At 66.9% G+C, this 115,343-nt stretch carries 100 protein-coding genes and 1 riboswitch (1 of these 101 running past the window's edge); of the genes, 64 read left to right on the top strand and 36 right to left on the bottom strand.

The genetic code is table 11. The annotated features are described in order from the left end of the window. From HY058_17820 to msrA, 3 genes are all read left to right on the top strand, one after another. A protein-coding gene (locus HY058_17820; protein ID MBI3499156.1) for a D-alanine--D-alanine ligase crosses the window boundary here: on the top strand, positions 1-650 show its 3' portion. Its footprint begins 364 nt before the window's first position; only the last 650 of its 1,014 coding nucleotides appear in the window; the start codon falls outside the window, past its left edge; the stop codon is at positions 648-650. A gap of 69 nt (positions 651-719) precedes the next feature. After that, positions 720-1,199 (top strand): GNAT family N-acetyltransferase, encoded by a 480-nt coding sequence (locus HY058_17815; protein MBI3499155.1) that lies wholly within the window; start codon positions 720-722, stop codon positions 1,197-1,199. Positions 1,200-1,419: 220 nt separating this feature from the next. Next, complete coding sequence (msrA, locus tag HY058_17810) at positions 1,420-2,076, top strand: peptide-methionine (S)-S-oxide reductase MsrA (protein ID MBI3499154.1); 657 nt, start codon at positions 1,420-1,422, stop codon at positions 2,074-2,076. A gap of 112 nt (positions 2,077-2,188) precedes the next feature. Here the strand turns inward: msrA and HY058_17805 are convergent, their stop codons facing one another. The 5 genes from HY058_17805 to HY058_17785 all read right to left on the bottom strand — a co-directional run bounded on the left by HY058_17805 (position 2,189) and on the right by HY058_17785 (position 6,526). Next, positions 2,189-3,403 carry an aminotransferase class V-fold PLP-dependent enzyme gene (locus HY058_17805; GenBank protein ID MBI3499153.1) on the bottom strand — a complete coding sequence of 405 codons (1,215 nt, stop codon included), beginning with the start codon at positions 3,401-3,403 and terminating at the stop codon, positions 2,189-2,191. Between the two features lie 29 nt (positions 3,404-3,432). Continuing rightward, positions 3,433-4,212: an amino acid ABC transporter ATP-binding protein gene (locus HY058_17800; protein ID MBI3499152.1), complete on the bottom strand. Its 780-nt coding sequence runs from the start codon at positions 4,210-4,212 to the stop codon at positions 3,433-3,435. A 21-nt stretch (positions 4,213-4,233) separates the two neighbouring features. Then, positions 4,234-4,881, bottom strand: a complete 648-nt coding sequence (locus HY058_17795; protein ID MBI3499151.1) for an amino acid ABC transporter permease — start codon at positions 4,879-4,881, stop codon at positions 4,234-4,236. Further along, positions 4,881-5,549: an amino acid ABC transporter permease gene (locus tag HY058_17790; protein ID MBI3499150.1), complete on the bottom strand. Its 669-nt coding sequence runs from the start codon at positions 5,547-5,549 to the stop codon at positions 4,881-4,883. The genes HY058_17795 and HY058_17790 overlap by 1 nt, the downstream gene beginning before the upstream one ends. Positions 5,550-5,644: 95 nt before the next feature. After that, positions 5,645-6,526, bottom strand: coding sequence for a transporter substrate-binding domain-containing protein (locus tag HY058_17785; protein MBI3499149.1), 882 nt, complete (start codon positions 6,524-6,526; stop codon positions 5,645-5,647). A 349-nt stretch (positions 6,527-6,875) separates the two neighbouring features. Between HY058_17785 and HY058_17780 the strand changes: the two genes are divergently transcribed. Together HY058_17780 and HY058_17775 are read left to right on the top strand one after the other, a co-directional pair. Further along, on the top strand, positions 6,876-8,480 hold the full coding sequence (locus HY058_17780; protein MBI3499148.1) for a thiosulfate sulfurtransferase: 1,605 nt from the start codon (positions 6,876-6,878) through the stop codon (positions 8,478-8,480). Positions 8,481-8,523: 43 nt separating this feature from the next. Further along, entirely contained in the window at positions 8,524-9,231 is a 708-nt protein-coding gene (locus HY058_17775) for an SIMPL domain-containing protein (protein ID MBI3499147.1), read from the top strand. Positions 9,232-9,394: 163 nt separating this feature from the next. On the opposite strand, the gene HY058_17770 is transcribed toward HY058_17775, so the two are convergent. After that, positions 9,395-10,141, bottom strand: a complete 747-nt coding sequence (locus HY058_17770; GenBank protein MBI3499146.1) for a creatininase family protein — start codon at positions 10,139-10,141, stop codon at positions 9,395-9,397. 129 nt (positions 10,142-10,270) lie between these two features. On the opposite strand from HY058_17770, the gene HY058_17765 reads away from it, so the two are divergent. The 3 genes from HY058_17765 (at position 10,271) to modA (ending at position 13,602) form a co-directional block, all read left to right on the top strand. Continuing rightward, the gene (locus HY058_17765; GenBank protein MBI3499145.1) at positions 10,271-11,293 is read left to right on the top strand and encodes an NADP-dependent oxidoreductase; all 1,023 of its coding nucleotides are present in this window, start codon (positions 10,271-10,273) and stop codon (positions 11,291-11,293) included. A gap of 59 nt (positions 11,294-11,352) precedes the next feature. Continuing rightward, complete coding sequence (locus HY058_17760; protein ID MBI3499144.1) at positions 11,353-12,708, top strand: MATE family efflux transporter; 1,356 nt, start codon at positions 11,353-11,355, stop codon at positions 12,706-12,708. A 75-nt stretch (positions 12,709-12,783) separates the two neighbouring features. Then, positions 12,784-13,602, top strand: a complete 819-nt coding sequence (gene modA / locus HY058_17755; protein MBI3499143.1) for a molybdate ABC transporter substrate-binding protein — start codon at positions 12,784-12,786, stop codon at positions 13,600-13,602. A 44-nt stretch (positions 13,603-13,646) separates the two neighbouring features. Here the strand turns inward: modA and HY058_17750 are convergent, their stop codons facing one another. Continuing rightward, entirely contained in the window at positions 13,647-14,540 is an 894-nt protein-coding gene (locus tag HY058_17750) for a LysR family transcriptional regulator (protein ID MBI3499142.1), read from the bottom strand. Between the two features lie 176 nt (positions 14,541-14,716). Between HY058_17750 and cydC the strand changes: the two genes are divergently transcribed. Both cydC and HY058_17740 read left to right on the top strand, forming a co-directional pair. After that, a complete protein-coding gene (gene cydC, locus HY058_17745) occupies positions 14,717-18,298 on the top strand; it encodes a thiol reductant ABC exporter subunit CydC (GenBank protein MBI3499141.1) in 3,582 nt (1,193 codons plus the stop codon). An 88-nt stretch (positions 18,299-18,386) separates the two neighbouring features. Continuing rightward, positions 18,387-20,492 (top strand): EAL domain-containing protein, encoded by a 2,106-nt coding sequence (locus tag HY058_17740; protein ID MBI3499140.1) that lies wholly within the window; start codon positions 18,387-18,389, stop codon positions 20,490-20,492. A gap of 2 nt (positions 20,493-20,494) precedes the next feature. On the opposite strand, the gene HY058_17735 is transcribed toward HY058_17740, so the two are convergent. Then, positions 20,495-21,184, bottom strand: a complete 690-nt coding sequence (locus HY058_17735; protein MBI3499139.1) for an SOS response-associated peptidase — start codon at positions 21,182-21,184, stop codon at positions 20,495-20,497. Positions 21,185-21,293: 109 nt separating this feature from the next. Here HY058_17735 and HY058_17730 point away from each other — a divergent pair, with 109 nt between their 5' ends. Both HY058_17730 and cysQ read left to right on the top strand, forming a co-directional pair. After that, positions 21,294-23,633, top strand: a complete 2,340-nt coding sequence (locus HY058_17730) for a xanthine dehydrogenase family protein molybdopterin-binding subunit (protein MBI3499138.1) — start codon at positions 21,294-21,296, stop codon at positions 23,631-23,633. Positions 23,634-23,709: 76 nt separating this feature from the next. Further along, positions 23,710-24,483 carry a 3'(2'),5'-bisphosphate nucleotidase CysQ gene (gene cysQ, locus HY058_17725; protein MBI3499137.1) on the top strand — a complete coding sequence of 258 codons (774 nt, stop codon included), beginning with the start codon at positions 23,710-23,712 and terminating at the stop codon, positions 24,481-24,483. Here cysQ and HY058_17720 read toward each other — a convergent pair. Next, positions 24,455-25,099: a ParA family protein gene (locus tag HY058_17720; protein MBI3499136.1), complete on the bottom strand. Its 645-nt coding sequence runs from the start codon at positions 25,097-25,099 to the stop codon at positions 24,455-24,457. The two genes, cysQ and HY058_17720, sit on opposite strands and share 29 nt — an antisense overlap. A 108-nt stretch (positions 25,100-25,207) precedes the next feature. Here HY058_17720 and HY058_17715 point away from each other — a divergent pair, with 108 nt between their 5' ends. From HY058_17715 to HY058_17690, 6 genes are all read left to right on the top strand, one after another. Further along, positions 25,208-26,158: a threonylcarbamoyl-AMP synthase gene (locus tag HY058_17715; GenBank protein ID MBI3499135.1), complete on the top strand. Its 951-nt coding sequence runs from the start codon at positions 25,208-25,210 to the stop codon at positions 26,156-26,158. 79 nt (positions 26,159-26,237) lie between these two features. Continuing rightward, positions 26,238-27,680 (top strand): FAD-binding oxidoreductase, encoded by a 1,443-nt coding sequence (locus HY058_17710; protein ID MBI3499134.1) that lies wholly within the window; start codon positions 26,238-26,240, stop codon positions 27,678-27,680. Between the two features lie 4 nt (positions 27,681-27,684). Beyond that, entirely contained in the window at positions 27,685-29,472 is a 1,788-nt protein-coding gene (locus HY058_17705; protein ID MBI3499133.1) for an acyl-CoA dehydrogenase, read from the top strand. Positions 29,473-29,578: 106 nt separating this feature from the next. Then, positions 29,579-29,824: a toxin-antitoxin system gene (locus HY058_17700; protein ID MBI3499132.1), complete on the top strand. Its 246-nt coding sequence runs from the start codon at positions 29,579-29,581 to the stop codon at positions 29,822-29,824. Continuing rightward, complete coding sequence (locus tag HY058_17695; protein ID MBI3499131.1) at positions 29,821-30,237, top strand: type II toxin-antitoxin system VapC family toxin; 417 nt, start codon at positions 29,821-29,823, stop codon at positions 30,235-30,237. The genes HY058_17700 and HY058_17695 overlap by 4 nt, the downstream gene beginning before the upstream one ends. 24 nt (positions 30,238-30,261) lie before the next feature. Beyond that, positions 30,262-31,743: a M81 family metallopeptidase gene (locus tag HY058_17690; GenBank protein ID MBI3499130.1), complete on the top strand. Its 1,482-nt coding sequence runs from the start codon at positions 30,262-30,264 to the stop codon at positions 31,741-31,743. A 37-nt stretch (positions 31,744-31,780) separates the two neighbouring features. Here the strand turns inward: HY058_17690 and HY058_17685 are convergent, their stop codons facing one another. The 3 genes from HY058_17685 to HY058_17675 form a co-directional block, all read right to left on the bottom strand. Then, positions 31,781-32,353, bottom strand: coding sequence for a hypothetical protein (locus HY058_17685; GenBank protein MBI3499129.1), 573 nt, complete (start codon positions 32,351-32,353; stop codon positions 31,781-31,783). A 122-nt stretch (positions 32,354-32,475) separates the two neighbouring features. Beyond that, positions 32,476-33,063 carry a hypothetical protein gene (locus tag HY058_17680; GenBank protein MBI3499128.1) on the bottom strand — a complete coding sequence of 196 codons (588 nt, stop codon included), beginning with the start codon at positions 33,061-33,063 and terminating at the stop codon, positions 32,476-32,478. Between the two features lie 159 nt (positions 33,064-33,222). Then, positions 33,223-33,963, bottom strand: a complete 741-nt coding sequence (locus HY058_17675) for an SDR family oxidoreductase (protein ID MBI3499127.1) — start codon at positions 33,961-33,963, stop codon at positions 33,223-33,225. 273 nt (positions 33,964-34,236) lie between these two features. Here HY058_17675 and HY058_17670 point away from each other — a divergent pair, with 273 nt between their 5' ends. After that, positions 34,237-35,766, top strand: coding sequence for an altronate dehydratase (locus HY058_17670; GenBank protein ID MBI3499126.1), 1,530 nt, complete (start codon positions 34,237-34,239; stop codon positions 35,764-35,766). A 7-nt stretch (positions 35,767-35,773) separates the two neighbouring features. Here the strand turns inward: HY058_17670 and HY058_17665 are convergent, their stop codons facing one another. Then, positions 35,774-36,601 carry a polyphosphate kinase gene (locus HY058_17665; protein MBI3499125.1) on the bottom strand — a complete coding sequence of 276 codons (828 nt, stop codon included), beginning with the start codon at positions 36,599-36,601 and terminating at the stop codon, positions 35,774-35,776. Between the two features lie 107 nt (positions 36,602-36,708). Between HY058_17665 and HY058_17660 the strand changes: the two genes are divergently transcribed. After that, positions 36,709-37,665, top strand: coding sequence for a 2-hydroxyacid dehydrogenase (locus tag HY058_17660; GenBank protein MBI3499124.1), 957 nt, complete (start codon positions 36,709-36,711; stop codon positions 37,663-37,665). Between the two features lie 25 nt (positions 37,666-37,690). On the opposite strand, the gene HY058_17655 is transcribed toward HY058_17660, so the two are convergent. Together HY058_17655 and glpD are read right to left on the bottom strand one after the other, a co-directional pair. Next, entirely contained in the window at positions 37,691-38,677 is a 987-nt protein-coding gene (locus HY058_17655) for an SDR family oxidoreductase (GenBank protein ID MBI3499123.1), read from the bottom strand. Beyond that, a complete protein-coding gene (glpD, locus tag HY058_17650; GenBank protein ID MBI3499122.1) occupies positions 38,674-40,200 on the bottom strand; it encodes a glycerol-3-phosphate dehydrogenase in 1,527 nt (508 codons plus the stop codon). The genes HY058_17655 and glpD overlap by 4 nt, the downstream gene beginning before the upstream one ends. A 65-nt stretch (positions 40,201-40,265) precedes the next feature. Here glpD and glpK point away from each other — a divergent pair, with 65 nt between their 5' ends. From glpK to HY058_17625, 5 genes are all read left to right on the top strand, one after another. Then, the gene (gene glpK / locus HY058_17645; protein ID MBI3499121.1) at positions 40,266-41,756 is read left to right on the top strand and encodes a glycerol kinase GlpK; all 1,491 of its coding nucleotides are present in this window, start codon (positions 40,266-40,268) and stop codon (positions 41,754-41,756) included. Positions 41,757-41,776: 20 nt separating this feature from the next. Next, on the top strand, positions 41,777-42,616 hold the full coding sequence (locus HY058_17640; protein MBI3499120.1) for an SDR family oxidoreductase: 840 nt from the start codon (positions 41,777-41,779) through the stop codon (positions 42,614-42,616). A gap of 122 nt (positions 42,617-42,738) precedes the next feature. Beyond that, on the top strand, positions 42,739-43,065 hold the full coding sequence (locus tag HY058_17635; GenBank protein ID MBI3499119.1) for a HigA family addiction module antidote protein: 327 nt from the start codon (positions 42,739-42,741) through the stop codon (positions 43,063-43,065). A gap of 240 nt (positions 43,066-43,305) precedes the next feature. Then, entirely contained in the window at positions 43,306-44,244 is a 939-nt protein-coding gene (locus HY058_17630; GenBank protein ID MBI3499118.1) for an MBL fold metallo-hydrolase, read from the top strand. Further along, positions 44,241-45,887, top strand: a complete 1,647-nt coding sequence (locus HY058_17625) for a tetratricopeptide repeat protein (GenBank protein MBI3499117.1) — start codon at positions 44,241-44,243, stop codon at positions 45,885-45,887. The genes HY058_17630 and HY058_17625 overlap by 4 nt, the downstream gene beginning before the upstream one ends. Here HY058_17625 and HY058_17620 read toward each other — a convergent pair. After that, entirely contained in the window at positions 45,884-46,654 is a 771-nt protein-coding gene (locus HY058_17620; GenBank protein MBI3499116.1) for an enoyl-CoA hydratase/isomerase family protein, read from the bottom strand. The genes HY058_17625 and HY058_17620 overlap by 4 nt on opposite strands. Positions 46,655-46,758: 104 nt before the next feature. Then, a riboswitch (SAM riboswitch) is annotated at positions 46,759-46,838 on the top strand. A gap of 55 nt (positions 46,839-46,893) precedes the next feature. Here HY058_17620 and metZ point away from each other — a divergent pair. After that, the gene (gene metZ, locus HY058_17615) at positions 46,894-48,105 is read left to right on the top strand and encodes an O-succinylhomoserine sulfhydrylase (GenBank protein ID MBI3499115.1); all 1,212 of its coding nucleotides are present in this window, start codon (positions 46,894-46,896) and stop codon (positions 48,103-48,105) included. A 22-nt stretch (positions 48,106-48,127) separates the two neighbouring features. On the opposite strand, the gene HY058_17610 is transcribed toward metZ, so the two are convergent. Next, on the bottom strand, positions 48,128-48,634 hold the full coding sequence (locus tag HY058_17610; GenBank protein MBI3499114.1) for a Spy/CpxP family protein refolding chaperone: 507 nt from the start codon (positions 48,632-48,634) through the stop codon (positions 48,128-48,130). Positions 48,635-48,805: 171 nt separating this feature from the next. Between HY058_17610 and HY058_17605 the strand changes: the two genes are divergently transcribed. The 6 genes from HY058_17605 (at position 48,806) to HY058_17580 (ending at position 54,346) form a co-directional block, all read left to right on the top strand. Continuing rightward, positions 48,806-49,207 (top strand): OB-fold domain-containing protein, encoded by a 402-nt coding sequence (locus HY058_17605; protein MBI3499113.1) that lies wholly within the window; start codon positions 48,806-48,808, stop codon positions 49,205-49,207. Beyond that, positions 49,204-50,370 carry a thiolase gene (locus tag HY058_17600; GenBank protein MBI3499112.1) on the top strand — a complete coding sequence of 389 codons (1,167 nt, stop codon included), beginning with the start codon at positions 49,204-49,206 and terminating at the stop codon, positions 50,368-50,370. The genes HY058_17605 and HY058_17600 overlap by 4 nt, the downstream gene beginning before the upstream one ends. Before the next feature lie 82 nt (positions 50,371-50,452). Then, positions 50,453-51,355 carry an SDR family oxidoreductase gene (locus tag HY058_17595; GenBank protein ID MBI3499111.1) on the top strand — a complete coding sequence of 301 codons (903 nt, stop codon included), beginning with the start codon at positions 50,453-50,455 and terminating at the stop codon, positions 51,353-51,355. 11 nt (positions 51,356-51,366) lie between these two features. Then, positions 51,367-52,221, top strand: a complete 855-nt coding sequence (locus HY058_17590) for a MaoC family dehydratase N-terminal domain-containing protein (GenBank protein MBI3499110.1) — start codon at positions 51,367-51,369, stop codon at positions 52,219-52,221. Beyond that, entirely contained in the window at positions 52,218-53,084 is an 867-nt protein-coding gene (locus HY058_17585) for a class I SAM-dependent methyltransferase (GenBank protein ID MBI3499109.1), read from the top strand. Before HY058_17590 ends, HY058_17585 begins: the two co-directional genes overlap by 4 nt. Then, positions 53,081-54,346, top strand: a complete 1,266-nt coding sequence (locus HY058_17580) for an MFS transporter (protein MBI3499108.1) — start codon at positions 53,081-53,083, stop codon at positions 54,344-54,346. The genes HY058_17585 and HY058_17580 overlap by 4 nt, the downstream gene beginning before the upstream one ends. Positions 54,347-54,610: 264 nt before the next feature. Here HY058_17580 and HY058_17575 read toward each other — a convergent pair whose 3' ends face one another. From HY058_17575 to HY058_17565, 3 genes are all read right to left on the bottom strand, one after another. Beyond that, positions 54,611-55,819, bottom strand: a complete 1,209-nt coding sequence (locus HY058_17575; protein ID MBI3499107.1) for an acyl-CoA dehydrogenase family protein — start codon at positions 55,817-55,819, stop codon at positions 54,611-54,613. Positions 55,820-55,868: 49 nt separating this feature from the next. Further along, complete coding sequence (locus HY058_17570) at positions 55,869-57,245, bottom strand: alpha/beta fold hydrolase (protein MBI3499106.1); 1,377 nt, start codon at positions 57,243-57,245, stop codon at positions 55,869-55,871. Positions 57,246-57,327: 82 nt separating this feature from the next. Continuing rightward, complete coding sequence (locus tag HY058_17565) at positions 57,328-57,582, bottom strand: hypothetical protein (protein ID MBI3499105.1); 255 nt, start codon at positions 57,580-57,582, stop codon at positions 57,328-57,330. 49 nt (positions 57,583-57,631) lie between these two features. Here HY058_17565 and HY058_17560 point away from each other — a divergent pair, with 49 nt between their 5' ends. From HY058_17560 to HY058_17550, 3 genes are read left to right on the top strand one after another with little or no spacing between them, the layout of a single operon-like run. Continuing rightward, positions 57,632-58,462 (top strand): CoA synthetase, encoded by an 831-nt coding sequence (locus HY058_17560; protein MBI3499104.1) that lies wholly within the window; start codon positions 57,632-57,634, stop codon positions 58,460-58,462. A gap of 28 nt (positions 58,463-58,490) precedes the next feature. Further along, complete coding sequence (locus tag HY058_17555; GenBank protein MBI3499103.1) at positions 58,491-59,240, top strand: CoA synthetase; 750 nt, start codon at positions 58,491-58,493, stop codon at positions 59,238-59,240. Then, entirely contained in the window at positions 59,240-60,469 is a 1,230-nt protein-coding gene (locus HY058_17550) for a CoA transferase (GenBank protein MBI3499102.1), read from the top strand. The genes HY058_17555 and HY058_17550 overlap by 1 nt, the downstream gene beginning before the upstream one ends. A gap of 46 nt (positions 60,470-60,515) precedes the next feature. Here the strand turns inward: HY058_17550 and HY058_17545 are convergent, their stop codons facing one another. From HY058_17545 to HY058_17535, 3 genes are all read right to left on the bottom strand, one after another. Next, positions 60,516-61,244: a Crp/Fnr family transcriptional regulator gene (locus tag HY058_17545; GenBank protein MBI3499101.1), complete on the bottom strand. Its 729-nt coding sequence runs from the start codon at positions 61,242-61,244 to the stop codon at positions 60,516-60,518. 27 nt (positions 61,245-61,271) lie between these two features. Then, positions 61,272-63,404 (bottom strand): acetate--CoA ligase family protein, encoded by a 2,133-nt coding sequence (locus tag HY058_17540; protein ID MBI3499100.1) that lies wholly within the window; start codon positions 63,402-63,404, stop codon positions 61,272-61,274. A 136-nt stretch (positions 63,405-63,540) separates the two neighbouring features. Next, positions 63,541-64,584, bottom strand: a complete 1,044-nt coding sequence (locus HY058_17535; protein MBI3499099.1) for a cyclase family protein — start codon at positions 64,582-64,584, stop codon at positions 63,541-63,543. Between the two features lie 227 nt (positions 64,585-64,811). Between HY058_17535 and HY058_17530 the strand changes: the two genes are divergently transcribed. Further along, entirely contained in the window at positions 64,812-66,512 is a 1,701-nt protein-coding gene (locus HY058_17530; protein ID MBI3499098.1) for an acetolactate synthase, read from the top strand. 57 nt (positions 66,513-66,569) lie between these two features. Here HY058_17530 and HY058_17525 read toward each other — a convergent pair whose 3' ends face one another. Then, complete coding sequence (locus HY058_17525) at positions 66,570-66,935, bottom strand: hypothetical protein (protein ID MBI3499097.1); 366 nt, start codon at positions 66,933-66,935, stop codon at positions 66,570-66,572. A 1,050-nt stretch (positions 66,936-67,985) separates the two neighbouring features. Here HY058_17525 and HY058_17520 point away from each other — a divergent pair. From HY058_17520 to HY058_17505, 4 genes are all read left to right on the top strand, one after another. Continuing rightward, positions 67,986-68,306: a UxaA family hydrolase gene (locus tag HY058_17520; protein ID MBI3499096.1), complete on the top strand. Its 321-nt coding sequence runs from the start codon at positions 67,986-67,988 to the stop codon at positions 68,304-68,306. 1 nt (position 68,307) lies between these two features. Further along, positions 68,308-68,661 (top strand): hypothetical protein, encoded by a 354-nt coding sequence (locus HY058_17515; protein ID MBI3499095.1) that lies wholly within the window; start codon positions 68,308-68,310, stop codon positions 68,659-68,661. A 105-nt stretch (positions 68,662-68,766) separates the two neighbouring features. Continuing rightward, positions 68,767-69,936, top strand: a complete 1,170-nt coding sequence (locus HY058_17510; GenBank protein ID MBI3499094.1) for a UxaA family hydrolase — start codon at positions 68,767-68,769, stop codon at positions 69,934-69,936. 87 nt (positions 69,937-70,023) lie between these two features. Continuing rightward, the gene (locus tag HY058_17505; GenBank protein ID MBI3499093.1) at positions 70,024-71,034 is read left to right on the top strand and encodes an Ldh family oxidoreductase; all 1,011 of its coding nucleotides are present in this window, start codon (positions 70,024-70,026) and stop codon (positions 71,032-71,034) included. Positions 71,035-71,037: 3 nt separating this feature from the next. Here HY058_17505 and HY058_17500 read toward each other — a convergent pair whose 3' ends face one another. From HY058_17500 to HY058_17485, 4 genes are all read right to left on the bottom strand, one after another. Then, positions 71,038-71,568 (bottom strand): NUDIX hydrolase, encoded by a 531-nt coding sequence (locus HY058_17500; GenBank protein ID MBI3499092.1) that lies wholly within the window; start codon positions 71,566-71,568, stop codon positions 71,038-71,040. A 30-nt stretch (positions 71,569-71,598) separates the two neighbouring features. After that, entirely contained in the window at positions 71,599-72,984 is a 1,386-nt protein-coding gene (chrA, locus tag HY058_17495) for a chromate efflux transporter (GenBank protein ID MBI3499091.1), read from the bottom strand. Between the two features lie 16 nt (positions 72,985-73,000). Continuing rightward, positions 73,001-73,453, bottom strand: coding sequence for a chromate resistance protein (locus tag HY058_17490; GenBank protein ID MBI3499090.1), 453 nt, complete (start codon positions 73,451-73,453; stop codon positions 73,001-73,003). A gap of 301 nt (positions 73,454-73,754) precedes the next feature. Beyond that, entirely contained in the window at positions 73,755-75,260 is a 1,506-nt protein-coding gene (locus tag HY058_17485) for an alkaline phosphatase family protein (GenBank protein MBI3499089.1), read from the bottom strand. 136 nt (positions 75,261-75,396) lie between these two features. On the opposite strand from HY058_17485, the gene HY058_17480 reads away from it, so the two are divergent. The 3 genes from HY058_17480 (at position 75,397) to HY058_17470 (ending at position 78,448) form a co-directional block, all read left to right on the top strand. Beyond that, complete coding sequence (locus HY058_17480; protein ID MBI3499088.1) at positions 75,397-76,278, top strand: SDR family oxidoreductase; 882 nt, start codon at positions 75,397-75,399, stop codon at positions 76,276-76,278. A 52-nt stretch (positions 76,279-76,330) separates the two neighbouring features. After that, positions 76,331-77,011 carry a response regulator transcription factor gene (locus HY058_17475; GenBank protein MBI3499087.1) on the top strand — a complete coding sequence of 227 codons (681 nt, stop codon included), beginning with the start codon at positions 76,331-76,333 and terminating at the stop codon, positions 77,009-77,011. 120 nt (positions 77,012-77,131) lie between these two features. Further along, positions 77,132-78,448, top strand: a complete 1,317-nt coding sequence (locus HY058_17470) for a HAMP domain-containing protein (GenBank protein ID MBI3499086.1) — start codon at positions 77,132-77,134, stop codon at positions 78,446-78,448. A 63-nt stretch (positions 78,449-78,511) separates the two neighbouring features. Here HY058_17470 and HY058_17465 read toward each other — a convergent pair whose 3' ends face one another. Continuing rightward, complete coding sequence (locus HY058_17465) at positions 78,512-80,083, bottom strand: DegQ family serine endoprotease (GenBank protein MBI3499085.1); 1,572 nt, start codon at positions 80,081-80,083, stop codon at positions 78,512-78,514. Between the two features lie 238 nt (positions 80,084-80,321). On the opposite strand from HY058_17465, the gene HY058_17460 reads away from it, so the two are divergent. The 8 genes from HY058_17460 to HY058_17425 all read left to right on the top strand — a co-directional run bounded on the left by HY058_17460 (position 80,322) and on the right by HY058_17425 (position 88,981). After that, positions 80,322-80,690 carry a copper resistance protein CopC gene (locus tag HY058_17460; protein ID MBI3499084.1) on the top strand — a complete coding sequence of 123 codons (369 nt, stop codon included), beginning with the start codon at positions 80,322-80,324 and terminating at the stop codon, positions 80,688-80,690. Positions 80,691-80,694: 4 nt separating this feature from the next. Then, positions 80,695-82,344 carry a CopD family protein gene (locus HY058_17455; protein MBI3499083.1) on the top strand — a complete coding sequence of 550 codons (1,650 nt, stop codon included), beginning with the start codon at positions 80,695-80,697 and terminating at the stop codon, positions 82,342-82,344. Between the two features lie 3 nt (positions 82,345-82,347). Further along, the gene (gene hpnK / locus HY058_17450; protein MBI3499082.1) at positions 82,348-83,181 is read left to right on the top strand and encodes a hopanoid biosynthesis-associated protein HpnK; all 834 of its coding nucleotides are present in this window, start codon (positions 82,348-82,350) and stop codon (positions 83,179-83,181) included. Beyond that, entirely contained in the window at positions 83,178-84,179 is a 1,002-nt protein-coding gene (locus tag HY058_17445; GenBank protein MBI3499081.1) for an NAD-dependent epimerase/dehydratase family protein, read from the top strand. Before hpnK ends, HY058_17445 begins: the two co-directional genes overlap by 4 nt. Continuing rightward, positions 84,176-85,342 (top strand): glycosyltransferase, encoded by a 1,167-nt coding sequence (locus HY058_17440; GenBank protein MBI3499080.1) that lies wholly within the window; start codon positions 84,176-84,178, stop codon positions 85,340-85,342. The genes HY058_17445 and HY058_17440 overlap by 4 nt, the downstream gene beginning before the upstream one ends. Next, positions 85,339-86,184, top strand: coding sequence for a presqualene diphosphate synthase HpnD (hpnD, locus tag HY058_17435; GenBank protein MBI3499079.1), 846 nt, complete (start codon positions 85,339-85,341; stop codon positions 86,182-86,184). The genes HY058_17440 and hpnD overlap by 4 nt, the downstream gene beginning before the upstream one ends. 188 nt (positions 86,185-86,372) lie before the next feature. Further along, positions 86,373-88,322, top strand: coding sequence for a squalene--hopene cyclase (gene shc / locus HY058_17430; GenBank protein MBI3499078.1), 1,950 nt, complete (start codon positions 86,373-86,375; stop codon positions 88,320-88,322). Further along, complete coding sequence (locus HY058_17425; GenBank protein MBI3499077.1) at positions 88,322-88,981, top strand: nucleoside phosphorylase; 660 nt, start codon at positions 88,322-88,324, stop codon at positions 88,979-88,981. The genes shc and HY058_17425 overlap by 1 nt, the downstream gene beginning before the upstream one ends. Here the strand turns inward: HY058_17425 and hpnH are convergent. Together hpnH and ispH are read right to left on the bottom strand one after the other, a co-directional pair. Next, a complete protein-coding gene (gene hpnH / locus HY058_17420; GenBank protein MBI3499076.1) occupies positions 88,934-90,079 on the bottom strand; it encodes an adenosyl-hopene transferase HpnH in 1,146 nt (381 codons plus the stop codon). The genes HY058_17425 and hpnH overlap by 48 nt on opposite strands. A gap of 34 nt (positions 90,080-90,113) precedes the next feature. Then, positions 90,114-91,043, bottom strand: a complete 930-nt coding sequence (gene ispH, locus HY058_17415) for a 4-hydroxy-3-methylbut-2-enyl diphosphate reductase (GenBank protein MBI3499075.1) — start codon at positions 91,041-91,043, stop codon at positions 90,114-90,116. Positions 91,044-91,411: 368 nt separating this feature from the next. On the opposite strand from ispH, the gene HY058_17410 reads away from it, so the two are divergent. The 5 genes from HY058_17410 to HY058_17390 all read left to right on the top strand — a co-directional run bounded on the left by HY058_17410 (position 91,412) and on the right by HY058_17390 (position 97,703). After that, positions 91,412-93,334 carry a 1-deoxy-D-xylulose-5-phosphate synthase gene (locus HY058_17410; GenBank protein MBI3499074.1) on the top strand — a complete coding sequence of 641 codons (1,923 nt, stop codon included), beginning with the start codon at positions 91,412-91,414 and terminating at the stop codon, positions 93,332-93,334. Positions 93,335-93,359: 25 nt separating this feature from the next. Beyond that, positions 93,360-93,956: an ABC transporter substrate-binding protein gene (locus HY058_17405; GenBank protein MBI3499073.1), complete on the top strand. Its 597-nt coding sequence runs from the start codon at positions 93,360-93,362 to the stop codon at positions 93,954-93,956. A 7-nt stretch (positions 93,957-93,963) separates the two neighbouring features. After that, positions 93,964-95,112, top strand: a complete 1,149-nt coding sequence (gene hpnI / locus HY058_17400; GenBank protein MBI3499072.1) for a bacteriohopanetetrol glucosamine biosynthesis glycosyltransferase HpnI — start codon at positions 93,964-93,966, stop codon at positions 95,110-95,112. A 129-nt stretch (positions 95,113-95,241) separates the two neighbouring features. After that, a complete protein-coding gene (gene hpnJ / locus HY058_17395) occupies positions 95,242-96,669 on the top strand; it encodes a hopanoid biosynthesis associated radical SAM protein HpnJ (protein ID MBI3499071.1) in 1,428 nt (475 codons plus the stop codon). 53 nt (positions 96,670-96,722) lie between these two features. Further along, the gene (locus HY058_17390) at positions 96,723-97,703 is read left to right on the top strand and encodes a flippase-like domain-containing protein (GenBank protein MBI3499070.1); all 981 of its coding nucleotides are present in this window, start codon (positions 96,723-96,725) and stop codon (positions 97,701-97,703) included. A gap of 51 nt (positions 97,704-97,754) precedes the next feature. On the opposite strand, the gene HY058_17385 is transcribed toward HY058_17390, so the two are convergent. From HY058_17385 to HY058_17370, 4 genes are all read right to left on the bottom strand, one after another. Further along, positions 97,755-97,994, bottom strand: coding sequence for a DUF2283 domain-containing protein (locus HY058_17385; GenBank protein ID MBI3499069.1), 240 nt, complete (start codon positions 97,992-97,994; stop codon positions 97,755-97,757). Further along, positions 97,987-100,575, bottom strand: a complete 2,589-nt coding sequence (locus HY058_17380; protein MBI3499068.1) for an MMPL family transporter — start codon at positions 100,573-100,575, stop codon at positions 97,987-97,989. Before HY058_17380 ends, HY058_17385 begins: the two co-directional genes overlap by 8 nt. A 227-nt stretch (positions 100,576-100,802) precedes the next feature. Beyond that, a complete protein-coding gene (locus tag HY058_17375) occupies positions 100,803-101,462 on the bottom strand; it encodes a glutathione S-transferase family protein (protein ID MBI3499067.1) in 660 nt (219 codons plus the stop codon). Continuing rightward, complete coding sequence (locus HY058_17370) at positions 101,459-102,346, bottom strand: LysR family transcriptional regulator (GenBank protein ID MBI3499066.1); 888 nt, start codon at positions 102,344-102,346, stop codon at positions 101,459-101,461. The genes HY058_17375 and HY058_17370 overlap by 4 nt, the downstream gene beginning before the upstream one ends. 153 nt (positions 102,347-102,499) lie before the next feature. On the opposite strand from HY058_17370, the gene HY058_17365 reads away from it, so the two are divergent. From HY058_17365 to HY058_17350, 4 genes are all read left to right on the top strand, one after another. Then, positions 102,500-103,654: a 2-aminoethylphosphonate--pyruvate transaminase gene (locus HY058_17365; GenBank protein MBI3499065.1), complete on the top strand. Its 1,155-nt coding sequence runs from the start codon at positions 102,500-102,502 to the stop codon at positions 103,652-103,654. Next, the gene (gene phnA, locus HY058_17360; protein ID MBI3499064.1) at positions 103,651-104,901 is read left to right on the top strand and encodes a phosphonoacetate hydrolase; all 1,251 of its coding nucleotides are present in this window, start codon (positions 103,651-103,653) and stop codon (positions 104,899-104,901) included. The genes HY058_17365 and phnA overlap by 4 nt, the downstream gene beginning before the upstream one ends. After that, on the top strand, positions 104,867-106,375 hold the full coding sequence (gene phnY, locus HY058_17355) for a phosphonoacetaldehyde dehydrogenase (GenBank protein ID MBI3499063.1): 1,509 nt from the start codon (positions 104,867-104,869) through the stop codon (positions 106,373-106,375). Before phnA ends, phnY begins: the two co-directional genes overlap by 35 nt. 98 nt (positions 106,376-106,473) lie before the next feature. After that, on the top strand, positions 106,474-107,262 hold the full coding sequence (locus HY058_17350; protein ID MBI3499062.1) for a DUF1194 domain-containing protein: 789 nt from the start codon (positions 106,474-106,476) through the stop codon (positions 107,260-107,262). 287 nt (positions 107,263-107,549) lie between these two features. On the opposite strand, the gene HY058_17345 is transcribed toward HY058_17350, so the two are convergent. Next, positions 107,550-107,972: an HU family DNA-binding protein gene (locus tag HY058_17345; GenBank protein MBI3499061.1), complete on the bottom strand. Its 423-nt coding sequence runs from the start codon at positions 107,970-107,972 to the stop codon at positions 107,550-107,552. A 291-nt stretch (positions 107,973-108,263) separates the two neighbouring features. On the opposite strand from HY058_17345, the gene HY058_17340 reads away from it, so the two are divergent. From HY058_17340 to HY058_17325, 4 genes are all read left to right on the top strand, one after another. Then, the gene (locus HY058_17340; protein ID MBI3499060.1) at positions 108,264-109,496 is read left to right on the top strand and encodes a M20/M25/M40 family metallo-hydrolase; all 1,233 of its coding nucleotides are present in this window, start codon (positions 108,264-108,266) and stop codon (positions 109,494-109,496) included. Between the two features lie 198 nt (positions 109,497-109,694). Further along, a complete protein-coding gene (locus tag HY058_17335; GenBank protein ID MBI3499059.1) occupies positions 109,695-110,951 on the top strand; it encodes an efflux RND transporter periplasmic adaptor subunit in 1,257 nt (418 codons plus the stop codon). Between the two features lie 12 nt (positions 110,952-110,963). Next, positions 110,964-114,146, top strand: coding sequence for a multidrug efflux RND transporter permease subunit (locus tag HY058_17330; protein ID MBI3499058.1), 3,183 nt, complete (start codon positions 110,964-110,966; stop codon positions 114,144-114,146). Positions 114,147-114,156: 10 nt separating this feature from the next. Further along, positions 114,157-115,122 carry an isoaspartyl peptidase/L-asparaginase gene (locus HY058_17325; protein ID MBI3499057.1) on the top strand — a complete coding sequence of 322 codons (966 nt, stop codon included), beginning with the start codon at positions 114,157-114,159 and terminating at the stop codon, positions 115,120-115,122. Positions 115,123-115,343 lie beyond the last annotated feature (221 nt).

Raw genomic sequence — 115,343 nt, 5'->3', positions numbered from 1 at the left:
CGCCGGAATGGATCGAGCCGGAGCACCTGGACGCGCCGGTTCGGCCCATCGGCGCCGCGCACATCGTCAAATCCAGCTGGGAGCATGCCTCGATCGGGTTGGCGGCGGATTCGATCGTCACCACCCAGGCCGCGCTTCGCCGCATCGTCGCCGATCGCCGCCGGCGCTTCGGCGGCACCTGGTATGCCGAGCGCTACATCGAGGGTCGCGAGCTCAGCCTGTCCTTGGTCGGCCCCGCAGCCTCGCCCGTGGTGCTGCCGGCGAGCGAGATCCTGTTCATCGATCTCCCGCCGGGCCGGCCCCGCATCGTCGACTATGTCGCCAAATGGCACACGGAGTCGCCGGAGTACCGGAGCACGCCCCGGTGCTTCGTCGAGGATCCGGCGGACCGTCCGCTGCTGGCTCGGCTGGAGGCGATCGCGCGCCGCTGCTGGGCTGAATTCCGGCTCTCGGGCTATGTCAGGATCGATTTCCGCATCGATGCGGAGGGATGCCCCTTCGTGCTCGAGATCAACACCAATCCCTGTCTAGCGCCGGATGCGGGCTTGGCCGCCACCGCCGGCCGCGCGGGCTGGTCCTATGACCGCCTGATCCACGCCATCCTCGAAGCCGCTGCCATCCAGGCGGTGCAGCAGGTGGCCGCTGAGTAATGGGGCGCGAAACGACGCTGGCCTGTCGCAGTTTGAGCTAACATGAGCTCCATGCACCCTGCCCCGAGCATGCGCCGGGGACTCATGCCCACGGATCGCCACCGCATCTACGAGATCGTGCGCTCGACCCGGTTCTTCACCGCGGCCGAAGAGAGAATCGCGATCGAGCTCGTCGACGAGGCGCTGGCCAAGGGCGAAGCAGAATCGGGCTATCATTTTATCTTTGCCGAGCGCGACGGCGACGTCGTCGGCTATGCCTGCTACGGACCGATCCCAGGCACCCAATCGAGCTATGACCTCTACTGGATCGCCGTCCATGCGCGGGCTCAAGGGGCTCGGATTGGCCGAACCCTCCACACGGCGGCCGAAGCGGCCATCCAGGAGCTGGGCGGCACGCGGGTCTATGCCGACACCTCATCCAAGCCGCAATACGAGCCGACTCGCTCGTTCTATCGCCGCATGGGCTACCGCGAGGCCGCCCGGCTCGAGGATTTCTATGCGCCGGGCGACGGCAAGGTCATCTTCGAGAAGGTGCTTGCCAAGGATTGAGGCTTCCGGCGGCCCTCTGTCTTGCCGAGCCGCTTCATTCTAGACTCGGGCTGGTTGCGTCCCCATCTCGGGAGAGCGCCCAGCGACCCTAGTGTGATGATTCCAAAGTTCGTCGACGAACTTCGGAATCTGAATCACACTAGATTCAATAGATTGGTGGCCCGCTTGTTCCTGAAATTCGCGGACGAATTTCAGGGGCGGGACACTAGGAGGCGAAGCCATGTGGATGCGATTCAAGAAGAAGACGGCGATGCCGAGCCAGGCCGACGCCCTGCCGGGGCGGAATGCGAAGATGCCGGTGCCGAAGGCGCATTTCGTCAACGGAAATCCGCTGGTGCCGCCATTTCCCGAAGGCATCGAGCTCGCCCTGTTCGGCCTTGGCTGCTTCTGGGGAGCCGAACGCATTTTCTGGAAGATGCCGGGCGTATTCACCACGGCGGTCGGCTATGCTGGCGGGCTCACCCCCAATCCCACCTATGAAGAGGTCTGCAGCGGCATGACCGGCCACAACGAGGTGGTGCTGGTGGCATTCGATCCGAAAAAGGTGAGCTACGAGGCACTGCTCAAGCTCTTCTGGGAGAGCCACGATCCCACCCAGGGCATGCGCCAGGGCAACGATGCCGGGACCCAATACCGCTCCGGGATCTATGTCTACGCGCCGGCGCAACGCCGCCTGGCCGAGGCGTCGCAGAAGGCCTATCAGCGCGGGCTCAGCCAATCGGGCTATGGGCCGATCACCACCGAGATCGTGGACGCGCCGGATTTCTTCTACGCCGAGGACTATCACCAGCAATACCTGGCGAAGAACCCCGGCGGCTATTGCGGCCTCGGCGGCACCGGCGTTGCCTGCCCCGTCGGAGCGATGCAGGCGGGGTGAGCACAATACGACCCTCACCCTCCCCGCGCTGATCGCGCGGGTCCCCTCCCTCTCCCGCATTGCGGGAGAGGGTGCCGAGCGAGAGCGAGGCGGGTGAGGGTTCTAGATGTGCTCAATCAGGCCAAGCCAGCAACCGCTGGAAGCGGCGCTTCTTGCGCTCGACGATGCTGGCGGGCTCGGCGCGGTTGCGGGTGGCGGCGCGTTTGAGTTCGGCCACCACCCGGTCGGCGACGATCTCGGCCTCCCCCTGATGCAGGTTGCACGGATCCATCTGGAAGAAGCCGTGCTCGACCTCGTGGTCGCGCACGATCACCGGCGGATCGCCGGATGCCAGTGCGTCGGCGAGCTCCCAGGCGGTGATGCGCGCCATCTCGGGATCGATCTTGAGCATGAGCCGATCCAAGGGATTGTTGGTCGGATCGGGAATGATCCTGGCCTCGATGCCCGGCAGGCCCTGAAACCGCTTTACCCACAACTGGAGATAGCCGGCTTCGATCTTGCGCACGCCCGCATGGTCGCGCACCGCCCAGGCCTCGAGTGCGGCGATGGTGCCGGCGATCCCTTCCTTGCCCACCTTCATGCCGCGGCCGATGCCGGCATTCTGCAGGAAGACGGACCGGACCAACACCTTCGGTCCGGCGACGATGCCGGCTGTGGGAGCGCCCAGAAACTTATGGGCGGAATAGACCGCAAGATCGGTGCCGGCGGCGAGGAAGCCCTTGAGGTCGTATTCCGAGGCGAGGTCGGCCACCACCGGAACGCCCTTCTCGTGGCAGATCGAGGCGAACTCGGCCAAGGGAATCATCCCGTACTGCACCGTATGATGCGAGACGACGTAGACGGCCGCCGCGGTCCGCTCGCCGAGCTTGTGGGCGAGCTGATAGGGCCTGGCGTCGGTCACGGTGCCGACCGGCACGACCTTGGCGCCGGCAAGGCGGATCGCCTGCTCGATCGGCGCGCCATATTGGGTCATGTGGCCCATCTGGATGACCACCTCGTCCTTCATGCCCGCGGCATCGGGAAGCTGCTCGATCAGTGCCAGGTCGGGGCCGGTCATGCAGCCGGCGACCGAGAGGGTGATTCCCGCCGAGGCACTCGCCGTTACGAACCCGGCCTCCGCACCGGTCAGCTTGGCGATCGCCCGGCTCGCCTTCCGGTGGAGGTCGTTGATCTCGACGAACTCCGGCAGGATCTCGGCCACGGTCCGAACCGCGTCCGGCACCACGATCGAGGCGCCGAGATGCGTCATGGTGCCGGACACGTTGATGATGGGCCTGAGGCCCATGCGCGTGCGCACATCGGAGCGCGGCTTCAGCTTGGCGGTCATGCTCGTCCTCGATGACGTTCGGCCCGGTCTCAGTGGTGCTTCATCTCAATGCGCTTCAGAAACGTCCGCAGCCGCTCATGGCTCGGATGCGCCAGAACCTCGCGCGGCGTCCCCTGCTCCAGGATCCGGCCGCCATCCATGAAGACGATGCGCGAGCCGACGTCGCGGGCGAACGTCATCTCGTGCGACACCACGATCATGGTCATGCCGTCCCGCGCCAGCTCCTGAACCACGCTCAGGACCTCGCCCACCAGCTCGGGATCGAGCGCCGAGGTGATCTCGTCCAAGAGCAACACCTTCGGGTCCATGGCGACGGCGCGCGCAATGCCGACCCGCTGCTGCTGGCCGCCGGAGAGCTGGATCGGCAGGCTGTCGAGCTTGTCGGAGAGCCCGACGCGAACGAGCCACTGCTCGGCCAGCGTCCGCGCCTCGGGCTTCGGTATGCCGCGCACCTTGCGCAAGCCCAGCATGACGTTCTCGACGGCGGTCAGATGCGGAAAGAGATTGAAGAGCTGGAAGACCATGCCGATATCGGCACGGATCTTGGAGAGCTCGCGCTCGCCCCGGCGCTGACGCTGGCCATTGCCGGAATCGCGGAAGCCGATCTCGACGCCGTCGACATGGATCGAGCCGGCATCGTAGGGCTCCAAGAGATTGATGCAGCGAAGCAAGGTGGTCTTGCCGCTGCCCGAGGCGCCAATCACCACCACGACCTGGCCTTTCGCGACGTCGAGGTCGACGCCATCCAGCACCAGGGTCGCGCCGAAGGACTTCTTGACGCCACGGATCTGAACGAGCGCTTCGGTCATGTATTGCTCGCGGATTGGGGGCTACTCGCGGATATAGGCAAAACGCGCCTCGAGGCGCCGGCTGGCGGTCGAGAGGGTGAAGTTGATGGCGAAGTAAATGGCCATACCTAGAATGTAGAGCGGCATCGGCTCGAAGGTGCGGCCGATCACCTGCTGAATTGCCAGGGTCAGCTCGACGATGCTGACGAACGACACGAGCGAGCTGCCCTTGACCGTGTCGACGACCGAGTTGATCCAGGGCGGCAGGAAGCGCCGGAGCGCCTGGGGGAAAATCACATAGATCATGCGCTGGCTGAAGGTGAGGCCGATCGCCTGGCCGGCGTCTGTCTGCCCCGGGTGGATCGATTGGATGGCCCCGCGCGTCACTTCCAGCACGCGCGCCGTCTCGAAGGCGGCAAGCGCAGAGACTGCGGCGGTGAAGCCGTCGATGTTCCAGCCTATGACTGGAAGCAGGTAATAGACGGCAAAGATCAGCACCGGCACGGGAATGCCGCGCAGAATGTCGCTGTAGAGGCGAATTGGCCAATAGATCCAGCGCGGCCCGTAGGTGAGGCCTAGCCCCAAGACGAGACCGATCGCCAACGCGATCACCACGACGAGCGCGGACACATGCAGCGTCACCAAAAGCCCCTCCCAGAGGAAGGGCAAGGCGTTGATCGCGACGTCCATCAGTTTCGCCCGATCGCATAGCGCCGCTCGAGCTGCTGCAGCGCAAAGATGAACACGTAGCAAGTGACGAGATACATCGCCGCCAATACGCTCAAGCCTTCGACGATGCGGAAGGTATTGGTGTAGATCCAGTTGTAGCCGAAGAAGAGTTCCGGAACCGCGATCACCCAAGCGACCGACGTGTCCTTGAACAAGGAGACGAAGGTGTTCGACAAGGACGGCAGCACGATGCGGAACATGGTCGGGAGCCGCACCGATACGAGATGCTGAATCGGCGTCAGGCCGATCGCCTTGCCGGCATCGATCAGCCCCTTCGGCACGGCATCGAGACCAGCGCGGAAGATCTCGACGAGATAGGCGCCGGAATAGACGGAGAGCGTCATGATGAAACTGGTCGTGGCATCGTAGGCAAAGCCGCCGACGGTCGGGATGCCGTAAAAGACCAGGTAGACCAGCAGCAACAGCGGCACGTTGCGGATGATTTCGACATAGGCCGCGATTATCCAGCGCACCATCCGGCCCGAGCCGTTATAGGCAAGCGCCAGACCAAGCCCGATCATGATCCCAATGAGAATCGAAACGAACGCCATTTCGAGGCTCAGGACGAGGCCGTCGGTGAGCTTGTCGAAGTACTTCCAAACGAAGTTGTAGTTGATGTGATAGTTCACGCGTCTGCTGCCGCTCGCTCACGAACCCGTCCTCTGCCGACAGATCTCGGCAGAGGACGGCGTCATTGATGGATAATCGAAACGGAGGGCCGGATTCAGATCACCGGGAATCCGGGCTTCTGCTCCGGCGGCTTCTCGCCGAAGAATTCTTCGAACGCCGCCGTGTAGATCTCCGGCTGGTGGCCGTGCATGGCGACGTCGAAGCAGGTGTTGACCCAATGCAGCCAATCCTGATCGCCCTGGCGCATGGCCGCACTGTAGAGCTGTGCCTCATAGGCATAGCCGGCATCGACATATTTGTCGGGGTTGCGCTTGGCCAGCCACTTGACCGTCGAGGCATCGACCACCGCCACGTCGGCGCGGCCGGCATCGAGGGCCTGGAAGGTGTTGGCCTGGCTATCGAGCTGGAGCACCTGCGCGTCCGGCAAGGCGTTGTGCACCAGGGTGTCGGCATCGACATTCTGCAGGACCGAAGCCCGCACCTGCTTGCCGGCGGCCTTGAGCTCGGCGTACTTCTTCCACTTGCCCTTGGGCGAGGTCATCAAGGCAGCACCCTCGACGTAATAGGGCCGCGAGAAGGCGACGAGCTGAGCGCGCGCCGGCGAGACCGTCATGAACTGGATGACGATGTCGACCTTGCCGGTGGCGATGTTGGGAATGCGCTGGTTCGCCTCCTGCTTGACGAACTCGACCTTCTTCACGTCGTCGAACAAGCCCTTGGCGAGGATGCGGGCCATGGCGATGTCCATGCCGGTCAGCTGGCCCTTGTCGTCCTCGAAATGCCAAGGCGGATTGGTCGAGCCGGTGCCGACGATCAGCTTGCCGCGGTCAAGCACGGTGCGCAGCTGGCTGTCGGACTTCGCCTGAGCGGCGGCTTTCTGGGCGGTCAGCACGGTGCCGGCAACGGCGCCGACCGCCGCGATGCCGGTGGCAAGGCCGCCCAGCTTCAGAAAATCGCGGCGCGCTTGTGTGGTCATGGGAGTTTCTCCGTCGATCGTTCTCGTGGTTGCGTTGCCCGGAAGGACAATCGGTCGGACCGTCGCCGGTGCCGGCACGGTCCCTAACGATCGTTGTGTTTCCGATCGGAACCAAGGCTTCGCATGACGCCGTGAAGCGTGCACCGCTGGTCACGAAGCTGTCAACACGCAGCCGGAAAATTCCTGGCACCCCCATGCTCCTCCGGCGGCGAGGGCGGCCATTACCGATACGAAAATACGCGTCCGACGATCTTTATTGGCTGCTTCGCTGCCCGGCTTCTGCTGGTATGGGCCGCTGCCGCGGTCTAGAGCCGTGAGCCGAAGGGCGACTGCGCCCAAGGAGGAAGACATGCAAGCCGACCGTCTCGTCAGCCCGCAACAGCTCAAACGCATGCTCGGCGACGGCCGGGAGCTGGCGCTTCTCGACGTGCGCGAGGAAGGCGTCTTCTCGCTTCGCCATCTGCTCTTCGCCGTGCCGTTGGCGCTCAGCCGTCTGGAGCTCCGGCTGGACGCCCTGGTGCCGCGGCGGAGTACCCGCATCGTGCTCTACGATGCCGCCGACGGGCTGGCGGAGCGGGCGGCAAACCGTCTTGCCGCGTTCGGCTATCGGGACGTGGCGATCCTCGAGGGCGGCGTCGAGGGCTGGGCTCGAGCCGGCTACGAGCTGTTCAGCGGCGTCAATGTGCCGAGCAAGGCCTTCGGCGAATTCGTCGAGCACCATGAGGAGACCCCGCGGCTGTCGGCCGCCGAGGTGAAGCGCCTCAAGGACGCCGGCACCGACATGGTGATCCTCGACAGCCGGCCGGTGAGCGAATATCGCAACATGAGCATCCCCGGCGGCATCGACTGCCCCGGCGCCGAGCTCGTCTACCGGGTGCACGACCTCGCCCCCTGGCCCTCGACCCTGGTCGTGGTCAACTGCGCCGGCCGCACTCGCAGCATCATCGGCGCGCAATCCCTGATCAATGCCGGGATTCCCAACCGCGTGGTCGCCCTCAAGGACGGCACCATGGGCTGGCATTTGGCCGGATTGGAGCTGGAACACGGCGCGGATCGCTTGGCGCCGGTTCCCAGCGCCAACGGGCTGGCGACGGCGAAGGCGGCGGCCGCCCGGGTCGGACGGCGCTTCGGCGTCAAAAGCATCGATGCGGACAGGCTCGAGCGGTTCGTCGGTGAGCGCGATGAGCGCAGCCTCTACCTCCTCGATGTGCGCAGCCCCGAAGAGTTCCAAGCCGGCCATCGTTCGGGTTCGCGCTCGGCCCCGGGCGGGCAATTGGTGCAGGCGACCGACTTCTATGTCGGCACCCGCAATGCCCGCCTGGTGCTCATCGACGATACCGGCGTGCGTTCGACCATGACCGCATCATGGCTCATCCAGATGGGCTGGCCCGAGGTCTATGTCCTAGAGGGCGGCCTCGACGGCATCGCGCTCGAGCGGGGACCCGCCCCCCGCGCCGTGCTCGGCCTTGACGAGGCGAAGGCGAACACGCTGGCGGCCATCCAGCTGCAGGCGATGCTCGAGCGCGGCGAGGCGGTGGTGCTGGATCTCGACACCAGCCTCAACTACCGCGAGCGCCACATTCCCGGCGCCTGGTTCGTCATCCGTGCCCGGCTTGGCACCAGCATCACGAAGCTGCCGCAATCGGGTGCTCTGGTGCTGACCGCCGCCGACGATGCACTGGCCCGCCTCGCGGCAGCCGACCTGGCCGGCCTCACATCGCGGCCGGTCAAGGTCTTGGCCGGCGGCACGGCGGCCTGGCACGCTGCCGGTCTGAAGCTGGAATCGGGGCAGGAGCACATGGCCGATGCGGCCGATGATGTTTGGTATCGTCCCTATGACCGCGCCAAAGGTAGAGAGCAGGCGATGCGAGACTATCTCTCCTGGGAGGTGGATCTGGTGCAGCAGATCGAGCGGGACGGCGATGCGCGGTTCACGCAATTTCCCCGGATTTGAGCCGCACCTCAGGAGAAAGACGTCGCCCTTGGAGAAGCTCGCCATGTCGACACGGATTCTGACCATTGCCGTCCTCTGCCTCATGACCTCGGCCGCAGCGGCGCAAACCGCACCGCAAGCCGATGACGGCGCGGTGGTGCTGCGCCTCTCGGAGAGTGCGGTTAGGCAGGTGACCCAGGATCGGCTGCGCGCCAGCTTGCGCGTCGAGGTCGGCGGCGCCGATGCGCGCAGCGTCCAAGGCCAGGTCAACGCCAAGATGGCGGCGGCGCTGGAGAAGGCCAAGGCGGTCGCCGGTTTGCGCGTGGAGACCGCTGGCTACTACGTCTATGAGGACCGCACCTTGCGCCGCGGCCAGCGCTGGTGGGGCAATCAGGGGCTGACCCTGATCGGTAGCGATGCCGCGGCCTTGCTGGCGCTGGCGGGCCAGCTCCAGGACGACGGCTTGGTCATGGGCGGCCTCGCCTACGAGCTCGCCCCGGAGACGCGCCGACGCATCGAAGGCGAGCTCATTCCGGAAGCGATCCAGAAGCTCCGCGAGAAGGCGGAGACCACCGCGCATGCGCTCGGCTTGACCCATCTCCGCTTCCGCGAGGTGCGCCTGGGGGACGTCGCCGCCCCGCGCCTCCAGCCCCTGGGCCTGGCAACGGTGATGGCCGCCGATCGCACCCAACCGATGGCACCGCCGGCAGCCGAACCCGGCGAGACGCCGGTCGCGGTCCAGGTCGAGGCGGAGGTGCAGCTCAGGCCGTAGGCGCCATTTGCTGCACGACGTGAATTGTGCTCCCTCCCCCGCGAACGCGGGGGAGGGTTGGGGTGGGGGCTCAATTAGGTCTCGGCGTGATCGAGGCCCCCACCCTAGCCCTCCCCCACCAAAGGTGGAGGAGGGAACAGGAAACGAGGGCGTGCCTTCCCCCTCACGCCTGCGCCAGGAACCTCTTGTAGTCCTCGCTCAGATCCTCGACCGAGGCCTCGACCAAGCGCTTGCCGGCTTCCGGCGTAGCCATCGAGGGATCGGAGCCGATGCGGCCGTCGGGAAACTGCCGGCGGTAATCCTCGGCGTCGTAGAAGCCGCGCGCCGGCTTGCCTGGCCATTCCATCGCGGCGTGCTTGATCGCCTCGGGATAGGCGTATTGCGTGACCGAGACCTCGGAGGCGGTGGCATGGCTGCCATCCTTGTCGCCGTAGAGCTCGGCCGAGATCGCCCTGACCTTCTCCGACTCCCACCAGCCGCGGAGCGTGCAGCGCACGCTGGGCGCGTTCGAGCCGCGGCGAAAGCTGGCTTCGGCGTAAATCTCCGAGAAGGCCGCGGTCGCGGTCGCGATGTTGCCGCCGTGGCCGTTCAAAAAAAAGAACCGCTCGAAGCCGTGGCGCGTCAGCGAGGTCACGTAGTCCTTGATCACCATCATCAAGGTGGACGGCCTAAGCGCGATCGAGCCGGAGAACCCCAGATGGTGCTGCGCCATGCCGACATTGATGGTGGGTCCGACGAGGGCGCCGGTCTTCTCGCCGATCTTGCGGCCGATGAACTCCGGGCAGATCGCATCGGTGCCGATGAGGCCGTTGGGCCCATGCTGCTCGGTCGAGCCGATGGGCACGATGATGCCGGTGGAGCGCTTCAAATAGTCGTCGATTTCCGACCAGGTCGAGAGATGCAAGAGCATGGGGGTCTTTCCGGGTAAGGGTGGCCGCCTACAGTGCCTGAGCGACCCGCCGTGCGACAAGGCGGCTGGCGAGGCTTGCCCGATGGCGCTAACGTGCCCGCCCCGTTCAGATTGGAGAGCCCGCGCCCCATGTCGAACCAGACCAACCGCCGCATCCTGTTGGCATCCCGGCCCGCCGGGGCGCCGGAGCCCGGCAATTTCCGCATGGTCGAGGAAAAGGTGCCCGACCCCGGTCCAGGCGCGGTCCTGGTCAAGGTGCTTTGGCTGTCGGTCGATCCCTATATGCGCGGTCGGATGAGCGCCGCCAAGTCCTACGCGAAGCCGGTAGAGATCGGTGAGGTGATGACCGGCGGTGTGGTCGGCGAGGTTGTCCTCTCGAACCACCGCGCCTTCAAGCCGGGCGATGTCGTCGAAGGCTCGCTTGGCTGGCAGGACTACGCCTTGGCCGAGCCCCAGCAGCTGCGCAAGATCGACCCCAAGCTGGCGCCGATCTCAACGGCGCTCGGCGTCTTGGGCATGCCGGGCATGACCGCCTATTTCGCGTTGCTTGAGGTCTGCAAGCCGGTTCCCGGCGACACCGTCGTCGTCTCCGGGGCCGCCGGCGCCGTCGGCCAGATCGTGGGACAGATCGCCCGGATCGGCGGCTGCCGGGTCGTCGGCATTGCCGGCAGCGATGCGAAGCTGGCGTTCCTCAAGAACGGGCTCGGCTTTGATGCCACGCTCAACTACAAGACCGCGACCGAGCTTGCCGCCGACCTCGGGCGCGCTTGCCCGAATGGTGTCGATGTGTATTTCGACAATGTCGGCGGGACGGTGACGGACGCGGTGTTCCAAAATCTCGCCTTCAAGGCGCGCATCGTCATCTGCGGGCAGATCTCCCAGTACAATCTCGCCAAGCCGGAGCTCGGGCCCCGCAATCTGCGCTTCATGCTGATCAACCGGGCGCGGATGGAAGGGTTCCTCGTCTGGGATTGGCGCGACCGCTATCCCGAGGCGCTGAGAAGGCTCGCCGCCTGGATCAAGGACGGCAAGCTCAAATACACCGAGCACGTGACAGAGGGCCTGGAGAACACGCCGAAGGCCTTCATCGAGATGCTGGGCGGCGCCAATCTCGGCAAGGCGATCGTCAAGGTAGCCGAGCCGTCCGGCTGACCTTCAGCACCCGAACGGCGCCGGCTCCCGATCGGCGCCGTCTCCTGAAAAGAGGCGCTGTGAGCCATCCGCTCTATCCCAGCCGGCACGAAGACCGGATGCGCGCGATCATCCGCCTGGCTTTGCCAGTCATCGGCGCCCGGGTCGGCATCCTCACCATGGCGACCATGGACACGCTCATGCTGGGCCACGCGGGGGCCAACGAGCTCGCCTATTTCGCCATCAGCGCCGCCCCGCAGGTGACCTTGCTCACCGTCAGCTTGGGCCTGCTCGCCGGCACGCAGGTGCTGTGCGCGCAAGCCCGCGGCGCCCGCGAGCTGGAGCGCGTCGGCCAGATCTGGCGCGTTGCCATGGTGATCGCCGTCGTCCTGGGGCTCGCCGGTGCCGCCTTGCTCTGGCAGGGCAAGGCGCTGCTCCGCTTGGCGGCTCAATCCGCCGATATCGTCGAGGGCGGCGGCTATGCCCTGGAGATGGTGGCGCCCGGCGTTCCCGGACTGCTCATGTACATCGCAACCGCGCTCACGCTGGAGAGCATCGGCAGGCCCCGGGCCGGGCTCATCATCGTGCTCGCCGCCAACGGCGTGAAGCTCTTGCTCAACTGGCTCTTGATCTTCGGCCCGTTCGGCCTGCCCGAGCTCGGCGCCGCCGGCGCCAATCTCGCAACCGCGATCGTGCGCTGGCTCATGTGCATCGTCATCGTCGCTTATCTATTGGAGATGTCGGGCGCGGAGGCTTACGGCATCTATGCGCGGATCCGCGAGCCGGTGCTGACCGCGTGGCGGCTGTTGCGCCTGGGCGCGCCGATCGGCCTCGGCCAGGGTTTGGAAAGCTCCGCCTTCACCACGCTTGCCGGCTTTGCCGGCCTCATCGGCGCCACCCAGCTCGCCAGCTATCAGATCGCGCTCAACCTGACCGCACTCCTGTTCATGGTTTCGACCGGGCTTGCCACCGCGACGGCGGTCCATGTCGCTATCGCCGTCGGCCGCGGCGACCGCGCCGGCATGGCGGCGTCCGGCTGGCTCGGCACCGCCCTGAATACGGCGATCATGGCCGTCGCCGCGCTGGCGCTCGCCGCCGGCGGCGGCGCCCTTGCCGCCCTCTATACGAGCGATCCCGGTCTCGCCGCCGCCACCATCCCCGTCATCGCCGTCGTCGCCTGGATGGTGGTGCCCGACGGCGTGCAGGGCGTGCTCATGGGCGCGCTCCGCGGCGCCGGCGACGTGCTCATGCCCACGCTCCTGCACCTCTTCAGCTTCTGGGCGCTGACCGTACCGCTCGCCTGGCATCTCGCCTTCACCCGCGGACTCGGAGTCGAAGGCCTGCTGTGGGCGCTGGTGGTCGGCCTCAGCGTTGCCGGTGCCGTGCTGGCGCTTCGGCTCCTGCAGATCGGGCGACGCGCACCCAGCCGACACTGACATTGTTAGGCCGCGTGAACAAATCTGACTCAGATGCGCCCGTCTAATGCCATGCTTCGAGCTGGATTCGGCCTGTTGCTGATGACGGAGCGAGCGATGCTGAGAGGTCCTTTCGCCGCGGCGGCGGCCGGCATGGTCGTGGTTTCGATGTCATGGGCGCTCGTCATCGCACCTCTGGGCAGCGTCGCGAGCGCGGCGGAAATCAAGATCCTTTCAGGTTCTGCAATTGAGTCCGCCATGACCGAACTGATCTCGAAATTCGAGCGGTCATCCGGACACAAGGTGACATTCGATTTCAACGGGACGATAGGCGGAATGACGGATCGTATTGCCAAGGGCGAACCCGCCGATGTGGCGATCGTGTCCGCGCCGCAAATCGAAATGTTGCTGAAACAGGGCAAAGTCGTCTCGGATAGCCGAATCGACATCGCGAAAGTCGGCGTCGGCTTATTCGTGCGCAAGGGCGCCCCAAAACCGGACATCAGTTCGGTCGAGACATTCAAACGCACCATGCTTGCAGCAAAATCGATCGGCTGGAATGATCCGGCCGCGGGAGCGCCGGTCAGCATCTACATGATCGGCATGCTGGAACGGTTGGGTATCGGCGAAGACATGAAGTCGAAAACCACCGCGTTCAAGGAGCGCTCGGAGCGATTCGAAGCGGTCGCCAGGGGCGATGTCGAGATCGGCTTCAATCAAATCAGCGAAATCCTGGCAGCGCCGGGCGTCGAACTCGTAGGCCCCCTTCCAGCGGCGATTCAGAATTACACTCTGCTTGCCGCCGGCATCGTCGCCAGCAGCAAGGCGCCCGAAGCCGGGAGAGCGCTGCTTCGATTCATAGCTTCGCCCGACGCCCAAGCGATCTGGAAAGCGAAAGGCTTCGAGGCACCCTGAAAGACGGCGTGTCGGCACGACTCGCGTTTCAATGCGATCCGGTCCTAGGCGACGAGCCGGCCTTCGATCCGGGCGCGTTCCTCTTGGAAGAGCCGGATGAGCGCATCCATGATCGCGCGAATACGGGGAAGCGCCCTGAGATCCCGGTGCACGAGCAGCCATTGGTCGGCCGCGACCTCTTCCAGGATCGCGCTCTGCCGGCTGAGCCGCGGATCGCCGTCGCCGAGATAGCAAGGCAACACCGCAAGGCCCGCTCCCGACCGGACCGCCTCATGCATGACGAGCCAATTGTTGACGCGCACCTCCGGCCTGGCGCCGTCGAGGAGATCGAGCACCCAAGCTTGGCCCGGCATGTAGTTGTGATCATCGTCGAAGCCGACCCAGGGCAGACGGCGAAGCGCTTCTCGAGTGGCGTCGCCGACATTGAGATGCGGACCGCCGTAGACGGCATAGGCGACGCGCCCGAGACGGCGCGTCACGATGCTGGCGAGATCCGGCACCTCTTCGCGAATGAGGAGATCGGCCTCGCGGCGCGACAGATTGGCGAGCTGGTGGCTCGCCACCAGCTCGAGCTCGACGCATTGCAAACCCGATCGAAGACGCGGCAAGTGGCCGGCGATGAAGCCGGCCATGGCCTCGCCCGCAGACAGGCGCACGACGCCACGGGCGGTGTCATTAAGGCCGGCGCTGCGGCGGTGGATTGATTCGGCGGCGCGCTCCATCGCCTGAGCATCGGCCATGAGCTCCTCGCCCGCGGCGGTCAGAACGAAACGATCGGGCAGGCGGTCGAAGAGCTTCGCCCCGATCGTATCTTCGAGGGCTTTGATGCGGCGGGCCACGGTCGGATGGCTGACCTCGAGCCGACGCGCCGCGGCGGTGAGCTTGCCTTCCCCGGCGAGCGTCAAGAACACACGGAAGTCGTTCCAATCGGCGATCATCGGCGAGCTCTGGTTATCTTCCGTACAAAAATGTACGAACAATCTTCTATATTGTCGAGCGCTGAACGCTGGCATCCAGACTATCCTTTGCCGTAGCGCAACTCGGGCGATTGTCGGATCGTCGCCCCGTCCGAGGCACGCGAACGCCCTGTAAGCCTCGGAGCCGGAGATAAGTCATGCATTTCGAGCCGCGTCTGTGGAGCTTCACCCGAGGCATCCGGCTTCGCATCCTCTGGGCGGTCGCCATCGGCCTCTTGGCCGTCGGCTTCGGCGTGGCGCGGCTCGGGCTGCTGGGCTGGCTGATCGGCCGCGTGTTCGCCGGCAGCGATCTCGCGGACCTGGCGCTGCCGGTGGCGGCCGTCGCCCTGGTCATGGGATTGCGCGGCGTCTTCGAGCATTGGCGCACCATGATCGCCCATGAAACCGCCGCCGGCGTTCAGAAGCGGTTGCGCCGGACCATCTACGACAAGATCGCCGCGCTTGGTCCCGGCACCGTCAGCCGGCAGCGCTCGGGCGCGCTCACCTTGTCGATGACCGATGGGGTCGAGCAGCTCGAGACCTATTTCGGCCAATTCCTGCCGCAGTTCCTCATCGCCCTGATGACGCCGATCCTGATCTTCGCCGCCGTCGCCTGGATCGATCTGCCGGTGGCAATGGTGATGTTCCTATTCGCACTGGTGGCCTTGTTCGCTCCCGCACTCTGGCACCGCTGGGATAGCGCCAACGCCCGCCAGCGGCAGAAGGCCTATGCCGGATTCGCGGCCGAGTTCCTCGATTCGATCCAGGGCCTCGTCACCTTGAAGGCCTTCGGGCAGAGCAAGGCGCGCGCCGACAGGCTCGAGCACGAGGCCCGCGATCTGTTCCGGCGCACCATGTGGGTGCTCGCCACCAACGCTCTCGCCCGCGGCATCACCGACACCGCGATCGCCTCGGGCGCCGCCGCCGCGCTCGCAGTGGGCGCCTTTCGCGTCGAGGCGGGCGCCATGGAGCTGACCCAGCTCCTTATCATCCTGATGCTGGGTGCCGAGATCTTCCGACCGATGCGCGAGCTCCGGACCGTGCTGCACCAGGGCATGGTCGGCATGTCGGCCGCGCACGGCATCTATCAGATCCTCGACGACCATCCGGCGGTGGCCGACGCGCCGACGCAGGGCCTGGAGCGGCCGCTCGAGCCCAGCATCGCTTTCGAAGGCGTGCGCTTCGCCTATTCCAGCCAGGGCCGGGTGGTCCACGACCGCCTCGAATTCCGCGTGGCCCAAGGCGAACGGATCGGCCTCGTCGGCCCTTCGGGGGGCGGCAAGTCATCGATCGTGCGTCTCCTGCTCAGGTTCTACGATCCGGACCAGGGTCGAATTCGGATCGGCGGCTACGATCTCCGCCGCCTGTCCTTTGCCGAGATCCGCTCGATGATCTCCGTCGTCAACCAGGATACCTTCCTCTTTCATGGCACGGTCGAAGAGAACATCCGCCTCGGCCGGCCCGATGCCAGCCACGCGGATATCGAGGCGGCGGCGCGGGCGGCCAATATCCATGACTTCGTCATGACGCTGCCTGAGGGCTACCAGACGGTGGTCGGCGAGAAGGGCATCAAGCTCTCCGGCGGTCAGCGCCAGCGCGTCGCCATCGCCCGCGCACTGCTCCGCGACACGCCGATTCTAGTGCTGGACGAGGCCTTGTCGGCGGTCGACGCCGAAAACGAGGCGGTGATTCAGGCGGCCCTCGACCGGCTCATGCGCGGACGGACGACGCTGATCCTGGCGCACCGGCTCTCCAGCGTGATCGATTGCGATCGGATCCTGGTGCTGGATCAAGGTCGCGTCGTCGACAGCGGCCGGCACGAGGAGCTGATGCAGAGGGGTGGGGTCTACGCCCGGCTGATGGCGGAGCAAACCCGCGAGTCGGCGCATTCCGCCAAAACAGGTGCGGCGACCACGGCGCGCGCGGTCGAGAGCATTGCCGACGTGCCGGGCGGGGCGATCAAGCCGGTGACCGAGGGCATCATCAAGGCCGAGGGGCTGAGCTGGTATCAGCTCGTCGCCGAGCTCATGAAGGTGATCCTGCCCTGGCGCGGCCGGCTCGCCGTCACTTTCATTTTGGGCGTGCTGCGCGTGCTCGCCTTCATCGGCGTCGGCGCCGTCAGCGCGCTCGTGGTGCTGGCGCTCAAGAACGGCCAGCCTTACCTACCCTGGCTCTGGGCGCTCGCCGTGCTGGCCCCGCTCTCGGGCGTCATGCATTGGCTCGAGTCGTGGTTGGCTCATGACATCGCGTTTCGCCTGTTGGCGGAGATGCGGATCGACGCGTTCCGCAAGCTCGACGCGTTGGCCCCGGCCTATCTGGTGCGGCGCCGGACCGGCGATCTCTTGGCGCTGGCGACACACGACATCGAGCTGGTCGAGTATTTTTTCGCCCACACCGTGGCGCCGGCCTTCGTCGCCATCCTGATCCCGGCGATGGTGCTGGCGGTCCTGGGTTCGGTCAGCCCATGGATGGCGCTGGCGCTCGTGCCTTTTCTGCTGGCGGTCGGATTGAGCCCGCTGCTGATGCGCAAGCGCGTGGATCGCCTGGGATCCGAGGCGCGCGAGGCGGCGGGCGAGCTCGGCGCCTTCGCCGTCGATTCGGTCCAGGGGCTGGCCGAGATCGTCGCCTTCCAGCAGGAGGACGCGCGCGGCCGGCGGCTGGACGCGCTCTCGGAGCGCTACATCGAGCTCCGCCTGCCGTTCTATCGCGAGCTGACCTTGCAGCACAGCCTGCTGGAGGTGTTCACCGGGCTCGGCGGCCTCGCCGTGGTGGCGACCGGCGCCTTCCTTGCTACCGGCGGGCGGATCGACGCCGGGGTCCTGCCCCTGCTGACGCTGTTGGCGATGGCGGCCTTTCTGCCGGTCTCCGAGATTGCCCAGATCGGCCGGCAGCTCGCCGACACTCTGGGTGCCACCAGGCGCCTCTACGGGCTGGCGAACGAGCCCGTGCCGGTGACCGACGGGCCAGGCGTGCCCGCGCAAGGGCGGCTCGCCGCGATTGCGCTCGAAGGCGTTAGCTTCGCCTATCCCGGACAGAACCGGCAGGCCCTCAGCCGGGTCAGCTTCGCCATTCCCGCCGGCAAGACCCTGGCGCTGGTCGGCACCTCGGGTGCGGGAAAGACCACAACGGCGCAGCTCCTGATGCGCTTCTGGGACCCGGACGAAGGTCGAATCAGCTTGAACGGTGCCGATCTCCGCCGATTCCGGCTCGACGATCTGCGCCGGTTGATCGCGCTCGTCGCGCAAGACACCTATCTCTTCAACGACTCGCTCAGGAACAACATCCTCATCGCACGACCAGAGGCCAGCGAAGCCGAGCTCCGCCAAGCGGTCGAGCACGCCTCGCTCGGCGATCTCCTCGAAGCGCTTCCCGAGGGTCTCGATGCGCGCGTGGGCGAGCGCGGAACCAGCCTGTCGGGCGGCCAACGCCAACGCGTCGCCATCGCCCGCGCCTTCCTCAAGGATGCCCCGGTCCTGATCCTGGACGAGGCCACCTCGCATCTGGACGCGCTCAACGAGCAGGCAGTCCGCAGCGCGCTTGACCGGCTGCAGACCGACCGGACCACGATCGTCATCGCCCATCGCCTCTCGACGGTGCGCGATGCGCATCTGATCGTGGTCCTGGACGAGGGGCGCGTGGCCGAGACCGGCACGCACGAGACCCTCTTGGCGAAGGGCGGGCTCTACGCTCAGCTGGTTTCCCGCCAGCTCGCCTCCGCCATCGCGGTGGCCGCGCAGTGAGGCTCCGCGTTAAGCCTTGAGGCGAGGGCCGGCGTGACAGAAGGCCTCGCCGTCGCTACATTCGGCCGGTCCCGATCAAGGCTCCTCGATGACGCTTCGTCGTCCTGCTTCCGCCCATATGGATGATGGCGGACCTGAAGCGACGCTCCGCGCGGCGCTCGACGGTCTCAGCCAGGGCGTGGCGGCTTTCGACGCCTCCGGGCATCTCATCGCCTGCAACCGGCGGTTCTCCGAGCTTCTGGAGCTCGAGCCGGAAACCATGGCCCAGGACGGGGTCGAGCTGCCGCAGTTGGCTATGCATCTTGCCGAACGGGGCGATCTCGGGCCTGGCGATCCTTCCCAGCTCGGCCATTGGCTCGCGGGCAAGCTCGGGACGGGCGAGGGGGGCCCGCGCGAGCACCTGACCCCGGGCGGGCGCATCCTCGAGATTGTCAGCAAGGGCCTGCCGGGCGGCGGCACCACGCTGGTCCTCTCCGACGTGACCACCGCGGCGCAGCTCAAGGCCAGCGAAGAGCGCTACGCGCTCGCCGCGCGCGGCGCCAATGACGGGTTGTGGGACTGGGATCTCATGACCGAGCGCGTGTTTTTCTCCAGCCGCTGGAAGCAGATCCTGGGATATGCCGAGGAAGACATCGGCGACAAGTCGGGAGAATGGATCGACCGCATCCATGCCGAAGACGTGGAGCGGGTCACCGCCCAGCTCGACAGCCACCTGGTGGGCCGCGTGCCGCATTTCGAGTCCGAGCATCGCCTGCGCCACATGAATGACAGCTATCTCTGGGTCCTGGTGCGGGGTCTGGCGGTGCGCGACGCCGAAGGCCGCGCCTACCGCATTGCCGGATCCTTGACCGACATCACCGCGCGCAAGCGGGCCGAGGAGCAGGCGATCCACGAGGCGCTCCACGACGCCTTGACCAAGCTGCCGAACCGGGCCCTCCTCGTCGACCGCCTGGCGCAGGCCATTGCCCGCAGCCATCGCCATGGCGGCACCGGCTTTGCGCTGCTTTGCCTCGATCTCGACCGCTTCAAGGTCGTCAACGACAGCCTCGGCCACCGGCGCGGCGACGAGCTGTTGGCGGCCATTGCGCTCCGCCTGCAGTCGAGCGTCGGCCTCGGCGACACGGTCGCCCGTCTCGGCGGCGACGAGTTCGCGGTCCTGCTCGAGGAGGCGCACTCGCCCGAGGAGGCGCGACGGGCCGCCGAAACGCTCCTCGGCGCGCTGGCGCTCCCCGTGCGCATCGACAGCCACGACATCGTCACCACCGGATCGATCGGCATCGCCCACAGCGTCGACAAGTATGAGCGGGCGGAGGACATGCTGAGGGACGCCGAGCTCGCCATGTACCGCGCCAAGTCCTTGGGCAAGGCCAGGGCCGAGCTGTTCGATCCGAGCCTGCACACGCACGCGATCAAGCTCTTGACCCTCGATACCGACCTCCGCCGCGCGATCGAGCGCCAGGAGCTGGTGCTGCATTACCAGCCGATCGTCTCCCTCGAGACCGGACGGGTCGCCGGCTTCGAAGCGCTCTTGCGCTGGCAGCACCCGCAGCGCGGCCTGCTGTCGCCCGCCGAGTTCGTGCCGGTGGCCGAGGAGACCGGGCTCATCGTCGATCTCGGCGCCTGGGTCTTGAGCGAGGCCTGCGCCCGCATGCAGGAATGGCAGCAGCGTTTTCCCAGCAATCCGCCGCTGACGGTGAGCGTCAACCTGTCGATCCGGCAGTTCAACCAGATCGACCTGGTGGGCGACGTGGTGGAAACCTTGAGCCGGTCGGGCTGGAAGGCCGAGCATCTGAAGCTGGAGCTCACCGAGACCGCCCTCATGCAGAACACCAACCGCGCCCGCGAGATCCTGAACCAGCTGAAGGCGCTCGACATCCGCCTGTCGCTCGACGATTTCGGCACCGGCTATTCATCGCTCAGCTACCTCCACACCTTCCCGATCGATACCCTCAAGATCGATCAGTCGTTCGTCGCCAACATGGTGCATGACCGCGGCAATCTGGAGATCGTGCGCTCGATCGTGCTGCTCGCCCACAATCTGGACATGGACGTGGTCGCCGAAGGGGTGGAGACGGCGGAGCAGGTAGCCCAGCTCCGCGCGCTCGATTGCGAATTCGCGCAAGGCTACCTCTTCGCCCGCCCCCTCGACCGCGCCCAGGCCGAAGCCCTGTTGGCGCTGCGCCAGCGCTGGTAGCCTCAGAACAGCGTCGGCGCCGCCGGCGCGGCCGGCCGAATGCACTCTTCATCGTCATTGCGCACGAAATTGACCCGCATCGAGACCGCGTAGGCCGAGATGAGGCCCTTCGGGCTCGGGCGCAAGAGCTCGAGCTGGCGCGGCAGCTGCGCCGGATCGGGATCGAGCCAGAGCGCATAGTCCTCGGGTGCCAGGATCACCGGCATGCGATCGTGGATATGGGCGATGTCCTCGCCGGCGACGGTGGTGATGAGGGCGAAGCTCTCGATCGGCTCGCCCGCGGGCGAACGCCAGCCTTCCCAGATGCCGGCGATGGCGAAGGGGCCGCCGGCCTTGAGCACGATGCGGTAGGGCTGCTTCGCCTTGCCTTCCTGTCGCCACTCATAATATCCGTCCGCCAGCACCAGGCAGCGACGCTGGCGCAAGGCGGTGCGGAACGCCGGCTTCTCGGCCACCGACTCGGTGCGGGCATTGATGCATTTGGCGCCAATGGTCGCGTCCTTCGCCCAGGACGGGATCAATCCCCAGCGCAGCAGCACCAGCCGGCGGCGACCACCTTCTTCCGGGCGCACCACGGGCATCATCTGCGTCGGCGCCACATTGTAGCGCGGTTCCAGATTGAGCAGATCCATGAACGCCATCAGCTGGCGCAGCGCCTCGGTCGGCGTGATCAGGCTATAGCGACCGCACATGCAATCATCGCTCCCGTATCGGCGCCCGACCGACCCACTGGTCCGGGGCCATGACGCACCCTATGATCGACGTCACACGCTCGCATCATTCGCAATGGGTCACGCGGTTATGGGAAAGTTCGGTTTCGGTCAATCGATCAAACGCAAGGAAGATAGCCGGTTCCTGACCGGACAGGGTCGCTATACCGACGACATCAATCTGCCGGGCCAAGCCCATCTCTATGTGGTGCGTTCGCCGCACGCGCACGCCTCGTTCACGATCAAGGACACCGCCAAGGCCGCAAAGATGCCGGGAGTGGCCGGCGTCCTGATCGGCGCCGACGCGCTCAAGGACGGGCTCGGCGACATTCCCTGCAAGGCGCCGGTCACCAATCGCGACGGCAGCATGTCCTATTCGCCGCCTTATCCCGTGCTTGCCAGCGATGCCGTGCGCCATGTCGGCGACGCGGTGGCCGTCGTCGTCGCCGAGAGCCTGGCCCAGGCCCGCGATGCCGCCGAGCTCATCGACATCGACTGGCAGGAGCAGCCGGCGGTCGCCGACACCGCCGGCGCGCTGGCGCCGGGTGCCGCCTCGGTGTGGCCTCAGGCCAAGAACAATCTGGTGTTCGACTGGGAGCTCGGCAACGAGAAGGCGGCCGATTCCGCCTTCAAGAAGGCACATCATGTGAGCCGGATCGAGCTCGTCAACAACCGGGTGGTGGTGAACTCGATGGAGCCGAGGGGTGCCATCGGCGCCTATGACGCCACAACCGGCCAATACACCCTCTACACCTCCTCCCAGGGCTCCCACACGGTCCAGGGCCTGCTCGGCGAATCCGTGCTCAAGGTCAAGCCGGCGACGATCCGCGTGGTCACGCCCGATGTCGGCGGCGGCTTCGGCATGAAGCTGTTCCTCTACCGCGAGCACGCGCTGGTGACCTGGGCGGCGAAGCGATTCGGCCGGCCGATCAAATGGACCTGCGAGCGGGCGGACGCCTTCCTCTCCGATACGCAAGGCCGCGACCATGTGAGCAAGGCCGAGCTTGCCCTCGACAAGGACGGCAAGTTCCTGGCGCTCAAGGTCTCCACCATCGCCAATCTCGGCGCCTATCTCTCGAATTACGGACCCTTCATCCCGACGCTGGCGGGTACCGGCATGCTGGCCGGGCTCTATTCGACTCCCGCCATTCACGCCCATATCCGCGGCGTCTTCACCCATACCGTGCCGGTCGACGCCTATCGCGGCGCCGGCCGCCCCGAAGCGGCATACTTGGTCGAGCGGCTCGTGGATTTGGCGGCGCGCGAGCTCGGCTTGAGCCCGGCCGAGATCAGGCGGCGCAACTTCATCCAGCCTTCGGCAATGCCGTTCACCACCGCCTTGGGCGAAACCTACGACTCCGGCGAATTCGCCGCCGCCATGGAAAAATGCATGCAGCGCGCCGACTGGGAGGGTGCCGCCAAACGCAAGGCGGACTCCGAGCGCAAGGGCAAGCTCCGCGGCATCGGCATGGCGACTTACGTGGAAGCCTGCGGCGGCGGCGGCCCGGAGTCGGCCTGGATCGAGGTCGATCCGGCCGGTACCATCATCGTCAGGATCGGAACCCAATCCAACGGCCAGGGCCATGAGACTGCCTATGCGCAGCTCGTCGCCGACGGGCTTGGCGTCGACATCGACAAGGTGCGCGTCATCCAAGGCGACACCCAGACGGTGGAAAGCGGCAGCGGCACCGGCGGCTCCCGCTCGCTGCCGGTGGGCGGGGTCTCGCTCTCCGGTGCCGTCACCAAAGTGATCGAGAAAGGCAAGAAGATCGCCGCCCATGTCCTGGAAGCGGCCGAGTCCGACATCGTATTCGACGATGGCCGGTTCGTCATCTCCGGCACCGATCGCTCGATGAGCGTGTTCGAGGCGGCCGCCGCCGCCAAGGATGCGAAGAAGCGGCCGCCGGGCATGGATCCGGGTCTCGATGCCGCCAACACCTTCACGCCGCCGGCATCGACATACCCCAATGGCTGCCATATCGCCGAGGTCGAGGTCGACCCGCTGACCGGCATCGTCAGCGTCGATCGCTACACCATCGTCGACGATTTCGGCACCGTCCTGAATCCGATGCTGGTGCAGGGCCAGGTCCATGGCGGCATCGCCCAGGGGCTGGGCCAAGCGCTGCTGGAAGGCTGCACCTATGATGCCGAGTCCGGTCAGCTGCTGACGGGCTCGTTCATGGATTACTGCATGCCCAGGGCCACCAACATCCCGCCGATCAGCTTCGACATGCACCCGGTCAAATGCCGGACCAACCCGCTCGGCCTCAAGGGCTGCGGCGAGGCCGGCGCCATCGGTGCGCCGCCCACGGTGATCAACGCGCTCATCGATGCGCTCCAGCCCCATGGGGTGAAGCACATCGACATGCCGGCGACGCCGCAGAAGGTGTGGGCGGCGATCAATGGCGGCCTGAAACAGGCAGCCGAGTAGGCACGGCCATCCAAGGGGACCCATCCGCCGTGGCCTTGGCACTGGGTACGTCGGCCGATCGCCGCAGAGGCATGGCATGACGGACTACGCCCGTCTCGTGCCGGAGATCGTCCACATCGCGCGGCGCGCCGGAAGCGAGATCCTCAAGCACTATGCCGGCGACTTCGCGGTCGCGCGCAAGACCGACGACTCGCCGGTCACGGTGGCCGACGGTGCGGCCGAGGCGATCATTCTCGATGCCTTGCGCCGCCTTACCCCGGAGATTCCGACGGTGGCGGAGGAAGAGGTGGCGGCGGGCATCGTCACCGACATTGCCGGCGGCCGCTTCTGGCTCGTCGATCCCCTCGACGGCACCAAGGAGTTCGTCAAGCGCAACGGCGAATTCACCGTCAATATCGGCCTAATTGCCGGCGATACGCCGGCCTTGGGCGTGATCCACGTGCCGGTCACGGGCCTGACCTACGCCGGTGCTGGTCCTGGTTCGGCGTTCCTCGAGGATGCCGGCGGCAAGAGGACGCCGATCGCCTGCCGGGCAGCACCGCCCGAGGGCTTGACCGTGATCGCCAGCCGCTCGCATCCGAGCCCGCGCCTGGATGCGCTCTTGGCCCAATACCAGGTGATGGAGATCAAGCGCTCCGGCAGCGCCGTCAAATTCTGCATTCTGGCGGCCGGCGAGGCCGATCTCTATCCGCGCTTCGGGCGCACCATGGAGTGGGATACGGCGGCCGGGCATGCCATCGTCGAGGCCGCCGGCGGCAGCATGACCGAGCTCGACGGCTCGAAGTTTCGCTATGGCAAACGCGGCTTCGAGAATCCCGGCTTCATTGCCCGCGGCCGGCCGCCCGGGTGAACACCTCCTCGGCAAGCGCTCCGATCTCGGTTGCCGCCGTGCTGGAGGCGGACGACTCGACGATGCCGCGCCCTTCGAGCAAGCTTGCCGCCAAGGCCACGCGATTGCCGATGCTGCTGGTCGCCAGCGGCGTATCCAGCTCGGCCATCTTCGCGCGCATGGCGTCGGCCAGATTGCCGCGCGCCGGCAAGCGGTTCAACACCAACAGCGCCGGGCACTTCTCGCCGCGGGCGAGATCGAGGGTCACCTTCGTCGCCCAGAAATCCATTGGGCTCGGCTGCACCGGCACGACCAGGAGATCGGCCGCGCGGACCGCGATGCGCGCCTCGGTCTCGGCGTGGGGCGGGCTATCGATGATCACCACATCGAAGTCCGGCCTGAGGCGATCGATCTCCGCCGCCAAGCGCCAGCCGGCGATGCAGCGCAGCTCGATCGGCACCGCCTTGGCGACTCTCGCGCGCTCGGCATACCATTTGGTCAGGCTTGCTTGCGGGTCGATATCCACGATCGCCACCCGCTTGCCGGCGACGGCCCAGGCGACCGCAAGATGGGCGACGAGCGTCGTCTTGCCCGCCCCGCCCTTCTGTTGCGCCACCGTGATGACCCGTGCCGCCATCGCTCACCTCGTCCAATTAGGATTGATTGTGCACCGCAGCGAAGAGACAGCACAAGCACGGCCTCGCCGGGCCGGAGGGGGCAGGGCGGCGCCCGGCCGAACACGCCGATGACTGCGCCCGTTCCCGCCAACGCGAAGGCCATCGAGGCGGCTGCGTTCGCGCTTCGCGAGGGGCGGCTCGTCGCCTTTCCGACGGAGACGGTTTATGGCGTCGGTGCCGACGCCACCAGCGATGCCGCCGTCGCCCGCCTCTATGCGGCAAAGGCGCGTCCGAGCTTCAACCCGCTGATCGCGCATGTGGCCGCAGTGGACGACGCCCGCAAGATCGCCCACTTCACCGACACCGCCGATCGCCTGGCCCAGCGATTCTGGCCGGGCCCGCTGACCCTGGTCCTGCCGCGGACGCCCGAATGTGGGGTGAGCCTGCTTGCCTCGGCCGGCCTCGACACGGTGGCGGTTCGGGTGCCGGCACATGACGTTGCCCGGGCGCTGATCCGCGCCGCCGGCCGGCCGATCGTCGCCCCCAGCGCCAACATATCAGGCAAGCTCAGCCCGACCACCGCCGCTGACGTGGCCAACGAGCTCAGTGACAAGGTCGCGATGATCCTGGATGCGGGCCCGTGCCGCATCGGCGTGGAATCGACCGTGCTCGACCTCTCCCGGGAGAAGGCCGCGCTGCTCCGCCCCGGCGGCATCGCGGCCGAGGAGATCGCCGCCCTGATCGGGCCCCTGGAAGACGCGGCGGAGGGCGATCCGATCCGATCGCCGGGGCAGCTCATGAGCCACTACGCGCCCGGTCTCCTGGTGCGGCTGAATGCGATCGACGTCGGCGCCGAGGAGGCGCTCTTAGCCTTCGGCGGGAGCGTGCCGGCGGGAGCGGCCGCCACCCTCAACCTCAGCCCCAAGGGCGATCTGGTCGAGGCGGCCGCCAATCTCTTCGCCTATCTGCGCCGGCTCGATCGGCCGGACTTCACGAGGATCGCGGTCATGCCGATCCCCAATATGGGGCTTGGGCTTGCCATCAACGACCGCCTGGAGCGCGCCGCGGCACCGCGCTGACGGTCTCCCGGGATTGGGCCGGGGGCGCGGCTTGCCGGGCCTGTCGGAAGGCGATACATGAAGAGCCGAGGAGTGACGCATGGCCACCGCCATCCGAAACCGCGCTTCGCCGGATCCGAGTACGCTCGAGCGCATCCGCCGCGCCGTCGGCGACAAGGCCTGCCTCGTCGGCGCGGATGAGATCGAGCCCTATCTCACCGATTGGCGTGGGCTTTGGCACGGCCGGACATCCATGGTGGTCCGCCCCGGCACCGTGGCCGAGGTGGCCGAGGTGATGCGCATCGCGGCCGAGACCGGCACCCCGGTGGTACCCCAGGGTGGCAATACCGGCATGTGCGGCGGTGCCACACCCTATGAGGACGGGGCGGCGATCGTCTTGAGCCTGGGACGTCTCAATCGGGTCCGAGCGATCGACCCGCTCAACTACACGATCACGGTCGAGGCCGGCTGCGTGCTCGCCGACATCCAGCGCCGCGCCGCGGATGCCGACCGGTTCTTCCCCTTGAGCCTCGGCGCCGAGGGCAGCTGCCAGATCGGCGGCAATCTGTCGACCAATGCCGGCGGCACCGCGGTCTTGCGCTACGGCAATGCCCGCGAGCTGGTGCTCGGCCTCGAGGTGGTGTTGCCCGACGGCAGCATCTGGGACGGGCTGCGCTCGCTGCGCAAGGACAATACCGGCTTCGATCTGAAGCAGCTCTTCGTCGGCGCCGAAGGCACGCTCGGCATCATCACGGCTGCGGTCCTGAAGCTGTTCCCGAAACCCCGCGACCGCCGGACGGCGTTCGTAGCACTCCGCGACGTGGAGGCGGCGATCGAGCTGTTGGCGCGCACAAGGGCGGCCACCGGCGATCAGGTCACCACCTTCGAGCTGGTCTCCTGGCCGGTCCTGGAGCTGGTGCTGAAGCACATTCCGGGCACCGTCAATCCGCTCTCCCGGCGCTACGGCCACTATGCCTTGGTCGAGATCACCTCCACCGCCGACCACGATATCGGGCTCGGCGATGCGCTGGAAGAGATGCTGGGCCAAGCCGCCGAGGACGGCTTGGTGCTCGATGCGACGATCGCGCAGAGCGAAGCGCAATCCGCCGCCTTCTGGAAGCTGCGCGAGACCGCGGCGGAGGCGCAGAAGGCGGAGGGTGCTTCGATCAAGCACGACGTCTCCGTGCCGGTCGCCCGCGTGCCGGCGTTCATGCAGGAGGCGCATGCCCGCGTGCTGAAGCTCGAGCCGAAGGCAAGGCTGGTCGCCTTCGGCCATGTCGGCGACGGCAATATCCACTTCAACGTCGCCGAGCCGGTGGGCGGCGATGCGAAGGCGTTCCTCGCCCGCTGGGCGGAGTTCAACCGCGTGGTGCATGACTGCGTGGTGGAGTTCGGCGGCTCGATCTCGGCCGAGCACGGCATCGGCCGCCTCAAGCGCGAGGAGCTCCAGCACTACAAGAGCGCAACCGAGCTCGACCTGATGCGCCGCATCAAGGCGGCCCTCGATCCCAAGGGCATCATGAATCCCGGCAAGGTGCTGTGAGACGATGACGCCCTACGCGCCGCCGATCGAGGATATGCGCTTCGCCCTCAACGAGATCGCCGGCTTGTCGGAGATCGCCGCGCTCCCCGGTTTCGAGGCCGCCGAGCCGGCGCTGGTGGACCAGATCCTGGAGGAGGCCGGGCGCTTTGCCTCGGGCGTGCTGGCGCCGCTCAACCAAGGGGGCGACCGCGAGGGCTCGGTCCTGGAGAACGGCGTGGTGCGCACGCCCAAGGGCTTCGCCGAGGCATATCGCGGCTTCGTCGCCGGCGGTTGGAACAGCGTGCCGTTCGAGCCGGAGCATGGCGGCCAAGGCCTGCCCTGGATGGTGCAAACGGCGCTGGCCGAGATGTGGAGCTCGGCCAATATGAGCTTCTCCCTCTGCCCGATGCTGAACGGCGGCGCCCTCGACCTCCTCGTCCATCATGGCTCGGAGGAGCAGAAGCGGCTCTATCTCGCTAAGCTCGTCTCCGGGGAGTGGACCGGGACCATGAACCTGACCGAGCCGCAGGCCGGCACCGATCTCGGCGCCTTGCGCACCAAGGCGGTGCCTGACGGCAACGCCTACCGCATCACCGGGCAGAAGATCTTCATTACTTATGGCGAGCACGACATGGCCGAGAACATCGTGCACATGGTGCTCGCCCGCACGCCCGATGCCCCGCCCGGCACGCGCGGGATCTCGCTCTTCATCGTGCCGAAATTCCTGGTCAATGGCGACGGCAGCTTGGGCCGACGCAACGATGTGCGCTGCGTGTCGCTCGAGCACAAGCTCGGCATCCACGCCTCGCCCACCTGCGTCTTGGCCTATGGCGACGACGGCGGCGCGCTCGGCACCCTCGTCGGCGGCGAGAATCGCGGCATCGAGTGCATGTTCACGATGATGAACAACGAGCGCATCGGCGTCGGCATCCAGGGTCTGGGCGTGGCCGAGCGTGCCTATCAGCAGGCGAGGGAATTTGCCCGGGTCCGCGTGCAGAGCCGCGCCATCGAGGGCAGCCCCGGCCCGGTGCCGATCATCCGCCATCCCGATGTGCGGCGCATGCTGATCTCGATGAAATCCCAGACCGAGGCGATGCGCGGGCTTGCCTATCAAACCGCGTCCTGGCTCGACCGGGCGCGCCGAGATCCCGACCGCGCTCTCCGCGCGCGCTCCCAGACGCTGGTCGATCTCCTGGTGCCGGTGGTGAAGGCCTGGTGCAGCGATACCGCGGTCGAGATCGCCTCCACCGGCATCCAAGTGCATGGCGGCATGGGCTTCATCGAAGAGACCGGTGCCGCCCAGCACTTGCGCGACGCCAGGATCACGCCGATCTACGAAGGCACCAACGGCATCCAGGCGAACGACCTCGTCGGCCGCAAGGTGGTGCGCGACGGCGGCGAGGCCGCGCGCCTGTTCCTGGCCGAGGTCGAGCGAGCCGCCGAGACGATCGACAGACAACGCGACGAGGGCTTGGCGCCGGTCGGCCAATCGCTCAGCGCCGGGGCGACGGCGCTCGCCGAGGCGACGGACTGGCTGGTTGCGACCTATCCCGGCGACGTCCGCACCGCCGCGGTCGGTGCCGTTCCCTATTTGCGGCTCTTCGGCATCGTCGCCGGCGGCTGGGCCATGGCCCGGGCCGCGACCGCGGCCAAGCGGCAGCTCGCCGGCGCCAACGGCGCCTCGGGCTTTCTCAAGGGCAAGCTCACCACGGCGCGCTTCTACGCCGACCACGTGCTCTCGCAAGCCCCGGCGCTGGTGCGCCAGGTCACCGGCGGCAGCGCCGCCCTCGATCTCGCCGAGGAGCAGTTCTAGCTCTCCTTGAGCGGGATGACCTTCGGGATGGCCAGCCCGGTGGTCAAGCTTGGCTTGGGCCGTCTCGATTGATATCATGATATCGTACGGTCAAAGGAGCACTCCTATGGCGCAGCTCTTGGTTCGCAAGCTCGATGACGACGTCAAGGAGCGTCTCCGCCGCCGCGCCAAAAAGCATGGGCGGAGTCTCGAAGAGGAGGTCCGCGAAATCCTTTCTTCGGCCGCAATGGACAAGCGCGTTGGGATCCCTCTCGGCACGCGCATCGCCTCGCGTTTCGCCGGACTTGGGTTTAATGGAGAGATCGAAGAGCTTCGGGGTCAGCGGCCGCAGCCGGCTCGCTTCCGCAAGTGATCATCCTAGATACCAATGTGATCTCCGCCTTGATGCGCGACACGCCCGATCGGTCCGTCGTCGCTTGGCTGAACCGACAACCGATGGCTTCCGTCTGGACATCGTCGGTGACCGTCTTCGAAGTCCGGTTTGGGCTTGCGCTGTTGCCGCATGGAAGAGCGCGGAGCCGGCTGCAAGAAGCCTTCGAGACGATCCTGGAGCAAGACCTCGAAGACCGTGTCCTGTCCTTCGATGCTCAGGCGGCGACCGCTGCCGCGCTGATTGCCGCGGATCGGCGACGTGCGGGTCGCCCGGTTGAAATCCGTGACACCCAAATCGCCGGCATCGCTGCCGCGCACCGGGCGACGATCGCGACACGGAACCTGCGTCATTTCGAGGATCTCGACCTGTCCGTCGTGAACCCCTGGAACTAGCCCCTTCCTCCGGAGCGTCCGCCCATGCGCCTGGTCGTAGCCATGATGATGCACGAGACCAACATCTTCTCGCCGGTGCCGACGGAATGGTCGCGCTTCGTCGAGCGTGGGGCCTACGAGGGCGAGGCGGCCAGGCGCGCCTTCCAGGGGACCAACACCGCGTTTGCGGCGTTTCTGGAGCTGGCCGATGCGGCGGGAGCCGAGACCGTCATTCCCATCGCAGCACAGGCGGCACCCTCGCGCCCGGTCGCGCGCCGGGCTTATGAGCACATGACCAATGCCATCGCCGATGCGGTGGCGAAAGGCTGCGACGGCGCGCTTCTCGATCTGCACGGCGCAATGGTGTCGGAGACCACCGAGGATGGCGAGGGCACGCTGCTCGAGCGGCTGCGGCAGATCGCGCCGGGCCTGCCGATCGCCGTCGCCCTCGATCTCCACTGCAACTTGACCCAGGCGATGGTCGAGAACGCGACCGCCATGGTCGGCTACAAGACCTATCCGCATATCGACATGCACGAGGCCGGACGCCATGTCGGACGGATCGTGCTCGATGCCATGGCCGGCAAATCGAACCCGGTGATGGCATGGGGCCAGGTGCCGCTCCTGTCGCAAACCCTCCGCCAGGGCACCGACGACGAGCCGATGCGCGGCCTGCAGGAAGCCGCCCGTCTGGCGGAGCGGGGCGGCGTTCTGGCGGCGACCGTGTTCGGCGGCTTTCCCTTGGCCGACATCAAGGATGCCGGCACCTCGGTCGTGGTCGTCGCCGATGGCGACCGCGCCGGAGCCCGGCGGGCCCGCGACCGGCTCTTGGATCTTGCCTGGGCCGGGCGCGAGGAGTTCATCTACCGTCACCGCCCCTTGGCCGAGACCGTGGCCGAGGCGAAAACGCTGACCGACGGCCCGATCGTGCTCCTTGATCACGCCGACAACTGCGCCTCCGGCGGCACCCAGGATGTGATGACGGTGATCGCCGAGGTGATGCGTCAGGACCTGGCCGACGTCGCGGTCGCAGCGGTGTGGGATCCGGACGCCGTCAAAGCCATGCAGAAGGCCGGCGTCGGCCGCCGGGTGACGCTCACGCTCGGCGGCAAGATGGACATGCCCGCCATCGGCGAAACCGGCCGCCCGCTCGAGGTGACCGGCACGGTCAAGGCCTTGACCGACGGCGAGTGGACCGTCAGCGGACCGATGGCGACCGGCATTCGGGTGCATATGGGTGCCACCGCCGTCATCGACACCGGCAAGGTCGAGATCGTGGTCGTCTCCCACCACCATGAGCCGTTCGATACCGGCGTGTTCACCTCGGTCGGCATCGATCCGCGAAAGAAGCGGTATCTGCTGTTGAAGTCGCGGATCCATTGGCGCGCCGGCTTCAAGCCCCTCGCCCGGCACACGCTCACCCTCGACGGCAGCGGCGTCACCACCTCCGACAACGGCCGGCTCGCGTTTAGCAAGGTGAGGCGGCCGATCTATCCCCTCGATCGGATCAACGACTGGCGACGATGACGTTGCGGTCGGCCATCACTGGTCGATCCGTATGTGCCTAATCCGCTGGGAACTCGGGAATGTCGTGGCCATTGCCGTTGAATTGCGGCTCGAACAGCGTCGCCATCGAATGCCGCGCGAATTGCCGAAATAGCGGCGATTCCGACCCCGGGATCGGCGCCGACCAGGCGCCGGCGGCAATGATCGGACGGGTCTCGTTACAAAACACCACGAGCGCGGTCAGCTGGTCGGTTGTCGCGACCCGGCGCGCCGGGACGTTCGGGTCGCAGATTTGTGCGGACGATGTCGAGGGCGCCACATTGAAATCATAGACGACCCGCCATTCCGGCCGGCCGGCTTCGGCGGGGTCCGCCGTGAATCGGGCCGGAATGCCGGGGATGACGCCGAATGCCGCAGTGGCGATGGTGGAAGCGACGACGGGGGGCGGGACCGGGAATGGATTGTCGCGGACTTCGAGCAAGACCGGGCCCGCACTCGCCGCCCATCCCAGGAACGAACGGGCAGAGGTAGGTTGATAGGGCTGGCCGTAGTTGATGGTCCTCAAACCGGTGCAGGACAGCAATCCGACGGCCACCAGACCGAGGCAGGCCGCACGATGATAGGACAGCATGGCAACCCTCATCCGGCGATAGAAGGCACGCGCTTCCAGCGTAATTGTAGCGTGCCGCCTATTGCAGCACCATGGTCGATGCGGGCAATACCGTAAGGACCAGCAGACGCTGCGTGTCGTCGCTACATGCCGCGTCTCGGTATGGGGTTGGCGTTGTCGCTGCCCGGATGGTGGTCGGTGAACAGATCGAAGGTGACACGTTGGGCGACTTGCCGGAGCGCCATCGTATCGCCGGGCGCCACCGGCGGCGCCGAGACGCCGATGGCCGCGACCGGGTTTCGCTCGAAGCAGAAAGCCACCATCAGCTCGAGCCGATCCCCAGGCGGGCGATGCGGCAAGATGCGCGAATCATCGCAGATTTGCGCCGAGGTGACGCTCAGAGCCGGATAGAAGGTATAGACCACGCGCACCTGCGGCTGGCCGGCCTCGGCGGGGTTGGCGGTGAACCGGGCCCGAATCCGCGATGGTATTTGGCTGGACGCATCGGCGATCGTCGCCGCCGCCGCGGCATCGGCACCCGGGAAAGGGGCATCGCGGAGCTGCAGCCAGACCGGCCCCGGAGCCGCCGCCCACTGGAGATAGTCGCGCGCGTATTCGGGGCTGAGAGAGTAATTGACCGTGCGGATAGGGCCGTCGCTGGCGCAGCCCGCGAGCGCGGCAAGGATCAGGCTCGCGATCAAATGCCGCATCGGCGATGATTCGGTCGTCATGGCTCAAGCATCCTCACCAGTGATTGCACTCGTGATCCGCCCCCGATGTGGCCAATTATCGCGCTTTGGCAAGGTGACTGCCAAGCCTCGGCATCAATCACGATCGCATGAGCGCCGCCGGCCTTACCCGCGCGCATCCGTGCACGGGGCGCGGTCGCCTCACATCGTGAGCCCGCCATCGATGATAAAGAGCTGGCCGGTCGCATAGGCGGATTCATCGGAGCCGAGATAGACGGCGATATGGGCCATCTCCTCGGCGTTGCCGAGGCGACCCATGGGCTGGCGGGCGATGAAGGCCTGGCGCGCCGCTTGTGGATCGGCAGCGGTGTTGATGCGCTCCTCCAAGGACGGCGTGTCGATCGTGCCAGGGCAGATGGCGTTGCAGCGAATGCCCTTGCTCACGGTGTCGGCGGCGACCGACTTGGTGAGGCCGATGACCGCTGCCTTGGTCGTGCCGTAGATGAAGCGGTTGGGCAGCCCCCTGATCGAAGAGGCAACCGAGGCCATGTTGATGATGGAGCCGCGGCGGCGCTCGACCATGGCCGGCAGGAAGGCACGAATCATCCGATACATCGAACGGAGGTTGAGATCGACCGAGAACTCGAAGTCCTTCTCCTCGCAGTCGAGGATGGTGCCGCTGTGAACGTAGCCGGCGCAGTTGTAGAGCACGTCGACGGCGCCGATCTCCTTGGCGGCGGCCCGCACCTGGGCCGGATCCAAGACATCGAGACGCCGCACATGCACGTTCGGCAGCTTGGCGAGGCGGGAGAGCTTGCCCGCATCGACATCGGTTGCATGCACGATGGCGCCTTCGCGCTGAAAGGCTTCGGCCGCCGCCTTGCCCATGCCCTGCCCGGCTGCGGTGATCACCGCGATCTTTCCCGCCATCCGTCCGACCATCCTCTACTCCCTCGCCTTGTGCCCGCGCCGCGGGCTCTGCTTGACCATCTTGCCCCGAGGGCGGTTTTTTGGAGAGGGTGGGGACCACTCCCTCCCCTACCCTCCCCTCGGGGGGTGGGTTTTGGGAGGGGGTGGAGACCACCCCCTCCCCTGCCCTCCCCGGGCGGCGTACACTAGGAAGCGCGCGCGGCCCGTGTCCATCGGTAACGATCGGGCATGGCAGGCTGCTCGCACCAAGACGTCTCACGAGATAGGCATTCGAGGAGGCTGGTCATGGCGACCGATGCTGCGCTCACCATCCGGCTCAACCCCGCCGACAACGTGGTCGTGGCCCGGGCGGACATCCTGCCGGGAACCGCCATTCCCGGTGAGACCGTCGCCACCCGCAGCCATGTACCCTCGGGCCATAAGCTTGCGACACGCGCCGTCAAGAAGGGCGAGGCCATCCGCAAATACAATCAGATCATCGGCTTCGCCACGGCCGAGATCCGACCGGGCGAGCATGTGCACACCCAGAACTGCGAGTTCGCCATCTTTGAGCGCGCCTACGAGCACGGCGTCGATGCGAAGCCGACGCAGTACTTCACCGGTGCCGCCCAGGCGACCTTTCAGGGCTTCAAGCGCCGCAACGGCGAGGTCGGCACGCGCAACTACATCGGCATCCTGAGCTCGGTCAACTGCTCGGCCCACGTCTCCAAGGTGCTGGCCCAGAAAGCCGAGCAGACCTTGCTCAAGGACTTCCCCAATGTCGACGGCGTGGTCGCCCTCACGCACGGCACCGGTTGCGGCATGGCCGCCAGCGGCGAGGGCATCGATGTGCTCCGCCGCACCATCGCCGGCTATGCAAGGCACCCCAACTTCGCCGGTATCCTCATGATCGGGCTCGGCTGCGAGGTGAACCAGATCGGCGGCATTCTGGCGGCAGAGGAGCTGGAGCCCGGACCCTTTCTGCATCCGATGACCATTCAGGACAGCGGCGGTTCGGCGTCCACCGTGCGTGTCGGCTTGGAGCGCATCAAGGAAATGCTGCCGGAGGTGAACAAAGCCATGCGCAGCACGGTTCCGGCTGCACATATCACCATCGGGCTGCAATGCGGCGGCTCCGACGGCTATTCCGGCATCTCCGCCAACCCGGCCTTGGGTGCAGCCTCCGATCTCTTGGTGCGCCATGGCGGCTCGGTCCTCCTGTCGGAGACGCCGGAGACCTACGGCGCCGAGCACATGCTGGTTCGCCGCGCGGTCAGCGGCGAGGTGGGCTTGAAGCTGGTCGAGCTCATCCAATGGTGGTTGGCCTATACCGAGAAGCACGGCGGCTCCATGGACAACAACCCATCCCCCGGCAACAAGGCCGGCGGGCTCACCACCATTCTGGAGAAGGCGCTCGGCGCGTCGGCCAAGGGTGGGACGACTAATCTGGTCGATGTGATTCACTACGCGGCACCGCTCAGGACAAGAGGCTTCGTGTTCATGGATTCGCCCGGCTACGATCCGGTCTCCGCGACCGGGCAAGTCGCTTCCGGATCGAACATGATCTGCTTCACCACCGGGCGCGGCTCGGTGTTCGGCTGCAAGCCCGCGCCATCGATCAAGCTCACCACCAACACGCCGCTCTACAAGCGCATGCCGGACGACATGGACATCAATTGCGGCACCGTCATCGACGGGAGCGAGAGCGTGCAGGAGGCAGGCGAGCGCATTTTCAAGCTGATCCTCGAGGTGGCGAGCGGCAAGCGCACCAAGAGCGAGGAATTCGGCTTCGGCGAGGACGAGTTCCAGCCTTGGCAGATCGGCGCGGTGATGTAGCGGAGCGCTACTCCTTCACCCTGCCGTCCTTGCCGAGTTTGACCCCGAGACTCCGCTCGGCGTCGCGCTTCAAATCCTCGTCCAAGGGCGACGGCGATAGGTCGACGCCTTTGGCAAGCCGGTCGGTCACGATGCGCAAGGCAGAAATGCGCGCATACCACTTCTTTTCCGCCGGGATGAGGTGCCAAGGCGCATGCTTGCTGTCGGTCTCCGCCAGCATGTCCTCGATCGCCCGCTCATAGGGTTTGCGCAGGCGATAGTTGCGCAAGTCCGGCTCGCCGATCTTATAGCGCTTCAGCGGATGCTGGATGCGCTCGATCAGACGCTGCCTCTGCTCGGCCCGGGAGACGTGCAGGAACAGCTTCACCAGCCGCGCGCCATTGGCGGTCAGCGTGTACTCGAAATCGTTGATCTCCCGGTAGGCACGCCGCCAGTCCGGCTTCGGCGTCAGCTCCTCGACCCGCTCGACCAGGACCCGGCCGTACCATGTGCGATCGTAGATGGCGATGATTCCCGGTTCGGGCAGGCGTTCCCAGATGCGCCAGAGCCAGTGCCGTCCCTGCTCTTCGGGCTTGGGTGGACCGATCGGCCAGACCTTGTAGGCATGGGGATCGAGCCGCTCGGTCATGCGCTTGATGGAGCCGCCCTTGCCCGCCGCATCCCAGCCCTCGAAGCCGATGACCGCCCGCCGTCCGTCACGGACATAGGCCTGCTGGATGGTGAGCAGCTTGAGCTGCAGGCGCTTCAGCTCCTGCTCGTAGGTATCCTTGTCGGGGATCGCGCAGCAGAGATCGAGGCTCTGCAGCCGACCCGTGCCGGAAGGCTCCTTGCTCATGGAGCGGACCTTAGCATGGCCGCTTGAGGACACCTGCCGAGCGAGCGACTTGACCGTTGCCATGGCAACCCGGCAGGCTCCCCGCCTCCTTGACCCGAAGACAGCCCATGACCCAGAAACCGCCTCTCCTCATCAACAATCCCGTCGCCTATACCGGCACCATGCAGACGTTGGACGAAGAGTTCACGCTGCATCGGCTGTGGAAGGCGAAGGATAAGCTGACGCTGGCGCGCAGCGTCGCCGACGCCTGCCGGGTCATCGTCACGCCCGGCCACGACGAGGTGCCGGCCGAGCTCCTGGACGCGGCGCCGAAGCTGGGCCTGGTCGCTTGCTTCGGGGTCGGCTATGACGCGATCGACGTGCCGATGCTGACCAAGCGCGGCATCCGCGTCACCAACACGCCCGATGTGCTGACCGAGGAGGTCGCCGATCTGGCGTTGGCCCTGCTGCTGGCGATCACGCGCCGCGTCGTCAAGGCCGACCGCTACGTTCGCTCCGGCGATTGGGAAGCCAAGGGCAACATGGACCTGACGCCCTCGCTCACCGGCGGCAAGACCGTGGGCATCGTCGGCTTGGGCCGCATCGGCAAGGCGATCGCCAAGCGCTGCGCCGCCTTCAATCTCACTGTCGTCTACCACGGCCGGCAGGCGCAGAACGACGTGCCCTACCGGCACTATCCCGATCTTGTCGCCATGTCCCGCGAGGTGGATTTCCTGATCCTCTCCTGTCCCGGCGGTGCGGCGACGCGCCATATCGTCAATGCCGCGGTCTTGGCGGCGCTGGGGCCCAAGGGCATTCTCGTCAATGTGTCGCGCGGTTCAGTGGTCGACGAGGCGGCGCTGGCTCCCGCACTGGTGTCCGGCCGTCTCGGGGGTGCGGCGCTCGATGTGTTCCATAAGGAGCCCTGCCGTCCCTTCGCCTTGAGCGAGCTCACCGAGAACGTCGTGCTCTCGCCCCACCAGGCCAGCGCCACCCATGAGACGCGCGGCGCCATGGGTCGGGTGATGATCGACAACATCAAGGCCTTCTTGGCCGGCAAGACGCTGCTGACGCCGGTCAATTGACCGCGCTGCGGAAGGGTCGCCCGCCTCAGGCGGGCTCGCCCAGATCCTCTTCGATGAAGGCGCGGATGATCGAATCCATGTCGGCGTCTGGCTGCATGCCCAGGCGTTTTGCCTTCTCCCAGCCGAACTTGCCAGGCCAGGTCGCCACCATCTTCTGGATCATCGGATCCGGCCGCCAGTCGATGCGGCCGACGGGATCGGCACCGGCGACGCGGCCGAGCGCGTCCACCATCTCGCCGATCGACACGGTGATCGCCGGCAGGTTGGTCGAGCGCCAGGGCCCCCAGGCCGAGCCCGGCAGGTCGTGGGCGCGGATGAAGGCGTCCACCGTGCGGCGCGGCGAGAGCATCGCCATCCTGACCTCACGCCCGACCGGGCAGATCGCCCGCTGACCCTGCAACGGCTCGCGGATGATCGAGGAAACGAAGGTGGACGCCGCCTTGTTGGGCTTGCCGGGCCTGACCACGATGGTCGGCAGCTTGAGCGAGCGTCCGTCGACGAACCCCTTTCGGCTATAGTCGTTGACCAGGAGCTCGCCGATGGTCTTCTGCGCGCCATAGCTGGTCTGCGGGGTCTGCGGCGTCGCGTCGTCGACCGCCTCGCTCCATTCTCCTCCATAGGTGGCAAGCGAGCTCGTGAACACCAGCCGCGCCGGCTTCGGCAACGCGCGGCACGCCTCCAGCACGGCCAGAGTGCCGTCGAGATTGACCCGGTAGCCCAGATCGAAATCCGCCTCGGCGCCGGCGCTGACCACGCCCGCGAAATGGAACACGGCGGCGGTGTCGCCGTCGATCACGCGGCGCATGGTCGCGCGGTCGGAGACGTCGCCGGCAACCGCCTCTACCCGGTTGTCGCCCTCGGCCAGGGGCGGGGCCTCGACCACGTCGAACAGCACCAGGCGGTCGATCGTCTCTTCCTTGCCCGATGGCCCCAGCAACGTGCCTTTGGCCAACAGCCGGCGCGCGAGCTTGCGCCCGAGGAAGCCGCCGCCGCCGGTGATCACCACTTTCATGCTGCCTCTCCTCCCGTTTTCGAATCGGTTCTGCCCCTCAGCCAGGCATCGAGCTCGGTCGCCGCCTCGGCGCCGAGATGCAGGCCGAGCTTGCTCCGCCGCCACAGCACGTCTTCCGCCTTGCGCGCAAATTCATGGGCAACGAGATGGCCGAGCTCGCGCTCGCTCAAGCCCAGGCCGAAATCGCGGCCGAGCTCGGCAAGGCTCCGTGCCGAACCGACGATCGTTGCCGCCTCGGTGCCGTAGGAGCGGGCGAGACGCTCGGCCAAAGAAGCGGGCAGCCACGGATGATCGCGGCTAAAGCCGTCGAGAAAGCCCACAAAATCCGCGTTCTCGAAGCCGCCGCCCGGTAAGGACGAGGTTTCCGTCCATGCCGGACCCAGATGCGGGAAAAAGGGCGCCAGCTTCTCCAGCGCATGCTCGGCCAAGCGCCGATATATGGTGATCTTGCCGCCGAAGACCGACAAAAGCGGCGGCTCGCCGGGGGCGCCATCGACGTCGAAGGCATAGTCCCGCGTCACCGCCGAAGCGCTCAGCCTCGCATCGTCATGCAGCGGCCGGACGCCGGCATAGCTCCACACGATGTCGGCGGGGTCGATCGCCTGCGCGAAATGGCCGCTCACCACATCGCAGAGATACTGGGTCTCCGCCGCCGAGATGCGGACGCTCGCGGGATCGCCTTGGAAGGGTTCATCGGTGGTGCCGACCAGCGTGAAGCGCCCTTCATAGGGAATGACGAAGACGATGCGGCGATCGTCGTTTTGCAGAATGTAGGCCTGCTCGCCCTCATAGAGGCGCGGGAGCACGATGTGGCTCCCCTTGATCAGCCTGACATTGCTTTGGCTGCGCACGCCCTCGATGTGCGAGAGCATGTCGGAGACCCACGGTCCGGCGGCGTTGACGAGACCACGTGCTGTGACCTCTTGCCTCATCCCGCTTTCCTCGGCCAGACGCACGCGCCAGAGCCCGTCCGCGCGCTTGGCCGCTTCGACCCTGGTGCGCGTGCGAATGCAGGCACCCCGATCGGCCGCGTCACGAGCGGTCAAGGCGACGAGACGCGCGTCGTCGACCCAGCAATCGGAATAGATGAAGCCCCGCTCGAGGCGATCGGCCAGGGGTCGACCGACCGGGCTCCGCCTGAGATCGACCGCGCTTGAAGCCGGCAGACGCCGGCGGCCGCCCAGATGATCGTAGAGGAAAAGTCCGGTCCGGATCATCCAGGCCGGCCTCAGATGCGGCTCATGCGGCAGCACGAAGCTGAGCGGGCGGATGATGTGCGGGGCCATCGCCAGCAGCACCTCGCGCTCCTTCAGCGCCTCGCGGACCAGGCGGAACTCGTAATATTCGAGGTAGCGCAGGCCGCCATGAATCAGCTTGGAGCTGGCGGACGAGGTCGCCTGGGCGAGATCGTGCTGCTCGGCCAGGAGCACGGAGAGGCCCCTGCCCACCGCATCGCGCGCGATGCCGGCGCCGTTGATGCCGCCGCCGATCACCATGAGGTCGAAGACGTCCTGAGCGCTCAATGCATTGCCTCAGCCGTAACCCTCCACGCATAATCGACTGAGGCGTGAGGAAGGGGCAAGTGCGAATGGCCAAGAAGGCGATCCTCGCCATTGATCAAGGCACCACCAGCAGCCGCGCCATGGTCTTCGATGCCGCCGGCACGCCGATGGCCCGCGCGCAGCAGGAGCTGAAGCAGCACTATCCGGACGAGGGCTGGGTCGAGCACGACCCCGAAGACATCTGGAGCGACACCATCGCCGCGGCCAATGAGGCGCTCGCCCGCGCCATGCTGGAGCCGGCCGATCTTGCCGCCATCGGCATCACCAACCAGCGCGAGACGACGATTGTCTGGGAGCGGTCCACCGGCAGGCCCATCCACAACGCCATCGTCTGGCAGGATCGCCGCACGGCCGCTGCCTGCGAGCGCCTGCTGAAGGAAGGAAACGGGCCTACGGTGCAGGCGAAAACCGGCCTTCTGATCGACAGCTATTTCTCCGCCACCAAGATCGCCTGGATCCTCGATCAGGTCCCTGGTGCCAGGGCGCGGGCGGAAAGGGGCGAGCTTGCCTTCGGTACCGTCGATTCCTTTCTGCTGTGGCGGCTCACCGCCGGCAAGCGCCATGCGACGGACGCCACCAATGCAGCGCGCACCATGCTCTTCGACATCCACACCGCGAGCTGGGACGATGAGCTTCTGAGGCTCTTTGGCATCCCCCGCGCGCTCCTGCCGGAGGTCCTCGACAACGCAGCCGATTTCGGCGTGACCGATGCGAGCCTGTTCGGCGCCGCGGTGCCGATTGCCGGCATGGCGGGCGACCAGCAGGCAGCCACGGTCGGCCAGACCTGCCTGGCACCGGGCGAGGTCAAGTCGACCTATGGCACGGGCTGCTTCATGCTGCTCAACACCGGGACGCGTGCCGTGCCGTCGAAGAACCGGCTGTTGACCACCATCGCCTATCGCATCGGCGGCCGTTCCACCTACGCTCTGGAGGGCAGCATCTTCGCCGCCGGCTCGACCATCCAGTGGCTGCGCGACGGCCTGCGCCTGCTCGCCAATGCCGGGGAATCCGAGGCGCTGGCGCGGGCACGCCCGGGCACCGGCAACGTCTATCTGGTGCCGGCCTTCACCGGTCTCGGCGCACCCTATTGGGACCCGCACGCGCGTGGTGCCATCCTCGGCCTGACACGCGATGCCGGCATCGCCGACATCGTGCGCTCGGCGCTCGAAGCCGTCTGCTACCAGACCCGCGACCTCCTGGGTGCGATGATCGCCGATTCCGGTCAGGCGCCGGTGGCGCTCCGGGTGGATGGCGGCATGACCGTCAATGACTGGACCATGCAGCGCCTGGCCGATCTCATCGGCGTGCCGGTGGAGCGGCCGGTCGTCACCGAGACAACGGCCTTGGGTGCGGCCTATCTCGCCGGCCTGCAGACCGGGCTCTTCGGCTCGCTCGAGGCACTACCCCAGCTGTGGGCGCGGGATCGCCGCTTCGATCCCGAGATGCCGGAGGCCGAACGCGACCGCCGCTATCAGGGCTGGACCGACGCCGTTCGCCGCATCCGCACCACCGCCTGAGCCAGAAGCAGAGGACACCCATGTTCAAATCCGATCTCCTCAAGGGAAAACGCGTGCTGATCACCGGCGGCGGCACCGGTCTCGGCAAGTCCATGGGCCGGCGCATGATGGAGCTCGGCGCCGAGCTCATGATCTGCGGCCGCCGGGCCGAGGTGCTGGGCGACACGGCGAAGGAGTTCGAAGCGGCGTTCTCCCGCAAGGTTAGAACCCACGTCGTCGACATCCGCTCGCCCGATGCGGTCGACGGCCTGATGGACGCCGCCTTTGCCGGCGGCGCGCTCGACGTGCTGGTCAACAACGCGGCGGGCAACTTCATCGCCCGCACCGAGACGCTCTCCCATCGCGCGCTCGACTCCGTCCTCAACATCGTGCTGCACGGCACCGCCTATTGCACGCTTGCCGCCGGCAAGCGCTGGATCGCCGAAGGCCATGGCGGCGTCGTGCTTAGCATCGTCGCCTCCTATGCCTGGACCGGATCTCCCTACGTGGTGCCGAGCGCCATGGCCAAGGCCGGCGTGCTCGCCTTGACCCAGAGCCTCGCGGTCGAATGGGGGCCGAAGGGCATCCGCACCGTGGCGATCTCGCCCGGCGCCTTCCCGACCAAAGGCGCCTGGGACCGGCTGGTGCCGCCGTCGATGGCCAAGCGCTGGGAGAGCGCCAGCCCCATCGGGCGGGCCGGCGAGCATGGCGAGCTCGCCAATCTCGCCGCCTATCTCGTCTCCGATCAAGCCGGCTACATCAACGGCGACTGCATCACCATCGATGGCGGGCGCTGGCTGCAAGGAGCCAGCATGTTCTCGCATCTCTCCGATCTCAGCGAGGCCGAGTGGCAGGCGATGCGGGCGCCGAAGGGCTCGTAACGGCAAGGCAAGCAACCCCGTTACGCTTGACGTAACGCGTATCGGCGCGATATGCGGGCCCAGCATACGCATCAATGACCAATGGCGGATCTGCTTCCGCTGGGACGGGAACGGAGCCTCAGATGTCGAGATCGCCGATTACCATTGACGAAGGCGTGCGCGACGGACTGCCGCCGACGTATCCAGGCGAAATCCTGCGCGAGGAGCTAAGCGCGCTCGGCCTATCGGCCAGCGCCTTCGCTGCCGCGATTGACGTTCCGCCCAATCGCGTCACGCAGATCCTCGCGGGTCGCCGCAGCGTGACTGCGGATTCAGCCCTCAGGCTCGCACGTTTCTTTGGCACGACCGCGCGCTTCTGGCTCAATCTGCAGAGCCTCTACGACCTCAAGGTCGCCGCGGCGGAGAGCGGATCGCGGATCATCCAGCGCGTACGCCCAAGAGCCGCTTGAATCATCTCGGCAAGGGCATTCGCAAACGAATGACCCGTGGCGCCGGTCGCTCGTTTGATGCAATTAGCGCTGCGACCATCGAAGCCCTCGATTGGCCGACCGTTCCTGCCCTATAGTCGCCGCGCCACGGCATAACCGCACTCGAGGCCTACCCTGTCCGCTGCGCTTACCTATCTATTTCCGGCCCGGCCGGAGCCGGCGGAGACCATCGAGGTCGCTGCCGGCATCCACTGGCTCAGGATGCCGCTGCCCTTCGCCCTCAATCACATCAATCTCTGGCTGCTCGAGGACGGCGAAGGCTGGACCATCGTCGATTGCGGGCTGGCGAGCGAGGAGACGAAGGCCTACTGGCAGCGCCTGTTCGAGACCAAGCTCGGCGGCCGCCCGGTCGGCCGGGTCATCTGCACGCATTTCCATCCCGACCATGCCGGCTTGGCCGGCTGGCTGGTGGAGCGCTGGGGCGTGGAGCTGTGGATGAGCCGCACGGAATTTCTGTTTGCCCGGAGCCTGCAGATGGATGCCGGCCAGCCGGTGATCGATCACATGCTCGCCTTCTACAAGCGCGCCGGCTGCGGGCCGGAGTTCCTCGAGGCGATCAGCCAGATCGGCGCCACATATCCCAAGCGCGTGACACCGCTGCCGCGGGCCTATCATAGAATGCACGAGGGCGAGGAGATCGATATCGGCGGCCGCCTCTGGAAGGTGGTGGTGGGCACCGGGCACGCTCCGGAGCACTGCTGCCTCCACTGCCCCGAGCTCGGCGTGCTCATCGCCGGCGACATGGTGCTGCCGCGCATCTCGCCCAATGTCAGCGTCTGGAACTCCGAGCCCGAGGCCAATCCCCTCGCCGATTTCCTGGCATCGCTCGCCAAGCTCTCGAGCTTGCCGGCAGAGACCACGGTGCTGCCCTCCCACAACGAGCCGTTTCTCGGCATGCGCGAGCGGCTGGCGGAGCTGGCCCAGCACCATGAGGAGCGGCTCGTCGATCTCCTGGGGCTCCTCGATCGGCAGAAGACGGCGATCGAGCTCGCCAAGGACCTGTTCAAGCGCAAGCTCGATCTGCATCAGACCACCTTCGCGGTCGGCGAGACACTGGCGCATTTGCACCTCCTTCGCGCCCGGGACCAAGCCAAGCGCGTGACCGACGCCAACGGGGTGCACCTGTACGAACGGGCGTGAGCGGCGAAGGCGCCAACTCTCGCCGTCTCCTCGAGGCCGCCCTCGGGCAGCATCGCCTGGGCCGCCTCGACGAAGCGGCCTCGCTCTATCGCCAGCTCCTCTCGAACCAGCCCCGGCACGCCCAGGCCCTGCAGCTCCTGGGCACGCTCGAGCAGCAGCGCGGTCGAAGCGCAGCCGCACTCCGATTGATGCGCCAAGCCGTGGCGCTGGAGCCGTCGATCGCCTGGTATCACGGCAATGTGGCTGAGGCCCAGCGCGCGGCAGGACACCGAAAGGCTGCCGTCGCCAGCGCCCGGCGTGGGCACGCAATCCTTGCCGCCGCCGAGGAAACGCTGCTGGTCCTCGGCAATGTTCTCGCTGAAGACGGCGATGTCCTCGGCGCCGCCGTCGCATTCCAGAGGGCACTGGCGCTGGCGCCTGCTTACGGCGAGGCCGCCAACAATCTGGGCGATCTCTGGTCGCAGCTGCAGCAACCCGATATGGCCCGGCGCTCCTTCTGGCGCGTGCTGGCGTTGCAACCGCTCCACGCGGCCGCCCGAACCAATCTGGCGAATGCTCTCTATGGAATGGGCGAGGCGCCAGCGGCGCTCCACCACTATCGTCTCGCCATCGCGCTCGAGCCCGATGCCGCCGAGACCCATGTCGGCAGCGGGGTCGCGTGGCGTCAGTGCGCGGGATTCGAGAGAGCGCTCATATGCTATCGCCGCGCGCTCGTGCTGGCGCCGGGATCGGTCGAGGCGCGCTACAACATGAGCCTGGTTCAGCTCACGCGGGGCGACTATGCCGGGGGATGGCCGGGCTTCGCGCTCCGCCGTCGGATTCGCGCCTTCCGGCCGATCCGGCCCGAGCCGCAAGAGCCGCTCTGGCAGGGCGAGGATCTCAAGGGGCGCAGCATTCTGCTGCATGCCGAACAGGGCCACGGCGACGCGATCCAGTTCGCGCGCTATGTCCCGATGGTGGCCGCACGCGGCGGCCGCGTCGTCTTGGAATGCCACCCGGCGCTGCTACGGCTCTTCGCCTCGCTCGCCGGCGCGGCGCATCTCCGCGCGCGCGGCACGGAGCTGCCGCAATTCGACTTGCATTGCCCGCTGATGAGCCTCGCCGAGGTATTCGACACCGGGGTCGATTCCATACCGGCGACGACGCCGTATCTCGCGGTCTCCGATGAGGCGACAGCGCGCTGGCAGGAGCGCCTCCAGCGATTGCCGCGGCCGCGCATCGGGCTTTGCTGGCGCGGCAGCCGCACCTTCCGCGAAGACCGCACGCGCTCGCCTGGCTTGGCGGCGTTCGAGCCGATCCTCGCCCTGGAAGGGCCAAGCTTCGCTGCCTTGATGCCGGACCCCGAGCCGGACCCGCGCGTCTTCGACGTCACCGCCCTGCTTGACGATTTCGCCGAGACCGCGGCGGCCATCGCCGTCCTCGACCTCGTCATTACCTCCGACACCGCGGTCGCCCATCTCGCCGGCGCGCTCGGCCGGCCGGCCTGGGTCATGCTGCAGCATGTGCCGGATTGGCGCTGGTTCCTCGAGCGCAGCGACTCGCCCTGGTATCCGAGCCTCAGGCTCTACCGCCAGCCCGGGCCCGGGGATTGGCTGAGCGTGGCACTCCAGATCGCCGCGGATCTCGCCGGCTATTCGGTTTAGTTGCCCTTGAATTGTGGCATGCGCTTCTCGAAGAAGGCCTTCTGCCCTTCGGCATGATCGGTCGTGCTGCGCAGCAGGGTCTGGCCGTCGAGCTCGATCTGCAACATGTCTTCCAAAGGTGCGGGTGCCCGCGCCAGGGCCGCTTTGGTGAGCGCCATCGCCAAAGGCGGACCGGATGCCAGCAAGGTGGCGCGCTCGATCGCGGTTGTCAGCGCCTTGCCCGGCTCGACCATGCGGTCGATGAGGCCGATGCGCAGAGCGTCGGGCGCATCGATGACGTCGCCGAACAGCAGCAGCTCCTTGGCTTTGCCGTGGCCGACACGAAGCGGGAGCGTGTAGAGGAGGCCGAGATCGGCCATGAGGCCGACCCGGTTGAATGAGGCGCAGAAGCGGGCGTCGCCGGCGGCGATGACATGGTCGGTCGCCAGCGCCAAGGACACGCCGGCGCCGAAGGCCGCACCTTCGACGGCCGCCAGCACTGGCTTTCTTGCGGTGATGAGGAGACGAATGACCCGGTGCAGCAGAGCCAGACGCTCGCGCCCGGCCATCATCTCGGAATTGGCCATGCCGCGAATGTCGCCGCCGGAGCAGAAATGCCCGCCGGCGCCGGTCACCACCACCGCACGGGCCTCGCTCGCCATCGCTTGGCCGAGGCAGCCGAACAGCAGCTCTGCCCCGTCGAGCGCCAGCGGGTTGCGCCGCTCGGGCTCGTTCAAGGTGACGACGGCGACGGGTCCCTCCTGGGAAAGCAGCACCTTCTCGGCCATGACCGTCACCCCTCCCCCCGTGTTTGGACCCAAGAGGATATCGGCCGAAGGAGTGAGGGGAAAGGCCGCCCGCTTGACAGGATTCCTCGGGAGGCCTATTCAAACGAGCATTCCGTGGTGATTTGAGCCGGCCGGCTTGCGGACCACGCTAAACAAACCGCTAAAAGGTCGGAAGCGCTGGCAAGCGAACCCGACCGAAACCGGTCGGGTTTTTTGTTGCTTGGCGCGGGAGGTGCGACATGGCGGACGACAGCAGCGGCGAGCGCGCGAACACCAAAGCCTGGCGGCCGCGGACGGCGATGGTGCGCGCCGGCCTCAAGCGCAGCCAGCACATGGAGACCTGCGAGGCGTTGTACATGACCTCGGGCTTCGTCTATGGCGATGCCGAGGAGGCCGAGCGCGCCTTCGCGCAGCCGACCGCCGATCGCTACGTCTATTCCCGGTTCCGCAATCCGACGGTGAGCGCCTTCGAAGAGCGCGCCTGCCATCTCGAAGGCGCGGAAGCGGCCCGCTCGACGGCGAGCGGCATGGCGGCGGTCTTCGCCAGCCTCTTGTGCCAGCTCAAATCGGGCGACCGGGTGGTCGCCGCCCGTGCCTTGTTCGGCTCCTGTCTCTACATCCTCTCCGATCTCTTGCCGCGCTGGGGCATCGAGACGGTGCTGGTCGACGGACGCGACCTCAAGGCGTGGAAGAAGGCGCTCGACCGGCCGACCAAGGTCGTGTTCCTGGAGACCCCGTCCAATCCCATGCTGGAGATCATCGACCTCGAGGCGGTCGGCAAGCTCGCGCGCAAGGTCGGCGCGCAGGTGATCGTCGACAATGTGTTTGCGACCGGCCTCCTGCAACGGCCGCTCGAGGTCGGTGCCGATGTCATCGTCTATTCCGCAACTAAGCACATCGACGGGCAGGGCCGCGGCCTGGGCGGTATCGTCATGGGCCGGAAGGCGTTCATCGAAGACACGCTGGCGCCCTTCCTCAGGCACACCGGACCCAGCTTGAGCCCGTTCAATGCCTGGCTCATGCTGAAGGGTCTGGAGACCCTCGACTTGCGGCTGAGAACGCAATGCGCTGCCGCGGCCGAGATCGCCCGCTTCCTCGAAGGCGAAAAGGCGATCGGGCAGACGCTCTATCCCGGTCTTGCAAGCCACCCCCAGCAGTCGCTGGCGAAGAAGCAGATGACCGATTTCGGCAGTGTCGTCACCTTCACCCTAAAAGGCGGGCGCGAAGCCGCCTTCCGGCTGGTGGACCGTCTGTCGATCATCGACATCTCGAACAATCTCGGCGACTCCAAGAGCCTCATCTGCCATCCCGCCACCACCACGCATCAGCGCTTGCCGGCGGAGGAGAAGCTGCGTCTCGGTATTGCTCCGGGAACGCTCAGGCTCTCGGTCGGCCTCGAGGATCCAGCGGATCTCAAGGCCGACCTCAAGCGGGCATTGAAGGGGCTGTAGAGGCGATCGATCGCGGGGGGCGCTAGAACGGGCCGCGGTGCGGCGGTCTACCGCCCGCCATCGGGCCCGGAGCGAGCAACAGATCGGCGGCGGCCTTCTGCTCGTCGCTCATCGAGCCATAGAGCGGCGTCAAGGCGGCAAGCAGGGCTTGCGTCTGCTGGATGCCTTGCTGGGCCGCGCTGACACGCCGTTCCAGCCGCTCCGGCGCGTGCAAGGGCTGATCCTGGCTTGCCCGCATCTGGCGATAGAGATCGGCCCGCTTGGCGGCCGCCTCGCGCATGGCCTTGGCGACCGGCTCCCAGAGCGGCAACTGCGCATCGGTGATGTGCAGCTCGGCCTTGAGGAAGGCGATGCGGCCTTCGATGAAGCGCCCGGGCAACGGCCGCTCCGGGCGTGGCCCCGGCGGCGGCGGAGAAGGCGCTTGGGCCAGTTCCACCGGAGCATTCGCAATGGCGGTCTCGAAGACGATGCCGGCGCCGAGGCTCAGGCTCAAAAGCCCGGCAATGAGCAGGGTGTAGTATTTTCGCATGGCTCGCAGACGTCCTTTGCTGCTGAGAAGAAGATCGGCGGCGCCGGCGGCCGCATGCCGATAATACGGGCGGGCTCGGCGAATCCTGCGAGAGACCCCGGGGGCCCGGGCTTGCCGCCGGCGGGTCCGGGCGGTACAGAGTGGCCCGGCCAGCGGGGTAAAGAGGAACGGATGAGCGGCAATAAGTCGACGCCCTTCGAGGGGCCGGGGCCCGATCAGGTGTTCCTGCAGCATCTGAGCGAGGGCCGCCTCTACCTGCAGCGTTGCCGCGACACCGGACGTTATGTCTTTTTTCCCCGGGTGCTCTCGCCCTTCACCGGCAAGCCCAATCTCGAATGGGTGCCCGCTTCGGGCGAGGGCGTGGTCTATTCGACCACGGTGATCCGGCGCCGCAAAGAGGCGGGCGGCGACTACAACATCGCTCTCGTCGATCTCGCCGAGGGCGTGCGCATGATGAGCCGGGTGGAGGGGCTCGAGCCCGCAGAGGTCGGCATTGGCCTCAAGGTCAAAGCCCGCATCATCACCGCCGGCGATCGGCCGATCGTGGTCTTCGACCCGGCGGGCGGGCGATGAGACGAGCCAAAGCCGCGCGCGGCTTTCGCGGCAAGGCGGCGATCGTCGGCATCGGCCTCAGCGCCCGCTGGGAGGCGCCGGGGCGCAGCGCGCTCGAGCTCCTGGCCGAGGCGGTGCACGTGGCACTCGCCGATGCCGGGCTCGAGCTCGGCCAAGTCGATGGGCTCTTGACCGGGACCTCGATGCATTTCATGCCGACGCTCAGCGTCGCCGAGTATCTTGGGATCAAGCCTGCCTTCATCGACGGCACGATGATCGGCGGCTCCTCCTTCGTCGAGCACCTGATCCCGGCGACGCTGGCGCTCGATGCCGGACTCTGCGAGGTGGCGCTCATCTGCTACGGATCGAACCAGCGCACCACCACCGGCAAGCTCGTTTCCGGGGCCGAGCCGCAGCCCTATGAGGCGCCCTACGAGCCGCGCAACCCGATCGTCGGCTATGCCTTGGCCGCCGCCAGGCACATGCATCAATACGGCACCACGCGCGAGCAGCTGGCGGAGGTGGCGGTGGCGGCGCGGGGCTGGGCCGGGCTCAATCCGGAAGCCTTCACCCGGGACGCGCTGACCATCGCCGACGTGCTGCAATCGCGCATGGTCTGCGATCCCTTGTCGGTGCGCGATTGCTGCCTGGTGACCGACGGCGCCGGCGCCATCATCATGGTCAGCGCCGCTCGGGCGAAGGATTTCAAGACCAAGCCCGCCTATGTTCTGGGCGCGGCCGCGGCCACCACGCATCGGCAGATCTCGGCGATGCCGGATCTCACCGTGACCGCGGCCGCCCAGTCCGGTCCCCGCGCCATGGCGATGGCAGGCGTCAAGCCGGCCGACATCGACACTCTCCAGCTCTATGATGCCTTCACCATCAACACCATCCTCTTTCTGGAGGATCTGGGTTTTTGCCCCAAGGGTGAGGGCGGCCGCTTCGTCGCCGGCGGCGCCATCGCACCGGGCGGCGGGCTCGCGGTCAATACCAATGGCGGCGGCCTCTCCTGCAATCATCCCGGCATGTATGGGATCTTCCCCATCATCGAAGCCGTGCGGCAGCTCCGCGGCACGGCGGCGGATCGGCAGGTCGAGAATGCGACCTTGGCGCTCGTGCATGGCAATGGCGGCCAGCTGTCGAGCCAGGTGACGGCGATCCTGGGTACGCAAGACACGTTGTAGCTTCAGAAGAAGTGCCGACAACCGGGCTGGGCGCCGATCGGTGGATATTAAGAGGAGGCAGAGGGTGGCGAGCGGACAGACGATGCAGGACAAGGTCGTGGTGGTGACCGGCGCCGGCGGTGGCATCGGGCGGGAGATCGCGCTCTTGATGGGCCGCCACGGCGCCAAGGTGGTGGTGAACGACATCGGCGCCGCGGTCGACGGATCGGGCGCCAGCGCCGGCCCGGCCGAGCGCACCGCGAAGGACATCCGAAGCGCCGGCGGCCAAGCCGCGTCCAACACCGACAGCGTCGCCGATCCGGCTGGCGCCGAACGCATCGTCAAGACGGCGCTCGATGGCTTCGGGCGCATCGATGCGGTCGTCAACAATGCCGGCATTCTGCGCGACCGCATCTTCCATCGGATGAGCCACGATGACTGGGCGAGCGTGATCGCCGTGCATCTCAATGGCTGCTTCAACGTCTCCAAAGCCGCCGCCCCGCATTTTCGCGAGCAGAACGGCGGCGCCTTCGTGCATTTCACCTCGACCTCGGGCCTCATCGGCAATATCGGCCAAGCCAACTACGCCGCCGCCAAGCTCGGGATCGTCGGCCTGTCGAAATCGATCGCCCTCGACATGGCGCGCTTCAACGTGCGCTCCAACAGCATCGCGCCCTTCGCCTGGAGCCGGATGATCGGCTCGATCCCGACCGAGACGCCGGAGCAGGCAGCGCGGGTCGAGCGGCTGAAGCGCATGACGCCGGACAAGATCGCGCCCCTGGTGGTGTTCCTCGCCTCCGATGCCGCCAAGGACGTGAACGGGCAGATCTTCGGCGTGCGCAACAACGAGATCTTCCTGTTCAGCCAGCCCAGACCGGTGCGCTCGGTGCAGCGGAGCGAGGGCTGGACGCCGGAGACCATCGCCGAGCACGCGCTGCCGGCGCTCAAGGCATCGTTCCATCGCCTGGATGTGTCCGCGGACGTGTTCACCTGGGATCCGGTCTAGGCGCGCCGACCATGGCCATCGACTATCAGCGGCTGCTGAACTATCCGATTCCGGAAATCGTCCAGGATCTCACCGCCAAGGACACCATCCTCTATGCCTTGGGCGTCGGCCTCGGCCAGGACCCGATGGACCAGCAGCAGCTCCGCTTCGTCTACGAGGAAGGACTGCAGGCGCTGCCGACCATGGCGGTGGTGCTGGCCTATCCCGGCTTCTGGCTGAAGCGGCCCGATACCGGCGTCGATTGGGTGAAGGTGGTGCATGGCGAGCAGGCGATCACCATCCACCAGCCGCTCCCGGTCGAAGGCCGCCTGACCGGCCGCTCCCGAGTCACCGCCATCCTCGACAAGGGCCCGGGCAAGGGCGCTCTTCTCTGCAGCGAGCGGAAGGTCTTCGCCGCCGACGGGACGCATCTTGCCACGCTCGCCTCTACCTCCTTCTGCCGCGGCGATGGCGGCTTCGGCGGCCCGAACGGTCCCACCCCAAGCCCGCATCCGATCCCCGAGCGGGCGGCCGAGGCGAGCCTCGATGTGCCGACCTTGCCCCAGGCGGCCCTCATCTACCGGCTCTCCGGCGACACCAATCCCCTGCATGCATCGCCGAAAATTGCCGCCGCTGCCGGCTTTCCGCGGCCGATCCTGCATGGGCTCGCCACCGTCGGCCATGTCGGCCATGCCCTCATCCGGCTCGCCTGCGCCTATGATCCGACCCGGCTCAACGCCATGCAGATGCGGTTCTCCGCGCCGGTTTACCCGGGCGAGACGATCCGCACCGAGATCTGGCGCGAGGGCGGGGTCGTCTCGTTCCGCGCCCGTGTGCTCGAGCGCGACGCCATCGTCATCAACAACGGTCGGGCGGAGGTCGCATGAGAGAGGTGATGGACATCCTGTTCCCCGGCCAGCCGGTCTTTCCGGACGGCATAGCGGGCAAGCAGGGATACATGCTGCGCCACCTGTGGATGGTGACCGCGGTCATCCTCAAGGCCAACTTGGGCAGGCCGATCCGCGTGCTGGAGATCGGCTCCTGGGTCGGGTTTTCCGCCCTTACCTGGGCGGAGGCGATCCGCATCCACGTGCCGGAAAAGGGCACGATTCTCTGCATCGATCCCTGGGAGCGCTACCTGCCGGAAGCCGAAGTCGCCAAGGGGCCCCATTACTTAGGCATGCACCAGGCGGCTTCGCTCGACATCGCCTATTCGGTGTTCCGCCACAACATCGCGGTCGCCTCGGGGCCGGTTCGGGTGGACCACTTCCGCGGGCGCTCCCGAGAAGTTTTGCCCTATCTCACCGGCAAACAGTTCGATATCGTGTTCATCGATGGGGCCCATGGCTACGCCGACGTCACCTTCGATATCGCCGAGACAAAGCGCCTGGTGCGCGACGATGGCTTCATCTGCGGGGATGATCTGGAGCTGCAGCTGGACGAGGTCGATCCCGCCTTCGCGGAGACCAAGAAGGAAGAGGACTACCTCAACGACCCGAAGACCGGCCGACCCTTCCACCCCGGCGTCTGCGTGGCGGTGCACGAGGCCTTCGGCAAGGTCTCCTGCTACACCGGCTTCTGGATCATGCAGGTCCGCGGCAATGCCTACGAGCCCGTGGTTTTCCAGTCGATCAAGACGTTCATTCCGACGCATTTCGATGCCAAGTACAAAGACATGATCATGGAAGAGCTGAGAACCATGGGGCTGACCGGGCCGGCAAGCGCCGCGCCCGGCGCGCCCGCCCGTTGACCGACGGCGGCGCTCAGAGCGCGGTTTCCCAGGCCGGCATCCAGCGCCCGGAGCTGACCGCCGGCCTCGTGCTCTTCACCTGCTTTGTCTTCGGTCTCATCGGCAAGGGCACGGTCGAGACTTTCGGCGTTTTCTTGCTGCCGCTCACCCAGGAGTTCGGCTGGGCCCGCGCCTCGATCACCGGCATCTATGCTGTGACGATGCTGGTCGCGGGCTTGAGCGGGCCGATCGTCGGCCTCCTCTTCGACCGCTGGGGCGCTCGGACGATCTACGCGATGGGCCTTCTCGCCATGGCCGGCGGCTTTTTCCTGACCAGCATGGAAAACGCGCTCTGGCAGTTCTACCTGTCCCTTGGCGCGGCACTCGGCTTCGGCATCGCCTGCATCGGCAACGTGCCCAACACCGCGCTGGTCGGCCGCTGGTTCAGCGCCCGCATGGGTTCGGCCATGGGCGTGATCTGGGCCGCCACCGGGCTCGGCACGCTCATACTCATGCCGGTCGCGCAAATGTTGATCGATGCCGGCGGCTGGCGCTTCGCCAGCCGGATGCTGGCGCTGGCCGTCCTGACACTGGGGCTCCTGCTTGCCGTCATGCCGTGGCGTGCCTTCAGCCGGGGCCACCCGCGACCGCTTGCCGCCGAGGGTGCTGCCCGCTCGACCGGCGCCGGGGCCACGCCATGGACCGTACGCCTGGCGCTTCGCGAACCGATGCTGTGGGCGATCTTCCTCGTGTTTTTCTTCACCTCGGTCGGCGTCTTTGGCGTGCAGGTGCAGATCGTCGCCTATCTGGTCGGGGTCGGCGTCGATCCGCTGACGGCGGCGACGGTGGTCGGCTTCGCCGGGCTCGCCGCCAGCGCCGGACAGATGCTGTTCGGCTGGCTCGGCGATCGCATGGGCCGCCGCTTCGCCTTGACCTTGAGCTATACCTGCACGTCGATCGGTCTCGTCGCGCTCTCGGCGCTCGACGGCCACCCCGCGACCTGGCTGCTCGTCGTCTATGTGCTGACCTTCGGGCTCACCATCGGCTCGCGCGGCCCGCAGATCGCAGCCGTGGCGGCAAAGCTGTTCGGCGGCCCGTCGCTCGGCGGCATTTTCGGCGTGCTCACCATCGGCATGGGCCTCGGCAGCGCCATCGGATCGTTCCTGGGCGGATTTCTGCACGACTGGACCGGCGGTTATCAGACGGGCTTCGTCGTGTCCTTCGTCTGCATCCTGGCCGCGCTCTCGCCCTGGTGGCTGTGGCCGTCCTTGCGCGAGCTGTAGCCCCTATTTCCCGCCGGGATCGGGAGCGGCGTCCCAAACCACAGCGTCGCCCCGGGTGACACGAGATGCCGGAAGGGAACCAACGATCGGGCGCGCCTCGAATGTATCGGCGTGAAACCATGGCTGTCCCGCCCTGCGCGTGCCCGGGACTGGGACGCTGGGACAGCGCCCGCTTCTTTCCCGCAACACTCTCGAAGACAAGGGCATTTCAGGCTCCGGCGGCTGTCCCACGCGGGTTCCGACGCGGCGTCTCGACCGGGCGCCTTACTCTGCTGCCTTGGGGCGGGTTCTCAGCCGCGTCTTGAGGGCGTGCCGATTGGCGTCCTTGTAGCCGAGGGTATCCTCGGCGATGAGAATGCGCTGCACCGCCGGCGCCCCCTCGCCGACATTCAACATGTCGATGTAGCCCTTGAACTTCTGGATCGGATAGGCATCGGCAAGGGCATAGCCGCCGAAGATCTCCGAGGCCGCCGCGGCCGCGTGCTTGGCGGCGAGCGAGGCGAAGTATTTCGCCTGGCTCGCCTCCCGGCCCGAAGCTTCGCCCCGATCCATGACCCAGGCCAGCCGACGCACCATGAGCCGCGCCGCCTCGACATTGACCGTCATGTCGGCGATCTGGTGCTGCACCATCTGATAGCGCCCGATGGCATTGCCTTTGATCACCCGCTCCTTCGCATACTGGGTTGCCTCATCGAGGCAGGCCTGCGCCAGGCCGACGAGCCGCGCGGCGACGGTGAGCCGTCCGTATTCAAGCGCGTTCATGGCGATCTTGAACCCCTCGCCTTCGCCACCCAGGCGGTTCTCCACCGGCACCTCGACATCGTCGAGGAATACCGCGCAGGTGTGAAACGCGCGGCTGAGGCCGGACATGGCGATGGGATCGGCGCGGTAGCCCTTGAGCGTCTTCGGCTCCAGGATGAAGCAGGAGATGCCACGGTGGCCGGCATTCGGATCGGTCTTGGCGAAGAGGATGCCGCTGTCGCACTCATCGGCGAAGGTGATCCACATCTTCGAGCCCGAGAGCACATAGCGCTCGCCCACACGGCGCGCTGTCGTCAGCATGGCGCCGGCAGGATCGGACCCGCCCCCGGGCTCGCTAAGCGCGAACATGCCGACGCGCTTGCCGGCAATGAGGTCCGGCACATAGCGTCCGATCTGCGCATCCGTGCCCCAGTTGAAGATGGTGAGCGGGCAGGTCATGCCCTGCAGATTCATGCAATAGCCGTAGCCCGGCTCGACCCGCGACAGCTCCTCGGCGATGAGCGCCACCGCCTGGAAACCGAGATTGGAGCCCCCGACCGCTTCGGGAAAGGCCGCGCCGAAAAACCCCGCTTCACCCATGCGGGCGATGATCTCGCGGGGAAACCGGCTCATCGCCTCCGCTGCGGCGGTCGGCGCCCTGGCCTCGTTCGCCATGAACCGCCTGACGCTGTCGCGAACCTGGATTAGCTCTTCGGGCAGGGCAAAGTCCATAATCTTAAGGTGCTCCCGAGGCAGAAACTCAAGATCGCCGATGGCAAAGCTACGTCCGCAGAAATACCCTGACTTCTTCCATGAAGCGAGCAAAGGCGGGTTCTTCCTCGAGGATGAGATGGTTGCGACTTTGCAGGGGCACGAAGCGGGCCCCTGGGATCCCGGCAGCCATCCGGCGGCCACCCGCAAACGGCACGCGAGCATCCTCGCGCGCATGCAAGACCAGGGTCGGGACCTTGACCTTGGATAGGAGATCCGTCACGTCCACGTCCCCATTGGCTTCGATGTTGCGGGCCGCGCCCTCCGGCGAAGTCGAGACTCTTTGCAGCTCGTTGAACCAGTCCGCTTGCTCCTTCGTACCCTCCGGGATGAACTGCGAGGTGAAGAGCTGGCGGAACGCCGGGTTCTCCTGGCCCCAGCCCAGGCGCACCAAGGTCAGCATCGCCTCCCGCTGCTGCTTGTCCGCCTCGCTCATCGGTCGTCTCTTCGCGCCCTGCGCGTAGCCGCCGTAGAGAACGAGATGGCTCACGCGCTCGGAATGACGCGCGGCATAGGCTATCGAGACCGCGCATCCCTGGGAGATGCCGAGAAGCGCAAAGCGCTCGAGCGCGGCGGCGTCGACCACAGTCTCGAGGTCGCGCACAAAGGCCTCAAACGAAATCTCCTCGACGTCCCAATCGGAGAGCCCATTGCCGCGCGCGTCGTAGCGGATGAGGGTGTGCTCTATGGAAAGGTCGCGGTAGAGGTGGCGCCAGATCGGGCTGGCAAGATCCTTCTCCAGGTGGGTCAGCCAATTGCCGGTCTTGACCAAAGGTGGGCCTGAGCCGATAGCGGAGTAGGCAAGCTGTACGCCATCGCTCGAGCGGCAAAATCGGATCACCTGCTCTTCGGTCTGCGATGCTGTGCTGGGAGCCTCGAGGTCTGCCTCAGTTTCACCAGGCAGCTGCTTGTCGTTGAGCGCGGCGATGTCTTTTGCCGCCAGCCCGAATACACCGACGGCCCGAGATATGTTCTTGACGATCTGCTCGCCCAGATCGGCGAAGGCGAGAGAAAGTTTGTCTCTGATCTGATCGTTCGCCGATCGGGAGATACAAAGGCCGCCGGGCTCGCAGAGAGCCTCCAGCCGCGCAGCGACGTTGACGCCGTCGCCGAAGATGTCGTCGCCGTCAATGATGATATCGCCGACATTGATGCCGATGCGGAAGACGATGCGTCTATCCTCGGGAACGGCGGCATTGCGGGAGATCATGCCGCGCTGGACGGCGACGGCGCAGGCAACGGCGTCGACGATGCTCGCGAACTCTACCAGCATGCCATCGCCAGTCGTCTTCACGATGCGGCCGTGATACTTGACGATTGTGGGATTGACGATCTCCCTGCGGTGCGCCTTCAGCGACTGCAGCGTCGCCACTTCATCCGTGCTCATGAGGCGGCTGTACGCAACGACATCGGCAGCCAGGATGGCAGCCAGCCGTCTCGTCGTGCGACCAGCTTCCACGATCGCGAGCCTAGGGGCCGCCACGCAGGCTGCGGGCAGCTTCTTTGCGCGACTCGTAAACGTATGACGACACCTTGCGCTTCTCCAGTTCCTTGCCAAGCTTCAATCGCATGAAGCCGCTGTTCGTGTAGCGCGAGACCTTGAGATGGCGTTTACATTCGACGTCCTTGACGAGACCCGGATAGGCACCCGGAACCTCGGGATCCGCCCTGAAGCGATCGTAGTTGACGATCGAGTATGCCACTAGGGCGAGGCGTTGTGCCATGGGCCGGCCCGTCCTATCCTAGTCGGCGCTTCCCCCACTGGAGCCCGTCATGGCCGCCGGCCCCGCCGCGCTTTCTCTCGACGCCTTGGTCGCCGCCATTGCCGATGGCGCGAGCCTGGCCATACCCGCGGACTACTCGGGCGTGCCGATGGCGGCCACGCGGGCACTTATGCGCCGCGGCAGCAAAGGCCTCCGCCTCATCACCGTCCCCCAGGCAGGGCTGCAAGCCGATCTCCTCATCGGTGCCGGCATGGTCGCCAGCATCGAGACCGCGGCGGTGACCCTGGGCGAGCTCGGGCTGGCCCCCGCTTTCACCCGGTGGGCGCAATCGGGCCGGCTCCGGGTGATCGATTCCACCTGCCCTGCCATCCATGCCGGCCTGCAGGCGGCGGAGAAGGGCATCCCGTTCATGGCGCTCCGCGGGCTCATCGGCACGGACATCCTTCGCCACCGCCCGGATTGGACGCTCTCGCAGAATCCCTTCGCCGCCGACGATCCGATCGTGTTGCTGCCGGCGATCCAGCCGGATGTCGCCCTCTTCCATGCGAGCATGGCCGACCTCGAGGGCAATGTGTGGATCGGCCGGCGCCGGGAGCTGGCCACCATGGCGCATGCGAGCCGGACGACGCTGGTGACCGTCGAGCGGCGCTACGAGGGCTCATTCTTCGACGATGAGCGGCTCGCCGCCGGAACCCTGCCGGCGCTCTACGTCGACTCTATCGCGCTCGCCCGGCACGGCGCCTGGCCGGTCGGGCTCACCGACGAATACCCCGCCGACACTGAGCATCTCCGCGCCTATGCCGCCGAGGCCGCGAGCGAAGCCGGATTCCAGGCCTATCTCGCGCGCGAGGTATTCGGTCGCGCCGCCGCCGCGGAATGAAGGCACGCGGCCGCATGATCCGCACCCCATGAGCTACCGGAGCGAAGAGCTCCTGGCCTCGGTGCTGGCACGCGAGATCGTCGGTGTCCGTCATGTCGCCGTCGGTGCCGCTTCGCCGATCCCGGCGGCGGCCGCGCTCGCGGCCAAGGTCACGAGCGACGGACGCATGCACGTGACCATTCTCCATAGCCGCCGGCACAACGCCTTCACCGATGGCGGCCGGGAGCTGTTCGATTGCGCCGGCCAGGGTCGCATCGACGTGTTCTTTTTGGGCGGCGTGCAGATCGACGGCGAGGCGAACATCAATCTCGTCGGCACTGGCGAATACCCCGAGGCGAAGCGCCGCTTCCCCGGCTCCTTCGGCTCCGCCTATATGTATTTCGTGGTGCCGAAGGTCATCTTGTTCCGCGAGGAGCACAGCCGGCGCACGCTGGTGCCGCGGGTGGATTTCATCTCCGCGCCCGGGACCAGCCCTGCCAATGTCTACCGGCCCGGCGGCCCCAGGATGTTGGTCACCAACCTCGCGGTGATGCCCTTCGATACTGAGCGGCGACGCTTCCGTCTCAAGAGCGTGCATCCCGGCCACACGGTCGAGGAGGTCTTGGATCAGACCGGATTTGCCATCGACGTGGCCGAGCGGGTCCCCGAGACCCCGGCGCCGGACGCGGCGATGCTGGGGTTGCTGCGCGGGCCGGTCGCGGCAAGCCTCCACGCCTTCTATCCCGAATTCGCGGCGCGGGTGTTCCCGGTCGAGCAACCGAGAGCGGCAAGCGCCTGATGGACCAATCCCCAGCAACGCATGTCCTGGAGAGCGCGCTTGCCGGCCTCCGCGTCGTCGACCTGTCGCGCGTGCTCGGCGGACCTTATTGCACGATGACGCTCGCCGACCACGGCGCCGCGGTCATCAAGATCGAGCCGCCCCAGGGCGACGAGACCAGGACCTGGGGGCCACCCTTCAAGGACGGCACCGCCAGCTATTTCATCGGCGTCAACCGCAACAAGCGCGGCATGGCCTTGGATCTGGCGAAGCCGGAAGGCCGGGCGGTGCTGCTCAGGCTGCTCGAGCAGGCCGATGTGCTGATCGAGAACTTCAAGCCGGGCACCATGGAGAAATGGGGCATCGGCTACGAGGCGACCTTGCGGGAGCGGTTCCCGCGCCTCATCCATTGCCGGGTCAGCGGCTTCGGCGCCGATGGGCCGCTCGGCGGCTTTCCCGGCTACGACGCGGTGGTGCAGGCGATGGCCGGGATGATGAGCGTCAACGGCACGCCCGAGTCGGGAGCGACCAGGCTCGGCGTTCCCATCGTCGACATGGCGAGCGGGCTCAACGCGGCACTCGGCATCGTCATGGCCGTGCTCGAGCGGCAACGTTCGGGCAAGGGACAGTTCCTCGACGTGACCCTTTACGACACCGCCGTCGGCCTCCTGCATCCCCACGCCGCCAACTGGTTCCTCTCCGGCAAGACGCCGGGGTTGATCGGCAATGCGCATCCGAACATCGCGCCCTACGACAAATTCCCGACCGGAACCGGCGAGGTGTTCTTCGGCATCGGCAACGATCGGCAGTTCCAGCGGCTGTGCGCCGAGCTCGGCAGGCCGGACCTGGCTAAGGATCCTCGCTATCTGACCGTGCCGCTCCGCAATCAGAACCGGGCGGCGCTCAAGAGCGAGCTGGAAGCGCTGCTCACCAATCATGACGGCAAAGCGCTCTGCGAGCGGCTCTTGGCCGAGGGCGTCCCGGCCGGCCCGGTGCTGGAGATCCCCGAGGTGATCGACCACCCCCATACGCGCCACCGGCAGATGGCGGTCGAGCAGGACGGCTATCGTGGAACCGGGGTCCCGATCAAGATGAGCCGCACGCCCGGCCGGGTGCGCTCGGTGCCGCCGCGTTTCGGCGCCGATGGCAGGGCGGTGCTTGCCGAAGCCGGCTACAGCCAGGCGGAGATCGAGGCCCTGGTGGCCGCAGGCATCCTCTTGGAGACGCCGAAGCCGGCACCCCAGGGCTGATAACTTCAATCGGCCCTGGCTGATCCCGAGATCACCCCTGGGCTGATCACTTCGACTGGATCGATTCCTCCAGGAGATCCTCCAAGCCCTCGAGCCTGAGCAGCTCCAAGCTGCGGCCGCCGCGACGCACCAGGCCGCGATGCTCGAGGTCGCTCAGAGTGCGCGCCACGGTCTCGCGCGTGGTGCCGGCGAGGCTCGCGATCTCGCTCTGCGTCGGCGCCGGCTCGAGGCGAACCAGGCGGCGGTCGGCGCCCTGGCCCGCCTTCTGCGCCAGCAGCAACAGCTCGTGGATGACGCGGCCGGGCGCGGTCAGGCCCCTCAGCTCGTTCACGCGGAGATTGGTCAAGCGGATGATGCGCGCCATGGCGCGCATGACGTTGAGCGTCAGCGCCGGAGTCGAGCCCAGGAGCGCCAGGAACTCGCTGCCGGCGAGATTGGCGGTGACCGTATCCTCGACCGCGACCGCGGTCGCCGAGCGCGAACCGCCGTCGATCGCGGCGATCTCGCCGAAATGGCCGCCGGACAGCACTTCGGCAAAGCCGATTTCACGGCCCGATGGGGTGAATTGCAATATGCGGACCCGGCCGTGGCGCACGAACATGACATCGCGGGTGGGATCGTCTTGGGCGAGGATCACCGTGCCCGCGGGGTAGACCCGCCAGACGCAGGCATGGGCGATCTTAGCCGCGAGCTCCCGCGGCAGCCCGCGCAGCATCTGCACATCGGCGAGATCGCGCTCCATGCGGTGCTCGCGCAGGAAGGTTTCGATGTCCATGGGGCCCCCTTGCCCTGAAAGACCCGATTAAGTGCCGCGCGGGATGATCAGCGCGTCCACCGCCAGGGCCCCCCGAGGCAGCACGATAAACGGGTTGATGTCGATCGATTCGATGCGTTCGGCATTGGCGGCGGCGAAGACGGAGAGACGCGACAGCGCGGCGGCCAACGCCTCCAGATCCATCTTCGGGCGGCCGCGGGCGCCGTCCAGGAGCGGGAATCCCTTGACCTCGCGGATCATCGCCAGCGCCTGATCGATGCCGAACGGTGCCACGCGGAAGCTCACATCCTTCAGCACCTCGACGAAGATCCCGCCGAGCCCGAACATGACCACAGGCCCGAAAGCCGCGTCGCGATGGACGCCGAGGATGGTCTCGACGCCGCCGGCGATCATCGGCGCGACTGCGATGCCATCGATCCGGGCCGTTGGGGCGCGAGAGGCCGCGCGCTCGCGAAGCGTGCCGAACCCGGACTCGACCTCCGCCGCCGTGCCAAGCCCCAACAGCACGCCGCCGATCTCCGTCTTATGCGGAATGTCGGCGGAGGCAATCTTGAGGGCGACGGGATATCCCAGCGCTTCGGCCGCCGCCACCGCCGCCGCCGCACTCGTCGCCACCCGTTCCTCGACCACCGGGATCCCGACGCTCGCAAGCACGCGCTTGGCCTCGCTCTCCCCCGTCGGCCCGGTCGGCGCAGGCAACGCCGATGTCGGCAATGCGGGGGGCGGGGCGCCCTTGCCCGCGGCGAAGGCTCGGCCGAAGGCGACCAGCGCCGCGATCGCCGCCACGCCGCGGCTCGGGTCCTCGAAGGCAAGGAATCCCTCGGCCTCGTATTCGCGCACGATCTCGGGCGTGGCGATCATGGACAACACCAGGAGCCGGCCGGGATAGGGCTTGACCGCTTCGCTCAAGGCATGGCGCAGCTTGTCGCCGACGCCGCGGGTGCGCGGGATCGAGGTGACGAAGGCGATGATCGCGTCGAAGCCGCCTTCCTCCAGCATGAGCTGCAGGTTCTTGGTGACCAAGCTCATGTCGTTGAAGAACATCGCGGTCACGTCGACCGGGTTCCGGGGGGCGGCGAAGGGAAGCATCTCCTTCAGCCGCCGCTGTGCGGCCTCCGGCATCGCCGGCACGTCCAATCCATGGGCGGCGGCCGCATCGGCCATCAGCACGCCGGCGCCGCCGGAGATGGTGACGATGCCGAGCCGGCCCGAGCTCGGATAGATGCGCCGGGTCGCCGCATAGGCCACATCCAGCATTTCTTCAGTGGTCTCGGCCCGGTAGACGCCGAACTGCCGAAACACCGCGTCATAGACCGCATCCGAGCCGGCGAGCGAAGCGGTGTGCGAGGCCGCCGCCGCCGCACCCACGGCCGAGCGCCCGACCTTCATGATCACGATCGGCTTCTTGACCTCATGGGCGCGCGCCAAGGCCTGGAACAGGCGCTCCCGGCTCTTGATCGCCTCCACATAGACCACGATCACATCGGTGTCGGGATCGTCGGCGAAGAAGCTGATGGCGTCGGCGACATCGACATCGCATTCATTGCCGGTAGTGAGCCAATAATTGGTGCCGAGCCCCTTGTCGCGGGCCAGCACGAACATATGGCTGCCATAGGCGCCGGACTGGCTCACCACGGCGATGCGACCGGGCTTCGGGTAGCCATGGTCGAGCGAGCCGCTGAAGGTGGCAAAATAGCGGTGCTGGGTGTTGAACATGCCGAGGCAGTTCGGCCCGATCATCCGGGCGCCGGATTCGGCGGCAATGCGGGTCAGCTCATCCTGCCACGCCGCACCCTCCGCACTCGCCTCGGCGAAGCCGGAGGAGAAGATGACGAAGCTGCGCACGCCCCTGGCGACCGCATCCCTGACCAAGCCGACCACGATCGGGGCAGGGACCGCCACCAGCACCGTGTCGACCGCGCCCGGCACCTCCTCGATCTTCGCGTAGGCCTTGAGCCCCTGGATCTCGCTGCGGTTGGGATTGATCGGATAGATCGGCCCGGCGAAGCCGGCATCCTTCAGATAGTGAATCGGCCTGCCGCCGATGCGGCTCGGATCGGCCGACGCACCGAGGATGGCGACCGAGCGCGGCTGCAGGAGCGGCCGGAGCGAGGCCGGGCTGCGATCGGCGAGCGGACGCGCGGTGCTCGCACCGGTCATGGCCTCAGGCAGTCGCGAGGAAGAGGTCAACAAGGCCTACCCATGAGGATCGAGCTGGGTTTTGATGATACGCGGGACCGCCGCGAGGCGCCAATGGCGCGAGCACGTCGGCGCTCGGGAGTCGCCTGCGACCGCATCAGACCGTGGCAACCGGGGTCGCCGGCGAGCCGACCGCCCCCGGCAACCGGAGCGGCGGCGCCGTCATCAGGAAGCGATTGCGCTTATGCTCTCTCAGCCAGCGGGCAAGCTCCGAGAGGTACCACAGCTCGCCCAGATGGATCCCGAGCTTGAACAGGCAGTGCTCGTGCAAGGGCAGACGCACATGCTTGCCCTCCCCCCCGGGCTTCGGCGGGAAATACTCGACCCCGATATTGTCGGAGACCAGGATCGAAAGGCCGCTGTCGGTGATCCACTGCAAGAGCCGCCGATCCCGTCCGTCGAGTCCCGCACCCTGTGTCTCGATCGCTTCCTTGGTGGGCTTGCGGCGCATCTCCAGGAGCACATCGCCGAAGCCCGTGTAGAGCGCCACCATGTCGCCCGGCGCGATCTCGACCTTATCGGCGGCGATGACGCGCATGAGCTCCTCGTAGCCGATCGCCCGACGCTCGCGGCCGAAATGCGCATGGAGGTCGATCATGACGGCACGGCCCTGAACCCCGGAGACCGCCAGGTTCTCGATGCCGAGCTTATTCGCCGAAACGCCCTCGAAGCTGTCCCAGGCGAGCGGGCCCGGCTTCTGCTCCACGCCGACTACGTGATCGCCGGCGCGCCAGCCATTGTAGTAGACGATCTCGGGCTTGCCGTCGCCGTCGGCATCGAATTCCTGGCCGATATGGGCGAAGGAGTCCCATTGCGTGGAATACTGGGTGTGCAGGAGCACGGCTTCGTCACAGACCACGTCGACGAAGTCAGGGTTGAGGTTGCGAGCGAGGAAATTGTAGTTGGCGAGCTTGCCGCGGAGCGTGGCGAACATCCTGGGAGGGTGCCGCATCTCGAAGACGACATTGGAGCCTGGATAATCGAGCGGCAGCGAGAGGCAGAAGGTTCGACCCTCCTTCACTTCGGCGATGCCCTCCAGAACCTTCTTCGGCGTCACCAGGTTCATGCGGCCGCGCTGGTCGTCGGCGCCAAATTCGCCCCAGTTCGATCCCTCCGGCCGGTTCTTCCAGCGTTGGCTCATCCTTCCCTCCGTCTTCGGCATTCCGCCGCCGGCGGTTAGGGTGACCATTGCCATGAGCCAAGTCCAGGAAATCGCATAGTGTCCCGCCCTTGAAATTCGTCAGCGAATTTCAGGGACAAGCGGGCCACTAATCTATTGAATCTAGTGTGATTCAGATTCCGAAGTTCGTGGGCGAACTTCGGAATCATCACACTACTATGCCGGCGGAATCCGCAAGAGAGATCGCCATGAATGAGGAAGCATCCCCGCCCGGCCGCCGCGCCGCCGACCTCTTGGTCGCCTCGCTGGCGGCCCACGGCGTCCGGCGCGTCTTCTGCGTCCCGGGCGAGAGCTATCTCGCCGTCCTCGACGCGCTGGCGGATTGCGCGGAGATCGAGGTGGTGAGCGCGCGGCACGAAGGGGGTGCCGGATTCATGGCGGTCGCCGATGCCAAGCTCACCTTCATGCCGGCGGTGCTCATGGTGAGCCGCGGCCCAGGCGCCACCAATGCCGCGATCGCCGTCCACACCGCCCAGCAGGACGCGGTGCCGCTGGTCGTCTTCGTCGGCCAGGTGGAGCGCAAGGATCTTGGGCGCCGGGCGTTTCAGGAGGTCGACTACGCCAAGACCTTCGCCGACATGGCGAAGGGTGTGCGCCAAGTGATGGAGGGCGAGCGCCTCGGCGAGGCGGTCGCATGGGCGTTTCACCTTGCCGGCGCCGGCACGCCGGGGCCGGTTCTAGTGGTCCTGCCCGAGGACATGCTGCTCGACATGAGCCCTGAGCCGACGGCGAGGCCTCGGCCGCCGGCGCGCGCGCGAGCGAGCGAAGCGGAGCTCGACGAGGCGGCAAGACGCATTGCCGCGGCGGAGCGGCCGCTCGTCGTCGCCGGCGGACCCTTGGCGCGTCCCGAGGCGCGGTCAGCCGTCCTTGCCTTGGCCGAGCGCTGGCAGCTCCCGGTCGCCGCCGCGTTCAAGCAACAGGACCTCTTCCCGAACGAGCACCCGAACTTCGCCGGTCACCTCGGCTACATGATCCCGGAGGATCAGGTGGCAGCCTTCGGCGAGGCCGACCTCATCCTCGCCGTCGGCACCAGGCTCGGCGACGTCACCAGCCAAGGTTATCGCCTGCCGACGGCGCCGACGCCGTTGCAGCCGCTCATCCATGTCTATCCCGACCCTGAGCAGCTCGGCCGGGTCTACGACACCGCGCTGGCGCTGGCGGTCGACCCGGAGAATTTCGTCGAGCGTCTGGCCCTGCGCAAGGCACCGCCGCCGCCCAACGCGCGGAGCCGCTGGATCGACCGGCTGCACGCCATGCATGCCGACCGCGCCCGGTGGACGCCGGTCGAGGCGGGTGACGGCGTGTCCTTCGGCCACGTCGTGGCGGCGCTCGCCCGTCACCTGCCCCCCGATGCAATTCTCATCACCGATGCCGGCAACTTCAGCGGCTGGCTGCACCGGCACTTTCCGTTCTCCGGCCATCAGCGCCTGCTCGGCGTCATTTCCGGCGCCATGGGCTTCGGAACACCCGCCGCGGTCGCGGCCAGCCTCCGCTTTCCGCATCGCAATGTGGTGGCGCTCATCGGCGACGGCGGATTTCTCATGACGGGCAATGAGCTTGCCACCGCCATGCGCCAGGGCGCCAAGCCGATCCTGTTCGTCTCCAACAACGCCAGCTACGGCACCATCCGCATGCACCAAGAGCGGCACTTCCCGGGGCGCAAGATCGCGACCGACCTCGTCAATCCGGATTTCGCGGCCCTCGCCCGTGCCTACGGTGCCACCGGCCTTGCCATCGCGAAGACCGGAGAGACCGACGCGATCGTGCAAGCCGCCCTTGCCGCGAAGGGGCCCGTGGTGGTCGATGTGAAGGCGAGCCTGGAGCACATCTCGGCCTTCGCTACGCTCAGCGATCTTGCCAAGCGTGCCGCAGCGTCGCGCGCGAAATGAGGTCTGGGTTCAGATGAGCGAGGCCCCGCGCACGAGCGCGGGTTCGGCCGGACGCTTTCAGGCGACGCGGTTGCGATGCTCTCGGGGGGCGCGGGGCTCGCGGTCGTGGCCACCGCGGCGGACCGCGAAGGCGATCCACACGCCCAGCAACATCGGACCGAACACGATGAGGCCGTCCTGCAGCATCCAGCTGCCTTCTACGGCGCGATGGCTGATGCGCACGAGATCCTTGCAGCGCTCGACGTTGGCGGGGCCGCCCGGGCGGAGACCGCATTCGGACTCGCTGCGGCTGAGCTCGAGCCGCATCAAATTGTCGCGAAGGGGCCAGCGCTGCACTGTCCAATAGCCGGCGCCGATGCTCCAAGAGAGCGCAAGGAGCAGAGAAGATACGGAAACGACAGGCCGCCAGAAGGGTTGTCTCATGCAAGACCTCCGTTCTCTTCTGAACGCGTCCTACGCACATTGTTAATATAAGTACGCTCGAGGGTCATTACCAATCGGCGCCGATATCATCCTATTTTCACAGTAATTTTAAAGGAATACTGACTGATTGCGGTAAATGCGCAGCCGTGGTCTTGCTCTGCGCGGCATCAATGCGCCCGCGCGCCTCTGCTCCTTATCTATATGTCGCCCCGTCAATCATGCCGACCGCCTCGATGCCGCCGACGGCATCCGGTCCGTCGGGGGTGTTCGACATCGACGGCGGCGTGCCGCGGCGGGCGCACGCCTCTCCTTGGTTCCATCCTCAATCGCAGATGCTATTTGCCGAACTCCCGGGTCGGCGCCGATCTCGCTCGCGACACCCGGCACCGGACACAGCTGCGAGCGGGCCGACGCGCTCCCGGGCGAGGATGCGTTCGGGTGGAGTGCTGAATGGCGGTTGCTTGGAGCAACTCTCCGGCGCCGCCCGAGGATGCGCTCGCACTTGCACACGAACACCGCCGGCGATCGTCGACATGCCGATCTGCAGACGCTCGACACCCTTTCAAGATCACTCGTGCGGGTCCGAGCACGCCTCGAACGCGCACCGGTAGGGAGCCTGTCCGCGACTCACTTTGTGCAAATCTGGCGTTCTCGGCCGACAGATTCGCCAAAACCGGGGAGAAGACGGCGAATCACTGATGCAGCGGCGCAACATCCGGTGAGCGGCATCGCGCGCGATCGTCATTGCATCGCCGATCAGCGTCGAAGCGCGCGCTCGAATGCGCGCCGCGTTCATTGCATGCGCGCGAAAACGCGCAGAATACCTAGCGTTTTGCGGTGGCGATGGATCGTCATGCGTCGTCGTTGCGCACATCGGAATGATGCCGATCGATGCGCGCAAGACGGCAGAGATGGCGCATGAGCGACGGCGATTGGAGCTTGCGAGCGGAGACAAACAACGGCGCACTCGATTGCAAAGATTGACATAAGCTCTATTGCGGTTTAGTTCGGAGTTAATTTCGCCGTGCACGATTTGGCGTTATCGGATGCATGGAAGCACGGCGAGATACCTCGGGAGGGGTGAGGGTGACGCCGCAGTTCTTGGTGCACAATCCAGAGGACACCGTCGGCGTTGTGGTCGTCGAAGACGCTCGCAAGGGGAAGACCCTCTCGGGCTGGGTGATGGATACGAATTCGACCATCGCCGTGAAAGCCGTCGACGACATACCCCTTGGGCACAAACTTGCACTCAATAACATCAAGATCGGTGAAACGATCATCAAGTATGGCCACGACATCGGTAAAGCTGTGGCCGCCATCCACAAGGGCGGCCACGTACACGTCCACAACGTCAAGACCAAGAGGTGGTGACATGGCGGGGAAGTCTCCTAGCAAGTCCAAGTCGAAGAAGTCGAAGATCAAGCGGGCGAAGCCAGCGGCGGCGAAGAAGGCCACCAAGCGGGCGAAGCCGGCGAAGCGCAAGACCGGAAAGAAAGCCACGGCGAAGAAGACCGCCAAGCGATCCAAGAAGAGCAAGAAGCGGAAGACCAAGGCGCTTGCGGCGGCCGTTGCGCGCAAGACCATGAAGTCCAAGCGCAAGGCGAAGCCAGCGGCGGCGCGGAAAGCCACCAAGCGGGCGAAGCCCAAGCGCAAGGCCGCGAAGAAGACCGCGAAGCGCAAGACCGCCAAGCGGAAGAAGGCGAAGAAGTCCCGCAAGAAGAAGTAGCCAGCGGGATTCCAGCCGATGAGGGCAGCCAAGGCTGCAGGTGCGGCCAGAGGCGGCCAGTCGCGTGGGCGCGCATCGGGTTCCTCCCCGACGCGCTCACGGGCGATGTCGGATCGCTTTCGGTTTATGGGATATCGGCGAGCCAACGGCAGGATTGGGGTACGGAATCACGTCATAATCCTGCCGGTTGACGACCTGTCCAACGCGGCATGCGAGGCGGTCGCCAACAACATCAAGGGTACGCTCGCCCTCCCACATTCTTATGGCCGATTGCAGTTCGGCGAAGATCTGGATCTACACTTTCGTACGCTGATCGGTACCGGCACCAACCCCAATGTCGCGGCGGTGGTGGTGATCGGCATCGAACCCGGCTGGACAAGCCGGGTCGTCGAGGGCATTGCCAAGTCTGGAAAGCCCGTGGAGGGCTTCTCCATCGAGCGCAACGGCGACCTCAACACCATTGCGAGCGCCAGCCGCAAGGCCAAGGAGTTCCTGCAATGGGCGAGCGAGCTCGGGCGCGAAGAGTGCGATGTCCGCGATCTCTGGGTGGCGGTGAAGTGCGGCGAGAGCGATACCACGTCGGGCATCGCCGCCAACCCTACGGTCGGCAACCTCATCGACAAGCTGGAACCTATGGGCGTGACCGCGTGCTTCGGCGAGACATCGGAGATCACCGGCGCCGAGCATGTTTGCGCCCAACGCGCCATTAACAAAGCCGTGGCGCAAAAGTTCATGAAAACTTGGTCGGCCTACAACGACGTGATCAACGAGTTCAAGACCGATGATCTGTCGGAGAGCCAGCCGACCAAGGGCAATATCGCCGGCGGATTGACGACGATCGAGGAGAAAGCCTTCGGCAATCTCGAGAAGATCGGCCGGAAGACCAAGTTCATCGACGTGCTCAAGGAGGCCGAGGCCCCCAAAAAGGGCCCCGGCCTCTATTTCATGGATACTTCGAGCGCCGCCGCCGAATGCGTGACCTTGCAGGCGGCCGCGGGTTTTGTCGTGCACCTGTTTCCCACCGGCCAAGGCAATGTCATCGGCAATCCGATCCTGCCGGTGGTGAAGCTCACCGGCAATCCGAGGACGGTGAGGACCATGGGCGAGCATGTCGACCTGGACGTCTCGGGGATATTGCGCCGCGAAATGACCTACGATCAGGCCGGCGATGCCTTGATCGAGGTCACGCTCAGGACCTGTAACGGCCGGCTCACCGCAGCCGAGGCGCTCGGGCATCGCGAATACACCATGACCAAGCTGTATCGCAGCGCCTGATCCTCCGATCGGCCCTCGGCCACCGATCCCCATCGCCGGCGCTTTGCTAGCTGACCCGGCGCCGGCAGTGCTGCAAGATCACGATCAATGGCTCAGCATGCAGCCTCCCACCTCCTCGAGCTGGCGACTGCCGTCCTCACGCGCGCCAGGACGGAAGCCGGCAACGCCCGCGTCGTCGCCGAGGCCCTGATCGCCGCCGAAGCGGACGGTCTCGCCTCGCACGGGCTCTCGCGCTTGCCGGCCTATGCCGACCAGGCGCTCGCCGGCAAAGTCGACGGCTTCGCCCGGCCGATGGTGGAACGGGTCGCGGCGGCTTGCCTCAGGGTGGATGCAGCGACCGGCTTCGCCTACCCGGCGATTCGGATCGGGCTCCAGGACTTGCTGCCGCTTGCCCGCGCCCAGGGCCTGGCTGCGCTCGCCATTGCCAACTCGCACCATTTTGGCGTTGCCGGCCATACGGTGGAACCAATCGCCGCCGCCGGGCTGGTCGGCTGCATTTTCGGCAACTCGCCGGCCGCGATTGCGCCCTGGGGCGGATCGAAACCACTCTTTGGCACCAACCCGATTGGCTTCGCCTGGCCACGCCGGTCGGTGCCGCCGCTCGTCATCGATCTGTCGCTGAGCAAGGTGGCGCGCGGCAAGATCATGATCGCCGCGCAAAAGGGCGATCCCATCCCCGAGGGCTGGGCGCTCGATGAAGCGGGCCAGCCGACGACCGATGCCAAGGCGGCGCTGGCTGGCGCCATGCTGCCCATGGGCGATGCCAAGGGTGCGGCGCTGGTCCTCATGGTCGAGCTCCTCGCCGTCGCCCTGACCGGCAGCAATTTCGGCTACGAAGCGTCCAGCTTCTTCGACACCAAAGGCGCGCCGCCGCGCGTCGGCCAGTTCCTCATTGCGATCGATCCCAACGCCTTCGGCGGCAGCCACGCCTTGGAACGCGCCGAGGCGCTGTTCTCCGCCATCCTCGCCGAGCCGGGCACGCGGCTCCCCGGACAGCGACGTCTGGCACTGCGCCGACGCGCCGAGGCCTATGGTATTTCCGTTCCAGATGCGCTCTATGCCGAGCTCGAGCGCAGAGCCGGCCTCGCCCAATCCTGAGATTCAGAGGCCTCGAAGCCGCGCCGCACGCAGCACCAGGACCGAGCTCGGCCCGTGGCGGATCCGCCCATCCAGAACCATCGCCAGCGCGTCTGCGAGCGGTATCTCCACCACGCTCACATGCTCGGCCTCTTGCGGCTCAGGCGGACCGGGTGCCAGCTCCTCCGCCAGAAACATCCAGGCTGGCGCTCGAACGACCGAGCTCATGGGGTCGAGCTCCCCCAGGGCCACGAGCCGTCCAGACCGATAGCCCGTCTCCTCCGCCACCTCCCGCGCCGCCGCCTCGGCCGGGCTCTCGCCGGTGTCGATGCCGCCGCTGATCGCCTCCAGCGCCTCGCGTTGGATGGCGTATTTATATTCACGGACCAGAACCGCTCGGTTGTCGGCGTGAATCGGCAACACGCAGACGCCGGGCTTGACCTCGACCACGCCGAACAGCGCCGATGCGCCCGCATGCCAGTCGATGCGGTCCTCGCGCACGCTGATCCAGGGATTGCGGTAGACCTCGACCGAGGATTTGAGCTTGTAGGCCATGGCGGCCCCGATAGGTTCGAGAAATCCAGGTTAAGCGAAGGCGAGCCGCCAGACCACGCCGATCAGCGCCGAGATCCCCAGGGTCGGCATCATGCCGAGACGCAAGCCGAAGAGCGTCGCCGTGGCCGCCAGAGCGATGACCGCCGCCGCTGGATCGAAGGACGCCCAATCGGGGGCCGGCAGGTGGAGGCCGTGCCAATCGAAGAAGGCCAGCCGCGGGAACACCACGTTGAGGGCGAACCAGAGAGCGAGATTGAGGATGACGCCCACCACCGCCGCGGTTATCGCCGTCATCGCCGCGGCGAGCCTCCGGTTGCTGCGCAGCTGCTCGATATAAGGGCCGCCGAGGAAGATCCAGAGAAACGACGGCACGAAGGTGACCCACACGGTGAGTGTGGCCGCGATCGCTCCCGATGCCATCGGTGCGATCCCGCCGGGATCGCGGTATCCCGCCAGGAAGCCGACGAACTCCAGGACCAGGATGAGCGGACCGGGGGTCGTTTCGGCGAGCGCCAGACCCTTCAGCATGTCGCCCGCATTCAGCCAGCCATAGTGGTTGACCGCCTCCTGGGCGACATAGGCGAGCACCGCATAGGCGCCGCCGAAGGTGACGACCGCCATCTTGCTGAAGAACAGCATGAGCTGCACATAGGTGTGCCCCCAGCCATAGGCGCCGGCGAGCAGGGCGATCGGCAGGAACCACAGGGCGAGCCACACCGCGGCGACGCGGACGGCGCGGGCGAGAGACGGGGTGGTGTGCTCGACCGCGCCCTCAAGTATGCGATCGCCGATCGCATCCGACTGCTGCCCGTGGCCGCCGCGGCCGCGGAACAGCTCCGGCCTGAGCTCGCCGCCGAGGAAGCCGGCGAGCGCTGCGGCGGCGATCACCAGCGGAAACGGCAGCTGCAGAACGAACAATGCGAGAAAGGCGAGGCCGGCGATCGCCACCATCGCCTGGTTGGCAAGGGCCCTCCTGCCGACGCGCAGAAGCGCCTCGAACACGATCGCCAGAATCGCCGCCTGCAGCCCATAGAACAGCGCGTCCACCAGCGGCACGGCGCCATAGCCGGCATAGATCGCGCTCAATCCCATGAGGCAGAAGAAGCCCGGCAAGACGAATAGCGTGCCGGCAACCACGCCGCCCAAGGTCCGGTGCAGGAGCCAGCCGATATAGGTGGCCAGCTGCTGGGCTTCGGGGCCCGGCAGGAGGGTGCAGTAGTTGAGGGCGTGCAAGAACCGCTCTTCGCCGATCCATCGGCGCTCCTCGACCAGGAGCCGGTGCATGATTGCGATCTGGCCTGCCGGGCCGCCGAAATTAATGAAGCCGAGCTTCGCCCAGAGCCTCAGCGCCTCGCCGAAGGAGGGATGCGCCGGCCTCGCCGCCGCCGCACCGGCAGGTCTTGCGATCTCGGTCATCGATCCCCCGTTCCCGTCACGACGTCGGCGGCCAGCCATGGGTCTCGCCCCGCGCCGATCGGCACCAGGCGTAGAGGGCATCGTACATGACCATGCCGTGGCGCAGCATCTCGTGATCGTCGGCATAGACCTCGGATAGGCCGAGGGAGAGGGCCAGCAGTCCTGGTGCTTGAGGAGCAAGTTCGAGCCGACCCGTATCGGCACCCCGCACGATCACGGCGAGGTCGTGGAGGGCCGAGTCCCGCAACTCGTACTTTTTGAGGAAGGCATCGAAGCTGCAGAGCGGGCCGTCATGGCTGAGCTCCACATCCGGCACGTCATAGGGGATCGCGCCCGTCTCCTTGGCCACGTCCAGAACCCGTTTCGAGGGCACGTACAGAAACTCCGGCGCCTTGTCGACGAAGCGGGCGACGAGCCAGGGGCAAGCAATGCGGTCGATCTTGGGACGCTCGCGGGTGACCCATTTCATGGTTTTTCTCCTGTGTTAGCAATGCAGGCGGTAGCGGTTCGCGGGTAGCGGCGTCCGGGGACCCATGCAACGGCCGAGACGCGGTCGCGAACCGCGCCGCATGGCACGGTCGCCATCGAGATCCAGTGCCGCTCAGCGATTTCGGGGGAAAAGCAAAGCAACGCCAAAGCCTAACCCTCCTCTGCTCGAGGTAGGGCAGCGCTTGGACGGACGCCGTCTTGGGAATGCCGGGCGCCTGCCGTGCCCGACCGAGGCCGTTATAGTCCAGAGGCTGGCCGGCTTGCAAGCCGGCGCCCGGATATCAGCGGCGCTCGATCGGTCCCGCTTGGGTGAGCACGATGCCGGCGAGCGTGCGCTCGGCGTGCCGCAGGCGCCAGCTCAGCATGGCGCCCATGCAACTTGCCAGGACCGTGGCATAGGCGGGATCGGCGGCACGGTCGATCAATTCCTGCGGATCCTGCTCCAGATCGAACAAGAGTCCCGGAAGCGCGGCGAAATGCACGTATTTGTGCCGCTGGCCCCGGTGCACGGCGAGGCAGCACGCATCCATGGCGATGCCGAGGGCGTGTTCCGGCGCTCCCGTGGCGACATCGCGGAAATCATACTCCCAATGCGCGGCAACGCGCCAATCCGCCGGTGTGTCGCTGCCGAGCCATGGTGCCAGCGAGCGCCCGTCGCATTGCTGGGGTACGGGTATGCCGAGAAGATCGAGCAGCGTCGGCATGAGATCGACATGCTCGGTGAAGGCAGCGACCCGCCTGCCGCGGACGCCGTCAGGTACCCTGAGGATCATCGGCACGTGGAAGGCGGCGTCGAAATAGCCGTCCTTGCCGAAGAACCAGTGGTCGCCCAGCATCTCGCCATGATCGGCGGTGAACAGAATGATCGTCCGGTCGTACTCGCCGCTCGCCTTCAGCCAGCCGATCACGCGCCCGAGCTGGTGGTCGACCTCATCGATCATGCCGTAATAGGTCGCCCGGAGCTGGCGGCGATGGGGCTCCGGCCAATCGGCGGCATAGGCCTGGGTTCCGAGATGGTGGGCGAGCCAAGGATGCTGGCTGGCTTCGAGTTGCCGATCGGTCGCCCGACGCGGATCCGGCACGTCGTCGGGCGAATGGCGGTCGTGATAGGGCGCCGGCACCACATGGGGCGGGTGCGGCCGGAGATAGGAAAGGTGCAGGCACCAGGGGCTCCCTCGACTTTCCGAGAGGTGGGCAAGCGCCCGGTCGGTCGAGAAGGCGGTATCGCTGTGCTCGGCTGCATAAAGTGCGGGTGCATAGGTCGGTCCCCGCCGCGCCGCATCGGGGTGGCTCGCTTGCGGCGTATAGGAGGGCGTGGGCCCGATCGCCGGCACATCGTAGCCTTTGCTCCGGAGATAGCCGAGCCAGGCCGCATGGTCCGAGGGCATCAGGAGCAGGGGCGCCATGCCCGGCAGCACGCCCTCATAGGTCCTGAGCGCCGGATGGTCTTTGGGAAAGCGCCTGGGATCGGCGCTGGTGTCGGTGTAGCCGACCAAGCTCGGGTCGTAGCCATGACGCCTGAGCGCCAGCGCCCAATTGTCGAACCGGGCATCCAAGGGTGTACCGTTCCTGACCGAGCGGTGGGTCATGGCATAGAGGCCGGTGTGGATCGAGGCTCGGCTGGGCCCGCAGGGACTCGTGTTGGCGAAATGCTTTAGGAACAGCGTGCCGTCCGCGGCGAGGGTATCGAGGGTGGGCGTGCGCACCAGGGGATGGCCAAGGGCCGACAAGCACTCGGCCCGCCATTGGTCGCCGGTCACGAACAGCACGTTGTAGGCCTTGGTCATGGCCCATGGGTGATGGCGCCGACCGACCCGGCTCGTCAAGAGCCCGTTCTCGGGCGATCCGCCGTCCAAGGCTATTCTCCGTCGGCCGCTTTGCGCTAAGCTCATATCCGGGCAATTCACCGGATGACGCGCCAACATGCCGCGCATTGCCGTTTGCGGCGCGACGGGACGCACCGGGCGCCGCCTCATCGCACATCTCTTGGCCACGGGCCGCGACGCGGTCGCGGTCGGGCGCGCGCCGGCGCGGCTCGAACGCATCCCGGCGACGATCCCGCGCCGGCTCGCCGATATGGACGATCGGGCGGCGCTCCGCGCGGCCCTTGCCGATGCCGATGTGGTGGTGAGCTGCGCGCCAGCCAAAACCGTGCCGAACCTGATCCAGGCCCTGCCCGCCGGCCTGAAGCGGCTGGTGGTCATGGGCTCGACCCGCAGGTTCACCCGCTTTGCCGATAGTTTCGCTGCCGAGGTCATCGCCGCCGAGGCGGCGCTCGGCGCCTCCGGGCTGCCTTACGTCATGCTGCACCCGACGCTCATCTACGGCACCGGCGAGGATGCGAGCTTGCAGCGCGTCGTTGCCTATCTCCGGCGCATTCCGGTTCTGCCCCTGCCGGGCGGTGGCGGGCTGGTGCAGCCGATCCATGTCGAGGACGTGGTGCGCGCCTTGGAGGCGGCCATGCTGGTCGCCGATCCGCCCCGGAACGGCATGGTGATCGCCGGTCCGACGCCGATGACCTATGCGAGCATGATCCGCGAGCTTGCCCGGGCGCGCGGGCTGAAGGCGATAATCGTCAACATTCCCTTGGCGCCCTTGCTTCTGCTGGCACGGTTGACCGCCTTGCTTCCCGGCCTGCCGACCATCCGGCCCGAGGAGGTGCGCCGCATCGTCGAGGACAAGAGCTTCGACATCACCGAGATGCGCGAACGCCTCGGTGTCGTGCCGATGAGCTTTGCCGAAGGTCTCCGGCTCGGCTCCGGCGAGCCCGGCGCCGCGGCGCTGCCGCAGGCGGCCAACGGCTGAGACGAGGGCCGAGTCCGGTGCCGAGGCCTATCAGTGCATTCCATGGGCGGCCATGCGGATCCTGGTGATCGAGGACGACCGCCAAGCAGCCGCCTACCTCGTCAAGGGGCTGCGGGAAAGCGGCTATACGGTCGATCACGCGGCCACCGGCCCGGATGGGCTGCATCTGGCGACGACGGAGCGGTACGATGCGATCATCGTCGACCGCATGCTGCCCGGCATCGACGGCCTGCTGATCGTGGAGGCGCTGCGAGGTGCGGGCAACAAGACGCCCATGCTGTTCCTCTCCGCCTTGGGCCAGGTCGACGACCGGGTGCGCGGCCTCAAGGCCGGCGGCGACGACTACCTGACCAAACCCTATGCCTTCGCCGAGCTGTTGGCCCGGCTCGAAGCGCTGCTGCGCCGCGGTGGCAGCGGCTCGACGCCGGAAACCGTGCTCCGAGTGGCCGATCTCGAGCTCAATTTGCTGACCCGTACGGTGGTGCGCGGCGGAACCAAGGTCGACCTGCAGCCGCGCGAGTTTCAGATCCTGGAATACCTCATGCGCCACGCCGGCCAGGTGGTGACCCGCACCATGCTGCTGGAAGGCGTGTGGAACTACCACTTCGACCCTCAGACCAACGTCATCGACGTCCACATCAGCCGCCTCCGCCAGAAGATCGACAAGGGATTCACCACACCGCTCCTCCACACCGTGCGCAGCGCCGGCTATAGCCTGAAGGCGCCCGAATAGGCTTGAGATGACCAGGCTTGAGACGGCATCGATGACCGCTCGGAGACCGGCGTGAGTTTCCTGCGCAGCTCGGCATTCCGCTACGCGCTGGTCTACGCCGCCCTGTTCGCGGCCTCGGTCATGGCCGTGCTCGGCTTCGTCTACTGGGAAACCGCCGGGGTCATCACCCGGGAGACCGATGCCACCATCGAAGTGGAGGCCGCCGGCCTCTCCGATCTCTATCGCCTGCAGGGCCTTCCCGGCCTAGTCGTCACCATCCGGCAACGCAGCGCCGGCACGCTCGGGCGCCGCAGCCTGTATCTCCTGGGCGATGCGAACTATCGGCCGCTCGCCGGCAATCTCGATGCCTGGCCGGAAGAGGGGCGCGGGCCCCCTGACTGGATCACCTTCGTCGTCGCCACGGAGGCCGGCGGCCGGGTGGCGAGCCAGATCGCCCGCGCCCGCACCTTCGACCTCGAAGGCGGATTCCATCTTCTCGTCGGCCGCGACATGACCGAGCGCAGCGAGTTGCAAAGACTGATCACCACCGCGCTCATCGGCGCCCTCGGCTTGGCCTTGGTGCTGGCCGTGGCCGGCGGCTTGGTGATGAGCCGCAACCTCTTGCAGCGGCTCGATGCGATCAACCGCAGCAGCCGCGTCATCCTGGGGGGCAACCTGAAGCAGCGCATGCCGGTCAGCGGCAGCGGCGATGAGTTCGATCAGCTCGCTCAGAATCTCAACGCCATGCTGGACCAGATCGAACGTCTGATGGCGGGCATGCGCGAGGTCTCGGACAACATCGCCCACGATTTGCGAGGCCCGATCTCACGGCTGCGCAGCCGGCTCGAGGTGAGCCTGATCGAGCGCACCGATGCGGCGGGTTATCGCCGCGTCGTCCAGGAGACCATCGCCGAGGCGGATGCGATTCTGGCGACCTTCAACGCGCTGCTCGACATCGCGCTGGCGGAGTCCGGCGCGCTGAGAGCCGCCTTCGAGCCGGTCGATCTGGCTCTGGTGGCGCGCGATGCGGCCGAGCTCTTCCAGCCCGCGGCCGAAGAGAAGGGCCTCGCCCTCGCGGTGGAGATCGCAGACGGCGCGGCGGAGCGGCTGACCATCCGCGGCAACCGCCACCTCCTCTCGCAAGCGTTGGCGAACCTGCTCGACAACGCCGTCAAGTATGTTCCGGCCGGCGGCCGCATCCACCTCGTCGTCCGCAGCGAACAGAGCCGAGCTATGCTGGTGGTGGCCGATGACGGGCCGGGGATCCCCGAAGAATTCCGCGCCAAGGCGACGCAGCGCTTCGCCCGCTACGAAGCCAGCCGCTCGGCCCCGGGCAGCGGGCTCGGTCTCAGCCTGGTGGCCGCGGTGGCGCAGCTCCACGGAGCGGAGCTGAGCCTGGACGACAACCACCCCGGGCTCAAGGTGGTTGTCGCCTTCGCGGTCACGACGATACCGTGAACGATGCGCAAAAAACCGGCGCTTCCCCGGTTTCACGGGGAAGCGCCGGCCATCGCCTCTCAACTAAGCCTTGAGCGGTACGGCGACGTAGTGCTCCTCGCCGCCGCGGTTGACCAAGAGGGTCACCGCTTTCCGCCCGGCACGCTGCGCCTCCTTGATGGTGGAGACGACCTGCTCGGGGGAATTGACCGAGGCCGAGCCGACGCGGCTGATGATGTCGCCCGCATTGATTCCGACCTCGGCCGCCGGCCCATCGGGCCGCACATCGGCGACGATGACGCCCTTGACCTCGCGCGCGATGTCGAAGCGCTGGCGGTTCTGCTGGTTGAGCGGGGCAAGACGCATGCCGAGCGTGTTGTCGGCGGCGGCACTCGGCTGATCGGCCGAAGCCATCTGATCGTCTTTGAGACCGCCAACCTCGAGACGGAGCGTCTGCTCGGCGCCATCGCGCGAAACCACCACATCCACGCTCTTCCCCGCCGGGGTGGCCGCGACCGTCCGCGGCAAGCCATGCAGATCGTCGATGGCGCTGCCGTTGAAGCCGACGATCACATCGCCCTGCCTGACGCCAGCCCTCGCGGCCGGACCGTCCGCATCCACGCCGGCGACGAGCGCGCCCTTCGCGGCCTTGAGGCCGAGGCCTTCCGCCATATCGGGAGTCACCGGCTGGATCTTCACGCCGATCCAACCGCGATCGACCCGGCCATGCTCGCGCAGCTGATCCAGGACCGGCTTCGCCAGGGAGGCCGGGATCGCAAAGCCGATGCCCACGCTGCCGCCCGAGGGCGAGTAGATGGCGGTGTTGATGCCAACGACCTCGCCTGCCAAATTGAAGCTCGGGCCGCCGGAGTTGCCGCGGTTGATCGGCGCATCGATCTGCAGGAAGTCGTCATAAGGACCCGAGCCGATATCGCGGCCCCGAGCCGAGACGATACCTGCGGTGACCGAACCGCCGAGGCCGAACGGGTTGCCGACGGCGACGACCCAGTCGCCAGGCTTGGCCGTCTGCGAATCGCCGAAGCCGACATAGGGCAAGGACTTGCCGGCATCCACTTTGAGCAGAGCCAAATCGGTCTTGGGATCGCGGCCGATCAGCTTCGCCTTCAGTTGCTGGCCGTCATTGAGGGTGACGGTGATGTCGCTCGCCTTGCCGACAACGTGATTGTTGGTGGCGATGTAGCCCATGGGATCGATGATGAAGCCGGAGCCGAGGGCATGCACCTTCTGCTGATGCCGTTGCGGCATGCTCCGCGTCATCGGCCCCCTGCCCTGGCCGCCGAAGAAGCGCTTCAGCATCTCGCCCATGGGCGAATCCGGCGGCACGTTCTGGAAGGGGTTGCCCGAATCTTCTTCCGCCTGGTCGCGGTCGGCAAGCTGGGTGGTGGCGACGTTGACGACGGCGGGGGCGACGCGCTCGACGATCGGCGCGAAGCTCTGCATGCCGGTGGCCGGAACGGTGATCGGGGCCTGGGCCGGGCTATTGACCGGCGCGGCGGCCTCGCCTGTGCGGACCAGCATGGCGGTCCCGGTCAGCGCCGTCGTCGCCATCAATGCCGCCGCCAACACATTGAAAAACTTGCGCCGGTGGTTGGCGACGTGGGTGCTCGGCGGCTCTCTGGAGGATTCGAAGGTCATGGGTCGACTCCTGAAACTGAAAGACGGGCCCGTCCGGATGACGGGGTCAGCCCTCCATATAGTCGGGCGCCGCTTGCCCCGCCCTTTCCGGAGGATGAATTCCCCGTAATGTTTCCAAGCGACCGCCGGCACCGCTCCGACCCTGCGGCCCCGGCGCAACGGGGTATCGAACACCGACTGGCCTGTGCTAAAGCGGCGGCGCGGCACCATGCCGCGCGTTTAGACGACGTGAGCGAGCATGGGACCGACCCGCGCCATCCGCATCGCCCTCCTGGTGCTCCTCTGCCTGGCGCCGCCCTTGGCCGCGCATGGGCACGCCATCGTGGTCGAATCGGTTCCGCGGCCGGGCGTCACGGTCAGCGAGCAAGCGCTCGCGGTCGTCATCCGCTTCAGCAGCCGCATCGATCGCGCCCGCTCGCATCTGACGCTGATCGCCGGCGACGGCAAGGAGCGTTCCCTGGCGCTTACGGCGGAGAGCGCGCCCGACTTGCTGCGCGCCGAGGCGACCGGGCTAATGCCTGGCGCGTACCGGCTGCGCTGGCAGGTCCTGGCGCTCGACGGCCATATCACCCGCGGCGACATCCCCTTCACGGTGATCGCTCCTTGATGCCATGAGCCTGCTCCTCGACGTCTTCGGCTATCTGACGGTGCTGCTGCACGGCTCGGTGCTGGCCGCGCAGTCGCTGACGCTGGGCGGCGTCGCCTTTCTTCTGATCCTGGCCGAGCCGCTCGCCGGCCGGCTGGGCGGGTCCGGCGCCACGATCGCTGCGCGCAGCCGGCGGCTGCTTGCTTGCAGCAGCTTGGCGCTGGCTTTGCTCGTAGCGACCGCTGCCACGATCCAGATCCTGGTGCTGGCCGACACCGCCGGAATCGGGCTCGGGGCGGCAGCGGGCGCCGATTTCGCGCTCGCCGATGCAGCGATCGTGGCGGCAAGCCTGGCGATGGCGCTCAGGCTCAGCGGCAATTCTCCGGCGCCGCGCTGGCTGCTCGTCTCCCTCGCTTGCATCGTCATCGTCGGCTCGGTTGCCACCAGCCACGCCGCGAGCCGGCTCGACGACCGGCCGCTGCTCATGGTCTTGACCAGCCTGCACCAGATCGGCGCCGCCATCTGGATCGGCGGCATGCCCTATTTTCTCCTGGCCATGGCGCAGGCGCGGGACGGTGGGGCCTGGCGCCTCGTCGGCAAGCGCTTCTCGCTCATGTCGACGGCGGCGGTGGCGCTCATCGTCGGCGCCGGGACCGCGATGGCGTGGGTCTATGTCGCCGACTTCAGTGCGCTCTACGGCACCGCCTACGGCGTCATGACCTCGACCAAGGTGCTCATGTTCCTTGGCTTGCTCGGACTCGGCTTCGCGAATTTCCGTGCGGTCGAGCGGCTCCGGCGGGATCCGACCACGCCCGTCGTCAGGCTACGCCGCTTCGCCGAGGTCGAGCTCGGCGTCGGCCTGACCGTGCTGTTCGCCGCCGCGTCGCTCACCTCCCTGCCGCCGGCGACCGACCTGCCTTTCGACCGTGTGTCCTGGGCGGAGATCGTCGAGCGCAACGTCCCGCATTGGCCCAGGTTCGAGAGTCCGAGCCACGAGGATCTGGCGATCCCGGCCCTGCAAGCGAAGCTCGATGCCGAAGCCGCCCGGGCCGAGACCGCGGCCCGCGCCTTCGTGCCCGGTGCCGGCTTGCCGCCGCCCATCTCCGGCTTCGACATCGCCTGGTCGGAATACAATCATCACTGGGCCGGCATTCTCGTGCTCGCCATCGGCATCCTGGCGCTGGTTGAACGCTCCGGGCTGGCAGCCTGGGCACGCCATTGGCCGCTGCTCTTCCTCGCTCTAGCGCTCTTCCTCCTGGTGCGCTCGGATCCGGAGGCCTGGCCGCTCGGCGACATCGGTTTTTGGGAGAGCCTGCGCGATCCCGAGGTGGTCCAGCATCGCCTCTTTGTGCTCTTGCTCGTGCCCTTCGCGCTCTTCGAATGGGCCGTGCGCACCGGCCGGCTGAAGCGCCGGGGCTCGGCTCTGGTCTTCCCGCTCTTGACCGCCTTCGGCGGCGGCCTCCTGCTGACCCATTCCCACAGTCTCGGCAATGTGCGCCAGGAATTGCTGATCGAGATGACCCATGTGCCGCTCGCCTTATTCGGCATCGCCGCCGGCTGGACGCGATGGCTCGAGCTCAGACTGCCCGAGCCAGAGAGCCGGATCGCCGGTTGGGCATGGCCGATCTGCTTCGTCGCGGTCGGGCTCTCCTTGCTGCTCTATCGGGAGAGCTGAGCCATGCGCGGACGGCACCTGATCGTCACCGGCGATGATTTCGGGTTGGCGCTCCCGGTCAACGAGGCGATCGAGATCGCGCACCGCGACGGCATATTGTCGGCGGCGAGCCTGATGGTGGGTGCCTCGGAAGCCGAGGATGCGGTCCGCCGAGCGCGTCGATTGCCCGGTCTTGCGGTCGGCCTGCATCTGACGCTCGTCAACGGCCGCCCAGTGCTGCCGGCCGAACGCGTGCCCGCCCTCGTCGGCACGGATGGCCGCTTCTCCTCGGACTTGGTTCGCGCCGGGATCAACTTCTTCTTCCGCCCGAGCGCGCGCCGGCAGATGGCCCTGGAGATCCGGGCGCAGTTCGAGGCGTTCCGCGCCACCGGGCTGGCGCTCGACCACGTAAACGCCCATTGCCACATGCACATGCACCCGACCGTGCTCGGGCTCGTTCTCGCCATCGGACGGGACTTCGGGCTGAAGGCCTTGAGGATGCCCTATGAACCGGCCGCACCGACGGCGCCCCTGGCTGGGATGCCGCTTCGTGCCTGGGTCAGGCTGCTCAAGCCCAGATTGGCGCGCCGGGGCATCAAGAGCAATGACGCAGTCCTGGGCTTGAGCGACACCGGCGCCATGGCGGAAGCGCAAGTCTTGGCGCTCCTCGAGCGCCTGCCGGACGGCGTCTGCGAGATGTATTTCCATCCGGCGACGCGGCGGACGCCCGAGCTCCTCCGCGACAATCCCGGCTATGCCTATGAAGGCGAGCTCGAGGCGCTCACCAGCCCGCGGGTGAAGGCGGCGCTGGCCCAGCGCGGCCTCACGCCGATCGCTTTCCGCGATCTCGGGGCATGACCGCGTCCCGACCATACCTGGTCACCGGGGCTTCCGGCTTCGTTGGCGCGGCCGTGATCCGGGCTCTCATCGCCGAAGGCAGGAATGTGCGGGTCCTGCTCAGACCGGGCCGGGACCGGCGCAACATCGCCGGGCTGCCGCTCGAAGCCGTCGAAGGCGCGCTCGAGGATCACGGCTCGCTCCGGCGCGCGGTCGCCGGCTGCGCCGCGCTCTTTCACGTCGCCGCCGATTATCGCCTGTGGGTCCCCGACCCGCAGGCGATGTACCGCGCCAATGTCGAGGGTACCCGGGCCTTGATGCAGGCCGCCCTCGAGGCCGGCGTCGAGCGGGTGGTTTACACCAGCAGCGTCGCCACTCTCGGCCTCGATCCCGCAGGCCGTCCCGCCGACGAGACGACGCCGGTCGAGCTTGCCGACATGATCGGCCCTTACAAACGCTCGAAGTATCTCGCCGAGGAGGCCGTCCGCGCGCTGGTCCAGGAGCAGGGGCTCTCCTGCGTCATCGTCAATCCCTCGACCCCGGTCGGCCCGCGCGACGCGAGGCCGACGCCGACCGGCCGGGTCCTCCTCGAGGCGGCGAAGGGGCGGATGCCCGCCTATGTCGACACCGGCCTCAATCTCGTTCACGTCGACGATGTCGCCCAGGGCCATCTCCTTGCCTTCGCCCGGGGCCGTGTCGGCGAGCGCTACGTTCTGGGCGGAGACAATCTGACGCTGGCGGAGATGCTGGGCGAGATTGCCCGGCTGACCGGCGGCCGACCGCCGTTCTTGCGCCTGCCGCGGCCGACGCTCTTTCCGATCGCGGTCGTCGCCGAGGCTTGGGCGCGCATCAGCGGGCGCGAGCCCTTCGTCACCCTCGACGGTCTCCGCATGGCAAAGAAGCGCATGTTCTTCTCCTCCGCCAAGGCCGTGGACGAGCTGGGTTATGCGCCCAGACCGGCGCGTCAAGGCCTCGCCGACGCGATCGCCTGGTTCCGCGAGGCGGGTTACCTCAGATGAGCGTCCTCCTCGCCATCGGCGCGCTGGCACTGGCGTTCTGGGTCTATCTTCTGGCCGCGCGCGGCGGGTTCTGGCGGGAACGGGTGGCGCCGGCATGCCCGCCACCGCCGCAATGGCCGGAAGTCGTCGCCGTGGTGCCGGCGCGCAATGAGGCCTATTCCATCGGGCGCGCCGTCCATTCGCTGCTGACGCAGGACTACCCCGGGCGCTTTCGGGTGATCGTCGTCGACGATCACAGCGAGGACGAGACGGCAGCGCTCGCGCGCCGGGCTGCCGCCGATGCCGGCCAGAGCGATCGCCTCGAGGTCATTTCCGCCCGCCCCCTGCCCCAAGGCTGGACCGGCAAGCTATGGGCCGTCGCCGAAGGCCTCGAGCGCGCCGAAACAACGGCAGAAGCTGCCGGCTATGCGCTGTTGACCGATGCCGATGTGGTGCATGCGCAGGAAAACCTGGCGGAGCTCGTCGCCCGCGCCGAGCGGGACAGTCTCGATCTGGTCTCGCTCATGGTGCGGCTCCAGTGTGAAACCTTCGCCGAGCGTGCGCTGATCCCCGGCTTCGTGTTCTTCTTTCAAATGATTTATCCCTTCCGCTGGGTAAACCGCAGCGCTCGCAAGACGGCGGCTGCGGCCGGAGGATGCATGCTCGTCCGCCGCCGGGCCCTGGGGCGCATCGGTGGCATCGCCAGCATCCGAGGGGCGCTCATCGACGATTGCGCGCTGGCCCGCGCGATCAAGGCGGGCGGATCGATCTGGCTCGGCCTCGCCTCGGAGACGGTAAGCTTGCGCGTCTATCGCGGCTTCGGCGACATTGCCCGCATGGTCGCACGCTCGGCCTATACCCAGCTCAAGCATTCCCCGGTGCTGCTGGCGCTCACCATAGTCGGCACGGCGCTCGTGTTCCTGGGCCCCCCAGCCCTGGCGCTGGGCTCCTTCTTCGTGGATGGAGCCGGGCTTGCCGGCGGATTGGGCTGGGGCGCCTGGGCGTTGATGACGCTCTCCTTACTTCCGACGCTCAGCTACTACCGGGTCTCCTTCATCTGGGCGTTGGCGCTGCCGGCGATCGCGCTCTTCTATCTGGCCGCCACGCTGCAATCGGCGCTCCAGCACCGTCTCGGCCGCGGCGGCCAATGGAAAGGCCGCATCCAAGCCGGTGCCGGGACATGACGGCGCTTGCCGAGATCGAAGCCCGCATCGCCGAACGCGTCCAGGCCGCCGGTACCTCGTTTTTTTGGGCCATGCGCCTCTTGCCGGCGGAGCGGCGGGCCGGGATGTTCGCCATCTACGCTTTTTGCCGCGAGGTCGACGACATTGCCGACGGCGACGAACCGCCTTCGCGCAAGCTGGCGCTGCTGGCCGATTGGCGCCGCGAGCTCGACCGCCTGTATGCCGGCGAACCCGTCCGCGAGGTGGCGATCGCGCTGTTGGGACCGCTGCAACGCTACGGGCTCCTCAAAGCCGATTTCGAGGCGGTGATCGACGGCATGGAGATGGACGCGCGCGAAGACATCACAGCCCCTTCCCTTGCCACGCTCGATCTCTATTGCGCCCGGGTCGCGAGCGCGGTGGGAAAGCTCTCGGTGCGCGTGTTCGGGGCCGACGGGCCGGTGGCGGTCGCGGCCGCCGAATCGCTCGGTCGGGCCCTCCAGCTGACCAATATCCTCCGTGACCTTGCCGAGGATGCGAGCCGCGGCCGGCTCTACTTGCCGATGGAGCTGCTGCAGCGCCATGGCGTGCCGCCAGGGCCGGCGTCCGCCGCCATCCGGCATCCGAACCTGCCGCTGGTGGGCCGCGACCTCGCCGGGATCGCCCGCGGCCACTTCGCCGCGGCGGCCGGCGCCATGGCCCGCTGCCCGCGACGGGCGATGCGCCCGGCAGCCCTGATGGGCGCCATGTACGCGGCCATTCTCGACCGGCTCGTCGAGGCGGATTGGCGCCAGCCGGAACTCCGGGTCGGGCTGCCGAGCTGGCAAAAAATTTGGTTGGTGTTGCGCCACGGCTTCACTTGAAGGCTGCCGTGTTGACAATAAGTTGCGTCTGCTAGAGCCTCCCGCACCCGCCGGATGGCGCCAATCCGAGCCCGGCCTGCCTACGTATTGGATGAAATGCTTGAGTTAACGACAGATTCTTGGCATCTAGGCGCAGGCGCGTCGCTTCTGTTGCATTGCAACATAACCGTATCGGATTCGTCGCGATGATGCGCGTTGGCTTTGCTGAGTCCGTCTCCTCCGGCCATCCCGGCGCTCAGCCGCAAGCCCTTGCGCGCGCGCTCGCGTTGGGCGAGGAGGCGCTCGCCGGCGAGCAGCGGGAGGATGGCCATTGGGCCTTCGAGCTGGAAGCGGATGCGACGATCCCGGCCGAATACATCCTCCTGCAGCACTATTTGGACGAAGTCGATTCGGCCGTCGAGGCGCGGATCGCCGCCTATCTCCGCTCGATCCAGGCGAGCCATGGCGGCTGGCCCCTATTCCATGCCGGCGCCTTCAACATGAGCGCCAGCGTGAAAGCCTATTTCGCCCTCAAGGCCGCCGGCGATTCGCCCGACGCCCCCCACATGGTGCGCGCCCGCAGCGCCATCCTCGCCCACGGCGGTGCCGCGAAATCGAACGTGAATACCCGCATCCTGCTAGCGTTGTTCGGCCAAGTTCCCTGGCATGCGGTGCCGGTGATGCCGGTCGAGATCATGAATCTGCCGGAGTGGTTTCCCTTCCATCTGTCCAAGGTCGCCTATTGGTCGCGCACGGTGATCGTGCCGCTCCTGGTGCTGATGGCGATCAAGCCCCGCGCCCGCAACCCGCGTGAAGTCTCCATCGCCGAGCTGTTCGTGGCCCCGCCCGAGCAGGTCACGGATTGGTTCAGCCAGGCGAACCCGACCTTCTGGGGCCGCGTGTTCCGTGGTCTCGACCGCGTGGTCCGTGCGCTCGAGCCATCATTCTCTATGGCCAAGCGTCGCCAGGCGATCGAGCGGGCGATCGCCTTCGTGGCCGAGCGCCTCAATGGCGAGGACGGTCTGGGCGCGATCTACCCGGCCATGGCGAACGCGGTCATGATGTTCGACTGCCTCGGCTATGCCCCGGACCATCCCCATGTGCTGACCGCGAAGCGCGCCGTCCGCAAGCTCTTGGTGCTCGAACCCGAGCGGGCCTATTGCCAGCCCTGCCTGTCGCCGATTTGGGACACCGCGCTTGCCAGCTACGCCATGATCGAGGTCGGCGCCAATCATTCGGCCGAGCGGGGCGCGGCTTGGCTGCTCGACCGTCAGGTGCTGGACGTGGTCGGCGACTGGGCCTGGACTCGGCCCAATCTCAGGCCCGGCGGCTGGCCCTTCCAGTACGCAAATCCGCATTACCCGGATCTCGATGACACCGCAGCCGTGCTGATGGCGCTCGACCGCATCGACCATGCTCGCTACCGGCATGCCATCGATCGTGGCGTCGAATGGCTCCTCGGCATGCAAAGCGAGAATGGCGGTTGGGGCGCCTTCGATGCCGACAACACGCATCATTACCTGAACAATATTCCGTTCGCCGACCATGGTGCGCTGCTCGATCCGCCGACCGCGGATGTGACCGCGCGCTGCATGAGCGCCCTCTGCCAGCTCGGCTTCAAGGCCGATCACCCGGCGATCGCCCGCGCCATCGACTTTCTCCACCGCGAGCAGGAGCCCGATGGCTCCTGGTATGGACGGTGGGGCACGAACTACATCTACGGCACTTGGTCGGTGCTCTCGGCGCTGAATGCCGCCCGGCTCGACCGGGACTCGCCGATGATGCGCCGCGCGGTCGAATGGCTGATCGACAAGCAGCGCGACGATGGCGGCTGGGGCGAAGGCGGCGAGTCGTATTTCCCGGGGCAACCCCATGGCGAAGATAGGGTCGGCACCCCATCGCAGACGGCTTGGGCGGTGCTGGGCCTGATGGCGGCGGGAGAAGTCGACCACCCGGCCGTCGAACGCGGCATCGCCAAGCTGGTGACCAGCCAGAAAGCGGACGGGACCTGGGAGGAGCAGCACTACACCGCCGTCGGTTTCCCCCGGGTCTTCTATCTTCGCTATGACGGCTATCGGCGCTTCTTCCCGCTCTGGGCCGTGGCACGCTATCGCAATCTCAAGAGCCGCAACGCCGCCATGGTGCTCCACGGCATGTGATGGCGATCGCCGCCGTCACCGGACTTGCAGCGGAAGCCCGGATCGCGCGCCGCGCCGGCATCGAGGCGGTAGCGACCGGCGGGCGCGCGGAAGAGACCGAGAAGTTGGTTCGCTGGCTCCTCGCCAAGGGTGCAACCGGCCTCCTCAGCTTCGGCATCGGCGGCGGGCTCGACCCCAAACTGAAAGCCGGCGCTCTCGTCCTCGCCACCGCGGTTCGCTGGGATGGGCGAGACTGGCCGAGCGACCCCGGCTGGCGGGGGCGCTTGGCGGCGCGCTTGCCGGGGGCGGCGCTTGACCGGGTGGCGGCGGCAGAAGCCGTGGTCGCGACGGCGGCCGCGAAGAAAAGTCTACGAGAGGCGAGCGAAGCCTGCCTTGTCGATCTCGAGAGCGGCTGGGTTGCAAGGCTCGCGAGCGAGGCGGGCGTGCCCTTTGCCGTGCTACGCGCGGTCGGCGACCCCGCCGGGGCCGACATTCCGCCAGCGGCGCTGGTCGGGCTCGCGCGCGACGCCAGCATCGCCTATGGCGCGGTGCTGCGCTCGCTTCTCGGCCATCCGGCCCAGCTCGGCCGGCTCATCGGTCTTGCCCTTGAAACCCGCCGCGCGCTCGCTGCCCTAGTCGGCGCTGGCCGGGCTCTCGGCCAGGGATTTGGCGCGGTGTAGGCGCTGAACCGCGTCCTCGACATGGCGGGAGAAGACGAACTCCGCCGGCCGCTGCTGTTCGAGCGCGATCTCCGGGGCCATCGCCCCTTCCGTGCGCGGGCCGCGCATCGCCACCGCAAACGCCTTCAGCGGATTCTTCACCGCATCGGTGACGGCGGTCGCCTCGTAGCCGCTATGCACCATGCAATCGGCGCACTTCTCGTAGTTGCCGGTCCCGTAGCGATCCCAGTCGGTCTCTTCCATCAGCTCGCGGAAACTCTTCGCATAGCCCTCGCCCAAGAGGTAGCAAGGCCGCTGCCAGCCGAAATAGTTGCGGGTCGGATTGCCCCAAGGCGTGCAGCGGTAGGATTGGTTGCCGGCCAGATAATCGAGGAACAGGCCGGACTGGCTGAACGACCAGCGCTTGCCGCGGCCGAGGCGGAATATGTCGCGGAACAGCTCCTTGGTACGTCGCCGGTTGAGGAAATGCGCCTGATCGGGAGCGCGCTCATAGGCGTAGCCGGGGGAGACGGTGATGCCGTTCACGCCCATCGCCATGACGTCGTCGAAGAAGCGCGCGACCTTGTCGGGCGCGGCCTGATTGAACAGCGTGCAGTTGATGTTGACGCGGAAGCCGCGGGCTTTCGCCTGGCCGATCGCCTCCACCGCCCGCTCGAAGACGCCGTCTTGGCACACCGAGCGATCATGCTCCTCGCGGCCGCCGTCCAGATGCACCGACCAGGTGAAGAACGGGCCCGGCTCGTAGAGATCGAGCTTCTTCTCCATCAAGAGCGCGTTCGTGCAGAGATAGACGAACTTCCTGCGCCGGACGATCCCCTCAACCACGAGGTGCAGCTCCTTGTGGAGCAAGGGCTCGCCGCCGGCGATGGAGACCACCGGCGCACCACATTCCTCGACCGCCCCGAGGCAATCCTCGACGCTCAAGCGCTGGTTCAGGATTTCGTCGGGATAATCGATCTTGCCGCAGCCGGAGCACGCCAGGTTGCAGCGGAACAACGGCTCGAGCATGAGCACCAGCGGATAGCGCCTGACGCCCATGAGGTGTTGCTTTGCCACATACGCGCCGACACGCAGCATCTGTTGCAGGGGAACGCTCAACGGACTCTCTCTTGTTCGATTGCTATGAGGGGAATCAGGCCGTGGCAGCCAGCTCAGGGGGCATCCGGAAGCGCACGTTCTCGTCGATCCCCGGTAGGACCGTCAGCTCCACGGGCGCAAGCGCGCCCAACCGCTCGACCACTTCCTCGACCAATTGCTCCGGGGCCGAGGCGCCGGCGGTGACGCCGACTGCGCCGGCGCCGACAACCCAGGCCGGATTGAGGGCGCGCGCATCCTCCACGAGGTAGCTGGCAACGCCGAGCTCGGCCGCGATCTCGCGAAGCCGGTTGGAGTTGGAGCTGTTCTTGGAGCCGACCACCAGAATCACGTCGACCACCTTGGCCAGCGCCCTGACGGCCTGCTGGCGGTTCTGCGTGGCATAGCAGATGTCCTTGGTGTCGGGGCCGACGATCGCGGGATAGCGTTCCTTGAGAGCGGTGATGACCGCCTTGGTGTCGTCGACGCTCAAGGTCGTCTGCGTCACATAAGCCACCATCTCCGGGTCGGTCACCGTGAGGCGCTCCACATCGCCGACGGTGGCGATCAAATGCACCTTGCCGGGGATCTGCCCCATGGTGCCCTCGATCTCCGGGTGGCCGGCATGGCCGATGAGCACCACCTCGCGCCCCTGGCGGGCGTAGCGCTGCCCTTCGAGATGCACCTTGGAGACGAGCGGACAGGTGGCGTCGATGACCGGCAGGCTGCGCTGGCTCGCATCCTCGACCACCGCCCGGGCGACGCCATGGGCGCTGAAGATGGTGATCCCCCCCGGCGGCACATCGGAGACTTCCTCGACGAACACCACGCCCTTCGCCCGCAAGCGCTCGACCACGTGGCGATTGTGTACGATCTCGTGGCGGACGTAGATCGGCGGGCCGAACTTCTCGAGCGCACGCTCGACGATGGCGATCGCCCGCTCCACCCCGGCACAAAAGCCTCTCGGCTGGGCCAAGACCACCCGCATCCGGTCCCTCCACTCCCGGCAGGACACCTGCCGGCCGCTTTTGTTGCCAGTTCCCGCGGCGGCCCCGCCCAAATCCGCCTCACCCCTCCGCTGGGGTTGATATGCCCGTTTGACTTGCCCCAGGCAAGCCCGAAACAATATTGACGATATTAAGAACCCTAACAATATGGTTAGGTTGGGCGAATGCCTCGCGAACGCGACCGGGATCCGGCCGGTCAATCCAGGTATGCCCCTGCATTTTTTAGGGTTTCTCGCCGCGGGCAACTTGCCAATACCGGCGCTGTCGGCTAAGTCAAAGCTGTAGGTAAGCCCTCCGCCGAGCGGGCGGAGCTTGGTGTATTAATGGAACGGGCGGAGGGCCCAATCCCTTGACGAACGCGACCAAGCGGCCGGTCCTCGACCGGATCGCCTCTCCCGCCGATCTCAAAGCCCTCAGCCTCAGTGAGCTGAAGCAGCTTGCCGATGAGCTCAGGGACGAGACCATCGATGCCGTCTCGACGACGGGTGGGCATCTGGGTGCCGGCCTCGGGGTGGTCGAGCTCACCGTGGCGCTCCACCATGTCTTCGATGCGCCCAGCGACCGATTGATCTGGGACGTGGGCCACCAGGCCTATCCCCATAAGATCCTGACCGGGCGGCGCGAGCGGATTCGAACGCTGCGCCAGGGCGGCGGCCTGTCCGGCTTCACCAGGCGCTCGGAAAGCGAGTACGACCCCTTCGGCGCCGCGCACAGCTCGACCTCGGTCTCCGCCGGGCTCGGCATGGCCGTCGCCCGGGATCTCAAGGGCGGCACGAACCATGTCGTCGCCGTGATCGGCGACGGTGCCATGAGCGCCGGCATGGCCTATGAGGCGATGAACAATGCCGGGGCCCGCGACAGCCGGCTCATCGTCGTCCTCAACGACAACGACATGTCGATCGCCCCGCCGGTGGGTGCCATGAGCGCCTATCTCTCCCGGCTGATCTCCTCCAAGCCTTTCCGCTCCTTGCGCGACGTGATGCTGGGTCTGGCCAAGGCGTTCCCGAAGCCGATCGAGCGCGCCGCGCGCCGGGCCGAGGAATATGCCCGCGGCATGGTCACCGGCGGCACGCTCTTCGAAGAGCTCGGCTTCTACTATGTCGGGCCGATCGACGGGCACAATTTGCGCCATCTGCTCCCGGTGCTGCGCAACGTCCGCGACTGGAAAGAGCCGGGCCCGGTGCTGGTGCACGTCATCACCCAGAAGGGCAAAGGCCACCCCTTCGCCAAGGACGCGCCCGACAAGTACCACGCGGTCAACAAGTTCGACGTGGTCACCGGAGCGCAGGTGAAGGCCGGCGGGAACGCTCCGAACTATCAGACCGTGTTCGCCAATGCGCTGATCGCCGAGGCCGAGGCGTATCCGAACATCGTCGCCATCACCGCGGCGATGCCGTCCGGCACCGGCCTCAACTTGTTTCAGCAGCGGTTTCCCGAGCGCTGCTTCGATGTCGGTATCGCCGAGCAGCATGGCGTCACCTTCGCCGCCGGGCTCGCGACCGAAGGCATCAAGCCGTTCTGCGCCATCTATTCGACGTTCCTGCAGCGCGCCTATGACCAGGTGGTGCACGACGTGGCGATCCAGTCCCTGCCCGTCCGCTTCGCCATGGACCGTGCCGGGCTAGTCGGCGCCGATGGCGCCACCCACGCCGGCAGCTTCGATGTGGCCTATCTTGGCTGCCTGCCGAATTTCGTCATCATGGCCGCCGCCGACGAGCTCGAGCTCATGCATATGATCGCCACGCAAGCGGCGATCGACGACCGGCCCTCGGCGGTGCGCTACCCCCGAGGCGAGGGTGTCGGCATCGAGCTCCCCGCCCGCGGCACGCCGCTCGAAATCGGCAAGGGTCGCGTCATTCGCGAGGGTGGCAAGGTGGCGATCCTCAGTTACGGCACCCGTCTCCAGGAGTGCCTGAAGGCCGCCGATGAGCTGGCAGCCCGCGGCTTTCCCGCGACCATCGCCGATGCCCGGTTCTGCAAGCCGCTCGACACCGAGCTGGTACGCCGCTTGGCTCAGGACCACGAGGTCCTGATCACCATCGAGGAAGGTGCGATCGGCGGCTTCGCCAGCCACGTTGTGCACTACCTTGCCCATGCCGGGCTCATCGATGGCGGCCTCAAGTTCCGCCCGATGGTGCTCCCCGATATCTTCATCGACCATGACAAGCCGGAGCTGCAGTACCAGCAGGCTGGCCTCAACGCCAAACACATCGTGGCCAAGGCGCTGGAGGCGATCGGCCAGGGGGCGATGACGGTCTCGGCCCTGGCCTAACGTGGCCCTCTCCCGGCGCTGCCTGGTGCTCGCGGGCGCCGTTTTGGCATTGCACTGCGCGTGCGGGGCGGCGCTTGCCGCCAGCTCCGAGGCCGCCCGCGTCGTCGAAACCTTTCATGCCAAGCTCATCGCGGTGATGCAGGCGGCAGGCGCGCTCGGCTTCGACGGCCGCATGCGCGAGCTGTCGCCGGCGGTCGCCGCCACCTTCAACTTCCCCCTCATGGCGCGGCTCTCGGTCGGACCGGAGTGGCAGCGATTCACACCGGAGCAGCAGCAGCAGTTCGTCGATCTCTTCGGCAAATACAGCGCGGCCACCTATGCCGGCCGCTTCGACGGCTTCAACGGCGAGCGCTTCGAGACCTTGGGCGAAAAACCCCAGCAGGGCGGCAGCATCGTGGTCGAGACCAAATTGGTGATGCCGACCGGCGAGCCGGTGAAATTGGCCTATCTGGCCGCGCGGAACGGTGCTGCCTGGCAGATCGTCGACGTGTTCGTGAACGGCACCATCAGCGAGCTCGCGGTTCGCCGCTCGGAGTACACGGCGATCCTCAGGCGCGAGGGACCGAGCGGTCTTATAGCGACGCTCACGCGCAAGATCGACGAACTGCAATCGAAATCCTGAGGCGGGTTTGGCGGCGCCCGTCATTCAGGTCCTGGCCGGCGCGTGCCTGGTGTTGGCGGCCCTCGGCCTGGTCTATCTCGCGGCCGCGCTCATCGCCGTCAGAGGCTTCTGCCGGCGACCGGCCGAGAAGGCCGAGACGACGCCGGCGGCCACGATTCTAAAGCCACTTCGCGGCGCCGATCCCGAGCTCTATGCGAATCTCCTCTCCTTCCGCCGGCAAGCCTACCCGGAGCATCAGCTCGTTCTCGGCGTCGCCGACGCCGAAGACGAGGCCGTGTCCATCGCCCGGAGGCTGATTGCCGATGAGCCCGGCGCCGACATCGCCCTCGTCGTCGAACCGCGCTCCCATGGCCGGAACCATAAGGTCGGCAACCTCCTCAACATGCTGCCCGCCGCGCGCCACGACATCCTCGTCATCGCCGACAGCGACATGCGCGCCTTGCCCGGCTATTTGCGCCAGGTGCTGGCGCCGCTGGACGATCCGGCGATCGGCGTGGTCACTTGTCTCTATGTCGGAAAGCCGGTCGACGGCCGGTTGTGGTCGAGTCTAGGTGCCGCCTTCATCAACCACCACTTCTTGCCGATGGCGCTGCTCGGCCGGCTCCTCGGCGAACGCGAAGGCTGTTTCGGCGCCACCATCGCCTTCCGCCGCGCCGACCTCGAAGCGGCCGGCGGTCTCGGACGGATCGCCGATCTCCTGGCCGACGACCACGCGCTCGGCCAGCTCGTTTGCAACCGGGGCAAGCGGATCCATCTGTCGCGGAACCTTGTCACCAACATGGTGCACGAACCCAGCCTGGCGGCGCTCTTCGCCCATGAGCTTCGCTGGTCCAGGACCATCCGCGCAATCGCGCCCGCCTCCCATCTCGGCACCGTGGTGACCCACCCCCTGGCGCTCAGCTTGTTGGCGAGCCTCTTCGCCTGGACCACGCCGCTGACGCCGATTGCCTTGGCAGGCTTTGGGGTAATCCTCGCCTTCCGCTTCGCTCAGGTGCGGGCGACCGAGCGGATCCTCGGCCTGGAACCGGCACCGCTCCGCAACGTTCCGTTGCGCGATGTGCTATCTTTTGTGGTGTGGTGCGCCAGTTTTTGGGGTAAGAGCGTCCGCTGGCGCGGGCAGGAATTCCGGATCGAAGCGGACGGCCGGCTTGTTTGAGGCCTTCGAGCGCCTTAAGTCGATGAGTTCCCGGCCTAATCCCGCCGACGAGGGCAAGCCCGAGCCTGACTGCGGCCCGGAGACCCCGGCGACCGCAAAGCCCGCGGATATGAAGGAGTCGCCAAGGCGATGATGAAGACATTGTTCCTCCATCCGCCCTCCTACGAGGGATTCGATGGCGGCGCCGGTTCGCGCTATCAGGCGCGCCGCGAGATTCGCTCCTTCTGGTATCCGACCTGGCTCGCCCAACCGGCAGCGCTGGTACCGACGAGCCGGCTCATCGATGCGCCGCCGGCACGGCTCACCCTCGAGGACGTGCTGCCGCTCGCCCGTGACTACGATCTCTGCGTCATGCACACCTCGTCGCCGTCCTTCGGCTCCGACATCAAGGTCGCCGAGGCGCTGAAGGAGATGAACCCCTCCCTCAAGATCGGACTGGTCGGAGCCAAAGTTGCGGTCGAGCCGGATGCGAGCCTCGCCGCCTCGCCCGCCATCGACTTCGTCGCCCGCAACGAGTTCGACTTCACCATCAAGGAGGTGGCCGAGGGACGCGCCTATTCCGGCATCGACGGCTTGAGCTATCGCAATGGCGGCGGCGTCATCCAGCATAATGCCGAGCGCGCGGTCTTGGAGAACATGGACGAGCTCCCGTTCGTGACCGAGGTCTACAAGCGCGACCTCCAGATCGAGAATTATTTCATCGGCTACCTCAAGCACCCCTATGTCTCGCTCTATACCGGGCGCGGATGCAAATCGCGCTGCACCTTCTGCCTGTGGCCGCAGACCGTGGGCGGACATCGCTACCGGGTGCGCAGTCCCGGCCACGTCGCCGAGGAGATTCGGCTGGCCAAGAGCTATTTCCCTGAAGTGAAGGAGTTCTTCTTCGACGACGACACCTTCACCGACAACTTGCCGCGCGCCGAGGCGATCGCCCGCGAATTGGGGCGGCTCGGCGTCACCTGGTCGTGCAACGCCAAGGCCAATGTGCCCCGCGACACGCTCAAGGTGCTGAAGGACAACGGCCTTAGGCTGCTGCTGGTCGGTTACGAGTCGGGCAACCAGCAGATCCTCTACAACATCAAGAAGGGCATGCGCATCGACGTGGCGCGGCAATTCACCAAGGATTGCCACGAGCTCGGCATCACCATTCATGGCACCTTCATCCTGGGCCTGCCGGGGGAGAGCAAGGAGACCATCGAGGAGACGATCCGGTTCGCCACCGAGATCAACCCGCACACGATCCAGGTGTCGCTGGCGGCCCCCTATCCCGGCACCTTCCTCCACCGTCAGGCGGTGGAGAATGGCTGGCTCGACGCGGCGCATGCCGAGTTGGTCGACGATCGCGGCGTGCAGATCGCACCCTTGCACTATCCGCACCTCTCGCATGAGGAGATCTTCGATTCGGTGGAGGTGTTCTACAAGCGCTTCTACTTCCGCGCCGGCAAAATCGCGACTCTGGTCGGCGAGATGGTCCTGAGCCCGGAAATGATGAAGCGTCGGCTCCGCGAGGGCGTCGAGTTCTTCCACTTCCTGCGCGAGCGACGGCTGGCGAGCTAGAAGGCGCGGGCCCCCGCGCCGACGCCCCACCGATCAGAGATGATCCCTCGCCCATGATGCGCTGGGCGACGTTCCTGGGCCTTGCCGGGCTGCTGCTGGCGATCGGGCTCTTCGTCGGCCAGGGCGTGGCCGAGGTCGCCGCCGCCTTCCTTGCCGGCGGCATCGGCCTCATCTGGGCAAGCCTCTTCCATATCGTGCCGATGGCGGTCAACGCCAGAGCTTGGCACGTGCTGCTGCCGCCGCGCCGCCGGCCGGGCCTGGCGTTCTTCCTGTGGCTCGTTTGGGTGCGCGAGGCGGTGAACGGACTCTTGCCGGTAGCGCGGATCGGCGGCGAGGTTGTCTCGGCGCGGCTGATGCGGCTGGGCGGCCTGCCCACGTCGCAGGCGGTCGCCAGTTTGGTCGTCGACGTGACACTCTCGCTCGCCAGCCAGTTTCTGTTCACCATCATCGGCATCGGCCTCTTGCTCGCCTTGAGCGGCGATATCGATCTCGGCCTGCGTCTGACGTTGGCGCTGCTCCTCACCGTGCCCTTCGTCATCGTGCTCATCGCCGTGCAGCGGCGGGGCCTGTTCGAGCTGATGGGGCGCTTGTTCAACATGCTGTTTCGCGAGCGTTGGAGCACGCTCATCGGCGCCACCGCACGGATCGATCGCGCCGTGCGTCACCTCTATCGCCGGCGTGCGTGGCTGATGCGCTGCCTCGCGTGGCAACTTCTCGGCTGGATTTTGGGCGCGGGCGAGATTTGGCTGGCGCTTCGCTATCTGGGCCATCCCGTCGGCGTGGCCGAAGCGATCGTGCTGGAAGCCTTGGCCCAGGCCGTCAGCAGCGCCGCCTTCATGGTGCCGGCGGCGCTGGGCGTGCAGGAGGGCGGCTTTCTCGTCTTTGGCGGCATCCTCGGGCTGGGTCCCGAGATCGGCCTGGCGCTGGCGCTGGCGCGCCGTCTTCGCGACATCGTGGTGTTCGTGCCCGCACTCCTGGCCTGGCAGTATGTCGAGGGGAAGCGCTGGTGGCTAAGCGATGGGGTCCGGCGCTAGCCGATGCGCATTTGTCCGCCGCTATGGTCGACCTCGCTTTGGGCTCGAATCCTATTCGGTTGCGCGCTGTCGCACTTGACGACGCATGTGCCTGAGGGCTTCTGCTACGACGTCGGGATGCTCGGATGCGTGTTGGATGTCGTACCCGACCGGCTCACCATCTTCACCCAGGTCGACAATAAGATCTCGAGCATCGTCCACGCGACTGTCGAAGCCCGCCCCTTCCCGTAGCTTGATATACATGCAGTCTGTCGCCGGGTCGTAGATGATTGGCGCAAGGCCGTCAGTCATGGGCGGAAGTCAGTGGCGGTGGCCCCAGCAACGCCGGCAGCACGAGGAGCGTGGTCGCCACCGTGTAGCCGAGCCCCATGGTCAACAGGAGGCCCATCTCGGCGGTGCCGACATGGTGCGACAGCGCCAGGCCGCCGAAGGCGACGGTCGTGGTGCCGGCGCTGAACAAGACGGCGCGCGCCGTGGCGGAGGCGAGCGGATGCTCGGTTCCGGCGCGCCAGTTCAAGACGAAATAGACATCGAAGGCAACGCCGATGCCCAGCAGAAGCGGCAAGGTAATGACGTTCGCATAGTTGAGCGGCAGGTCGAGGAGCACGCCCGTCGCCATGGTGAGCAGCCCGGCCAGGAACAGGGGTGCCAAGACCAGGAGCACGTCCCGCGGCCGTCTCAAGACGATCGCAAGCAAGAGCGCGATCGCTGCGGTGGCGATCCGGCCGGCGGTGCGGAAGGCACTCACGATGGTGTGGCCGGATTCGACGATGACCACGGGCGTGCCGGTGGCCGCCGGGGCCACGCTCTGTACGGCCGCAACGAAACCCTCGAGCGCGGCATTCGAGCGCATGTCGCCGGAGGGAAAGGCCTCGAGGCGCGCTCGGCCATCTTGTGCCACCCATTCCCTCACCAGAGCGGGCGGCAGGTTCTCGAGCGTGACCGGGGCCGCCTCCAGGGCCAGCGCCAGATTGGCGAGCTGGCGAGGCAAGCCGCCGACCAGCGCCGCCTCCACCCGGGCGAGCGTGGCCGCATCGCTGGCCGCTGCGCGTTCGAGGAGCTGGGCGGCTTGGGCGGCGGACGCATCGGAGGCCTTCGCCGCGGCCCCGGTGAGCTTCCGAGCGGTCTCCGCCACCGCCCTGCGGGTCTCGGCGGCGGTCGGCTTGGGGCGCTCGGCCGGCGCCGACAGCGACGGCCCGATCAGCATCGCAGCATCGGCAATGAGCGCCAGCTTCGCCTCCTGGTCTTCCGGCACGAAGCTCATGACCGAGACCACCTCCGCCACCTCGGAAAGCCTCCGCAGGCGCTCGGCCATGGCCGGCGCCGCGGCCGGTCCGGCCACCAGCACGTTCATCGTGTAGGGCGTGGTCGTCGGATCGCCCATGAGCTCGTGCAGGGTGGCGACCGATTCGGAACGTGGATCCTTGAGGTTGAGCGGGTCGAAATCGAACCTGACCGAAGGCATGAGCGCCAAGCAACCAAGAGCGAGCGCGCCGGCGAGGCTCAAGACCGATCGGCGCCGGGCGAGCAGAAACCGATCGATCCCGACCGCCCAGGCATAACCGACCGGCGCCTTCTCGCCGTTGGGGCGGACGAGCGCGATCAAGGCCGGCAGCAGCGCCATGTTGAAGAGGAAGGCGACGATCATGCCGAAACCGGCAATCCAGCCGAGCTCGCGCACGCCCGCATACTCGGTCGGCGTGAAAGAGAGAAAGCCGATGGAAGCCGCCGTCGCGGCGAGGCCGAGCGCCGGGCCGACGCCGGCGGCCGTGTTGCGCAAGGCAAGGGCCAGATCATCGCTGCGATGGCGCTCGTCGCGATAGCGCACCACGAACTGGATGGAGAAGTCGACGCCAAGGCCGACGAACAGCACCGCGAAGGCGATGGAAATGACGTTGAGATTGCCCACCGCGGCGAGAGCGAAGGCGGCGGTGGCGGCAAGGCCGGTCAAGAGCGTGGCGAGCACCGCCAGCACGAGACCCGGCGATCGGAGTGCCAGGAACAAGAGCAGGCACACCAGCGCCACGGATATCGTGCTCGATTGCACCGCACCTTCGGCGACGCTGGCGAACTCCTCGTCACCCAAGGGCACCGGCCCGGTCAAGCGCACCCTCACCCCGTGCTCCGGCGTCAGCTCCAGGGATCGCGCCGCCTCCCTGATGGCCGTACTCGGCTTGCCGCCCGGCGCCAATTCGCCGAAATCGAGCATCGGCTGCACCAAGACGAAGCGTCGACGCTCCCGGGGTGCGGCTTCGCGTCCGGTGAGCAGCGTCTGCCAGGAGAGCCGATCGGAAGCGCCGGCGATCGCAGCCGCAACGGTCGCATCGATCGCGGCGAGCGGACGCCGCAAGCTCTCGAGCGAGGTCTCGCCCCGCTCCGCGCCTTCGAGCGCCAGGGAGAAGGCCTCCATGAGGCCCCGCAAGCTCGGATCGGCCGCGAGCGTGCCGATCAAGGGCTGTGCCTCGATCATCTGCTCGATGACCGAGGCCACTTCGTCACTTGGCAGAAACAGCAATCCGTTGCGCCGGAAGAACGCGTCGCCGTCGGGCACACGCACGCTGCGGAACAGTCCCGGCGTCGCCGTCAGCCTCTGGGCGAGCGCACTTACCGCCGCATCGGCCTGATCGGGCGTGCGTGCGTCGATGACCACGGCGATGAGGTCGGTGAATTGCGGGAAAGCCTTGTCGAAGGCCGCCTCACGTTGGCGCCACGGCAGATCGTCGGCGATCAGCTTGGCAACATCGGTGTCGATGGCGATGTGGCCGGCGACATAGTCGCCGAGCGCCAGCGTCGCCACGAGCGCCGCGAGCGCCAGCGCCGCTGCCCAGCGCCGGGAAAAATCGACGAGCGCGATCAGGATCGGGGTCAGCATGGATGGTCAGGTCGCTGGAGCCGAACCGGTGGAAGGCGGCCGGCTAGGCTGTCCCGCAGAGCGGGATGGGGTTCTGGCAAAGCGGCTGTCCTGCGGGAGTTTGGCGCAAAGAGGGTGGCTGGGAAGACCGGGGCCGGGCCCGGCTCCCGCGCCATTCCGGAGGTAAATAAGCACGATTCGGCCATCCGGCTACATCGGTGCGCGCGCGGCGGTCGATTTGGGCGCATCTACTCCAAGGACGATCGCGTCGCCGCCATGCTCGGGCGTTGCCGGATCTGCTCCCACCACCGAGAGAGATGAGGAAATTTTAACAGGAGCGCCGCCCCCTCCGGTGCCTTGGCAAAATAGGCCAGCATCGGTGCGGCGTAGAGATCGGCCAAGCTCAGCTCCGGCCCGGCCAGAAAGGGATGCTCTTCCCTCAGGCGATCCAAGGCCTCGAAGCAGGCCTTCGCCCTCGGCAAGGCGGCCCTGATCTTCTCCTCGTCGGACACGCGGCCCTGCTGGGGCAGCCGGACCCGCTCGACGAAGATGTCCCACACCAAGGTCCGATAGGCGTAGTTGTCGAGGACGCTCACGATCTGGTCCATCCGCGCCCGCTCGCGGATCCCCCTCGGCTGCAGCGGGGGCCCGGGAAAGGCCGCGTCCACATAGCGGGTGATGGCGTTGGTCTCGTACAGGCGGAAGCCTTGATGCTCGAATGCGGGGATGCGGCCGAAAGGATGGCGGTCCAGATAGGCCGAAGGCACCCCACTGGGGGCGAAGATATCGACCTCCTCGAGGTCGTAGGGCACCCCTTTCTCTTCCAGCGCCAGCCTGACGATGCGCACATAGACGCTGTAGGCAGCGCCGAAGAGGTTGGGCGGTCGAGGAGCGTCCGGCGGGCTCATACTGCTCCCCTGCCGAGTTCGAGCGCCACCGCCTCAGCGGCCTCCAGGAAGGCCCGGACCAAGGCCAGGCGCCGGCGCTGCTGCAGGCAAACGACATATTCACCCACGGCGAGCGGCGCATCGGCGATGGCGAGCCGGTGCACGCGGTCATCACGGCCGAACTCGCTTTCGAACACCACGCCGACGCCGAATCCGGCCGCCACCGCCTCGCGCACGCCCTCGCGGGTCTGCACGTCCATGATGGTGCCGGGCATGATCGCCGCATCCACGAGCGCCCGCTCGAACACCTCGCGGGTGATGGAGCCGCGCTCCCTCAGCACCATCGCTTCGCCGGCGAGCTCGGCCAGGCGGATGCCCCGGCGCCGCGCCCAGGGGTGACCGCTCGATACGAACAGCACCAGCCGGTCCTGGCGAAACAGCTGCGAATGCAGCCGCGCATCCGAGGTCGACTTGGCCATGACGGCGACATCCGCCCGCGCCGCCAGGAGCTCGGCCAGCACTTCGTCCGAATTGCCGATGTTGATCGAGAAGGTGAGCGCGGGATGCAGCCGCCGCAAGCGCGCCAGGATCGGCACGGCATGGTAGGCGCTGTCGGCGCTCACATTGAGATGGCCGCGGGTCAGCGCCTCGGAACCCGAGAGAAAGGCCTGGGCCTCCTCCTCGACCGCGCGCAGGCGGCCGGTGATGGCAAAGAGGCCTTGGCCGAGCTCGGTCAGCTCGGTCGCCCGGCCGCGGCGCTCGAGCAGGCGCACGCCATAGCGCTCCTCCAGCGCCTTCACCTGCTGGGAAAGCGTGGGCTGTGTGACGCCGATGGCGCGGGCCGCCCGGGTGAAGCTCCGTTCCTGCGCCACCAGATGGAAGGCGCGAAGCTCGGTGTATTCCATATAGGTCCACTCTATAGACGCTATAGATATTATGAATTGGATTTATAGAGCGCGCAATCCGATCATGCCGGCTCATCCATAGTTGGCGCCAGGAAGCCAAGGACCCAGGAAGCCAAGGACCCAGGAAGCCAAGGACCCAGGAAGCCAAGGACGATGTCGACCGCCCCACCGCGTGCCGCCTCCGAGACCGGCGATTCTCTGCTGCTGACGCCGGGCCCGCTCACCACCTCGGCCACGGTCAAGCAGGCGATGCTGCATGATTGGGGCTCCCGCGATGCGGCCTTCATCCGCATCAACCGCGAGGTTCTGGAGCGCTTGACCGAGCTTGCGGGCGCCACCGGCACCTACACGACGGTGCCGCTCCAGGGCAGCGGCACCTTTGCGGTCGAGGCCATGCTCACCACCTTCGTGCCACGCAAGGGCGGCAAGGTGCTGCTCTTGGTCAATGGCGCCTATGGCAAACGGGCGGCCAGGATCTGTGACATCGCCGGGCTGGATCATGCCGTTCAGGAGACGGCCGAGAACGTGCCGCCGAGCCCGGCGGCGCTCGCCACGCGGCTCGAGGCCGAGCCCGGCATCACCCATGTCTTCGTCGTCCATTGCGAGACGACGAGCGGCATTCTCAATCCGCTGGCCGAGATCGCCCAGGTCGTTCGGCGCTTCGGCCGCCGGCTCCTGGTCGACGCCATGAGCGCCTTCGGAGCAATCGCGATCGACGCGCGCCGGCTGGGATTCGAGGCGCTGGCGGCCTCCAGCAACAAGTGCCTGGAAGGCGTGCCCGGCATGGGCTTCGTCATCTGCCGCAAGGAGACGCTGGCGGCCGCTTCCGGCAATGCGCGCACGCTCAGCCTCGATCTCCATGACCAGTGGGCGGCGTTGGAGAAGACCGAGCAATGGCGGTTCACCCCGCCGATCCATGTGATCGTGGCGCTGCACCAAGCCTTGGCCGAACACCGCGCCGAAGGCGGGATTGCCGGGCGCTGTCAGCGCTACACCGGCAATTGCCGGCGGCTCGTCGACGGCATGCGCCGCATGGGCTTTCACACCTTGCTGCCCGACGGGCTGCAGGCGCCCATTATCGTCACCTTCCGCACCCCGGCCGATCCCAGATTCGTGTTCCAAGCCTTTTATGATCGGCTGAAGGAGCGCGGCTACGTGATCTATCCGGGCAAGCTCACGGTGGCCGACAGCTTCCGCATCGGCTGCATCGGCCGCATCGGGGCGGAGCACATGGACGGCGCACTGCAGGCGATCGATGCCGTGCTCACGGAAATGGGGGTCAGGCGCCGCGCCCCCCTCGCCGCATGAGCGACCGTCACGCTAAATCTGAGATCGCCGTCAACGGGCGGTCCTACCGAATGCCGGAGCAGCCGGTCGTCGTCGTGTGTGTCGACGGCTCCGAGCCGGGCTATATCGAACGGGCAGTCGAGGCGGGATTGGCGCCGTTTTTCCAGCGCATGCTCCGCTCCGGCACGAACCGGCTCGCCGATTGCGTGGTGCCGAGCTTCACCAATCCCAACAACCTCTCGATTGTGACCGGCGCGCCGCCGGCGGTGCACGGCATTTGCGGCAACTACTTCTATGACCGCGCGGCCGATGCCGAAGTGATGATGAACGACCCCGGCCTGCTCCGCGCCGACACCATCTTCAAGCACTTCCAGGCGGCGGGCGCCCGCATCGCCATCGTCACCGCCAAGGACAAGCTCCGCCGGCTGCTCGGCCACGGCCTCATGCTGGGTCCCGGCCGCGCCTGCAGCTTCTCCGCCGAGACCGCCGCCGGCGCCAATTTGGCCGAGCACGGCATCGAGGGCGTGCTCGAACTCGTCGGCCTGCCTGAGCCCGGCGTCTACAGCGCGGATCTGAGCGAGTTCGTCTTTGCCGCCGGGGTCAAGCTCATGGAGCTGGACCGCCCCGATCTCATGTATCTCTCGACCACCGACTACATCCAGCACAAGCACGCGCCCGGCACCCCCGTCGCCAACGACTTCTACCGCATGATGGACGGCTACCTCGCGCGCCTGGATGCGCTGGGTGCGGTCATCGTGCTCACCGCCGATCACGGCATGAACGCCAAGCACGATTCCGCCGGCGCCCCGGACGTCCTCTATCTGCAGGATCTGTTCGATGCCTGGTATGGCAAAGGCAAGACTCGGGTGATCCTGCCGATCACCGATCCCTATGTCGTGCATCACGGGGCGTTGGGCTCGTTCGCCACCGCGTATTTCAACGATGCCGGCGCCGTCGCCGACGCCATCGGCCGGCTGGGCCGGCGGGACGGGATCGAGCTGGCGCTCGGGCGCGAGGATGCCAGCCGGCGCTTCGAGCTGCCGGCGGACCGGCTGGGCGATGTGGTCGTCGTCTCGACCCGGCACAAGGTGCTGGGCACCAGCCACGATCGCCACGACCTCTCGCAGCTGAAGGAGCCGCTCCGCTCCCATGGCGGCATCTCCGAGCAGCGGGTTCCGCTCATCGCCAACCGCCCGATGCAGCTTGCTTCCGACCGTCGATTGCGCAATTTCGATGCCTTCGATCTCGCCCTCAACCACGTGCGCTGACGAGGATCTCCCCTTGAGCGTCCAGCTTCGTACACCTGAGCCGAAGACGAGCCCGCGCCACGAAGCCATGCGCATCGCCGGCAGGCGCGTCGATAGGGATGCCCGCATCGAGGTGTTCAATCCCTATACCGACGCCGTCATCGGCACCGTGCCCAGGGGCACGCCGGCCGAGGTGCGCGAGGCCTTCGCCATCGCCGCCCGCTATCGCCCCAAGCTCACCCGCTACGAACGCCAGCGCATTCTCATGCGCGCGGCCGAGCTTCTCATCGAGCGCAGAGAGGCGATCTCCGATCTCATCACCGCCGAGTGCGGCATCTGCAAGAAGGACTCGCTTTACGAGGTCGGGCGCGCCTACGACGTCTTCCATCTGGCGGGTCAGCTTGCGATCCTGGATGACGCCCAGACGTTCTCCTGCGACGTGACGCCCCACGGCAAGAGCCGCAAGATCTTTACGCTCCGCCAGCCGCTGAAGGCGATCAGCGCCATCACGCCCTTCAATCACCCCCTCAACATGGTCGCCCATAAGGTGGCGCCCTCGATCGCCACCAACAATTGCATGGTGGTGAAGCCGACGGAGCTGACGCCGCTCACCGCGCTGGCGCTCGCCGACATTCTCTACGAGGCGGGTCTGCCGCCGGAGATGCTGTCGATCGTGACCGGCCTCCCTGAGGAGATCGGCGACGAGATGATCACCAATCCGGCGATCGAGCTCATCACCTTCACCGGCAGCGTGCGCGCGGGCAAGTACATAGCCGGCAAGGCGGGCTATCGGCGCCTGGTGCTGGAGCTCGGCGGCAACGATCCCTTGATCGTCATGGCGGATGCCGATCTCGAGCGGGCGGCCGAGCTGGCCGTCACCGGCGCCACCAAGAATTCCGGCCAACGCTGCACCGCGGTGAAGCGCATCCTGGTCGAGGACGCCGTTGGTGATGATTTTGCCGCCTGCGTGCTGGCCAAGGCCAAGAAGTTGAAATGCGGCGATCCCATGGCCCCGGAAACCGATGTCGGCACCGTCATCACCGCCGCGGCGGCGAGCCTGTTTCAGAGGCGGGTGGTCGATGCGGTCGCCAACGGCGCCGTGCTCCTCCACGGCAACGACCGGAGCGGCGCCTTGTTTCCGCCGACGGTGGTCGACCGCGTACCTTTCGATGCGGAGCTGGTGCGCGAGGAGACCTTCGGCCCGGTCATTCCGATCATCCGCTGCCGGGACCTCGACGACATCATCCGCATCGCCAACTCGACCGCTTTCGGCCTGTCCTCGGGGGTATGCACGAATCGCCTCGAGATCATCACGCGGCTCATCGAGGAGCTCGAGGTCGGCACGGTCAACGTGTGGGAAGTTCCGGGCTATCGCATCGAGATGTCGCCCTTCGGCGGCATCAAGGATTCGGGCCTCGGCTACAAGGAAGGGGTGCTCGAGGCGATGAAGAGCTTCACCAACGTGAAGACCTACTCGCTGCCCTGGCCCGGCTGAGGTCTCCCTAAGCGGTTCTGCCGGCGCCAAGAACGCGCATGACAAGCCTGCCGACTCGCCCCATGATGCCTCGACTACGCATCAGAGGACGAGCGCTGATGGTCCCGTCGCTTCTCGCCCGCGCCGTGGCGCGTAGATGGCTGATCCCGCTCGGCGTGGCTCTGGCGGTTCTTGCGGCGTTGCCGCGGAGCGCCACGGCCGACAGCGTCGACCTCGTCCTCGTCGTCGCCAACGACGTCTCCCGCAGCGTCGACGACAGCGAGTTCCAGCTGGAGCGGCAGGGTTACGCCTCCGCCATGTCCGATCCCAAAGTATTGGCCGCCATCCGTTCGGGCCGCAATCAAGCGATTGCGGTGTGCATGGTCGAGTGGTCGAGCGCCAGCCAGCAGAAGGTTGTGGTCGATTGGGCCGTGGTGCGAGACGAGGCCACCGCCAAGGCATGGGGTGCCGCGGTCGTCGCCGCACCCCGGTCGTGCGCGGCCTTCACCACGATCGGCGCCGGCATCGATTTCGCCATGGAGCAGATCGCCCGCAGCGGCTTCAACAGCGATCATCTGGTCATCGACGTCGCCGGCGACGGCACCAACAATTCCGGGCGGCCGGTGAACGAGGCGCGAGACGATGCGGTCAAGGCGGGCGTCACCATCAATGGGCTCGCCATCATCAACGACCATCCGGCGATGCCGATCTATGCCCATGTGCAGCCGCCGGGCGGGCTCGACAAGTATTACCAGGACAACGTCATCGGCGGGGCGGGCTCATTCGTCATGGTGGTGCACGATTTCGCCACCTTCGCCTCGGCCTTGGTCTCGAAGCTGGTGCGCGAAATCGCCGAAGCGCCGCCCAACGACGGCACGCCTGCGCACGCCGCCAAGATCGAACAATAAACCGGAATTTCTGCTTGCGTCGCCGCCCTCGGGCGACGTTGACGCCGATATGCCGCTGCTGGAACGCGAGCGGCCAAGCCAAGCCCCGAGCCTGGCGCCAAGGCCTGCGAAGCGCACGGAGCCGACGTCCCGACGGTTTCCCTAGTGTGATGATTCCGAAGTTCGTCGGCGAACTTCGGAATCTGAATCACACTAGACTCAATAGATTAGTGTCCCGCTTATCCCTGAAATTCGCGGACGAATTTCAGGGGCGGGACACTAGGGGCGTCGGCTCCGTCCGATGCGACCTAGACCGATTCCTTCAGCTCTTTGGCGGCGCGGAAGGCGACCTTCTTGCTCGCCTTGATCTTGATCGCCTCGCCGGTCGCCGGGTTGCGGCCCATGCGCGCCGGCCGCTTGCGGACCTGGAATACGCCGAAGCCGGGAATGCGGATCTTGGCGCCGCTTTTCAGATTCTTGGTGAGGAGCGTCACCAGGTCATCCATCACCGACTTCATGTCTTTCTTCGACTGCCCGTGCTTGTCGGCGAGCGTATCGGCCAAGTGCTTCACGGTGACAATCGCTTGCTTCTCTCCCGCCACGGCGGTCCTCCAAAATGAGTGTTGAATACAACGGCTGTATAACCCTCTTCGTCGAGAAAAACGAGATTTTATGGGGCTCGGAGACGATCGTCGTTCAATGCCGGCCGCTCGGTCGGCGCCAGACCGCATCCTCCGACCGGCGCTGCACCCACTAAGTTTCTACGGATTCTCAGCCTTTCCTGCCCTCGGGCATTCCCCGGTATTCTCGCAAAATCGCTGATTTATCTGCGCCGCAGCGTCGTCCCGGGAGCGGCCCCTGGGCTCCAGCCGGAGCCGATCGAGCGCATGCTTGCTCCGAATCGGTCGTGTCGGGCCCGCGATTCTCCGTCCCGCCGCGCGGCGAGCGGGCTCGCGATCGGAGGCCGGGGCTGCCATTCTCCCGCGGCGCTCCGGGCCTCGCGCTAGAATCGGACCATAGCCATGACCATGTTTCTCGATGATCGTTTATGTCGGCTCGTGGCCGATCGGCACCAGGAGCAGATCGGTTTCCTAGCCGAGCTCGTGCGGGTTCCCTCCGACAATCCGCCCGGCGACTGCCGCCGCCACGGCGAGCGCGCGGCCGCGCTCTTGGCGGCGCTGGGCCTCGAGGTGGAGCGGCACGAGGTGCCGGGCGAGCTCGCCCAAGCGCACGGCATGCAGGCCGCGACCAATCTCATCGTGCGTCACCGCTTCGGTCCGGGACCGGTCGTGGCACTCAACGCCCATGGCGATGTCGTGCCGCCCGGCGAAGGATGGACCGCCGATCCCTACGGCGCCGAGATCCGCGAGGGATGGATGTATGGCCGCGGCGTTGCGGTCTCGAAATCCGACTTCGCCACCTATGCGTTCGCGCTGACGGCGCTGATCGCCAGCGGCATGACGCTTGCCGGCACGGTCGAGCTGCACTTCACCTATGATGAGGAGTCGGGCGGCATGATCGGGCCGAAATGGCTCTTGGATCAGGGGCTGAGCCGGCCGGACTTCGCCATCGCCGCCGGCTTCTCCTATCAGATCGTCGTCGCCCACAATGGCTGCCTGCATATGGAAGTGAGCGTGCGCGGCAAGTCGGCGCATGCGGCCACGCCGGAGGCCGGCGTCGATGCGCTCTGGGCGGCGACAGAGATCCTGGGCGCCCTCTACGGGCTCCGCGAAAGCCTCGCGGCCAAGCGTTCGGCCATCGCCGGCATCCGGTCGCCGAGCCTGGTCGTCGGGCTCATCGAGGGCGGCATCAACACCAATGTCGTGCCCGATCTCGTCCGCTTCCGCCTCGACCGGCGCATCATCCCCGAGGAAGCGCCGGTCGAGGCGGAACGCGAGCTCGTCGCTCTGATCCACGAGCGCGCCCACGCCATGCCGGGAATCACCGTCGAGATCCGTCGCCTCTTGGAGGCAAGGCCGCTGGTCCCGAGCCCGGGGCAAGACCGGCTGGTGGAACCGCTCCGCCGGAACGCCGAGGCGGTGTTTGGCGAGACCATCGAAGCCGGCGGGGTACCGCTCTATACCGATGCCCGGCACTACAGCGCCGCCGGCATCCCGACGGTGCTCTACGGCGCCGGACCCCGCAGCATCGCCGATGCCAATGCGCACCGGGCCGATGAGCGCCTCAGCCTCACGGACCTGTTGCGGGCGACCCAGGTGATGGCATTGACCTTGGCCGATTTGCTCAAGGCCTAGCAATCTTCCTCGCCCGGCCTGTTGCCGGGCCGCCACAGCTCTCATGGCCGATGGCAAGTCACCGGCCTATCAGCGTAAATGCCGGCGATCGAGGAAATCCGCGCGTCCGGAGCCGGCGGCGCCGCAATTTTGCCGGCGACGATTGCATTCCCGGCCGGCTCATCTACCTTCTCTCAAGGTGCATCAGGGGGAGCCGCCATGCCCGAGACCGTCACGCCTCCATCCCCCGCCACACCCGCGGGCACGCCGCCTTCGTCAAAGGTGGAGCCAGGGACCGGGCGCCCTCGCGGCTTGCTTGTGGCCGTCGGGCTGTTGCTCGTCGCCGCTCTCGCTGCGTTCTGGTTCTTTGGCCGGAGCCGCGGAGAAAGCAGCGCCGCCCGGGCCGCACCGGCGCCCTTGCCGGTGACCGTGAGCCATCCGCTCCAGCGCGAGATCGTCGAGTGGGACGAATTCACCGGTCAATTCGCCGCCGTCGAGTATGTGGAGATGCGGGCGCGCGTCAGCGGCTATCTGCAATCGATCAACTTCCGGGACGGACAGATCGTCAACAAGGGCGATCTCCTGTTCATCATCGATCCCCGGCCCTTCGAGATTGCGCTCAGCTCCGTACAAGCGCAGCTCGCCCAAGCCAATGCCCGCCTCGAGCTGGCGACCCGGGAGCTGGCTCGCGCCGGCCAGCTGCGCGAACGCGACTTCGTCGCCGGCAGCGTCTACGACCAGCGCGTACAGGAGCAGCGAGTCGCGGCGGCTGTCCTGGAGACGGCCAAGGCAGCCATCCGCTCGGCGCAGCTCGATCTCGACTTCACCCGCATCACCGCGCCCGTCGGCGGCCGCGCCAGCCGACACGAGGTCAGCATCGGCAATCTCGTCGTCGGCGGCGCCGGTGGACCGACGACATTGCTCACCACCATCGTGGCGCTCGATCCGATCTACTTCACCTTCGACATGAGCGAAGCCGATCTGCTCGCCTATCAGCGCGCCGCGGCCACCGGCAAGTTCAAGTCGGCACGCGACGGCGCACTCGGCGTCTTCGCGCATCTCTTCGACGAGACCAAATGGACCCTCGAGGGGCGTCTCGACTTCCTCGACAATCAGGTCGACCGCAGCTCCGGCACGATCCGCGCACGGGCGACCTTCCCCAACCGCGACCTCTTCATCACGCCCGGGCAATTCGGCCGCATCCGGATACCGGGCTCCGAGCCGTACCAGGCCACGCTGGTCCCGGACAGCGCGGTGGTGACCGACCAGTCCCGCAAGATCGTGATGACGGTCAAGGACGACGGCACGGTGGTACCGAAGATCGTACGGCCGGGGCCGACCAGCGAGGGGCTGCGCGTGATCCGTAGCGGGCTCGAGGCGAGCGACATGATCATCATCAACGGCCTCGTACGCGCCCGCCCCGGCGCCAAAGTCGCCCCGCAGCCGGGCACCATCACGCCGTCCGCATCGGATTGAGGCGGCAAGTCCATGCGCCTTTCGCACTTCTTCATCGATCGGCCGATCTTTGCGACGGTGCTTTCGGTCTTCATCACGCTGGTCGGCGGCTACGCTTACTTCACACTGCCGGTCGCCCAATATCCCGAGATCGCGCCGCCGACCATCGTCGTCAACGCCGCCTATCCCGGCGCGTCTGCCGAGGTGGTGAGCGACACCGTGGCCACTCCGCTCGAGCAGGAGATCAACGGTGTGGAGAACATGCTCTACATGGTCTCCCAGGCGACCGGCGACGGCAATCTCGCGCTTACCATCGCCTTTGCGCTCGGCACCGACCTCGACATCGCGCAGGTGCTGGTGCAGAACCGCGTCGCCATCGCCCAGCCGCGCCTGCCCGAGGAGGTGTCGCGCATCGGCGTCACTGTGCGCAAAAACTCGCCCGACCTGATGATGGTAATCCATCTGAGCTCGCCGGACGGGTCGCGCGATCAGCTCTACGTCTCCAACTACGCCACCCTCCAGATCAAGGATGTGCTGGCGCGGCTCGAGGGCGTGGGCGACGTGCGCGTGTTCGGCGCCCGCGACTATGCGATGCGAGTCTGGCTCGATCCGGAGAAGATCGCGGCGCGCAGACTGACCGCGAGCGATGTCGTCGCCGCGCTCCGCCAGCAGAATGTGCAAGTCGCCTCGGGCCAGCTGGGTCAGCCGCCGGTGCCGAAGCCGGGCGCGTTCCAGCTCAACATCGAGACCCTCGGACGGCTCTCCGATCCGCGGCAATTCGCCAACATCATCGTCAAGACCGACTCAGACGGCAGGGTGACGCGCGTGCAGGATCTGGGCCGGGTCGAGCTCGGCGCGCAGGACTACAGCGCCAACGGCTATCTCGATGCCAGACCCGCGGTGCCACTCCTCCTCTTCCAACGTCCCGGCTCGAACGCGCTGGCGACCGCCGATCGTCTGATCGCCACCATGCAGGAATTGTCGCGGTCCTTCCCGGCGGGGCTCCGCTACGACATCGTCTACAATCCGACCGAGTTCATCGCCGAGTCGGTGCGCGAGGTGTTCAAGACCATCTTCGAAGCTGTCGGCCTGGTGGTCATCGTGGTCCTTGTCTTTCTGCAAACCTGGCGCGCCTCGATCATACCGATCGTGGCGATTCCCATATCCTTGATCGGCACCTTCGGCGTGCTGGCCGCCTTCGGCTTCTCGCTCAACAATTTGTCGCTGTTCGGTCTGGTGCTGGCGATCGGCATCGTCGTCGACGATGCGATCGTGGTTGTGGAGAATGTCGAGCGCAACTTGCGCCAAGGCATGTCGCCACGCGACGCGGCGCACGAGACCATGGACGAGGTCGGCGGCGCGCTCATTGCGATCGCCTTGGTCTTGTCCTCGGTATTCATCCCGTCGGCCTTCATCCCCGGCATATCCGGACAGTTCTTCCGCCAGTTCGCGGTCACCATCGCCAGCGCCACGGTCATTTCCATGATCGTGTCATTGACCTTGAGCCCGGCGCTGTGCGCGCTTCTGTTCAGGCCCCACCAAGAGGAACCGGCTCGAGGATCGCTCATCGCCCGGCCGATTCGCGCGTTCTTTTCCGGCTTCAACCGCGGCTTCGCCTTTCTGTCCGGTGCCTATGGCGGGCTCACGAGGCGTCTGCTCAGGCTTTCGGCGCTCGCCCTCGCGGTCTATGCCGGCCTCATCGGCCTCACCATCTGGCAGTTCGGCCGCGCGCCCACGGGCTTCATTCCCCAGCAGGACCAGGGCTACCTCATCACCGTCCTGCAGCTGCCGCCGGGATCCTCGCTGGCGCGCACCGATGCGGTCGTGCGCCGGGCGGCGGAGATCCTGCTTGCAACCGACGGCGTGGCGCATGTCGTGCCCTTCGCCGGGTTCGACGGCGCCACCTTCACCAATGCACCCAATGCCGGCGCGATCTTCTCGGCGCTGAAGCCGTTCGCCGAGCGCGCCGCCAAGGGGCAAAGCGCCGATGCTTTGCTGGCGACGTTGCGTCAAAGGCTGGGCGTCATCCAAGATGCCTTCATCATCACCATTCCGCCGCCGCCGGTGCGCGGCATCGGCAATTCCGGTGGCTTCAAGATGATGGTGCAGGATCGCCGCGGACGAGGGCTGCAGGCACTCGATGCCGCCACCCAGGACATGACCCAGGCGGCCAATCAGATCCCGGGGCTGGTCGGCGTGTTCTCGCTTTTCAACACCCGCACGCCGAAGATCTATGCCGGCATCGACCGGGTGCGCGCGGAGATGCTCGGGGTTTCGGTGGACCAGGTATTCCAGACCCTCGAAGTCTATGTCGGCTCGAGCTTCGTAAACGAGTTCAACTATCTCGGCCGCACCTACCGGGTGACGGCGCAGGCCGACGGGCGCTTCCGTACCGACATCCGCGACATTGCCAACCTCAAGACCCGCAACGGGAAGGGCGATATGGTGCCCTTGGGCGCGGTCACCTCCTTCCGCGACATCACCGGCCCCTACCGCGTGCCCCGCTACAACCTCTATCCGGCCGCCGAAATCCAGGGGAACGTAGTGCCTGGCTTCTCCACTGGCTATGCGCTGGCGGAGATGGAGCGTCTCGCCGCCGATCGGCTCCCCGACGGCTTCGGCTTCGAATGGACCGAGCTGGCACTCCAGGAAAAGCTCGCCGGCAGCAGCGGCCTGCTGGTTTTCGTGGCCTCGGTCGTCCTCGTCTTCCTGGTGCTGGCGGCGCAGTATGAAAGCTGGGCCTTGCCGCTGGCCGTGATCCTGATCGTGCCGATGTGCCTCTTGGCCGCGGTCAGCGGCCTCCTGCTGCGCGGCATGGCCGTCGATATCCTGGCCCAGGTCGGTTTCGTGGTGCTGGTGGGGCTTGCCGCCAAGAACGCCATCCTCATCGTCGAGTTCGCCCGCCAGGCGGAAGCAACCGGCGTCGACCGTTTCGCCGCCGCCGTGGATGCGGCGCAGACGCGCCTCAGGCCCATTCTCATGACCTCGCTCGCCTTCATCCTCGGCGTGGTGCCGCTGGTGATCGCGATCGGGGCCGGCTCGGAGATGCGCCAATCGCTCGGCACCGCCGTCTTCTTCGGCATGCTGGGGGTGACGCTCTTCGGCCTCGTGTTCACGCCGATCTTCTATGTCGTGGTTCGCGGCCTGCTCGGCCGCAGCAAACAGCCTGCCTGGCTGAAGAGCCCGACTCGTCCACGGAGCGCCGAAATCGGCTAGGATAGAGGCCATGGCCCCACCAAGCCCGACCCTCGCCCATTCCCGGCCGCGCTATGCGCTGGCCATTCATGGCGGCTGCGGCACGCTCACCCGCGCCCTGATGTCGTCCCAGCGCGAGGCTGCGTATCTCCAGGCGCTCACCCAGTCGCTGGACGCCGGTCGGGTCATCCTCGAGCGGGGCGGCAGCAGCCTCGATGCGGTCGAAGCGGCGGTCGCCTCGATGGAGGACTCGCCGCTCTTCAATGCCGGGCACGGCTCGGTGTTCAACCTGGAAGGGGGACACGAGCTCGACGCCGCCATCATGGACGGAAAGAGTCTCCTGGCGGGTGCCTTGGCGGGAGCCCGTCACATCCGCAATCCCATCCGCGTCTGTCGCGCCATCATGGAGCGCTCGGACAACCTTCTCCTCGTCGGCGAGGGTGCCGATGCCTTCGCCGAGGCCCACGGCTTCCAACCGGTGCCGCAATCCTATTTCGACACGGACTGGCGCCGGGTGGCCTTGGCCGAGGTCAAGGAGCTGGCGGCCAAGGGGGCGCCGATCACCGCCGTGCCGGAGGCGCAGAAGCACGGCACGGTCGGCGCGGTGGCGCTCGACGCCCGGGGCGATCTCGCGGCGGCGACCTCGACCGGCGGCTTCACCAACAAGATCCTGGGCCGGGTCGGCGACAGCCCGATCATCGGCGCCGGCACCTATGCCGACAATACCACCTGCGCCCTCTCGGCCACCGGCAAGGGCGAGTTCTTCGTGCGCAAGGTGCTGGCCCACGAGATCGCCAGCCGGATGCGCTATCAGGGCACGGCGCTTGCCGATGCCTGCGAGGCGATGGTCATGCATGAGCTCATGGAATGGGGCTCCGGCGCCGGCCTGGTTGCGGTCGATCGCCAGGGCAATGTCACCATGCCCTTCAACACCGAGGGCATGTACCGGGGCTCCGTGCTGGCCGGCGGCGCGATCGAGGTTGCGATCTATCGCTGAAACCGGGCCTCCCCAGGCTTCCATAGCCGTCGGCGCGCCCGAGGGCGCTCGCGTAATGAACCGCAATGGTTTAATTTTAATGGCTCATCAGGGAATCGAGTGGGCGAATTGAGGGGTTGAAGGCGACCCGAAGCCACGTGGATATTGGGTTTTTGGGGTGTCGCCAGGTGCTGGGGTTTGGCATGCTGGCGGCATGGGCAGATCAGCGAAGCCGGCGCGGC

The organism is Pseudomonadota bacterium, from assembly GCA_016195085.1.
In the GTDB taxonomy this organism is placed as follows: Bacteria; Pseudomonadota; Alphaproteobacteria; order SHVZ01; family SHVZ01; genus JACQAG01.
The sequence above is the reverse complement of the archived record's forward strand: the minus strand, read 5'-3'. Positions and strand labels throughout refer to the sequence as shown.

Coding starts and splice junctions, on each gene's coding strand:
- HY058_17590 (MBI3499110.1), top strand. CDS start 51,367: ATGGCCATCGACTATCAGCGGCTGCTGAACTATCCGATTCCGGAAATC.
- HY058_17470 (MBI3499086.1), top strand. CDS start 77,132: ATGGCCGTGCTCGGCTTCGTCTACTGGGAAACCGCCGGGGTCATCACC.
- HY058_17570 (MBI3499106.1), bottom strand. CDS start 57,245: ATGAGCACGGATGAAGTGGCGACGCTGCAGTCGCTGAAGGCGCACCGC.
- HY058_17345 (MBI3499061.1), bottom strand. CDS start 107,972: ATGCGGTCTGGCGCCGACCGAGCGGCCGGCATTGAACGACGATCGTCT.
- HY058_17560 (MBI3499104.1), top strand. CDS start 57,632: ATGGCCGCCGGCCCCGCCGCGCTTTCTCTCGACGCCTTGGTCGCCGCC.
- HY058_17710 (MBI3499134.1), top strand. CDS start 26,238: ATGGCCACCGCCATCCGAAACCGCGCTTCGCCGGATCCGAGTACGCTC.
- HY058_17780 (MBI3499148.1), top strand. CDS start 6,876: ATGCAAGCCGACCGTCTCGTCAGCCCGCAACAGCTCAAACGCATGCTC.
- HY058_17370 (MBI3499066.1), bottom strand. CDS start 102,346: ATGGAATACACCGAGCTTCGCGCCTTCCATCTGGTGGCGCAGGAACGG.
- HY058_17690 (MBI3499130.1), top strand. CDS start 30,262: ATGCGCCTGGTCGTAGCCATGATGATGCACGAGACCAACATCTTCTCG.
- cydC (MBI3499141.1), top strand. CDS start 14,717: ATGCATTTCGAGCCGCGTCTGTGGAGCTTCACCCGAGGCATCCGGCTT.
- HY058_17575 (MBI3499107.1), bottom strand. CDS start 55,819: ATGGACTTTGCCCTGCCCGAAGAGCTAATCCAGGTTCGCGACAGCGTC.
- HY058_17535 (MBI3499099.1), bottom strand. CDS start 64,584: ATGAGCCAACGCTGGAAGAACCGGCCGGAGGGATCGAACTGGGGCGAA.
- HY058_17605 (MBI3499113.1), top strand. CDS start 48,806: ATGAGCGGCAATAAGTCGACGCCCTTCGAGGGGCCGGGGCCCGATCAG.
- HY058_17750 (MBI3499142.1), bottom strand. CDS start 14,540: ATGATCGCCGATTGGAACGACTTCCGTGTGTTCTTGACGCTCGCCGGG.
- HY058_17805 (MBI3499153.1), bottom strand. CDS start 3,403: ATGACCGCCAAGCTGAAGCCGCGCTCCGATGTGCGCACGCGCATGGGC.
- HY058_17490 (MBI3499090.1), bottom strand. CDS start 73,453: ATGAAATGGGTCACCCGCGAGCGTCCCAAGATCGACCGCATTGCTTGC.
- HY058_17445 (MBI3499081.1), top strand. CDS start 83,178: ATGACCGCGTCCCGACCATACCTGGTCACCGGGGCTTCCGGCTTCGTT.
- HY058_17715 (MBI3499135.1), top strand. CDS start 25,208: ATGACTGCGCCCGTTCCCGCCAACGCGAAGGCCATCGAGGCGGCTGCG.
- cysQ (MBI3499137.1), top strand. CDS start 23,710: ATGACGGACTACGCCCGTCTCGTGCCGGAGATCGTCCACATCGCGCGG.
- phnA (MBI3499064.1), top strand. CDS start 103,651: ATGAGCGACCGTCACGCTAAATCTGAGATCGCCGTCAACGGGCGGTCC.
- HY058_17530 (MBI3499098.1), top strand. CDS start 64,812: ATGAATGAGGAAGCATCCCCGCCCGGCCGCCGCGCCGCCGACCTCTTG.
- HY058_17735 (MBI3499139.1), bottom strand. CDS start 21,184: ATGTGCGGTCGCTATAGCCTGATCACGCCGACCGAGGCGCTGCGCCAG.
- HY058_17390 (MBI3499070.1), top strand. CDS start 96,723: ATGATGCGCTGGGCGACGTTCCTGGGCCTTGCCGGGCTGCTGCTGGCG.
- HY058_17425 (MBI3499077.1), top strand. CDS start 88,322: ATGGCGATCGCCGCCGTCACCGGACTTGCAGCGGAAGCCCGGATCGCG.
- HY058_17500 (MBI3499092.1), bottom strand. CDS start 71,568: ATGGCCTACAAGCTCAAATCCTCGGTCGAGGTCTACCGCAATCCCTGG.
- HY058_17595 (MBI3499111.1), top strand. CDS start 50,453: ATGCAGGACAAGGTCGTGGTGGTGACCGGCGCCGGCGGTGGCATCGGG.
- HY058_17620 (MBI3499116.1), bottom strand. CDS start 46,654: ATGGCCGAGAAGGTGCTGCTTTCCCAGGAGGGACCCGTCGCCGTCGTC.
- HY058_17525 (MBI3499097.1), bottom strand. CDS start 66,935: ATGAGACAACCCTTCTGGCGGCCTGTCGTTTCCGTATCTTCTCTGCTC.
- phnY (MBI3499063.1), top strand. CDS start 104,867: ATGCCTTCGATCTCGCCCTCAACCACGTGCGCTGACGAGGATCTCCCC.
- HY058_17505 (MBI3499093.1), top strand. CDS start 70,024: ATGGCTCAGCATGCAGCCTCCCACCTCCTCGAGCTGGCGACTGCCGTC.
- HY058_17480 (MBI3499088.1), top strand. CDS start 75,397: ATGCCGCGCATTGCCGTTTGCGGCGCGACGGGACGCACCGGGCGCCGC.
- HY058_17485 (MBI3499089.1), bottom strand. CDS start 75,260: ATGACCAAGGCCTACAACGTGCTGTTCGTGACCGGCGACCAATGGCGG.
- HY058_17815 (MBI3499155.1), top strand. CDS start 720: ATGCGCCGGGGACTCATGCCCACGGATCGCCACCGCATCTACGAGATC.
- HY058_17325 (MBI3499057.1), top strand. CDS start 114,157: ATGGCCCCACCAAGCCCGACCCTCGCCCATTCCCGGCCGCGCTATGCG.
- HY058_17800 (MBI3499152.1), bottom strand. CDS start 4,212: ATGACCGAAGCGCTCGTTCAGATCCGTGGCGTCAAGAAGTCCTTCGGC.
- HY058_17440 (MBI3499080.1), top strand. CDS start 84,176: ATGAGCGTCCTCCTCGCCATCGGCGCGCTGGCACTGGCGTTCTGGGTC.
- HY058_17770 (MBI3499146.1), bottom strand. CDS start 10,141: ATGCTCTTGCATCTCTCGACCTGGTCGGAAATCGACGACTATTTGAAG.
- shc (MBI3499078.1), top strand. CDS start 86,373: ATGCGCGTTGGCTTTGCTGAGTCCGTCTCCTCCGGCCATCCCGGCGCT.
- hpnK (MBI3499082.1), top strand. CDS start 82,348: ATGCGCGGACGGCACCTGATCGTCACCGGCGATGATTTCGGGTTGGCG.
- HY058_17720 (MBI3499136.1), bottom strand. CDS start 25,099: ATGGCGGCACGGGTCATCACGGTGGCGCAACAGAAGGGCGGGGCGGGC.
- HY058_17700 (MBI3499132.1), top strand. CDS start 29,579: ATGGCGCAGCTCTTGGTTCGCAAGCTCGATGACGACGTCAAGGAGCGT.
- HY058_17630 (MBI3499118.1), top strand. CDS start 43,306: ATGCCGCTGCCCTTCGCCCTCAATCACATCAATCTCTGGCTGCTCGAG.
- HY058_17655 (MBI3499123.1), bottom strand. CDS start 38,677: ATGAAAGTGGTGATCACCGGCGGCGGCGGCTTCCTCGGGCGCAAGCTC.
- HY058_17665 (MBI3499125.1), bottom strand. CDS start 36,601: ATGAGCAAGGAGCCTTCCGGCACGGGTCGGCTGCAGAGCCTCGATCTC.
- HY058_17460 (MBI3499084.1), top strand. CDS start 80,322: ATGGGACCGACCCGCGCCATCCGCATCGCCCTCCTGGTGCTCCTCTGC.
- HY058_17670 (MBI3499126.1), top strand. CDS start 34,237: ATGGCGACCGATGCTGCGCTCACCATCCGGCTCAACCCCGCCGACAAC.
- HY058_17660 (MBI3499124.1), top strand. CDS start 36,709: ATGACCCAGAAACCGCCTCTCCTCATCAACAATCCCGTCGCCTATACC.
- HY058_17385 (MBI3499069.1), bottom strand. CDS start 97,994: ATGACTGACGGCCTTGCGCCAATCATCTACGACCCGGCGACAGACTGC.
- HY058_17380 (MBI3499068.1), bottom strand. CDS start 100,575: ATGCTGACCCCGATCCTGATCGCGCTCGTCGATTTTTCCCGGCGCTGG.
- HY058_17705 (MBI3499133.1), top strand. CDS start 27,685: ATGACGCCCTACGCGCCGCCGATCGAGGATATGCGCTTCGCCCTCAAC.
- HY058_17740 (MBI3499140.1), top strand. CDS start 18,387: ATGACGCTTCGTCGTCCTGCTTCCGCCCATATGGATGATGGCGGACCT.
- hpnJ (MBI3499071.1), top strand. CDS start 95,242: ATGATGAAGACATTGTTCCTCCATCCGCCCTCCTACGAGGGATTCGAT.
- HY058_17600 (MBI3499112.1), top strand. CDS start 49,204: ATGAGACGAGCCAAAGCCGCGCGCGGCTTTCGCGGCAAGGCGGCGATC.
- HY058_17765 (MBI3499145.1), top strand. CDS start 10,271: ATGTCGAACCAGACCAACCGCCGCATCCTGTTGGCATCCCGGCCCGCC.
- HY058_17610 (MBI3499114.1), bottom strand. CDS start 48,634: ATGCGAAAATACTACACCCTGCTCATTGCCGGGCTTTTGAGCCTGAGC.
- ispH (MBI3499075.1), bottom strand. CDS start 91,043: ATGCGGGTGGTCTTGGCCCAGCCGAGAGGCTTTTGTGCCGGGGTGGAG.
- HY058_17730 (MBI3499138.1), top strand. CDS start 21,294: ATGGGAAAGTTCGGTTTCGGTCAATCGATCAAACGCAAGGAAGATAGC.
- HY058_17475 (MBI3499087.1), top strand. CDS start 76,331: ATGCGGATCCTGGTGATCGAGGACGACCGCCAAGCAGCCGCCTACCTC.
- HY058_17795 (MBI3499151.1), bottom strand. CDS start 4,881: ATGGACGTCGCGATCAACGCCTTGCCCTTCCTCTGGGAGGGGCTTTTG.
- HY058_17550 (MBI3499102.1), top strand. CDS start 59,240: ATGGACCAATCCCCAGCAACGCATGTCCTGGAGAGCGCGCTTGCCGGC.
- HY058_17775 (MBI3499147.1), top strand. CDS start 8,524: ATGTCGACACGGATTCTGACCATTGCCGTCCTCTGCCTCATGACCTCG.
- HY058_17680 (MBI3499128.1), bottom strand. CDS start 33,063: ATGACGACCGAATCATCGCCGATGCGGCATTTGATCGCGAGCCTGATC.
- HY058_17365 (MBI3499065.1), top strand. CDS start 102,500: ATGTCGACCGCCCCACCGCGTGCCGCCTCCGAGACCGGCGATTCTCTG.
- HY058_17540 (MBI3499100.1), bottom strand. CDS start 63,404: ATGACCGGTGCGAGCACCGCGCGTCCGCTCGCCGATCGCAGCCCGGCC.
- HY058_17335 (MBI3499059.1), top strand. CDS start 109,695: ATGCCCGAGACCGTCACGCCTCCATCCCCCGCCACACCCGCGGGCACG.
- HY058_17465 (MBI3499085.1), bottom strand. CDS start 80,083: ATGACCTTCGAATCCTCCAGAGAGCCGCCGAGCACCCACGTCGCCAAC.
- HY058_17585 (MBI3499109.1), top strand. CDS start 52,218: ATGAGAGAGGTGATGGACATCCTGTTCCCCGGCCAGCCGGTCTTTCCG.
- msrA (MBI3499154.1), top strand. CDS start 1,420: ATGTGGATGCGATTCAAGAAGAAGACGGCGATGCCGAGCCAGGCCGAC.
- HY058_17675 (MBI3499127.1), bottom strand. CDS start 33,963: ATGGTCGGACGGATGGCGGGAAAGATCGCGGTGATCACCGCAGCCGGG.
- HY058_17685 (MBI3499129.1), bottom strand. CDS start 32,353: ATGCTGTCCTATCATCGTGCGGCCTGCCTCGGTCTGGTGGCCGTCGGA.
- chrA (MBI3499091.1), bottom strand. CDS start 72,984: ATGACCGAGATCGCAAGACCTGCCGGTGCGGCGGCGGCGAGGCCGGCG.
- HY058_17455 (MBI3499083.1), top strand. CDS start 80,695: ATGAGCCTGCTCCTCGACGTCTTCGGCTATCTGACGGTGCTGCTGCAC.
- HY058_17375 (MBI3499067.1), bottom strand. CDS start 101,462: ATGAGCCCGCCGGACGCTCCTCGACCGCCCAACCTCTTCGGCGCTGCC.
- HY058_17640 (MBI3499120.1), top strand. CDS start 41,777: ATGTTCAAATCCGATCTCCTCAAGGGAAAACGCGTGCTGATCACCGGC.
- HY058_17520 (MBI3499096.1), top strand. CDS start 67,986: ATGGAAGCACGGCGAGATACCTCGGGAGGGGTGAGGGTGACGCCGCAG.
- glpK (MBI3499121.1), top strand. CDS start 40,266: ATGGCCAAGAAGGCGATCCTCGCCATTGATCAAGGCACCACCAGCAGC.
- HY058_17350 (MBI3499062.1), top strand. CDS start 106,474: ATGGTCCCGTCGCTTCTCGCCCGCGCCGTGGCGCGTAGATGGCTGATC.
- HY058_17785 (MBI3499149.1), bottom strand. CDS start 6,526: ATGACCACACAAGCGCGCCGCGATTTTCTGAAGCTGGGCGGCCTTGCC.
- HY058_17330 (MBI3499058.1), top strand. CDS start 110,964: ATGCGCCTTTCGCACTTCTTCATCGATCGGCCGATCTTTGCGACGGTG.
- HY058_17555 (MBI3499103.1), top strand. CDS start 58,491: ATGAGCTACCGGAGCGAAGAGCTCCTGGCCTCGGTGCTGGCACGCGAG.
- HY058_17515 (MBI3499095.1), top strand. CDS start 68,308: ATGGCGGGGAAGTCTCCTAGCAAGTCCAAGTCGAAGAAGTCGAAGATC.
- HY058_17545 (MBI3499101.1), bottom strand. CDS start 61,244: ATGGACATCGAAACCTTCCTGCGCGAGCACCGCATGGAGCGCGATCTC.
- HY058_17510 (MBI3499094.1), top strand. CDS start 68,767: ATGTCGGATCGCTTTCGGTTTATGGGATATCGGCGAGCCAACGGCAGG.
- HY058_17565 (MBI3499105.1), bottom strand. CDS start 57,582: ATGGCACAACGCCTCGCCCTAGTGGCATACTCGATCGTCAACTACGAT.
- HY058_17340 (MBI3499060.1), top strand. CDS start 108,264: ATGACCATGTTTCTCGATGATCGTTTATGTCGGCTCGTGGCCGATCGG.
- metZ (MBI3499115.1), top strand. CDS start 46,894: ATGGCGGACGACAGCAGCGGCGAGCGCGCGAACACCAAAGCCTGGCGG.
- HY058_17635 (MBI3499119.1), top strand. CDS start 42,739: ATGTCGAGATCGCCGATTACCATTGACGAAGGCGTGCGCGACGGACTG.
- hpnD (MBI3499079.1), top strand. CDS start 85,339: ATGACGGCGCTTGCCGAGATCGAAGCCCGCATCGCCGAACGCGTCCAG.